The sequence below is a fragment of the Streptacidiphilus sp. EB103A genome (assembly GCF_041261405.1).
Classification (GTDB): domain Bacteria; phylum Actinomycetota; class Actinomycetes; order Streptomycetales; family Streptomycetaceae; genus Streptacidiphilus.
Map to the genome: position 1 here is coordinate 1 of NZ_JBGCAQ010000016.1, position 112,240 is coordinate 112,240.

At 70.9% G+C, this 112,240-nt stretch carries 105 protein-coding genes and 1 pseudogene (1 of these 106 cut by a window edge); 62 read left to right on the forward strand and 44 right to left on the reverse strand.

The annotated features are described in order from the left end of the window. Window positions 1-477 precede the first annotated feature (477 nt). Window positions 478-2,037 (reverse strand): cellulase family glycosylhydrolase, encoded by a 1,560-nt coding sequence (locus ABH941_RS25505; protein ID WP_370131809.1) that lies wholly within the window; start codon window positions 2,035-2,037, stop codon window positions 478-480. A 284-nt stretch (window positions 2,038-2,321) separates the two neighbouring features. Between ABH941_RS25505 and ABH941_RS25510 the strand changes: the two genes are divergently transcribed. Together ABH941_RS25510 and lgt are read left to right on the forward strand one after the other, a co-directional pair. Then, entirely contained in the window at window positions 2,322-4,361 is a 2,040-nt protein-coding gene (locus ABH941_RS25510) for a glycoside hydrolase family 6 protein (RefSeq protein WP_370131810.1), read from the forward strand. 223 nt (window positions 4,362-4,584) lie between these two features. Continuing rightward, window positions 4,585-5,538, forward strand: a complete 954-nt coding sequence (gene lgt, locus ABH941_RS25515) for a prolipoprotein diacylglyceryl transferase (RefSeq protein WP_370131811.1) — start codon at window positions 4,585-4,587, stop codon at window positions 5,536-5,538. A gap of 48 nt (window positions 5,539-5,586) precedes the next feature. Here the strand turns inward: lgt and ABH941_RS25520 are convergent, their stop codons facing one another. Together ABH941_RS25520 and ABH941_RS25525 are read right to left on the reverse strand one after the other, a co-directional pair. Beyond that, window positions 5,587-6,222 carry a DedA family protein gene (locus ABH941_RS25520; RefSeq protein ID WP_370131812.1) on the reverse strand — a complete coding sequence of 212 codons (636 nt, stop codon included), beginning with the start codon at window positions 6,220-6,222 and terminating at the stop codon, window positions 5,587-5,589. A gap of 7 nt (window positions 6,223-6,229) precedes the next feature. Next, entirely contained in the window at window positions 6,230-6,613 is a 384-nt protein-coding gene (locus ABH941_RS25525; protein WP_370131813.1) for an ArsR/SmtB family transcription factor, read from the reverse strand. A gap of 117 nt (window positions 6,614-6,730) precedes the next feature. On the opposite strand from ABH941_RS25525, the gene ABH941_RS25530 reads away from it, so the two are divergent. After that, window positions 6,731-7,657, forward strand: coding sequence for a DMT family transporter (locus ABH941_RS25530; RefSeq protein ID WP_370132058.1), 927 nt, complete (start codon window positions 6,731-6,733; stop codon window positions 7,655-7,657). A 16-nt stretch (window positions 7,658-7,673) separates the two neighbouring features. On the opposite strand, the gene ABH941_RS25535 is transcribed toward ABH941_RS25530, so the two are convergent. After that, complete coding sequence (locus ABH941_RS25535) at window positions 7,674-8,459, reverse strand: serine protease (protein ID WP_370131814.1); 786 nt, start codon at window positions 8,457-8,459, stop codon at window positions 7,674-7,676. Between the two features lie 95 nt (window positions 8,460-8,554). Between ABH941_RS25535 and ABH941_RS25540 the strand changes: the two genes are divergently transcribed. After that, entirely contained in the window at window positions 8,555-9,037 is a 483-nt protein-coding gene (locus ABH941_RS25540; RefSeq protein ID WP_370131815.1) for a universal stress protein, read from the forward strand. A gap of 57 nt (window positions 9,038-9,094) precedes the next feature. Here ABH941_RS25540 and ABH941_RS25545 read toward each other — a convergent pair whose 3' ends face one another. Beyond that, the gene (locus tag ABH941_RS25545) at window positions 9,095-10,006 is read right to left on the reverse strand and encodes a cation diffusion facilitator family transporter (protein WP_370131816.1); all 912 of its coding nucleotides are present in this window, start codon (window positions 10,004-10,006) and stop codon (window positions 9,095-9,097) included. A 77-nt stretch (window positions 10,007-10,083) separates the two neighbouring features. After that, entirely contained in the window at window positions 10,084-11,550 is a 1,467-nt protein-coding gene (locus ABH941_RS25550) for a glycoside hydrolase family 47 protein (RefSeq protein WP_370131817.1), read from the reverse strand. Window positions 11,551-11,756: 206 nt separating this feature from the next. Between ABH941_RS25550 and ABH941_RS25555 the strand changes: the two genes are divergently transcribed. After that, entirely contained in the window at window positions 11,757-12,548 is a 792-nt protein-coding gene (locus ABH941_RS25555) for an FAD:protein FMN transferase (RefSeq protein WP_370131818.1), read from the forward strand. Window positions 12,549-12,553: 5 nt separating this feature from the next. Here ABH941_RS25555 and ABH941_RS25560 read toward each other — a convergent pair whose 3' ends face one another. Further along, window positions 12,554-13,912, reverse strand: coding sequence for an FAD-dependent oxidoreductase (locus ABH941_RS25560; RefSeq protein WP_370131819.1), 1,359 nt, complete (start codon window positions 13,910-13,912; stop codon window positions 12,554-12,556). 168 nt (window positions 13,913-14,080) lie between these two features. Here ABH941_RS25560 and ABH941_RS25565 point away from each other — a divergent pair, with 168 nt between their 5' ends. From ABH941_RS25565 to purB, 3 genes are all read left to right on the forward strand, one after another. Continuing rightward, window positions 14,081-14,839, forward strand: a complete 759-nt coding sequence (locus ABH941_RS25565) for a HipA family kinase (RefSeq protein WP_370131820.1) — start codon at window positions 14,081-14,083, stop codon at window positions 14,837-14,839. Continuing rightward, window positions 14,836-15,240 carry a DUF3037 domain-containing protein gene (locus ABH941_RS25570; protein WP_370131821.1) on the forward strand — a complete coding sequence of 135 codons (405 nt, stop codon included), beginning with the start codon at window positions 14,836-14,838 and terminating at the stop codon, window positions 15,238-15,240. The genes ABH941_RS25565 and ABH941_RS25570 overlap by 4 nt, the downstream gene beginning before the upstream one ends. A gap of 75 nt (window positions 15,241-15,315) precedes the next feature. Next, window positions 15,316-16,746: an adenylosuccinate lyase gene (purB, locus tag ABH941_RS25575; protein WP_370131822.1), complete on the forward strand. Its 1,431-nt coding sequence runs from the start codon at window positions 15,316-15,318 to the stop codon at window positions 16,744-16,746. A gap of 298 nt (window positions 16,747-17,044) precedes the next feature. On the opposite strand, the gene ABH941_RS25580 is transcribed toward purB, so the two are convergent. Further along, window positions 17,045-18,145 carry an AI-2E family transporter gene (locus tag ABH941_RS25580; RefSeq protein ID WP_370131823.1) on the reverse strand — a complete coding sequence of 367 codons (1,101 nt, stop codon included), beginning with the start codon at window positions 18,143-18,145 and terminating at the stop codon, window positions 17,045-17,047. 150 nt (window positions 18,146-18,295) lie between these two features. On the opposite strand from ABH941_RS25580, the gene ABH941_RS25585 reads away from it, so the two are divergent. Continuing rightward, window positions 18,296-19,342: a hypothetical protein gene (locus ABH941_RS25585; RefSeq protein WP_370131824.1), complete on the forward strand. Its 1,047-nt coding sequence runs from the start codon at window positions 18,296-18,298 to the stop codon at window positions 19,340-19,342. On the opposite strand, the gene ABH941_RS25590 is transcribed toward ABH941_RS25585, so the two are convergent. Next, window positions 19,296-19,697 carry an RNA-binding S4 domain-containing protein gene (locus ABH941_RS25590; protein ID WP_370131825.1) on the reverse strand — a complete coding sequence of 134 codons (402 nt, stop codon included), beginning with the start codon at window positions 19,695-19,697 and terminating at the stop codon, window positions 19,296-19,298. The genes ABH941_RS25585 and ABH941_RS25590 overlap by 47 nt on opposite strands. A gap of 38 nt (window positions 19,698-19,735) precedes the next feature. Beyond that, a pseudogene (locus tag ABH941_RS25595) lies at window positions 19,736-20,734 on the reverse strand (RNA polymerase sigma factor); the annotation flags it as partial. A gap of 396 nt (window positions 20,735-21,130) precedes the next feature. Between ABH941_RS25595 and ABH941_RS25600 the strand changes: the two are divergent. From ABH941_RS25600 to ABH941_RS25610, 3 genes are read left to right on the forward strand one after another with little or no spacing between them, the layout of a single operon-like run. Next, the gene (locus ABH941_RS25600; protein WP_370131826.1) at window positions 21,131-22,288 is read left to right on the forward strand and encodes an anion permease; all 1,158 of its coding nucleotides are present in this window, start codon (window positions 21,131-21,133) and stop codon (window positions 22,286-22,288) included. Next, window positions 22,285-22,560 carry a hypothetical protein gene (locus tag ABH941_RS25605; protein ID WP_370131827.1) on the forward strand — a complete coding sequence of 92 codons (276 nt, stop codon included), beginning with the start codon at window positions 22,285-22,287 and terminating at the stop codon, window positions 22,558-22,560. Before ABH941_RS25600 ends, ABH941_RS25605 begins: the two co-directional genes overlap by 4 nt. A 39-nt stretch (window positions 22,561-22,599) precedes the next feature. After that, window positions 22,600-22,896 (forward strand): DUF3349 domain-containing protein, encoded by a 297-nt coding sequence (locus ABH941_RS25610; RefSeq protein ID WP_370131828.1) that lies wholly within the window; start codon window positions 22,600-22,602, stop codon window positions 22,894-22,896. A 52-nt stretch (window positions 22,897-22,948) separates the two neighbouring features. On the opposite strand, the gene ABH941_RS25615 is transcribed toward ABH941_RS25610, so the two are convergent. From ABH941_RS25615 to ABH941_RS25625, 3 genes are read right to left on the reverse strand one after another with little or no spacing between them, the layout of a single operon-like run. After that, entirely contained in the window at window positions 22,949-23,722 is a 774-nt protein-coding gene (locus tag ABH941_RS25615; RefSeq protein WP_370131829.1) for an ABC transporter permease, read from the reverse strand. Between the two features lie 10 nt (window positions 23,723-23,732). Next, window positions 23,733-24,557 carry an ABC transporter permease gene (locus ABH941_RS25620; RefSeq protein ID WP_370131830.1) on the reverse strand — a complete coding sequence of 275 codons (825 nt, stop codon included), beginning with the start codon at window positions 24,555-24,557 and terminating at the stop codon, window positions 23,733-23,735. Window positions 24,558-24,578: 21 nt separating this feature from the next. Continuing rightward, window positions 24,579-25,523 (reverse strand): ABC transporter ATP-binding protein, encoded by a 945-nt coding sequence (locus ABH941_RS25625; RefSeq protein WP_370131831.1) that lies wholly within the window; start codon window positions 25,521-25,523, stop codon window positions 24,579-24,581. A gap of 147 nt (window positions 25,524-25,670) precedes the next feature. Between ABH941_RS25625 and ABH941_RS25630 the strand changes: the two genes are divergently transcribed. The 3 genes from ABH941_RS25630 (at window position 25,671) to ABH941_RS25640 (ending at window position 28,994) form a co-directional block, all read left to right on the forward strand. Next, window positions 25,671-27,389, forward strand: coding sequence for a discoidin domain-containing protein (locus tag ABH941_RS25630; RefSeq protein ID WP_370131832.1), 1,719 nt, complete (start codon window positions 25,671-25,673; stop codon window positions 27,387-27,389). A gap of 143 nt (window positions 27,390-27,532) precedes the next feature. Continuing rightward, the gene (locus tag ABH941_RS25635) at window positions 27,533-27,745 is read left to right on the forward strand and encodes a hypothetical protein (RefSeq protein ID WP_370131833.1); all 213 of its coding nucleotides are present in this window, start codon (window positions 27,533-27,535) and stop codon (window positions 27,743-27,745) included. Window positions 27,746-27,938: 193 nt separating this feature from the next. Next, entirely contained in the window at window positions 27,939-28,994 is a 1,056-nt protein-coding gene (locus ABH941_RS25640) for a phosphatidylinositol-specific phospholipase C domain-containing protein (protein WP_370131834.1), read from the forward strand. A gap of 31 nt (window positions 28,995-29,025) precedes the next feature. Here the strand turns inward: ABH941_RS25640 and ABH941_RS25645 are convergent, their stop codons facing one another. Beyond that, the gene (locus tag ABH941_RS25645; RefSeq protein WP_370131835.1) at window positions 29,026-30,681 is read right to left on the reverse strand and encodes an AMP-binding protein; all 1,656 of its coding nucleotides are present in this window, start codon (window positions 30,679-30,681) and stop codon (window positions 29,026-29,028) included. Window positions 30,682-30,767: 86 nt separating this feature from the next. Between ABH941_RS25645 and ABH941_RS25650 the strand changes: the two genes are divergently transcribed. From ABH941_RS25650 to ABH941_RS25675, 6 genes are all read left to right on the forward strand, one after another. Continuing rightward, entirely contained in the window at window positions 30,768-31,643 is an 876-nt protein-coding gene (locus tag ABH941_RS25650; RefSeq protein WP_370131836.1) for a LuxR C-terminal-related transcriptional regulator, read from the forward strand. A 67-nt stretch (window positions 31,644-31,710) separates the two neighbouring features. Further along, a complete protein-coding gene (locus ABH941_RS25655; protein WP_370131837.1) occupies window positions 31,711-32,022 on the forward strand; it encodes a hypothetical protein in 312 nt (103 codons plus the stop codon). Next, window positions 31,994-32,518 (forward strand): DUF6879 family protein, encoded by a 525-nt coding sequence (locus ABH941_RS25660; protein ID WP_370131838.1) that lies wholly within the window; start codon window positions 31,994-31,996, stop codon window positions 32,516-32,518. Before ABH941_RS25655 ends, ABH941_RS25660 begins: the two co-directional genes overlap by 29 nt. Window positions 32,519-32,533: 15 nt before the next feature. Next, complete coding sequence (locus ABH941_RS25665; RefSeq protein ID WP_370131839.1) at window positions 32,534-33,382, forward strand: helix-turn-helix domain-containing protein; 849 nt, start codon at window positions 32,534-32,536, stop codon at window positions 33,380-33,382. Window positions 33,383-33,957: 575 nt separating this feature from the next. Then, a complete protein-coding gene (locus tag ABH941_RS25670; protein WP_370131841.1) occupies window positions 33,958-34,428 on the forward strand; it encodes a hypothetical protein in 471 nt (156 codons plus the stop codon). Window positions 34,429-34,559: 131 nt separating this feature from the next. Further along, on the forward strand, window positions 34,560-35,312 hold the full coding sequence (locus tag ABH941_RS25675; RefSeq protein ID WP_370131842.1) for a hypothetical protein: 753 nt from the start codon (window positions 34,560-34,562) through the stop codon (window positions 35,310-35,312). 128 nt (window positions 35,313-35,440) lie between these two features. On the opposite strand, the gene ABH941_RS25680 is transcribed toward ABH941_RS25675, so the two are convergent. Then, window positions 35,441-36,184, reverse strand: a complete 744-nt coding sequence (locus ABH941_RS25680; RefSeq protein WP_370131843.1) for a TetR/AcrR family transcriptional regulator — start codon at window positions 36,182-36,184, stop codon at window positions 35,441-35,443. 100 nt (window positions 36,185-36,284) lie between these two features. Here ABH941_RS25680 and ABH941_RS25685 point away from each other — a divergent pair, with 100 nt between their 5' ends. From ABH941_RS25685 to meaB, 6 genes are all read left to right on the forward strand, one after another. Next, window positions 36,285-37,289 carry an ATP-binding cassette domain-containing protein gene (locus tag ABH941_RS25685; RefSeq protein WP_370131844.1) on the forward strand — a complete coding sequence of 335 codons (1,005 nt, stop codon included), beginning with the start codon at window positions 36,285-36,287 and terminating at the stop codon, window positions 37,287-37,289. After that, window positions 37,289-38,134 carry an ABC transporter permease gene (locus ABH941_RS25690; protein ID WP_370131846.1) on the forward strand — a complete coding sequence of 282 codons (846 nt, stop codon included), beginning with the start codon at window positions 37,289-37,291 and terminating at the stop codon, window positions 38,132-38,134. Before ABH941_RS25685 ends, ABH941_RS25690 begins: the two co-directional genes overlap by 1 nt. Before the next feature lie 369 nt (window positions 38,135-38,503). Then, window positions 38,504-38,734 (forward strand): hypothetical protein, encoded by a 231-nt coding sequence (locus tag ABH941_RS25695; RefSeq protein ID WP_370131847.1) that lies wholly within the window; start codon window positions 38,504-38,506, stop codon window positions 38,732-38,734. Window positions 38,735-38,845: 111 nt separating this feature from the next. Continuing rightward, a complete protein-coding gene (locus ABH941_RS25700; protein ID WP_370131848.1) occupies window positions 38,846-40,693 on the forward strand; it encodes a methylmalonyl-CoA mutase family protein in 1,848 nt (615 codons plus the stop codon). Further along, window positions 40,690-42,900 (forward strand): methylmalonyl-CoA mutase, encoded by a 2,211-nt coding sequence (gene scpA, locus ABH941_RS25705; protein WP_370131849.1) that lies wholly within the window; start codon window positions 40,690-40,692, stop codon window positions 42,898-42,900. The genes ABH941_RS25700 and scpA overlap by 4 nt, the downstream gene beginning before the upstream one ends. Next, window positions 42,897-43,964, forward strand: coding sequence for a methylmalonyl Co-A mutase-associated GTPase MeaB (meaB, locus tag ABH941_RS25710; protein WP_370131850.1), 1,068 nt, complete (start codon window positions 42,897-42,899; stop codon window positions 43,962-43,964). The genes scpA and meaB overlap by 4 nt, the downstream gene beginning before the upstream one ends. On the opposite strand, the gene ABH941_RS25715 is transcribed toward meaB, so the two are convergent. The 5 genes from ABH941_RS25715 to ABH941_RS25735 form a co-directional block, all read right to left on the reverse strand. Next, a complete protein-coding gene (locus ABH941_RS25715) occupies window positions 43,936-44,565 on the reverse strand; it encodes a TetR/AcrR family transcriptional regulator (protein WP_370131851.1) in 630 nt (209 codons plus the stop codon). The two genes, meaB and ABH941_RS25715, sit on opposite strands and share 29 nt — an antisense overlap. Window positions 44,566-44,623: 58 nt before the next feature. Then, window positions 44,624-46,102, reverse strand: a complete 1,479-nt coding sequence (locus ABH941_RS25720) for an MFS transporter (RefSeq protein WP_370131852.1) — start codon at window positions 46,100-46,102, stop codon at window positions 44,624-44,626. A gap of 105 nt (window positions 46,103-46,207) precedes the next feature. Next, a complete protein-coding gene (locus ABH941_RS25725; RefSeq protein ID WP_370131853.1) occupies window positions 46,208-46,588 on the reverse strand; it encodes a hypothetical protein in 381 nt (126 codons plus the stop codon). 91 nt (window positions 46,589-46,679) lie between these two features. After that, a complete protein-coding gene (locus ABH941_RS25730; protein WP_370131854.1) occupies window positions 46,680-47,159 on the reverse strand; it encodes an ATP-binding protein in 480 nt (159 codons plus the stop codon). Next, window positions 47,156-47,563, reverse strand: a complete 408-nt coding sequence (locus ABH941_RS25735; protein WP_370131855.1) for an STAS domain-containing protein — start codon at window positions 47,561-47,563, stop codon at window positions 47,156-47,158. The genes ABH941_RS25730 and ABH941_RS25735 overlap by 4 nt, the downstream gene beginning before the upstream one ends. Before the next feature lie 208 nt (window positions 47,564-47,771). Between ABH941_RS25735 and ABH941_RS25740 the strand changes: the two genes are divergently transcribed. The 6 genes from ABH941_RS25740 (at window position 47,772) to ABH941_RS25765 (ending at window position 54,552) form a co-directional block, all read left to right on the forward strand. Continuing rightward, a complete protein-coding gene (locus tag ABH941_RS25740) occupies window positions 47,772-48,737 on the forward strand; it encodes an RNA polymerase sigma factor SigF (RefSeq protein ID WP_370131856.1) in 966 nt (321 codons plus the stop codon). A gap of 124 nt (window positions 48,738-48,861) precedes the next feature. Next, window positions 48,862-49,668, forward strand: a complete 807-nt coding sequence (locus tag ABH941_RS25745; RefSeq protein WP_370131857.1) for a hypothetical protein — start codon at window positions 48,862-48,864, stop codon at window positions 49,666-49,668. Window positions 49,669-49,743: 75 nt separating this feature from the next. Further along, the gene (locus ABH941_RS25750) at window positions 49,744-50,172 is read left to right on the forward strand and encodes a DUF5709 domain-containing protein (RefSeq protein WP_370132059.1); all 429 of its coding nucleotides are present in this window, start codon (window positions 49,744-49,746) and stop codon (window positions 50,170-50,172) included. A gap of 4 nt (window positions 50,173-50,176) precedes the next feature. Continuing rightward, window positions 50,177-51,565, forward strand: coding sequence for an NADP-dependent succinic semialdehyde dehydrogenase (locus ABH941_RS25755; RefSeq protein ID WP_370131858.1), 1,389 nt, complete (start codon window positions 50,177-50,179; stop codon window positions 51,563-51,565). A 231-nt stretch (window positions 51,566-51,796) separates the two neighbouring features. Next, window positions 51,797-53,317 carry a CHASE3 domain-containing protein gene (locus ABH941_RS25760; RefSeq protein ID WP_370131859.1) on the forward strand — a complete coding sequence of 507 codons (1,521 nt, stop codon included), beginning with the start codon at window positions 51,797-51,799 and terminating at the stop codon, window positions 53,315-53,317. Next, window positions 53,314-54,552: a PP2C family protein-serine/threonine phosphatase gene (locus ABH941_RS25765; RefSeq protein ID WP_370131861.1), complete on the forward strand. Its 1,239-nt coding sequence runs from the start codon at window positions 53,314-53,316 to the stop codon at window positions 54,550-54,552. The genes ABH941_RS25760 and ABH941_RS25765 overlap by 4 nt, the downstream gene beginning before the upstream one ends. A gap of 63 nt (window positions 54,553-54,615) precedes the next feature. On the opposite strand, the gene ABH941_RS25770 is transcribed toward ABH941_RS25765, so the two are convergent. After that, on the reverse strand, window positions 54,616-58,176 hold the full coding sequence (locus tag ABH941_RS25770) for a choice-of-anchor D domain-containing protein (protein WP_370131863.1): 3,561 nt from the start codon (window positions 58,174-58,176) through the stop codon (window positions 54,616-54,618). A 351-nt stretch (window positions 58,177-58,527) separates the two neighbouring features. On the opposite strand from ABH941_RS25770, the gene ABH941_RS25775 reads away from it, so the two are divergent. Then, the gene (locus ABH941_RS25775) at window positions 58,528-59,583 is read left to right on the forward strand and encodes a DUF2332 domain-containing protein (protein ID WP_370131865.1); all 1,056 of its coding nucleotides are present in this window, start codon (window positions 58,528-58,530) and stop codon (window positions 59,581-59,583) included. On the opposite strand, the gene ABH941_RS25780 is transcribed toward ABH941_RS25775, so the two are convergent. Continuing rightward, a complete protein-coding gene (locus ABH941_RS25780; protein ID WP_370131867.1) occupies window positions 59,542-60,567 on the reverse strand; it encodes an Ig-like domain-containing protein in 1,026 nt (341 codons plus the stop codon). The two genes, ABH941_RS25775 and ABH941_RS25780, sit on opposite strands and share 42 nt — an antisense overlap. Before the next feature lie 106 nt (window positions 60,568-60,673). After that, window positions 60,674-61,234, reverse strand: coding sequence for a TetR/AcrR family transcriptional regulator (locus ABH941_RS25785; RefSeq protein WP_370131869.1), 561 nt, complete (start codon window positions 61,232-61,234; stop codon window positions 60,674-60,676). Between the two features lie 83 nt (window positions 61,235-61,317). Here ABH941_RS25785 and ABH941_RS25790 point away from each other — a divergent pair, with 83 nt between their 5' ends. The 3 genes from ABH941_RS25790 to ABH941_RS25800 all read left to right on the forward strand — a co-directional run bounded on the left by ABH941_RS25790 (window position 61,318) and on the right by ABH941_RS25800 (window position 63,356). Then, window positions 61,318-62,595 carry an MFS transporter gene (locus ABH941_RS25790; protein WP_370131871.1) on the forward strand — a complete coding sequence of 426 codons (1,278 nt, stop codon included), beginning with the start codon at window positions 61,318-61,320 and terminating at the stop codon, window positions 62,593-62,595. A gap of 61 nt (window positions 62,596-62,656) precedes the next feature. Next, complete coding sequence (locus ABH941_RS25795; protein ID WP_370131873.1) at window positions 62,657-63,010, forward strand: hypothetical protein; 354 nt, start codon at window positions 62,657-62,659, stop codon at window positions 63,008-63,010. A gap of 100 nt (window positions 63,011-63,110) precedes the next feature. Next, complete coding sequence (locus tag ABH941_RS25800; RefSeq protein ID WP_134008831.1) at window positions 63,111-63,356, forward strand: DUF2630 family protein; 246 nt, start codon at window positions 63,111-63,113, stop codon at window positions 63,354-63,356. A gap of 66 nt (window positions 63,357-63,422) precedes the next feature. Here the strand turns inward: ABH941_RS25800 and ABH941_RS25805 are convergent, their stop codons facing one another. The 4 genes from ABH941_RS25805 to ABH941_RS25820 all read right to left on the reverse strand — a co-directional run bounded on the left by ABH941_RS25805 (window position 63,423) and on the right by ABH941_RS25820 (window position 66,674). Continuing rightward, window positions 63,423-63,893: a type B 50S ribosomal protein L31 gene (locus tag ABH941_RS25805; protein WP_370131876.1), complete on the reverse strand. Its 471-nt coding sequence runs from the start codon at window positions 63,891-63,893 to the stop codon at window positions 63,423-63,425. A 148-nt stretch (window positions 63,894-64,041) separates the two neighbouring features. Next, complete coding sequence (locus tag ABH941_RS25810; RefSeq protein ID WP_370131878.1) at window positions 64,042-64,857, reverse strand: VOC family protein; 816 nt, start codon at window positions 64,855-64,857, stop codon at window positions 64,042-64,044. A gap of 67 nt (window positions 64,858-64,924) precedes the next feature. Then, on the reverse strand, window positions 64,925-65,752 hold the full coding sequence (locus ABH941_RS25815; RefSeq protein ID WP_370131880.1) for a DNA-formamidopyrimidine glycosylase family protein: 828 nt from the start codon (window positions 65,750-65,752) through the stop codon (window positions 64,925-64,927). Window positions 65,753-65,792: 40 nt separating this feature from the next. Then, window positions 65,793-66,674, reverse strand: coding sequence for an oxygenase MpaB family protein (locus ABH941_RS25820; RefSeq protein WP_370131882.1), 882 nt, complete (start codon window positions 66,672-66,674; stop codon window positions 65,793-65,795). 125 nt (window positions 66,675-66,799) lie between these two features. Here ABH941_RS25820 and ABH941_RS25825 point away from each other — a divergent pair, with 125 nt between their 5' ends. Further along, a complete protein-coding gene (locus ABH941_RS25825; protein ID WP_370131884.1) occupies window positions 66,800-67,339 on the forward strand; it encodes an ATP-binding protein in 540 nt (179 codons plus the stop codon). 48 nt (window positions 67,340-67,387) lie between these two features. On the opposite strand, the gene ABH941_RS25830 is transcribed toward ABH941_RS25825, so the two are convergent. Both ABH941_RS25830 and ABH941_RS25835 read right to left on the reverse strand, forming a co-directional pair. Next, window positions 67,388-68,197, reverse strand: a complete 810-nt coding sequence (locus ABH941_RS25830) for an SAM-dependent methyltransferase (protein ID WP_370131886.1) — start codon at window positions 68,195-68,197, stop codon at window positions 67,388-67,390. An 8-nt stretch (window positions 68,198-68,205) separates the two neighbouring features. After that, window positions 68,206-69,717 carry an MFS transporter gene (locus ABH941_RS25835; protein WP_370131888.1) on the reverse strand — a complete coding sequence of 504 codons (1,512 nt, stop codon included), beginning with the start codon at window positions 69,715-69,717 and terminating at the stop codon, window positions 68,206-68,208. A gap of 89 nt (window positions 69,718-69,806) precedes the next feature. Here ABH941_RS25835 and ABH941_RS25840 point away from each other — a divergent pair, with 89 nt between their 5' ends. Continuing rightward, window positions 69,807-70,277, forward strand: coding sequence for a winged helix-turn-helix transcriptional regulator (locus ABH941_RS25840; RefSeq protein ID WP_370131889.1), 471 nt, complete (start codon window positions 69,807-69,809; stop codon window positions 70,275-70,277). A 28-nt stretch (window positions 70,278-70,305) separates the two neighbouring features. Here the strand turns inward: ABH941_RS25840 and ABH941_RS25845 are convergent, their stop codons facing one another. From ABH941_RS25845 to ABH941_RS25860, 4 genes are all read right to left on the reverse strand, one after another. Further along, window positions 70,306-70,701 carry a hypothetical protein gene (locus tag ABH941_RS25845; protein ID WP_370131890.1) on the reverse strand — a complete coding sequence of 132 codons (396 nt, stop codon included), beginning with the start codon at window positions 70,699-70,701 and terminating at the stop codon, window positions 70,306-70,308. Between the two features lie 109 nt (window positions 70,702-70,810). Further along, the gene (locus ABH941_RS25850; protein ID WP_370131891.1) at window positions 70,811-71,656 is read right to left on the reverse strand and encodes a DUF2382 domain-containing protein; all 846 of its coding nucleotides are present in this window, start codon (window positions 71,654-71,656) and stop codon (window positions 70,811-70,813) included. Window positions 71,657-71,789: 133 nt separating this feature from the next. Further along, on the reverse strand, window positions 71,790-71,987 hold the full coding sequence (locus ABH941_RS25855; RefSeq protein ID WP_370131892.1) for a hypothetical protein: 198 nt from the start codon (window positions 71,985-71,987) through the stop codon (window positions 71,790-71,792). Between the two features lie 195 nt (window positions 71,988-72,182). Then, the gene (locus ABH941_RS25860) at window positions 72,183-72,692 is read right to left on the reverse strand and encodes a DinB family protein (protein ID WP_370132060.1); all 510 of its coding nucleotides are present in this window, start codon (window positions 72,690-72,692) and stop codon (window positions 72,183-72,185) included. Window positions 72,693-72,843: 151 nt separating this feature from the next. Here ABH941_RS25860 and ABH941_RS25865 point away from each other — a divergent pair, with 151 nt between their 5' ends. The 12 genes from ABH941_RS25865 to ABH941_RS25920 all read left to right on the forward strand — a co-directional run bounded on the left by ABH941_RS25865 (window position 72,844) and on the right by ABH941_RS25920 (window position 86,067). Next, the gene (locus ABH941_RS25865) at window positions 72,844-73,200 is read left to right on the forward strand and encodes a PRC-barrel domain-containing protein (protein ID WP_134008791.1); all 357 of its coding nucleotides are present in this window, start codon (window positions 72,844-72,846) and stop codon (window positions 73,198-73,200) included. A gap of 14 nt (window positions 73,201-73,214) precedes the next feature. Next, on the forward strand, window positions 73,215-73,382 hold the full coding sequence (locus ABH941_RS25870; protein WP_370131893.1) for a hypothetical protein: 168 nt from the start codon (window positions 73,215-73,217) through the stop codon (window positions 73,380-73,382). Between the two features lie 554 nt (window positions 73,383-73,936). After that, window positions 73,937-74,698, forward strand: a complete 762-nt coding sequence (locus ABH941_RS25875; protein WP_370131894.1) for a glycosyltransferase family 2 protein — start codon at window positions 73,937-73,939, stop codon at window positions 74,696-74,698. Continuing rightward, complete coding sequence (locus tag ABH941_RS25880; protein ID WP_370131895.1) at window positions 74,695-75,234, forward strand: hypothetical protein; 540 nt, start codon at window positions 74,695-74,697, stop codon at window positions 75,232-75,234. Before ABH941_RS25875 ends, ABH941_RS25880 begins: the two co-directional genes overlap by 4 nt. Next, window positions 75,231-75,983 carry a polysaccharide deacetylase family protein gene (locus ABH941_RS25885; protein ID WP_370131896.1) on the forward strand — a complete coding sequence of 251 codons (753 nt, stop codon included), beginning with the start codon at window positions 75,231-75,233 and terminating at the stop codon, window positions 75,981-75,983. Before ABH941_RS25880 ends, ABH941_RS25885 begins: the two co-directional genes overlap by 4 nt. Next, complete coding sequence (locus ABH941_RS25890; protein WP_370131898.1) at window positions 75,980-77,071, forward strand: glycosyltransferase family 4 protein; 1,092 nt, start codon at window positions 75,980-75,982, stop codon at window positions 77,069-77,071. Before ABH941_RS25885 ends, ABH941_RS25890 begins: the two co-directional genes overlap by 4 nt. After that, window positions 77,068-79,446, forward strand: a complete 2,379-nt coding sequence (locus tag ABH941_RS25895; protein ID WP_370131899.1) for a DUF2206 domain-containing protein — start codon at window positions 77,068-77,070, stop codon at window positions 79,444-79,446. Before ABH941_RS25890 ends, ABH941_RS25895 begins: the two co-directional genes overlap by 4 nt. Continuing rightward, complete coding sequence (locus ABH941_RS25900; protein WP_370131900.1) at window positions 79,443-80,687, forward strand: glycosyltransferase family 4 protein; 1,245 nt, start codon at window positions 79,443-79,445, stop codon at window positions 80,685-80,687. The genes ABH941_RS25895 and ABH941_RS25900 overlap by 4 nt, the downstream gene beginning before the upstream one ends. Then, window positions 80,684-81,163, forward strand: a complete 480-nt coding sequence (locus ABH941_RS25905) for a hypothetical protein (protein ID WP_370131901.1) — start codon at window positions 80,684-80,686, stop codon at window positions 81,161-81,163. Before ABH941_RS25900 ends, ABH941_RS25905 begins: the two co-directional genes overlap by 4 nt. Further along, on the forward strand, window positions 81,156-82,520 hold the full coding sequence (locus tag ABH941_RS25910; protein ID WP_370131902.1) for a lipopolysaccharide biosynthesis protein: 1,365 nt from the start codon (window positions 81,156-81,158) through the stop codon (window positions 82,518-82,520). Before ABH941_RS25905 ends, ABH941_RS25910 begins: the two co-directional genes overlap by 8 nt. Continuing rightward, the gene (locus ABH941_RS25915) at window positions 82,517-83,797 is read left to right on the forward strand and encodes a polysaccharide pyruvyl transferase family protein (RefSeq protein ID WP_370131904.1); all 1,281 of its coding nucleotides are present in this window, start codon (window positions 82,517-82,519) and stop codon (window positions 83,795-83,797) included. The genes ABH941_RS25910 and ABH941_RS25915 overlap by 4 nt, the downstream gene beginning before the upstream one ends. Then, a complete protein-coding gene (locus tag ABH941_RS25920) occupies window positions 83,794-86,067 on the forward strand; it encodes a glycosyltransferase family 4 protein (RefSeq protein WP_370131905.1) in 2,274 nt (757 codons plus the stop codon). The genes ABH941_RS25915 and ABH941_RS25920 overlap by 4 nt, the downstream gene beginning before the upstream one ends. Window positions 86,068-86,074: 7 nt before the next feature. Here ABH941_RS25920 and ABH941_RS25925 read toward each other — a convergent pair whose 3' ends face one another. From ABH941_RS25925 to ABH941_RS25940, 4 genes are all read right to left on the reverse strand, one after another. Then, entirely contained in the window at window positions 86,075-87,190 is a 1,116-nt protein-coding gene (locus ABH941_RS25925; protein ID WP_370131906.1) for a cellulase family glycosylhydrolase, read from the reverse strand. 82 nt (window positions 87,191-87,272) lie between these two features. Then, entirely contained in the window at window positions 87,273-87,701 is a 429-nt protein-coding gene (locus tag ABH941_RS25930) for an ATP-binding protein (RefSeq protein WP_370131907.1), read from the reverse strand. Between the two features lie 91 nt (window positions 87,702-87,792). Beyond that, window positions 87,793-88,788 (reverse strand): Ku protein, encoded by a 996-nt coding sequence (locus ABH941_RS25935; RefSeq protein WP_370131908.1) that lies wholly within the window; start codon window positions 88,786-88,788, stop codon window positions 87,793-87,795. Window positions 88,789-88,799: 11 nt separating this feature from the next. Next, on the reverse strand, window positions 88,800-89,666 hold the full coding sequence (locus tag ABH941_RS25940) for a hypothetical protein (protein WP_370131909.1): 867 nt from the start codon (window positions 89,664-89,666) through the stop codon (window positions 88,800-88,802). 115 nt (window positions 89,667-89,781) lie between these two features. On the opposite strand from ABH941_RS25940, the gene ABH941_RS25945 reads away from it, so the two are divergent. Genes ABH941_RS25945 through ABH941_RS25960 form a run of 4 tightly spaced genes read left to right on the forward strand, consistent with a single transcriptional unit; the run spans window position 89,782 to window position 93,345 of the window. Beyond that, complete coding sequence (locus ABH941_RS25945; protein ID WP_370131910.1) at window positions 89,782-90,837, forward strand: PHP domain-containing protein; 1,056 nt, start codon at window positions 89,782-89,784, stop codon at window positions 90,835-90,837. Further along, entirely contained in the window at window positions 90,837-91,730 is an 894-nt protein-coding gene (gene ligD, locus ABH941_RS25950) for a non-homologous end-joining DNA ligase (protein ID WP_370131911.1), read from the forward strand. Before ABH941_RS25945 ends, ligD begins: the two co-directional genes overlap by 1 nt. Next, the gene (locus ABH941_RS25955) at window positions 91,727-92,710 is read left to right on the forward strand and encodes an ATP-dependent DNA ligase (protein ID WP_370131912.1); all 984 of its coding nucleotides are present in this window, start codon (window positions 91,727-91,729) and stop codon (window positions 92,708-92,710) included. The genes ligD and ABH941_RS25955 overlap by 4 nt, the downstream gene beginning before the upstream one ends. A gap of 53 nt (window positions 92,711-92,763) precedes the next feature. Next, complete coding sequence (locus ABH941_RS25960) at window positions 92,764-93,345, forward strand: HutD family protein (RefSeq protein ID WP_370131913.1); 582 nt, start codon at window positions 92,764-92,766, stop codon at window positions 93,343-93,345. Here ABH941_RS25960 and ABH941_RS25965 read toward each other — a convergent pair. Continuing rightward, the gene (locus ABH941_RS25965; protein WP_370131914.1) at window positions 93,323-93,892 is read right to left on the reverse strand and encodes a hypothetical protein; all 570 of its coding nucleotides are present in this window, start codon (window positions 93,890-93,892) and stop codon (window positions 93,323-93,325) included. The genes ABH941_RS25960 and ABH941_RS25965 overlap by 23 nt on opposite strands. A gap of 105 nt (window positions 93,893-93,997) precedes the next feature. Then, window positions 93,998-94,855: an SDR family oxidoreductase gene (locus ABH941_RS25970; protein WP_370132061.1), complete on the reverse strand. Its 858-nt coding sequence runs from the start codon at window positions 94,853-94,855 to the stop codon at window positions 93,998-94,000. Between the two features lie 108 nt (window positions 94,856-94,963). On the opposite strand from ABH941_RS25970, the gene ABH941_RS25975 reads away from it, so the two are divergent. Further along, entirely contained in the window at window positions 94,964-95,374 is a 411-nt protein-coding gene (locus tag ABH941_RS25975; RefSeq protein WP_370131915.1) for a winged helix-turn-helix transcriptional regulator, read from the forward strand. 3 nt (window positions 95,375-95,377) lie between these two features. On the opposite strand, the gene ABH941_RS25980 is transcribed toward ABH941_RS25975, so the two are convergent. Genes ABH941_RS25980 through ABH941_RS25995 form a run of 4 tightly spaced genes read right to left on the reverse strand, consistent with a single transcriptional unit; the run spans window position 95,378 to window position 98,901 of the window. Then, a complete protein-coding gene (locus ABH941_RS25980; protein ID WP_370131917.1) occupies window positions 95,378-95,950 on the reverse strand; it encodes a hypothetical protein in 573 nt (190 codons plus the stop codon). Window positions 95,951-96,002: 52 nt separating this feature from the next. Next, complete coding sequence (locus ABH941_RS25985; RefSeq protein WP_370131918.1) at window positions 96,003-97,415, reverse strand: NAD(P)(+) transhydrogenase (Re/Si-specific) subunit beta; 1,413 nt, start codon at window positions 97,413-97,415, stop codon at window positions 96,003-96,005. Beyond that, on the reverse strand, window positions 97,412-97,723 hold the full coding sequence (locus tag ABH941_RS25990; RefSeq protein WP_370131919.1) for an NAD(P) transhydrogenase subunit alpha: 312 nt from the start codon (window positions 97,721-97,723) through the stop codon (window positions 97,412-97,414). Before ABH941_RS25990 ends, ABH941_RS25985 begins: the two co-directional genes overlap by 4 nt. Further along, entirely contained in the window at window positions 97,720-98,901 is a 1,182-nt protein-coding gene (locus ABH941_RS25995) for an NAD(P) transhydrogenase subunit alpha (protein WP_370131920.1), read from the reverse strand. Before ABH941_RS25995 ends, ABH941_RS25990 begins: the two co-directional genes overlap by 4 nt. Window positions 98,902-100,036: 1,135 nt before the next feature. Here ABH941_RS25995 and ABH941_RS26000 point away from each other — a divergent pair. The 5 genes from ABH941_RS26000 to ABH941_RS26020 all read left to right on the forward strand — a co-directional run bounded on the left by ABH941_RS26000 (window position 100,037) and on the right by ABH941_RS26020 (window position 110,299). Continuing rightward, window positions 100,037-101,236, forward strand: coding sequence for a glycosyltransferase (locus ABH941_RS26000; RefSeq protein WP_370131921.1), 1,200 nt, complete (start codon window positions 100,037-100,039; stop codon window positions 101,234-101,236). 163 nt (window positions 101,237-101,399) lie between these two features. Continuing rightward, window positions 101,400-105,479, forward strand: a complete 4,080-nt coding sequence (locus ABH941_RS26005; protein ID WP_370131922.1) for a beta strand repeat-containing protein — start codon at window positions 101,400-101,402, stop codon at window positions 105,477-105,479. A gap of 227 nt (window positions 105,480-105,706) precedes the next feature. Then, a complete protein-coding gene (locus tag ABH941_RS26010; RefSeq protein WP_370131923.1) occupies window positions 105,707-106,960 on the forward strand; it encodes a glycosyltransferase in 1,254 nt (417 codons plus the stop codon). 88 nt (window positions 106,961-107,048) lie between these two features. Further along, window positions 107,049-108,737: an ArnT family glycosyltransferase gene (locus ABH941_RS26015; protein WP_370131924.1), complete on the forward strand. Its 1,689-nt coding sequence runs from the start codon at window positions 107,049-107,051 to the stop codon at window positions 108,735-108,737. Then, entirely contained in the window at window positions 108,734-110,299 is a 1,566-nt protein-coding gene (locus tag ABH941_RS26020) for a glycosyltransferase family 39 protein (protein WP_370131925.1), read from the forward strand. The genes ABH941_RS26015 and ABH941_RS26020 overlap by 4 nt, the downstream gene beginning before the upstream one ends. 37 nt (window positions 110,300-110,336) lie before the next feature. On the opposite strand, the gene ABH941_RS26025 is transcribed toward ABH941_RS26020, so the two are convergent. Continuing rightward, window positions 110,337-111,839: an MFS transporter gene (locus tag ABH941_RS26025; RefSeq protein ID WP_370132062.1), complete on the reverse strand. Its 1,503-nt coding sequence runs from the start codon at window positions 111,837-111,839 to the stop codon at window positions 110,337-110,339. 242 nt (window positions 111,840-112,081) lie between these two features. Between ABH941_RS26025 and ABH941_RS26030 the strand changes: the two genes are divergently transcribed. Continuing rightward, window positions 112,082-112,240, forward strand: the start of a protein-coding gene (locus ABH941_RS26030) for a TetR/AcrR family transcriptional regulator (RefSeq protein ID WP_370131926.1). 516 nt of this gene lie beyond the right edge of the window; 159 of the gene's 675 nt are visible here — the first part of the coding sequence; its start codon is at window positions 112,082-112,084; its stop codon lies beyond the right edge, outside the window.

The window sequence follows — 112,240 nt, forward strand, 5'->3', positions numbered from 1 at the left end:
CAGGCCGACACATCCCCAACAGGACAGCCGAAGCGTCAGTCACTTAGCGAGTCAGACCCACCAGAAGCATCACCGAGAACATCATCACTGTCACTCACCCTACTTTCGGGTCACTGATCTGACGCTATATCGGACATAACGGGCAGTATCCGTCGAATGAGTGACCCAAAAGTAGGGTGAGTGACCCGAAAACCGGGCAGCCCACCTGGCGAAAGGGTTCTTCACTCCTCGCCCGGGAGGGCACCGGCGCGCCGCCCGGCAACGCACGCCCCACCACCCTCCCCGCTCCTCGTGGTTGGCCAGCGAGCGGAGCGAGCCACCCCGGCCAGGCACGGAGCGGCGTGCCCCATGGAGGTGATGGTGGGTCAGCGGGAGCGAACGCGCACGTCGGGGGCGGGGTCGGGACGGGGGCTCGGTCGCCCGGCGGGTCCGGGGCGGATTGCGGCGTCCCGCCTCCCCCGAGCCCCGCCCCCGCCCCTACCTCAGCCCCGCCAGATGCGCCTTGAACCCCGCGCCGTAGGCGGTTGCGGTGCCGTCGTAGGCGCTGATGAGGGACGGGCCGGAGGAGCAGTCCCAGGTGTTCCAGGTCCAGGCCAGGTAGGAGGCGCCGGCGTTGTCCAGCCAGGGCAGCAGGGTGTCCAGGTAGCCGTGGGCGCAGTCGCTCTCGCCCAGCTCGCCCGTCACCAGCGGGACCTGGGCCAGCACCGGGGAGATCTGGCTGCTCCAGCAGGAGCTGCTGCTGCAGGTGTTGAAGTTGTACGAGTGCCATGAGGCGGCCAGGTTGTGGTCCGGGTCGGTCGGCTCGTAGGGCAGCCACTGGGTGAGGTCGTTGGAGTAGGCGAGCCCGCCGAGCATCAGCACATTGCTCGCGCCGGTGCTGCGCACCGCGTTCACCATCGACTGCATGCCCGCGACCTGGTAGTTGATGCCGGAGCAGGTCCCGCCGTCCCGCCAGCAGGTCCAGGCCTGGGCGGTGGTGCTGGTCGCGCGGTCCGGGTAGGGCTCGTTGAACAGGTCGAAGACCGTCGAGTTGTCGCCCTTGAAGGTGTTGGCGACCGAGGTCCAGAACGGTATTGCCCCGGCTGCGTCCGGCATCGGCTTCTGGCAGGTCGCCGTGGCGCTGGAGCAGCCGGAGGAGTTGCCGCTGTAGACGCCGTCGGTCCAGTGCAGGTCCAGGATGGCGACCAGGCCGTTCTGGTGCAGCAGTGAGACGTAGCTCTTGATCGCGTTGATGTAGTTCGCGCCCGAGTAGGCGGCCAGGACGTTGGACTCACCGAGCCAGCAGTCCTCGTTCAGCGGCACCCGTACGGCGTTGATGTGCCAACTGGCCATCGCCGCAACGGAGGTCTGGTCGACGGGCCCGTCGAAGAGGCCCGTCCCCTGTACGCAGGCGAACTCCGCGCCGGAGCGGTTCACTCCGTGCAGGGTGACCGTGCTGCCGCTCGCGTTCACCAGCTTGTTGCCGGAGACATGCAGGGCGGGTGCGGCTCCGCCGGGCGGCGTGGTCGTCGGCGGTGCGGTGGTGGGCGGTGCGGTGGTGGGCGGTGCCGTGGTCGGCGGCGCCGTCGTGGGTGGAGCGGTCGTCGGGGACGAAGTCGGGGACGGCGTCGGCGAGGTCGTCGGCCCGCAGGCCACGCCGTTCACCGCGAAGCCGGTCGGCGCCGAATTGGCGCCCGAGTAGCCGAAGTTGGCGTTGGTCGTGAAGGAGCCGCCCGCCGCGATGCCGGTGCTCCAGCTGGGTGCGGCGACGGTGACGGTGTGGCCGGACTGGGACCAGGTGCCGTTCCAGCCGCTCTGCAGGGTCTGGTTGCCGGTGGTGGTGTAGGTCAGTGTCCAGGGCTGGACGGCCGCGCCGCCGGTGTCGGTGATGGTCGCGGCGGCGGTGAATCCGCTGCCCCAGTCGTTGGTGACCGAGTAACTGACGCTGCACGACAGGGCGGTGGCCGCGGCGCTGGACGCGGCCAGCGGCAGCAGTGCCGCGGCGAATCCGGCTACGGCGGCGGCCGTGCCGAGGAGGAGTGTGGTGCGGGATCGCATGGGGAGCACCCGATTCTGTTGGGTGGGTGGGGTGCTCTCACTGGCTGCCGGGCGTCAAGGTAGCGGATGGACTGCGTTCACGGCAGTCCCACAGCAAGAAATTTCTGCTCATCGTCAAGGGGCTTGACGCGCCGTCAGAACCGCCGGACTATCGGGAGCGCTCCCACTGGTTGCCGCCGTCGGCAGGAGTCGTAAGCCTGCTTCGAATGGGAGCGCTCCCACTCCGTTCACCCGGTACCGGACCGGTAGTTGATCACGATCCACCCACCCGAAAGGACCGTGAAGTGTCACATCCCGCCCGTCCTCCCGCCCCTCCACCCGCCCGCCCGCTCGCCCGCTTCCGAGCAGCCGCCGCAGCGGCCGCCCTCGGCGCGGCCATGCTCGTCCCCGTCGCTGCCTCGCAGTCGGCTCACGCGGCGGTCACCCACGTCGCCAACCCCTACCTCGGCTCCACTCCGTACCTCAACCCGGACTACGTCTCCGAGGTCAACGCCCAGGCCACCGCGGACGGCGGGACCACCGGCACGGCCGAGGCGAAGGTCGCGAGCTACCAGACCGCCATCTGGATGGACCACATCGGCGCCATCGCCGGCGACAGCACCCACCTCGGCCTCAAGGCGCAGCTCGACAAGGCCGAGACGCAGGCCGCCGGGAGTTCCACGCCGGTGCTGTTCGAGGTGGTGATCTACGACCTCCCCGGCCGTGACTGCGCCGCGCTGGCCTCCAACGGCGAGATCCCGGCCACGGCGGCCGGCCTCACCGAGTACGAGTCCCAGTACGTCGACCCGATCGCCGCGCTGCTCGGCACCAGCACCTACAGCAACCTGCGGATCTCCACGATCATCGAGCCCGACTCACTGCCCAACGCGGTCACCAACCAGAGCAAGACGGCCTGCGCGACGGCCACCCCGTACTACGAGACCGGTGTCGAGTACACCCTGAACAAGCTGCACGCCATCCCCAACGTCTACACCTACCTGGACATCGGCCACTCCGGCTGGCTCGGCTGGTCCAGCAACATGGGCCCGGCCGCCCAGGAGTTCGCCAAGGTGGCCAAGGCCACGACCGCGGGCGTGGCCAGCGTGGACGGCTTCATCAGCGACACCGCGAACACCACCCCCACCGACGAGCCCTTCCTGCCCAACTCCACGCTCCAGGTGGGCGGGCAGCCGCTGGACTCGGCCAACTTCTACCAGTACAACCCGTATTTCGACGAGCACACCTATGACGAGGCGATGCACGCCTCGATGGTCTCGGCCGGCTTCCCCAGCACCGTCGGGATGCTCATCGACACCTCCCGCAACGGTTGGGGCGGCTCGTCCCGTCCCACCGCGCTGAACTCGTCGCCGACCGACGTCAATTCCTACGTGACCGCGAACAAGGTCGACAAGCGGCCGTTCCGCGGCGACTGGTGCAACGTCAACGGCGCCGGCATCGGCTCGCGCCCGACCGCGCAGCCGTACGGGTCGAGCGACCCGATCATCGCCTACGTCTGGATCAAGCCCCCGGGCGAGTCCGACGGTGACTACCCGAGCGGTACGCACACCCACGGCGATCCGCACTGCGACCCCAGCGGCACCCAGACCGACGGCAACGGCAACACCTACCCGACCGACGCCATCCCCGGCTACGACATCCCGGCCGGCAACTGGTTCGCGGCCCAGTTCCAGCAACTGGTCGCCAACTCCTACCCGGCGCTCGGCAGCTCCAGCGGCGGCGGCGACACCACTCCGCCGTCGGCCCCCACCAACCTGGCGGTGAGTGGGACGACCAGCAGCAGTGTGTCGCTGACCTGGACGGCCTCCACGGACAATGTGGGCGTCACCGGCTACGCGGTCTACCGGGGATCGACCAAGGTCGCCACGGTGACCACGACCTCGTACACGGACACCGGGCTGACGGCCTCGACCGCGTACAGCTACCACGTGACCGCCCAGGATGCGGCGGGCAATGTCTCGGCCTCCTCCGCGACGGTCACCGGCACCACCTCCGCCTCCAGCGGCGGCGGAGGCGGCGCCGGCAGCGGCTGCACCGCGAGCTACAGCGTCAGCAGTGACTGGGGCTCCGGCTTCAACGCCAATGTCACGGTCACCAACACCGGGACCAGCGCCACCAAGTCCTGGACCGTCACCTGGACCTGGGGCGGCAACCAGACCGTCTCCAGCATGTGGAACGCCGTCTACAGCCACTCCGGGTCGGCCGTGACCGCGGCCAACGAGCCCTACAACAATGTGATCGCCGCCGGAGGCAACACCAGCTTCGGCTTCGGGGCGACCTACTCCGGCACCAACACCGCTCCGACGCTCACCTGCACCGCGAGCTGACCGAGCCGATCGAGTAACCGGACTGCTCCGGCAGACTGCGGCGCGGCCCACTCCCCGGGCCGCGCCGCACCACCCCACGGGGGCGGGCGCGAAACCCGTGCGCGCCATGATCACGCGGATGGCCGAACCGTTTCCCGGCGGATGTAATGTGGGGCCGCACAAGCACAGACCGGCACAGCTGCGGGAGGCCCCCACCCGCCCGGCCTCAAGGGAATCGGCCCTGATGGAACTCGCGTACATCCCCAGCCCGTCGCAGGGCGTCTGGCACATCGGCCCGCTGCCGATCCGCGCGTACGCGCTGTGCATCATCGTCGGCATCGCCGCCGCCCTGTGGCTGACCCGGCGCCGCTGGGTCAAGCTCGGCGGCAACCCCGACGACGTCGTGGACATCACCCTGTGGGCGGTTCCGTTCGGCATCGTCGGCGGTCGGCTCTACCACGTGATCACCGACCCGGAGCTCTACTTCAAGTCCGGTGAGCAGCCGATCCGCGCCCTCTACATCTGGGACGGCGGCCTCGGCATCTGGGGAGCGGTGGCGCTGGGCGCGCTCGGCGCCTGGATCGGCTGCCGCCGCCGCGGCGTCCCGCTGGCGGCCTTCGCCGACGCGCTCGCGCCGGGGCTGATCCTGGCCCAGGCGATCGGCCGCTGGGGCAACTACTTCAACCAGGAACTCTACGGCGACCCCACCACGCTGCCCTGGGGTCTCAAGATCACCTACACCGACGCCAACGGCCAGCTCGCCCACGGCGTGTTCCAGCCGACCTTCCTCTACGAGTCGCTGTGGGACCTGGCCTGTGTCGCGCTGCTGCTCTACGCGGACCGCCGCTGGAACTTCCACTCCGCACGGCTGTTCGCGCTCTACGTGGCCTGCTACACGGCGGGCCGCGGCTGGATCGAGTCGCTGCGCACCGACCACGCCAACCACTTCCTCGGCCTGCGGCTCAACGACTGGACCTCGCTGATCTGCTTCGTGGCCGCCGTCGGCTATCTGATCGTCTCCCGCAACCGCCCCGAACCGGAGAACCGCCTGGGCCGGTCCCGGCTGGTACCCGAGGGACCGGCCCAGGACGACGCGACGGCGGACGAAGCGGAACCGGCCGAGTCGGAGGACGAGCCGGCGGACGATGCCGCAGCCGAGACGGCGGACAACCCCGAGAAGCACACCCCCCGGGTCTGATCCTCGAACGAGCACCGACGGAGGCGTGGCGCTTGCGAGCGCCACGCCTCAGCTCTCGGAGTCGGCTTCCCCGCCGGGGGGCGTGCGGTGGTGCCGGCGCCAGAGCCAGACGCACAGGGCGATCGCCACGATCCCGCCGACGACGCCCGCAGCCACCGTCCCCACGGTCTGCGCGGTCTTCGCGTAGGCCGCCCCGGCCAGGAAGCCGAGCAGGGTGTAGCCGACACCCCAGAGCAGCCCGCCCGCCGCGTTGAACAGCAGGAACCGCCGGTACGGCAGCTGGGAGAGTCCGGCCAGCGCCGGGACCATGGCCCGGAACAGGGCTACGAAGCGGCCGAGGAACACCGCGGCCGGGCCCTTGTCGCGCATGAAGGCGCGCGAGCGCTCGATCCGGTCGTGGTACCTCACGGCGAGCCGGGTGGACAGCAGCGCGGGGCCGAAGCGCCGGCCGACCTCGTACCCCACCGAGTCGCCGGTCACCGCGGCGAGCACCACCACTGCCATCATCGCGGGCAGGTTCACCCCGTTGTGCGCGCTCGCGATCACCCCGCCGATGACCACGGCGGTCTCGCCGGGCAGCACGAAGCCGAAGAAGAGGGCGTCCTCGGTGAACACCAGCGCGGCGACAATCAGGTAGACCAGAGGCCCTGACAGGTGCAGCAGCCAGTCGGTGATCGCCTGCATCACGCCATCATAGGAGGCCGGGGACGGAGGACAGGCCGAGGCTCGCGGGCCGCGCGTGCTCCTGGTGCAGATGCTCCACATGGTGCACGGCCTGGTCCAGCAGCGCGGCCACATGGGAGTCGTAGAGGGCGTAGACCACGCTGCGCCCGCGCCGCTCGCCCACCACCAGGCCCTGCTCGCGCAACACCCGCAGCTGGTGCGAGCAGGCCGACTGCTCCAGGCCCACCTCGGCGGCCAGCTCGGTGGCCGCGCAGGCGCCCTCGCGCAGCCGGGCCAGGATCAGCAGCCGCGAGGGCGTCGCCAGGGCCTGCAGGGTTCCGGCCACCCGGGCGGCGGCAGCCGCGTCGAGGCGCCCGGTGCGCTGATCGCCCTGGTCATTAGGCTGGCCCATGCTCACATCGTACTCAGTGGCATATCACCGGTGGTTCCAAGACTGCCGGTAGCATCGAGCCGTGTACCGATGGGTGTCGGCCGGGCGCTGTGAAGGAGGGGGAGGGCCGTGTCGTTGATGGCAACACTGTCGGTGGTCTTCGCCGTGCTCGCCGCCGTGAGCAATGCGCTGGGCACGGTACTCCAGCGGCGGGCCGCACTGATCGTCCCGCAGTCGGACGGGTTCCAGCTGCAGCTGATGTGGGACCTGCTGCGCACCCCGATCTGGTTCTTCGGCATCCTCGGCGTGGTCTTCGCCGCGGTCTTCCAGGGCCTGGCGCTGGTCACCGGCCCGCTGGCGGTGGTCCAGCCGATCTTCGTGCTGGAACTGCCCTTCGCCCTGCTGATCTCCGGTCTGGTCTTCCGCAAGCCGATGGTGCGGCGCGGCTGGCTGTCCGTAGCCTGCATCGTGGTGGGCCTGGGCACCGCGCTGGCCGCGGCCTCGCCCAGCGGCGGGGAGCTGCAGCCGCCGGCCGCGCTGTGGCTGCTGGCGCTGGTCTGCTGCGGCGGAATGATGGTGCTGCTCGCCGGCGCGGCGCTGAAGCGGCCGGTGGGTCGGGCCCGCGCCGCCTGCCTGGGCACGGCTGCGGCGATTGGCTACGCCCTCACCGCGGCCCTGATGAAGTCCGCCACCGACACCCTGGACCACGGCGGCGTCGGGGCGTTCTTCACCGCCTGGCAGACCTACGCCTTCGCGGCGGTCGGCGTCTGCGCGCTGTTCCTGCTGGAGAACGCCATGCAGGCGGGTCCGCTGGTGGCCTCCCAGCCCGCGCTGACCCTGGGCGACGCGCTGATCAGCCTCTCGCTCGGGGTGACGCTCTACTCCGAGTCGGTACGGGCCGGCTGGTGGCTGCTGCCGGAGATCTTCGGGGTCGGGCTGGTGCTGCTGGGCGTGGTCGGCCTGTCCCGGTTGCAGTCCGGGACCGGCGTGCCCGCCGAGGGCGCACAGCCGGAGTCCGAGTCGGGGTCGTCGGAAGCCTCGGTGGACGTCTCCGAGACGGCCTGACCTTTTCAAGCCGACCTCACGACAGGCCGGCGGAGCGTACCGCCTGCTGATAGAGCGTCAGCGTGTCCTGGTCGAAGTAGCTGCTGTAGGAGATGCCCGCGGTGTAGCCGCCCTGCTCGAAGCCGCCGATGACGCCCGCGATCCCGGCGGTGCCGCCGGGGCCGGCCACGACCCAGGGGCTGCCGCTGGTGCCGTCGGTGAAGTCGGCGCAGACGACCCGCAGTTGGGTGCTGGTGAACCGGCTTGCGATGTTGCTGCAGGTGATCGGCGCGTCCTCGTCCTCCCGATAGCCGGTGAGGGTCACCGCGACCGGGGTGCCGTCGCCCACGCCGGGGTCGGTTACCAGCCGGTTCGCCCCTACCACCTGCTGGAGTTGACGGCCTTTCAGCGGGGCGACCACGGCGAAGGCCACATCGAGGTCGGAGTCCGTGTCGGCGGTCCAGCGGGGGTCCTCGACGACGCCGACCAGCTTCCACTCCCCGTACGGCGCCGTGCCGTTGCGGTAGCCGGGGACGAAGACAGTGGTGCCGGGGTCGGTGGACAGGCAGTGCGCGGCGGTGACGATGATGTCGCCGCCCGGGCTGTCCACCACGCTCGCCGAGCAGTAGTGGTCGCTCATGCTGCTGTCGGTGAACAGCGCGCCCACCCGCGCCGACTGCGCGTTGACCGCGGCCGCACTGCTGCTGCCCGGCCCCTGCGTGGCCCCGACCGCGGCCGTGGCGCTGCCGCCGGCCATCACCAGCAGCCAGGCCAGTACGGCCACGCCCCAGCGGGCGGCGGATCGCGGTCGGAGAACCCTCACACCCATACGTTCCCAGAAGTACTCAGCTGCAGGTCGGCGGCTGGATGAGGAATTGTTGAGAATCGTACAAGTCTGCGCCCCGGCCGGACGGCATAATGCTGAGTACCCGCGTGAGCCGAGAACAGGGAGCCCGTATGTTCGAGCTGGGGACCGACGGTCCCTCCGTGATCGTCGCCGGACTGGACGGTTCGGACTCGTCCCTGCGCGCGGCCGCATACGCGGCCGGGCTGGCCCGCCGGCAGGGGTCGCTGCTGGCCCTGGTCTACATACAGCCGATCGGCACCATGGGCGGCGCGGACGTGGGCGTCGCCATCAACCAGGCCGGGCGCGAGGTCGCCGCGGACCTGGAGCGGCAGATCCGCGAGGGCGTCGACCAGGGCAGCCACGGCCGGAGCATCCGCTGGGAGTTCCACACCGCGCCCGGCGACGCCTACGCGGGAATCGTCGAGCACGCCGACCGGCTGAAGGCCGACGCGGTGGTCATCGGCGCCTCGGAGAAGGCCGGCCACCGCATCCTCGGGTCGGTGGCGGTACGGCTGGTGAAGGCGGGCCGCTGGCCGGTCACGGTGGTGCCGTAACCGGCCGCGCCGGCCGGAAACCCGCCGCGCCGGCCGCGCCGGCCTGGACCGAACCCGTCAGGCCCGCCGGATGTCCGGCTCCAGGTAGATCACCCGGGCGATCGGCACGGCGGCCCTGATCCGGGCCTCGGCCGCGTCGATGGCCCGGGCCACCTCGGCGGCGGTGTCGTCGTGCTGCACCGCGATCTTGGCCGCCACCAGCAGTTCCTCGGGACCCAGGTAGAGCGTGCGCATATGGATCACCCCGGTCACCACGTCCCCGTCCACCAGGGCCGCGCGGATCGAGGCGTTGTCGGCCGCGCCCGCACCCTCGCCGAGCAGCAGGCTCTTGGTCTCGATGCCGAGCACCACCGCGATGCAGACCAGCAGGGCGCCGATGCAGAGCGTGCCCACGCCGTCCCAGACGCCGTCGCCGGTGGCCAGACTCAGCCCCACCCCGAACAGCGCCAGGACCAGGCCGATCAGCGCGCCGAAGTCCTCCAGCAGCACGATCGGCAGCTCGGGCGCCTTGGCCCGGCGGATGAACTGCACCCAGCTCTGCGAGCCGCGCAGTTCCCCGGACTCCTTCACCGCGGTGCGGAAGGAGTACCCCTCCGCGACGATCGAGAACAGCAGCACGCCCACCGGCCAGTACCAGTGGTCCAGCGAGTGCGGGTGCCGGACCTTCTCGACCCCCTCGTACAGCGCGAACAGGCCGCCGACGCTGAACAGCACGATGGCGACCAGGAAGGCGTAGACAAAGCGCTCCCGGCCGTAGCCGAAGGGGTGCTCCTCGGTCGCGGCCCGTTTCGCCCTGCGTCCGCCGAGCAGCAGCAGCGCCTGGTTGCCGGAGTCGGCGACCGAGTGCACGCCCTCCGCGAGCATCGAGGAGGACCCGCTGAAGGCGAACGCCACGAACTTCGCCAGCGCGATCGCCAGATTCGCCCCCAGCGCCGCCACGATCGCCCTGCTACCGCCGCTTGCACTCATGCTTCCCCGCTGTCCCCTCGACTGTTCTTACCGCGCTCTAACCCAGCCCGAGCAGGAAGCCTATCCGTGCAGCAGGCCTATCCGTGCAGCAGGCCCGACAGGACCTTGCCCTCGGTGGAGAGGATGCCGTTCTGGTAGTCGAACCGGGGCGTGCCGGAGAAGAGCAGCCACTGGTACTTCATGTTCTCGGCGAACCAGTAGGCCGGCGTGAGGTCGCCCGGGAGCATCCCACGCACCGTCACATCACCGGAGACGGTGTACCCCTCGGCCACCCGCTGGTTGGCCCGGCTGCCGGCGAAGAGGCGGTAGGCGGCGTCCTTGTACCCGTCGTCCCCGGTCAGCCGCCACAGGTCGAGCGCGGCGTTGGCGTACTCGGGGCGCAGCTGGCTGCCCTTGTCGACGGCCGCCAGGGTGGCCGGGTCCACCGTCTCCGGCAGCACCGGGTACCGGGCGAGAACGTCCGACCAGGTCCGGAAGTACGCCTGACCATGCGTCAGATCGCCGCCCTTGGCCAGCAGTCCGGCGTAGAAGGAGCCCAGTTCGGACTGGGCGGCAGCGCCGACGGGCCGGCCGGTGGCCGAGTCGACGGATCTGAACCACAGCCGGCCGCCGACGGACACCGGCTGGTGTCTCATGATCGCGGCGGTCAGCTCCCGGTACCAGGACCCCAGTTGGGGGTCGCCGAGCAGGACCGAGCCGCTCCACAGGTACTCGTAGAAGGAGTCGACCGGCGGGTTGGGCGCGACGGAGGTGACGTCGATCCAGCGGCCGGTCTCGGTGTGGATGGTCGACCCCAGCAGCCCCAGCGAGCTGCGACGGGAGACGACGGCCTGGTAGGCGCGCGTCGCTACGTCGTAGTAGCGGCCGTCGCCGGTGAGGTCGGACAGCAGGCCGAACTCCATGACATTGGTGCAGGCCTGGGCCAGCGCCACCATGGTGCCGGAGACCGCGCCGGTGCGCAGATTGACATGGCTGTACGGGATGCCGGTCGGCGACTTGGTGAAGGCGGGCAGCAGCCGGTCGGCGAGCTCCCCGACACGGTCCAGCAGGCTGGGCCTGCCGGTCGCCAGGTAGCCCGCGAGCAGCCCGCCGACCAGCCGGATGATCGATTCGAAGACTTCGACCGACACGTTCTGGACGGGGTCCAGATTCGCGTCGATCCAGTCGCAGCCGCGGGCCAGTTCGTCGTCCTCGCCCATCAGGTAGAGGGTGTCCAGCGCCTCCACGATGGACAGTCCGAAGGTGTGCCCGGGGGCGAAGAAGTCGTGGTGGCGACGGCTCACCGGGCAGACCTCGTCGTAGCCCCAGGCGTGGTCGGTGTAGCCGCGCCAGCCGTGCAGGAACTCGGTGTGCACCTCGGCCGCGGCGGTGTCGTCCGAGGGACGGTCCGCAGGATGCACCGCAGGATGCTCCGAGGGGTGGTCCATGCCGGTGGCGGACGCGGTGCCCGGGAGGAGTGCGGCGGCCGCGGTGCCGGCCACGGCTGTGCCCAGCAGCGCGCGTCGGGAGAGTGCGGGTCGGGGTCGTGCGGAGTTCTGGCGCATGGATACAGGACGGTAAGCCTGCCAACGTACCCTGACTGCCATTGCCGCCAGGCGGCGTGGCGTCCGGCTCCACCCGGCTGGGCTGCGAGGATGTCCCCTGAGGCGGAGGCGTCTTATCACCTGATGGGGTGAACTGCCTGGGCTCCCTGGCGCAGCGTCAGGGCACGTGGACGCGGTGAAGTGGACGCGGTGAACAGGAGGGCGGAATGGAGCGGGACGTGCTGCGCCATGCCGAGCCGGTGATGGGCACCGTGGTGTCTTTCGACCTCAGGGGCGCGGACGGCGCCGACGGCGCGGTCGCCGACGGCCTGCGGCGGGCGGTCGCCTGGCTGCACCGGGTGGACGAGGTGTTCTCCACCTACCGTCCGGACAGCCAGATCAGCCGGCTGGGGCGGGGGGAGCTGACGGTCCATGACTGCGATCCGGACGTCGCCGAGGTGCTGGAGCTGGGCGCGGCGGCGGAGCGGGCGGGCGACGGGTTCTTCTCGGTGCGGCCCGGCGGTCCGGGGGGTGAGCTGGACCCCTCCGGCGTGGTCAAGGGCTGGGCGGTGGAGCGGGCCTCGCGCATCCTGCTGGAGGCCGGCTCGACGGACCACAGCGTGAACGGCGGCGGGGACGTGCAGACCGCGGGGGAGCCCGAGCCGGGGCGCGGCTGGAGCCTGGCCGTGGCCCATCCGCTGCATCCGGGGGCGTTCGCGACCGTGGTCCGCGGCAGCGGCATCGCTCTGGCCACCTCGGGGACGGCCGAGCGGGGCGCGCACATCCTGGACCCGCACACCGGACGGCCGGTGTCCGGCGTGCTGCTGTCGGTGTCGGTGGTGGGGGAGTCGCTGACCGCCGCGGACATCGCGGCGACCACGGCCTTCGCGATGGGCTCCGCCGGGCGGGACTGGCTGGAGGCGCAGCCGGGGCTGGAGGGCTTCGCCGTCACCGCGGAAGGCCGGGCGTGGTGGACACCCGGCTTCTCCGCGTACGTCCCGGAAGGCCTACGTCCCTGACAGGCCTACTGGCGCGCCCTGAGCGCGTCCGTGTGCGCCTTGATCTCGTCCTTGGTCAGGTAGGTGTCGGTGTACTCGAAGTCGCGCAGCGTCGCCGGGCGGCCGCGCTGGAAGCCGGTGCGGACGAAGTCGTCCCCGGCGGTCGCGTTGAGCAGCCAGTTGGTCATGACCCGCACCTTGGCGACATTGGTCCGCAGCGCCATCAGGTGGTAGCCGCGGGCCACGCCCTGCGCGGCGACGCCGGTGAGCTCCACGCCCATCGGCTTGGACACCGCGTCCGCGCCGCCGAGGTCGACCACCAGGCCCAGGTCCTTGTGGAAGTACGGCTTCGCCTCCTGCCCGCGCAGCGCGGCGACGACGTTGTCGGCGACGACCTTGCCCTGCCGCTGGGCGTGCTGCGCGGTGGGCGGGCAGACCGAGCCGTCGCCCTTGGCCAGGTCGGGGACGGCGGCGGCGTCGCCGAGTGCGTACATCCCCTCGAACTGCGGGACCTTCATCTCGGCGGTGGTCACCAGGCGGCCGCGGACGGTCTCCGAGTCCAGGGTGGCGATCAGCGGGCTGGCGGCGACGCCGGCGGTCCAGATCAGGGTGCGGGAGGGGATCACCCGGCCGTCGGTGAACTTCACCGAGTCTTCGCCGACCTCGGCCACCGAGACGCCCAGCGAGACCTCGATCCCGCGCTTGCGCAGGACGTTCAGTGCGGTGGCGCCGAGCTTGTCGCCCAGTTCGGGCATCAGCTTGGGGGCGATGTCGATCAGATGCCACTTGATCAGGTTGGGGTTGAGCCGCGGATAGCGCTTGACCGCCGAGGTGGTGACCCGCTGCAGGCAGGCGGCCGTCTCGGTGCCCGCGTAGCCGCCGCCGACGACCACGAACTGCAGCCGGGAGATCCGCTCGTCCCGGTGGGTCGCCGAGTCGGCCAGGTCGAGCTGGCTGATCACGTGGTCGCGTACGAACGCTGCCTCGGCGAGGGTCTTCATCCCGCGCGCGTGGTCGGTCAGGCCCGGGATGTCGAAGGTGCGGGTGACGCTGCCCGGGGCGAGCACGATGTAGTCGTACTCCTCGTTCACGATCTCGTCGGTGATCTTCTTGATCACGCAGATCTTCGCCCTGGGGTCCACGCCGATCGCGCCGCCGGGGATGATCCGGGTCCGGTGCAGCATCCGGCGCAGCGAGACCGCGACCGACTGCGGGGTCAGCACCCCGGCGGCCACCTGCGGCAGCAGGGGCAGGTACAGCTCGTAGCTGAAGGGCGCGACGATGGCGATGTCGGCCTCACCGGGGGCGAGCTTGCGCTCCAGCCTCCGCGCGCACTCGACGCCGGCGAACCCGCCGCCGACCACCAGGATCCGAGGTCGTTCCATGGAGTCATCCTTTGCTGAATGTCGTCACGGTGCGTCGTATGTTCAGTCGTATGTCCATATCGGCCTATTCCTGCCCGCCACCCTGGCACGCACACCCCGGCGCTGCCACCGGGTACGGCCAAGTCGGTGGCCACATCGACGGGCGGGCCGATGGGTAGGGTGGGGCCCATGTTGTCTGAGCTGCGGGCTGTCCGGTATGTGACGCCGCTTCGGGAGGGCGGCTCGCTGCCGGGGCTGGTGGAGGGCAGCGACGGCGGGCTCTGGGTGGCCAAGTTCACCGGTGCCGCGCAGGGGCGGAAGGCGCTGGTCGCCGAGGTCGTCTCCGGCGAGCTGGCCCGTCGGCTCGGCCTCCCGGTGCCCCGGCTGGTGACGGTCGAGGTCGATCCGGTGCTGGTGCTGGGCGAGCCGGACGAGCGGGTGCAGGAGCTGGTGAAGGCCTCCGGCGGGACCAATCTGGGGACGGCCTTCCTGTCCCGCGCCCTGGGCTATGACCCGCTGGCCTTCCCGGTGGACCCGGTGACGGCCGGGCGGGTGCTCTGGCTGGACGCGCTGATCGGCAATGTCGACCGCTCCTGGCGCAACCCCAATCTGCTGGTCCGCCAGGGCGAGCTGTGGCTGATCGACCACGGTGCGAGCCTGATCTTCCATCACAACTGGCCCCGCGCCGCGGCGGCCGTGGACCGGCCCTACGACGCCTCCGACCATGCGCTGCTGCGGTTCGCGCCGGACGTCGCGGCCGCCGACGCCGCACTGGCCGGGCTGGTGACCGAAGAGCTGCTGCGCGAGGTGCTGGCGCTGGTCCCCGAGGTCTGGCTGGAGGACGAGCCGGGCTTCGCATCGGTGGCCGAGGTCCGGGAGGCCTATGTCGCCCAGCTCGCCGGGCGGGTGTCGGGTACGCGGAACTGGCTGCCGGAGGTGGCGTCGTGACGGAGCAGGTGACCGAGCGGGTGACCGAGTACGTGTATGAGTACGCGCTGGTCCGGGTGGTGCCCCGGGTCGAGCGCGGCGAGCAGCTGAACGCCGGGGTGCTGGTCTACAGCCGCCAGGCCGGGCTGGTCCGCGCGGTGATCCACCTGGACGAGGAGCGGCTGCTGGCGCTGGACCCGGGCGCGGACGTCGCGGCGGTGCGCAGCGCGCTCGCTGCCGTCGCTGCCGTCTGCACCGGTGGCGCGGCCGCGGGGCAGGCGGCGGGGGACGACCCGGGACGCCGTTTCCGCTGGCTGACCGCGCCGCGCAGCACCGTCGTCCAGCCCGGTCCGGTGCACTGCGGGCTGAGCGCGGACCCGGCGGCCGAGGCCGACCGGCTGCTGGACCTGCTGGTGCGCTGACAGCGGCCCCGGCCGACCGAGCGCCGACCCAGCCCCGGCCGACCGCTCCGACCTGGACTGTTAGGCTTGCGAAACGTGACCGCCAAGCCGAAGATCCCCAATGTCCTCGCCTCCCGCTACGCCTCCGGCGAGTTGACCCGTCTGTGGTCCCCCGAGCACAAGGTCGTCCTGGAGCGGCAGCTGTGGCTGGCCGTGCTCAAGGCGCAGGCCGACCTGGGGGTCGAGGTTCCGGCAGGGGCCGTCGCCGACTACGAGCGGGTGCTGGACCAGGTCGACCTGGCGTCGATCGCCGAGCGCGAGCGGGTCACCCGGCACGATGTGAAGGCCAGGATCGAGGAGTTCAGCGCCCTGGCCGGCCATGAGCAGATCCACAAGGGTATGACCTCACGCGACCTCACCGAGAACGTCGAGCAGCTGCAGATCCGCCAGTCCCTGGAGCACGTCCGCGACCGCACCGTCGCGCTGCTGGTCCGGCTCGCCGCGCTGGCCGCCGAGCACGGCGAGCTGGTCATGACCGGCCGCTCGCACAACGTCGCCGCCCAGGCCACCACCCTTGGCAAGCGCTTCGCCTCGGCGGCGGACGAGATCCTGGTGGCCTTCCAGCGCCTTGAGGAGCTCATCGCCCGCTACCCGCTGCGCGGCATCAAGGGCCCGGTCGGCACCTCCCAGGACATGCTGGACCTGCTCGGCGGCGACCAGGACAAGCTAGCCGACCTGGAGCGCCGGGTCGCCGGGCACCTCGGCTTCCAGCAGGGCTTCACCAGCGTCGGCCAGGTCTACCCGCGCTCGCTGGACTACGACGTGCTCTCCGCGCTGGTGCAGCTGGCAGCGGGTCCGAGCAGCCTCGCCAAGACCATCAGGCTGATGGCCGGGATCGAGCTGGTCACCGAGGGCTTCAAGGAGGGCCAGGTCGGCTCCTCGGCGATGCCGCACAAGATGAACACCCGCAGCTGCGAGCGCGTCAACGGCCTCGCGGTGATCCTGCGCGGCTACGCCTCCATGGTCTCCGAGTTGGGCGGCGACCAGTGGAACGAGGGCGACGTCTCCTGCTCGGTGGTGCGCCGGGTGGCCCTGCCGGACGCCTTCTTCGCCTTTGACGGCCTGGTCGAGACCTTCCTGACGGTGCTGGACGAGTTCGGCGCCTTCCCCGCCGTCATCGCCGCCGAGCTGGACCGCTACCTGCCGTTCCTGGGCACCACCAAGGTGCTGATGGGCGCGGTCCGGGCCGGCGTCGGCCGGGAGGCCGCGCACGAGGCCATCAAGGAGCACGCGGTGGCCTCCGCCCTGGCGATGCGGGCAGGGGTACGGGAGAACCAGCTGGTGCAGCGGCTCGCCGAGGACGAGCGGATCCCGCTCGACCGGGCCCAACTGGACGCGCTGCTCGCCGACCGGCTGTCCTTCACCGGCGCGGCGGCCAGCCAGGTCGCGGCGGTGGTCCGGCAGGTGGAGGCCGTGGCGGCCCACTACCCGGAGGCGGCGAAGTACACCCCGGGCGCGATTCTCTGACCCGGGCTCGGATCCGGTTTCGGTTTCGGTTTCGGTTTCGGACAAGCGGATGGTCCCCTGCTGGGGGGAGAGCAGGGGACCATCCGGGGCGGCGATCGGGAGTCCAGGGGGGAGTGGTGCCTCCCGGTCCAGCCGCACCCTACGCCTACCCGTACTGGGGCAGTGAAACCTAGAAGGTGCCTCAGATTTTTCTGAGCGGTCCGACGCCAACTCCCAAGGGAGGTCAGCGCCTCAGCGCGCGGCGATCCCGGGACTCCATCTCCCGGGGGACAACCCCCGGACCCCCGGCAGGAAAGACTCAGCGCGCCGCGATCCCCGGGAAGACCGCTTCGTCCAGGAACAGACCCACAGCCACGGCCACCGGGATGGCTATCAGCGCGCCGATCACGCCCATCAGCGCGCCGCCGACGATCACCGCCAGGATGGTGACCAGCGGATGCACCTCGATGGCGAACTTCATCGCCCTGGGCACGATCAGATAGTCCTCGGCGACCCGGAAGACGATGTAGAACACCGCCGTGGCCACCGCCACCGGGAAGGACACCACCAGCGCCACCAGCGACACCACGATCCCGCCGATGGTCGAGCCGACCACCGGGATCAGGTCCATCAGGCCCACGAAGACCGCCAGCGCCGCCGGGTAGGGCACGCCCAGGGCCAGCAGCCAGATCAGCGTGGCCAGGCCCGCGATCACCGAAGTGGCGACATTGGCCAGCATGTAGCGCCCGGTGCGCTGCAGCACCTCGTCGGTCATCACCTCGGCGCGCTCCCATCGGCTGCCGCGGACGAAACGCAGACAGAACCGCTTCAGGACGGGCAGGCTCGCCAGGAAGTACATGGTCAGGGTGATCACCAGGAAGAAGCCGGTGAGCGTGCTGATGAGCAGCTGCCCTGCCCCCATCAGGCCGTTCACGACCGTGCCCGCCCCGCTGCCGCCGAGCTGTGTCTTCACCTTGGCGATGAGGTGGTAGCGGTCCTCCAGCCGGCCCAGGAACGAGTGGTGGTCGTGGAGCTGCTGCAGCCAGGTCGGGATGATCTTCACCAGCGCGTTGACCTCGCTGGTCACCGGGGGCACGAACAGCGAGACCATCGAGCCCAGCACCACGACCAGGCCGACGATCACCGTCACCACCGCCCAGCGCCGGGACATCCCCCTGGTGGTGAACCAGCCGACGATCGGTTCCAGGCTGACCGCGATCACCAGCGAGAGCAGCACCAGCATCAGGATGTTCTGGATCTTCATCACGGCCTGCATCAGCAGATAGGCCGTCAGCAGGCCCAGCCCCAAGCGCAGTCCGATGCTGTACCAGGGGCGGGACTGCCTGTCGGGGCTCAGCCGCTCGGTGGTCTCCCGGTCGGGGGTCTCCTGCGACGGCATGTCGGCCTGGTCCGTGCTCACCGGTACTCCTTGATGTCGGGGCCCAGGGCCTGTGGAAGCAGGCCCCTACCCCGAATGGCCGGGTGCACCCGTGCGAACGGTAGCAACGCGGGGAAAGGTGTGTCGTTGGGTTTGCACAGCAGGGCTGATCTCGGACCTTGGGAGCACCGGATGACGATCGAACTGGGCCTGGCACTGCCCGGAGGGCGGCTGCCCGAACCCGCCGACCACCCCGACCGGCCACGGCTGCGGCGCGAGCACGACGCCTGGTTCCGGGAGCGGATGGCCGCGGTCGGGCTGCCGCTGGAGCACCGGCTGTTCCAGGAGTGCGAGGGCGTCAGCCTGATGTGCCGGGTGCTGCCGGGCGCCGACGCCGACCGGCTGCTGGGCATCTGCCTGGCGGCCTCGGTGCTGTTCCTGCTGGACGATGTGACGGACGGCGACTCGGCCGAGACCTCGCAGGCCGAACGCTATCTGGCGGTGCTGGGCGGGGCCTCCGCCGAGGGCGGTTCGGCACATCTGCGGCTGCTGGCGCAGACCCTGGAGCGGGTCCGCCAGGGCGTATCGCCGCAGTTGTGGGCCCAGTTCGTCGCGGGCTTCTCCGAGGTGGTGCGGACCGCTGCGGTGAAGTCGGCCGCGCCGGTGGCCGACTACGCCGGATACCTCGCGGTGCGGCGCGCCGACGCCGCCTTCGACCTGGTCGGGGTCGCCATCGCGCACGGCCTCGGGCTGGAGGGCGAACGCGACCCCGGGCCCTCCGCCGACGAGCTGGCCGACTTCCTGGACGCGTGCTTCGAGCACACCATCCTGGTGAACGACCTGCTCTCCTACCGCAAGGAGTACGTCCTGGACGAGCCGATGAACGCGGTGGGCGTGCTCTGCCGCACCCGCGCCCTGGGCCTGCAGCAGGCGGTGGACGAGCTGTGCGCCCGGCTGGCCGGGGCCGAGGACGCCTTCTTCGCCGAGGCCGACCGGCTGCGGGCCGGCTACGGCGGCCGTCCGGGGCTGGAGCCGTACCTGGAGGCCTGGGGGCTGATGCTCAGCGGCAATCTGGCCTGGTCGCTGTCCTGCCCCCGCTACAACGGCCGGGACGGCGGCTGGCTGTGGGACGGGGCCGCCGGGACCCTGCCCGACCTGATGGTGCTGCACCCGGACCGCACCGAGTTCCGGGTCAGTACCGCTGCAGCCGTTCCAGCTCGCGGCGGTCGCGTTTGGTAGGACGGCCCGCGCCGCGGTCCCGCACGGCCACCAGCACGACCTCCTCGCGCGGCGGCCGCGGCGGGCTGGTGTCCACATAGCACTCGGCGGCGACCGGGGCGCCCACCCGCTTGCGCACGATCTTCGCGACGGTGACGATCCGCTCGTAGCCGCCGCTCTCGCGCACCCGGACCTCGTCGCCCGCGCGCACGGTCTGGGCCGGCTTGGCCCGCTCGCCGTTCACCCGGACATGGCCCGCCTTGCAGGCGGCCGCGGCCAGCGAGCGGGTCTTGGTCAGCCGTACCGACCAGATCCAGCTGTCCACCCTGACCGTGCCCTGGTCGGACGCGGCTGGGGGTCCCGGGGGAGTCGTCATCTCGTCGCAGTCCCAGTACTCAGTAGTCCCCGTACTCGTCAGTCCAGGTAGTCGCGCAGCACCTGGGAGCGGGAGGGGTGGCGCAGCTTGGACATGGTCTTGGACTCGATCTGGCGGATCCGCTCGCGGGTGACGCCGTAGACCTTGCCGATCTCGTCCAGGGTCTTCGGCTGGCCGTCGGTGAGCCCGAACCGCATCGAGACCACGCCGGCCTCGCGCTCGGCCAGGGTGTCCAGCACCTCGTGCAGCTGCTCCTGGAGCAGGGTGAAGCTGACCGCGTCGGCCGGGACCACGGCCTCGGAGTCCTCGATCAGGTCGCCGAACTCGCTGTCGCCCTCCTCACCGAGGGGGGTGTGCAGCGAGATGGGCTCGCGGCCGTACTTCTGGACCTCGACGACCTTCTCCGGGGTCATGTCGAGTTCCTTGGCCAGCTCCTCCGGAGTCGCCTCCCGGCCCAGGCTCTGCAGCAGCTGGCGCTGCACCCGGGCGAGCTTGTTGATGACCTCGACCATGTGCACCGGGATGCGGATGGTGCGGGCCTGGTCGGCCATGGCCCGGGTGATCGCCTGCCGGATCCACCAGGTGGCGTAGGTGGAGAACTTGAAGCCCTTGGTGTAGTCGAACTTCTCCACGGCGCGGATCAGGCCGACATTGCCCTCCTGGATCAGGTCCAGGAACAGCATGCCGCGGCCGGTGTAGCGCTTGGCGATGGAGACGACCAGCCGGAGGTTGGCCTCCAGCAGGTGGTTCTTGGCCCGGCTGCCGTCCTCGGCGATGATCTCCAGCTCGCGGCGGAGCTCCGGGGTCAGATCCTCGTCACCCTCGGTCATGGCCAGGGCCAGCAGGCCGGCCTCGATCCGCTTGGCGAGGACGACCTCCTGCTCGGCGTTGAGCAGCGGGACCTTGCCGATCTGCTTGAGATAGTCCTTGACCGGGTCCGAGGTGGCCCCGGCGACGGTCACCAGCTGCGCGGGAGCGTCGTCCTCGTCCTCGTCGGAGACGGTGAAGACCTCCTGGCCGGTCGGCTCGGCAGCCTCGGACAGATCAGCCTGCTCCGGCTGCTCGGTCTGCTCCACGGCTTCCGGCATTGCCTCGGAATTCTTCCCGGCAGCTTTCACGGGCTTTTTCCGTACGGGCGCGGAAGTCTTGGCAACGGCCACCATCAGCGCTGTGCCTCCCTCATAGGACCTGCTCGAGGCTGCGCAGGACACGCATCCGGCGCTGCATACCAAGCAGCACCGATGGGTTTATCGGCGTACCGCACATATTCGTTACATCGGCGAAAGAGTGATGTGTCGCACACCCCCACTGTACGGGAACGCGGGCGCGGATCTGTGCCCCGCATGGACGCAGGGTGACGCCGATACGGCCAGTCGGCCAAGTCTCGGCCCGGCGTCTCGACGGTCGTCCCCCCAGCTGGGGACACTGCGGGGGTGGGTAACGACACTCTGCTTGCTCTGGTGGTCGTCACGGCTCTGGCCTTCGACTTCACCAATGGATTCCACGACACGGGCAATGCCATGGCGACGTCCATCGCCACCGGCGCCCTCGGCCCCAGGACAGCGGTCGCGCTGTCCGGAGCACTCAATCTGGTCGGTGCCTTCCTCTCGCTGAGCGTCGCGGCGACCATCGCCAGCGGCCTGGTGGCCACCAACCTCGTCACTCTCACCGTGGTCTTCGCCGGACTGGCCGGGGGCATCATCTGGAACCTCCTCACCTGGTTCCTGGGGATCCCCTCCAGCTCCTCGCACGCGCTGATCGGCGGGGTGGTCGGTTCGACCATCGCCGCGGCGGGCGGCCACGCGGTCAAATGGCACGGACTCGTCCAGAAGGTGATCATCCCGGCCGGGCTGTCGCCGGTCATCGCCGGGCTGGTCGCCGCGACCGGGACCTGGCTGGTCTACCGGATCAGCCGCGGGGTGCACCCCAAGGCCCGCAGCCACGGCTTCCGGATCGGCCAGATCGGGTCGGCCTCGATGGTGTCGCTGGCCCACGGCACCAACGACGCCCAGAAGACCATGGGCATCATCACCCTGGCGCTGATCGCCAACGGCAGCCTGCACTCGGGCGCCAAGGCGCCGTTCTGGGTGATCCTCAGCTGTGCCATCGCCATCGCCCTGGGCACCTATATGGGCGGCTGGCGGGTGATCCGGACCCTCGGCAAGGGGCTGGTGGAGATCGAGTCCCCCCAGGGGATGGCCGCGGAGTCCTCCTCGGCCGCGATCATCCTGCTGTCCAGCCACTTCGGCTACTCGCTGTCGACCACCCATGTCGCCACCGGGTCGATCCTGGGCACCGGCGTCGGCAAGAAGGGCGCCGAGGTCCGCTGGAGCGTCGCCGGGCGGATGGCCGTCGCCTGGCTGTTCACCCTGCCGGCCGCCGGGCTGGTCGGCGCGGGCGGCTACGGGCTCGCGCACGTCATCGGCGGCAACGCCGGGATCGTGGTGGTGCTGGTGCTGCTGCTCGCGGTGGCCGGGCTCATCTACGTCAGGTCCCGCCGCACCGCGGTGAGCCACCAGAACGTCAACGCGGAGTGGACCGGAACGGTCGCGCCCCCGAGCGAGAAGCCGAAGGAGGTCGCGGCGGTATGAACGCCTGGATCAATCTGCACGCCCTGTGGCAGATCGTGGTGTTCGGCCTGCTGGCCGGCGCCGGACTGCCCGCGCTGTTCGCCGTCGGCCTGCGCGCGCTCAGCCTCCCCGGCGGCGGGGCCGGGACCGCGTCCGCCACGACGGCCGGCGCGGACGACGACGACCGGGTGGTCGGCGGCAGCACGCTGGGCCTGGCCGTCGCCGTGCTCTGCTTCGCCGTGGTCCTGGCCGCGGTGGGCTGGGGCATCTACCTGATCGTCGCCGCGACCTGACACCGGTCGCACCACTCGTTCGAAGGAGGGGCCAGGCAGATGCCCTTGCCACCCGTACTGTCATCCATTGTGGGCTGGCTCCGCGCCGGCTATCCCGAGGGAGTTCCGGAGCGCGACTACGTTCCGCTGTTCGCGCTGCTCGCCAGCCAGTTGACGGAGGATCAGGTCTCCTCGATCATCGAGGAGCTGGTCGGCGGCAGCGACCCGATCACCGCAAGGGCCATCCGCGAGGCTGCCGAGAGCACCGCCGCCGGCCCGCTCGCCGACGCCGATGTGGCCCGGGTCAAGGCCAGGCTGGCGGCCGGCGGCTGGCCGCTGGCCCGACCCGGGGCCTGACCGAGGTCGTTCCGATCGTTCCCTGCCCCGGCTGCCGTGGCCGCTGCCGCCGTCAGCGCAGCAGCAGCTTCTGCATCCGGGGCAGGGCGATCCGCAGCCCGAGTGCGCCCATCAGCAGCAGGTACACCACCGGGAGGAGCAGGGCCGTCCCGGGGTGGCCGAGAGCGGGCAGCCGGATCAGCTGGATGCTCTGGTACAGCGGGAGGCACTCCACCGCGATCTGGATCGGCCTGGGATACACCGACAGCGGGTAGAAGGTGGTCGCGAACAGGAACATCGGCAGCATCGCCAGCTGGATGAACTGGAAGTCCGCCCAGGTACGCAGACAGGTGACCACGGCCAGGCCCACCGAGGCGAAGGCGAAGCCGACCAGTGCGGCGCCGGGGACCACCAGCAGGATCCAGGCCGAGTGGACCAGGCCGAAGGCGCCGACCACGGCGAGGAAGCCGGCGGTGATGAGCACCCCGCGCAGCAGCGCCCAGCACACCTCGCCGACGGCGACGTCGTACACGGTCATCGGCGTGGCCAGGATGGAGTCGTAGACGCGCTGCAGCTTCAGCTTGGCGAACATGTTGAAGGTGGTCTCGTTCATCGCGCCGTTCATCGCCGCGGTGGCCAGCAGCGCCGGGGCGACGTACACCGAGTAGCCGATGCCGCCTCCTCCCGAGCCGGTGCCGCCCAGGCCGGGGACGTGCCCGACCAACTGGCCGATGCCGACGCCGATGGTCAGCAGGTAGAGCATCGGCTCCAGCACCTCGGCCAGCAGCAGGTACCAGGTGTGGCGGTAGATCAGCAGATTGCGTTCGATCAGGAGCAGGGCGGGCACGATCGGCTCCCTATCCGTTCAGCCGGCGGGTGAAGGTACGGCGGGCGGCCAGGTAGCCCATCAGGACCAGGGCGGCGAGGTAGCCGGTGTGCAGAGCGGTGCCCGGGGCGGTGGCGGTGCCGGCGACGATCGAGCGGCACAGCTCGATGCCCTGGTAGAGCGGGGTGCAGGCGATGACGGCGTGCAGCCGGCTGGGCAACTGGTCGGTCGAGAAGAAGGTCCCGGAGAACATGTAGAGCGGCATCAGCACGAAGCGGAAGACACCGTTGATCCGGGCCTGCCGGGTCACCGTGACCGACCAGGCGGCGACGGGTGCGCAGAAGGCCATGCCGGTGAGGGCGGCCGCGGGTACCAGCAGCAGGGCGCGCAGTGGACCGGTGATGCCGAAGGCGGCGACCACCGCGCTGAACGCGGTGGCGCTGAGGGCCAGCCGGAAGGCCATGAACAGCAGATGGCCGCCGAGGATGTCGGTGGGGCTCATCGAGGTCGCGGCGGCGGCACGGTAGTTGCCCTGCGGGCGGGCCGACTGGAACACCGGTCCGGCGGCCTCGATGAAACCGGTCTGCATGGCCATCGCGGCCAGCAGCCCGGGGGCGAAGAAGGCGACATAGGAACTGCCGTGCAGGTAGCCGCTGCCGCCGCGGTCCACCAGCTTGCCGAGTCCGGCGCCGATCGCGGCCAGGAACAGCAGCGGGTTGGCCACGCTGATCACGACGGTGCCGCGCCAGGTGCGGCGGTAGCGGTGCAGCCAGTAGCTGAACTCCCGCAGCAGCGGGGGCGGGGCGGGTCGCGCGTCGGGTCGCGCGGCGGGACGTCGGAGTGTGGCCGAGACCATGGGATCCTCCCTTCCGGGCTTCTAGTCGACGAGGGTGCGGCCGGTCAGGGTGAGGAAGACGTCCTCCAGCCCGGCTCGGCGGACCAGCGCCGTGATCGGGACGATGCCCCGGGCGTGCACCGCGGCGAGCGCGGTCTCGCCGTCCTCGGTGTAGAGCAGCAGCCGGTCCGGCAGCGGCTCCAGGCGGTCGGCGAGGCCCTGCAGCTTCTCCGCCGTCACGGCCTGGTCGCCGGGCGGGAGCCGGAGCTCCAGCACCTCACGGCTCGCGTGCGCCTCGATCAGCTCCCGTGGCGTCCCCTCGGCGACGATGCGTCCGCCGTCCATGACCACCAGGCGGTCGCAGAGCTGTTCGGCCTCGTCCATGTAGTGGGTGGTCAGGATGAGGCTGACGCCCTCGGACTTGAGCTGGTAGAGCCGCTCCCAGAGGAGGTGGCGGGCCTGCGGGTCCAGGCCGGTGGTGGGCTCGTCGAGAAGCAGGATCTCCGGCTCGTTGACCAGGCCGCGGGCGATGGTGAGCCGCCGCTTCATGCCCCCGGAGAGGGCTGAGACCTGCTCGTCCGCCTTGTCGGAGAGCCGGGCGAACTCCAGCAGCCGGTCGGCGCGTTCGCGGACCACGGCGCGGGGCAGGCCGAAGTAGCGGCCGTAGATCAGCAGGTTCTCACGGACCGTCAGTTCGTCGTCCAGGGTGTCCTCCTGGGGGACCACCCCGATCCTGGCCCGGATCTCGGAGCCGTGGGTGGCCGCGTCCAGGCCGAGCACCCGCAGCGAGCCGCCGCTGAGCGGGGAGACGCAGCTGATCATGCGCATGGTCGAGGACTTGCCGGCGCCGTTCGGTCCCAGGAAGCCGAAGGCCTCGCCGGGGACCAGGGTGAAGTCGATGCCGTCCACGGCGGTGAGGCCGGAGGGCTGGTAGACCTTGCGCAGCCCCCGGGCCTCCACCAGGGGTGCACTCCGATGCTCTGTCAACGCGCTGTCTCCCTCGGCGCCGTCCGGTCGTGCGGGTAGCTGTGAAGCTAGGGGGAGTCGACAGATGCTCGCAATCTATTTACAGCATAGAGAAAATACACGACGCTTTGACTGTTCACCGCCCACCCAGCCGTGAGGAACACCCCCATGCCACTGTCACGAAGGACGTTCATGGCGTCCGTGCTCGGAGGAACAGCCGTCATCGCGGTGACGGGCAGTCAGTTGCTGCGCGCCGCGGACGCCGCGGTCGCCCCGGCGGCCAGCCCCGCCGGCGACGTGGTCGGCAAGATCACCGTCGGCTACCAGGGCTGGTTCGCCTGCATCGGGGACGGGGCCCCGATCAACGGCTGGTGGCACTGGAGCCAGAACTGGTCCCAGGCGCCGTCGACCAGCAACAACGCCATCAAGGCCTGGCCGGACATGCGCGAGTACACCCACGGCTACCAGACCGGCTACGCCAACCTCAACAACGGCCAGCCGGCCACCCTGTTCTCCTCCTACGACCAGCAGACCGTGGACACCCACTTCCTGTGGATGCAGCAGAACGGCTGCGACACCGCCGCACTCCAGCGGTTCAACCCCAACAGCAGCGAGGGCCCGACCCGCGACGCCATGGCCGCCAAGGTGCGGAGCTCGGCGGAGACGTACGGCCGCAAGTTCTACATCATGTACGACGCCACCGGCTGGACGAACATGCAGTCGGAGATGAAGGCCGACTGGACGAACAAGATGTCGGCCCACACCGCGTCCAGCGCCTACGCGCGCCAGAACGGCAAGCCGGTGGTCTGCATCTGGGGCTTCGGCTTCAACGACGCCAACCACCCCTGGGACGCGGCCACCTGCCTGGACGTCATCAACTGGTTCAAGGGGCAGGGCTGTTACGTCATCGGCGGGGTGCCGAGGGAGTGGCGCACCGGCACCGGCGGCTCCCGGACCGGCTACCTGGGCACCTACCACGCGTTCAACATGATCTCGCCGTGGATGGTCGGCGCCATCGGCAATGCCGCCGACTCCGACTCGGTCTACCAGAACATCAACATCCCCGACCAGGCGGACTGCAACGCCAACGGCATCGACTACCAGCCCTGCGTACTGCCGGGCGACGTCTCGGGCAACCAGCGCGCCCACGGCGACTTCATGTGGCGGCAGTTCTACAACATGGTCAGAGTCGGCGCCCAGGGCATCTACATCTCCATGTTCGACGAGTACGGCGAGGGCAACCAGATCGCCAAGACGGCCGAGACCCAGGCGGGCGTCCCCGCGGGATCCGGGCTGCTCGCCCTGGACGCGGACGGCACGCCCTGCTCCTCGGACTACTACCTGCGGCTCACCGCCGACGGCGGCCGGATGCTCAAGGGCCAGATCGCGCTGACCGCGACCCGCCCCACCTCGCCCACCGCCTCCGGCGGACCGACCACCCCGCCGCCGACCACCCCGCCGCCCACCACCGACCTGGCGCTGCACCAGCCCACCTCGGAGAGCAGCCACACCCAGGTCTACAGCAGCGGCAACGCCGTCGACGGCGACCCCAACACCTACTGGGAGAGCGCCAACAACGCCTTCCCGCAGTGGATCCAGGTCGACCTCGGCAGCGCCAGGACGGTCGGTCGGATCGTGCTCACCCTGCCGCCGTCCACGGCCTGGGGGACCAGGACGCAGACCATCACGGTGTCCGGGAGCACCGACGGCTCCTCGTTCGGCACCCTGCTCGGCTCCGCCGGCTACACCTTCAACCCGGCGAGCGGCAACACCGCGACCGCCACCCTGCCCGCCGGCAGCAGCACCCGGTACCTCCGACTCACCTTCACCGCCAACACCGGCTGGCCCGCCGGGCAGGTCTCCGGGCTTCAGGCGTACGCCTCCTGACGGGAGTTCAACTGCGCCGAAATTTCTCGGATTTCATTGATCCTGGGCCAATCCGGGCGCGTAACAGCTACGAACGCCTCGCGGAACGCCCCGGCTGAGGGCCTTCCTCCGCGATCGGAACTGCTTCGAGCCCAGGGGGATCCATGGATCGGTGGTCGATCGGAACGCTGTACGGCCCCCAGTACCGGGACGGCTACCGCGCCTTCGTCGACGACGAGTGCGCGACCTGCCACGGCACCGGGCGCACCCGCAGCGGTGCGCCCTGCCTGCCTTGCGGGGTGCTGATGTCGCCCAAGCAGCGGGAGACCGCGGCCAGGCTGCGGCTGGCCCCGCCGCGGCTGTACCTGTGCCGCTGAGACGGTGCCGCTGAGGCTTGTGCCGCTGCGGCGGTGCACCGTGGCGGTTCCGGAACCGCCGCCGCTGCCGGGGGGCAGACAGACGGTCAGCTTTGCTTCATTGTCATGTCACGGCCTATACATGCGGCGCCGCCAGAATGGTCTAGTCCGGTCGCGCGGCGGTGCCGCGCTCCGCTCCAGTCCAGGAGGCAGCATGTCCCGCCCCACCCGCCGTACTCTGCCGTTCCTCGCGCTGCTCGCCGCGGCGCTGCTGGTGCCTGCGAGCACCAGCAGCGCCGTCGACACCGGATCCCTCGGCGAGGCCGGCGCCACCACCGTCGGCATCCACAACACCTACGACCCCAGCGCCTTCCCCTACCTGGCGCAGGCCCTGGACACCGGCACCTCCATGATCGAGCTGGACGTCTGGGACGACTTCTTCACCAAGGAGTGGAAGGTCAGCCACTCCAACCCGTTCGGGAACAGCAACAACTGCGTGGACGCGAGCAGCGCCGCCCAGCTGTACAGCGGTGGCGCCAACAAGGACCTGGGCAGCTGCCTGGACGACGTCAGGGTGTGGCTCGCGGCGCACCCCGGCCACGCCCCGCTGATGATCAAGATCGAGCTGAAGGCGGGCTTCCAGGCCACCTACGGGCTCGGCCCGACCCAGCTGGACCAGACGATCGCCGCCCACCTCGGCAGCGACGTCTTCCGCCCGGCCGACCTGCTGGCCAAGCCCGGCGGCGGGCAGTACGCCACGCTGGACGCGGCGGCCCAGGCGAACAACTGGCCCAGCCGCAACGCGCTGGCCGGGAAGGTGATCCTGGAGATCATCCCCGGCACGTTCGAGGAGTCCAATCCCACCGACACCCTGTGGACCGACAAGGAGTACGCCCAGCACCTCAACGCCCTGTCCGCGGCCGGGCAGTTGGGCCAGGCCCAGATCTTCCCCGCGGTCCACAACGCCCAGGCCGGCGACCCCCGTACGCGTTACTCCGACACCACGCTGCGGCCCTGGTTCGTGGTCTTCGACGGCGACGCCTCGACCTACCTCAACGGCAGCATCGACACCTCCTGGTACGACACCAACCACTATCTGCTGCTGATGACCGACGCCCAGAACGTCCCACCGGCCATCGACGACGCCAACCCCACCCAGGCCCAGGCCGAGGCCAAGGTGGCGCAGTTGGCTGCCGCGCACGCCAGCGTGGTCTCCAACGACTGGACCAAGCTGCCGGCCGTCCAGGCCGAGGCTCTGCCCCGCGGCTGACGCCCGGTCGGAGCGTGGGAGCCGCCCACCGCTAAGCGTCGCGGTGGGCGGCGGCGGCCTCGTCCCGGCCGAGCAGATCAATGGCGAGTTCGCGCATCTCCACCTTGCGCACCTTGCCGGTGACGGTCATCGGGAAGGCGTCGACGACATGGACGTAGCGGGGGATCTTGTAGTGCGCGAGGCGGCCTTCGCAGAAGGTCCTGATCCGCTCCGCGGTGAGCGGCTCGGTGTCCGGGCGCATCACGATCCAGGCCATCAGCTCCTCGCCGTACCTGCTGTCGGGAACGCCGATCACCTGGACGTCGGCGATGTCGGGGTGCGTGTAGAGGAATTCCTCGATCTCGCGCGGGTAGACGTTCTCGCCTCCGCGGATCACCATGTCCTTGATCCGGCCCACGATGTTGAGGTAGCCCTCGGCGTCCATGGTCGCCAGGTCGCCGGTGTGCATCCAGCGCGCCGCGTCGATCGCCTCGGCGGTCTTCCCGGGCTCCTGCCAGTAGCCGAGCATCACCGAGTATCCGCGGGTGCACAGCTCCCCGGGCTCGCCGTGGCGCACTACCAGGCCGGTGACCGGGTCGGTGAGCTTCACCTCAAGGTGCGGCAGCACCCGGCCCACGGTCCCGGTGCGGCGGGCGAGGCTGTCGTCGCGCAGCGTCATCGTCGAGACCGGGGAGGTCTCGGTCATGCCGTAGCAGATCGCGATCTCGGCCATGTGCATCTCGTCGGCCACCCGCTTCATCACCTCGACCGGGCAGGGCGAGCCCGCCATGATCCCGGTGCGCAGCGTGGTCAGGTCGAACTCGGCGAAGCGCGGGTGGCCGAGTTCGGCGATGAACATGGTGGGCACGCCGTACAGCGAGGTGCACCGCTCGGCCTGGACCGCGCTCAGGGTCGCCCCGGGGTCGAAGCCGGGCCCCGGCAGCACGATGCAGGCCCCGTGGGAGGTGGCCGCGAGACACCCCATCACCATGCCGAAGCAGTGGTACAGCGGCACCGGCAGGCAGACCCGGTCCTGTTCGGTGTAGCCGACGCCCTCGGCGACGAAGTACCCGTTGTTGAGGATGTTGTGGTGCGAGAGCGTCGCGCCCTTGGGGAAGCCGGTGGTTCCGGAGGTGTACTGGATGTTGATCGGGTCGTCGAAGGCCAGGCCGGCCGCCCGTTCGCGCAACTCGGCCGGGTCGAGGCCGCGCCCCGCCGCCAGCAGTTCGTCCCAGTCGGGCCCGCCGATGAACAGCGTGTGCCCGAAGCCGGTCTGCGCGATCATCGCGCGGTAGTCGCTGGTCCGAAACGCCACCGCGCTGATCAGCAGGCTGAGACCGGACTGGCGGATGACGTAGTCCAGTTCGTGGGTCCGGTACGCCGGGTTGATGTTGACCAGGATCGCGCCGATCCGCGCGGTGGCGTACTGGGTCAGCACCCACTCGGCGCAGTTCGGCGCCCAGATCCCGACCCGGTCGCCCTTCGCGATGCCGCGGGCCAGCAGGCCGCCGGCCACCTCGTCGACGGCCGCGTCGAACTCGCCGTAGGTCCAGCGCCGGCCCGCGGCCACGTCGACCAGCGCCTCGCGGTCGGCGTGGCGCTCGGCGGTGCGCCGGAGATTCTCGCCGATCGTCTCCCCGAGCAGGGGCACCGCGCTGGTTCCCGAGGTGTAGGAGAGGGCCGTGCCGCTCGAACCGGAAGCATCCATGCTGAAAGCATCGGCCGAAGCGGGCCGGACCACTACCCCCGTTCAGGGGTAGCCGCAGGCCACGGGTCCCGTGCCATGCTGAGGACGTGGCGGTCGACCGACGTCCGGCAGCAGTGGCGGTGCCGGAACACGAAGCGCTGCTGCGGGCTGCCCTGGGACGGCTGAGCCGGGCCACGGACCTGCCGGTCGCGTTCGGCGGCGCCGTCTCGCGCGGCGGCCGACAGGTGCGGCTGACCGGGTTCGTCGGAACCCGCACGGGGGCGCTGCGCGATCTGGTCATCGCCTCGGGCGCGGGTCTGGGCGGCCGGGTCCTGCTCAGCGCCCGACCGGGCAGCGTGCACGACTACGCCGCCGATGCGCGGATCAGCCACGAGTACGACAAACCGGTGACCGCCGAGGGCCTGCGCGCGCTCGCGGCAGTGCCGGTCGTCGCCGGGGACGCGGTGGCGGGGGTCCTGTACGTCGGGATCCGCGAGCCACTGACCCTGGGCGCCCGGGTGCTCGACGCGATGGTCGCGGTCGCCACCCGGACCGGGATCGAGCTGACCGTGCGCTCCCAGGTCGAGCAACGCCTGGCCGAACTGGAGACGGCCACGGCGACGCGGTCGGCCCGCGAGACGCACCCGGCGCCCGAGTGGGAGCAGGTCCGCGAGGCCCACGCGGAACTGCGCTCGATCGCCCGCGACATCACCGACCCGGACCTGCGCCAACGCCTCGAATCGGTCTGCGACCGGCTGACCGCCCCGCACCCCGACCGCCCCCGCGCCAGCCCGCTCTCACCGCGCGAGTTGGACGTGCTGACCCTGGTCGCCCTGGGCTGCGGCAACGCGGAGGCGGCCCGGCGACTCGGCCTGCTCCCGGAAACCGTCAAGAGCTACCTGCGCAGCGCGATGCGCAAGCTCGGCACCCACAGCCGCATGGAAACAGTGGTCGCCGCCCGCCGCGCCGGCTTCCTGCCCTGACGATCCACTTGCCCGGGATCCATATGCGCAGAGTGATCAGATGTGCACATTTGGGTAACCAAGGGTCTTGACGGTTGTGCGCCGCTTGGGCGATGGTCGTAGAAGCCTGCAGAACTGGCCGACAACGGAGGGCGTCATGCCGCTAACGTTCATCGCCAAGGATCCGAACACCAACGGGGAGAACTGCCCGACGGTATGGGTAGACCCGGAGACGCAGGACCTGGTTGTCCAGGGCTGGAAGGCCGACGAGGTGACGCAGTCGGAGTGCCTGACCTCCGGCCCGATCCCGGAGACGGAAGCGGTTGTGCGGTTGCCTGCCCGGATGGTGGCCGCCATCAGGGAGGCATGCAATGTCGCAGAAGGTTCCGCCGTTCGCTGAGATGCTGGCGAAGTGTCAGCACTCCGCCGTGCACCTGGAGATGCGCGACATCTACGGCGTGGCCGAAGAGGATCAGGACTTCGCCGCGTGGAAGGCTGGGCATCGCCACGACCCGGCCGACCGCGCGGCATGGTGGAACCCATTCCTGACGCTTGTCTCCGAAGCCGTGGCGCGCGGCGTGGAGTTCCGTCGCGCCCGTGTGGTGTCCGAGCCGGTCTCGGACTACATCCGCTACGAGCACTCGTGCACATTCCAGAACATCGCGGCCGGGGAGGTGGTCCGGTGGCTTCCACGTCGCCGAGCGTCCGACCTGCTGCTGCCGGGCAATGATCTGTGGATTTTCGACGACAGCGTGGTGCGCTTCGGCCTGTTCTCAGGTGACGGTGCTTTCCTGGCAAACGCGGTGAGCGATGATCCGGCGGTGGTGAAGCGGTGCGCTGACGCCTTCGAGGCGGTCTGGGAGAGGGCTACCCCGCACGAGAACTTCCGGATCTGACAGCGCCCTAGTCACATGACTCGTTCCCCGTCGCCCAGTGTCCAGGCCGCCCGAGACGCGCTTGCTGCGCGCCTTCGCGAGATCCGCCAGGACGCCGGACTGTCCGGGCGGGAGCTTGCCGAACAGGCGGGCTGGTACCCGTCCAAAGTGTCCCGCCTGACGAACGGCACGACTCCGCCGTCGGATGCGGATATCCGGGAATGGTGTCGCATCTGCGGCGCCGACGACCAGGTGTCCGACTTGGTCGCCGCTTCCCGCGCCGCTGATTCGATGTACCTGGAGTGGCGGCGGGTCCAGCGGACCGGGCTACGACGGCTGCAGGAGTCACGAGTCCCCCTGTACGAGCGCACACGGCTGTTTCGGGTGTACTGCTCCAACGTCGTTCCCGGGCTGTTCCAGACGGATGCGTACGCCACGGCGCTGCTCAGCTCGATCACACGGTTCCACGAGACGCCCGACGACGTGGCGGAGGCCGTTGCCGCGAGGCTCACCCGTTCCCATGTCGTTCGCGAGGGAAATCACCGATTCTCGGTGCTGGTGGAGGAATCCGTCCTTCGGTACCAGGTCGGAGACGCGGAGGCCATGGCCGGCCAACTCGGCTACCTGCTCGCTCTGATGTCGTTCCCGGCGGTCTCCCTGGGGGTGGTCCCATTCCGACGATCGCGCGACATGTGGCCGTTGGAGGCGTTCAACATCTTTGACGATCAGCGTGTCCATGTGGAACTACTCACGGCCGGAATCACGGTGACCGCACCGGGGGAGGTGGCGCAGTACGTGAGGGCACACACCGAGCTTGCGGAGATGGCCGTCTACGGCGCAGGGGCCCGGGCTCTTATCACGAGCGCCATCGACGCTATCGAGTGATTCGCGTGGAATTCCGTGGAACTTCCTCGCGCTGCCGTACCGCCAATCCCTAGCGTCTTGAACGGAGACGTAAGAGGCGGGGAGCGGGGCGTATGTGGTTCTACACGGCAAGGCCAAGCACATGCTCAGCATGTCGTCGGACAGATGAGTGCGTGAGCGTGCGTGACGGGCGGTGCTGGAGCTGCTGCGGCATCGTTCGGATTCAGCCTGTTTCCATGGTCAAGCACCCTTTGCAGCTGCCGCAGGCGGTGAACGGGTGAGCACACACGAGGATCTATCCGTCGGTTCGTACGTCGTGGACACCCGCGACAACCGAACAGCCCTCGTGAGGGCCATTGTTGACGGTCGCCTGCACTTGCGGACACCTGTCGGCGCCCTTGAATGGCAGGCCATGCCCGCCCATGTGCGCCCGGCTACCGATAGTGAGGCCCTGTCTGCCCGCGTCGCCGAACGGAACGCCGCGAGTATCCGGAGTCTGGGGCCGGCCTGGTGAGCACCCCTGACGCCGCTCAGCCCGCTCTTTTCCGGGGCGGGCCTGCACGGTCCGACCACTTCCACGCAAGGAGGTTCGCACCATGAGTGAGACCGCAACGCCCCTGTCGGCGGGCATCGACCCGCGCACCCTGATCCGGCCGGAGATCCGGAGCCTGATCATCACCACCATGCGGGCGCAGTTCCCACAGGTGACCGAGGAGCACGCAGAGTTGGGCGTGGGCCAGATGGCTGCGTTCCTCACGGTCTGCGCGACGGCGGAGCGCCCGCTGAGCCCGTCCCCGGAGGTGGACGACTACTGGCACGCGTTCGTCCTCAACACCGAGGCGTACATGACGTGGTGCACGGAGATGTTCGGCAAGATGGTGCACCACAAGCCGGGCTACCTCAACCCGGAGGAGCACGGCGGCGGCAAGGTGCTGCGCGCTCGTGCCATCGACGCCATCGCGGAGTTGGGATTCGTGCTCGAACCCGACTTCTGGCCGGAGATCGAACTGGCGCAGTGCTCGCAGTGCCACGCCAACTGCTCTGACAGTCCGTTCACCGGGAAGTAGAACGGGCTGACCGTCAGTCTGGCCGGTGCTTCCGTGAGGGAGTGCCGCCCGTCCCGTGCAGGCAAAGGAACGCATCTGTGTTGTCGCAGCGAACGGACTGGGCCCAGCTCCCCGACAAGGCACGGGAGGCAGTGCAGGAACACACCGGTCCGGTGCTCAGCGCCCGGAGCGCCGAAAACGGGGTCATGGCCGCTTTCGCGAGCATGTTGGATACTCGGACTGGTCTCGTTTTCGTCAAGGCGACCCCGTCCGACAGCCCGCTTGCCTGGACCTACCGCCATGAGGCACGGGTAACCGAGGCCGCACCTGTCGCGCCGCCGCTGCTCTGGCAGGCCGAAGGCGGGGGTTGGCTGCTCTACGGATACGGTGCGCTGGTCGGCAGGCATCCGAGCTTCGCCCCCGGCTCCCCGGACCTGCTGCCGGTCGTCAAGGCGCTGTCAACCGTGGCCGAGCTGCACTGGCCCGTGGAGATCAGCAAGAAGCCACTGAGTGACCGGCTGGCGGGCTTCATCCCAGCTGGCGGGGAAGGGGCGCTTGACGGTGCGTCGCTCTCCCACACGGATGCCGGGGAGTTCAACCTCCTCGTCACGGGCTCCGGGGTTCGGCTGCTGGACTGGGCACTGTCCTGCCCGGGGCCGGCTTGGGCGGACACGGCGCTGTGGGTGCCCCGAATGATCGCGGCGGGTCACACGCCGGAGCAGGCGGATTACGTTGCCCGGCAGGTCCCGGCATACCGGGACGCGGACGCGGAACGGCTGGGCATCTTCGCCCGGACGGTGCACGCATTCTGGACAGCGCGCACTCGTGAGGCCCCGCTACCGCAGCGAGTCAAGCTCACTGAGGCGGCAGAGCGCTGGGCACTCACAACGCGTCTTCGAGGTTGAGAATGCGCCTCCGAAGTTGCGCGCTGCAAAGGGCGTCGACCAGGACCGTGGGTCAGTAACGACAGTAGAGTTCGCAGCCCCGTCCGTCCGTTTCACGTCCAGTTCCGGCCGTGTCCTGGCCAGTTGGCTCACAGGGCTGTCGGTGGTGTGACGATCATCGAGAGCAGGCGGTCGAGGGAGCGGGCGAAGACGGTGTCGGCGTCGGGCGGTGGCCCGTCGCTGCCGGCGGCGAGCGCGGCAGCCAGGTGGGGGTAGTGACCGGTGGTGATGACGCCGGTCAGGTAGGTGACCATGTCGGTCTGCCACTGAGTGCTCGCGCCGCCGGCCGCGGTGTGCTCCCATTGCGCGTACTGGCAGACGAAGCCGTTGAGCTGGGCGAACATCTCCATCTTGGTGCCGCCGTCCCAAGCGGAGTCGGACAGGGCGGCGAGGAAGAACTCGGTGCAGCGCAGGGAGTTGGGCCCCATCGAGGGCCGGGTGATGCACAGCCCGGGCAACCAGGGGTGCCGTCGCATAGCGGCCAGCATCTCGCTGGCCAGCGCGGTGAGGTCGGTACGCGGGTCGCCTGACGGAGCGTCGGGGAGTGTGAACTCGCCGGCTGATGCATCGAGCATGAGGTCGAACAGGTGCTCCTTCTTGGGCACGTAGTTGTAGAGCGACATCGTCCCCGCGCCCAGTGCGGTGGCGACCTTGCGCATGGAGACCGCGTCCAGGCCTTCCGCGTCTGCGAGGGCGATCGCCGCTGAGGCGATCGCGGCGCGGCTGTGCGCCGGTTCCGGGCCCCGGCCGCTGCGTTCGGGGCGCAGCCAGATCATCCCCGGGGCACCCTTCGCGGGTACGGGGTTGGTGGGTGCGGGTCGGCTGGACGGCATTGCTGATCACCTCGAATCGCAAGTCTAGACACGTACGCCGTACGTAGTAGTAGTCTGACCACATCGCACCTCTACGTACACCGTACTTAGAAAGGTCTCCATGAGCCTGCCCGTGTACGACACCTCACGCGACGGCCCGGCCATCGCCGTCGAGGGCCTCTACAAGCGCTTCGGCAAGACCCACGCCCTGCGCGGGCTGGACCTGACTGTCCCCGCAGGAACGGTCTGCGGACTCCTCGGGCCCAACGGCGCGGGCAAGACCACCGCCGTGCGCATCCTGGCCACGCTCGCCGCGCCCGATGCGGGACGCGTCCGCGTCGCCGGGTTCGACGTCGTCCACCAAGCCGACCAGGTGCGCCGCAGCATCGGCCTGGCCGGGCAGCACGCCGCCGTCGAGGAGGGCATCACCGGCCGGGACAACCTCCACCTCGTCGGCCGACTGCACCACCTCGGTGCCCGCGGAGCCCGGCACCGGGCCGACGAACTGCTGGAGCGCTTCGGGCTCACCGAGGCCGCCGACCGGCTGGTGCGCACCTACTCCGGCGGCATGCGCCGACGCCTGGACCTGATCGCCAGCCTGGTCACCCAGCCCGCCGTGCTGTTCCTGGACGAACCCACCACCGGCCTGGACCCGCGCAGCCGCAACGCCATCTGGACCACCATCAGGGAACTCTCGGCCAGCGGCACCACCGTGCTGCTCACCACCCAGTACCTCGACGAGGCCGACCGGCTCGCCGACGACATCGCCGTCGTCGACCACGGCCGCCTCATCGCCTCCGGGCCGCCCGAGCAGCTCAAGTCCATGATCGGTACCAGGGTCGAGGTAACCCTGGAGGACGCCGCCCAGCTGGCCGCCGCGGCGACCGTCCTCGCCGCGCTCACCGGCGGCGAGCCGATCAGCGACCACGCCGACCGCCGAATCGCCGCAGTGACCGACCCGGGCCGCAAGATCACCCTGCCCCAGCTGATCCGTGAACTCGACACCGCTGGAGTGTCCGCCCTCGACGCAGCCCTCGGCCGCCCCTCCCTGGACGATGTCTTCCTCACCCTGACCGGTCAGAACACACACACGCAGGACGACAACGTCCTGGAGAGGACAGCCTGATGACCACCACCACCGCTGCCCCCGCGCGCGTCGGCCCGGCCGCGCGGCCGGGCCGCGTCCGCCATGCTCTTTCCGACACCGGAACACTCACCCTGCGCGTCCTGCTCTACTACCGCCACTCACCCGGCCTGATCGCCGCCTCGCTCGCGGCACCGCTGGCGATGCTGGTCGTGTTCGGCTACATCTTCGGCAGCGCCATGCAGGTGCCCGGCGGCGGCAGCTACCGCGAGTACCTGATGCCCGGACTGTTCGTCCTGGTCGCCGTGAACGGCGTCATGCCCAGCATGGTCGGCGCCGCCCGCGACATCGGACGCGGTGTCACCGACCGGCTGCGCTCCATGCCCATCTCCCGCCCCGCAGCCCTGTTCGGCCAGACCCTCGCTGACCTGATGGTCAGCGCGGTCGTCCTGGCAATGATGGTCGGCGTCGGCCTCACCACCGGCTGGCGCACCCATGACGGCCCCGCCCGCGCACTCGCCGCACTCGCACTGCTGCTGCTCTTTCGCTTCGTCATGAACTGGACTGGCATCTACCTGGGCCTCCTGGTCGGCAAGGAGGACATCGCCGGACAACTGTCCGTCCTCGTGTTCCCAATCGGCATGGTGACCAACGTCTTCGTCCCCACCGACGGCCTGCCGGACTGGCTGCGCGTCATTGCCGAATGGAACCCGATCAGCGCCGTGGCCGCCGCAACCCGCGACCTGTTCGGCAACCCGCAGCAGGTCACCGACGGCACACCGTGGCCACTGCACCACCCGGTCCTCGCAACACTGGGCTGGTCCACACTGCTCCTGGCCGTATTCGTCCCACTCGCAGTACGCAGGTTCACCACCCACCGCCGCTAAACGACCCTTGGCCCCCTGCTATCCCTGCGTTCGCCTGCGCGAACGTGACGAGGATGTCCAGCATCCGCGCTGCTGAGCAACGACGACGGAGGCCACGTGCACGCTGATCTGGACACCCTCGTGACTGCGCTTAACGTCACGACGACGAGATCAGGGGAACTCGAAGCGTGGGAAGACTCCCGTTGCTGAGCGATCCCGAGATTGTCTGCTGGCCGTGGCCCAGGCCCTGCTGGGCTTCCACTCCGAGTCCCCGCTACTCGCGGTGGTAGGGGCCGGCGAGCGGGGCGAGCCGGCACGGCGAAGAACATGACACGCCCGACCGGCCCACACCGGGTGCCTGAAGCGGCGCGGGAGGGGCACGCTGGGGGTATGAGCGACGACACCGCACCCCTCTCGTCACCGTCGGAGCACCACTTGATCGAGGTGGCCGGCTATCACGCCGACACCCGTTTTCGGCTTGTCAGGTTCAAGGGCATCGGTTGGGAACCACTCGCGGAGGACGAGTTCGAGCTGAGGGTACGGCAGGTCTTTCCCGACATCGATCTCGACGATCCCGAGCAGGTGTTCTGGACCGACCGTCCGAGGGAATGGCCCCGGTAGCCGGGGTCGGCGTTGGGGTTCGGTGGCACTCCGTAGTGCCGGGAGTGCAAGAGGTCAAGGTCACAGTTGGCTGATCTGCAATCAGCAGTTGGCCACCTCTAACCTACGAGCATGACGGTCTCGCCCCAAGGGCTCTCCCTGGCCGCCGAGTTCCCGGAAGCGAGCCGGGAGCATTGGCAGCGTCTCGTCGAAGGCGTCCTCCGCAAGTCGGGTGCGGAGGATGTCTCGGGCGTGCAGGCCGAGGACAGGCTCAGCACCCAGCTCCAGGACGGCATCACGGTCCGGCCGCTCTACACCTCCGCCGACGCCCCCGCCGCGAGCAGCAGTGGTTATCCCGGATTCGCGCCCTTTGTGCGCGGCGGACGGGCGCAGGGGTCGGTGGCCGGGGGGTGGGAGGTACGGCAGCGGCACGCGCAGCCGGACCCGCGTCTGGCCAACGAGGCGGTGCTCGCCGACCTGGAGAACGGCGTGGGCTCGCTGTGGCTCACGGTCGGCGCGGCCGGGCTGCCGGTGGCCGGGCTGGCGACCGCGCTGGAGGGGGTCTACCTCGACCTCGCGGGCGTGGTCCTGGACGCGGGCAGTGAGACGACCGCCGCCGCGGAACAACTCTTTCGGGTGTACCAGGAGCGCGGCATTCCCGCGGACGCCCCCTGGGGCAGTCTGGGCGCCGACCCGCTGGGGCTGCTGGCCCGCACCGGCGACCAGCGGGTCGCCGCGACCGAGGAGGCGGCCGCGCTGGCGGTGCGCTGTGTCCGGGACCACCCCGGTCTGCGCGCGCTGACCGTCGACGCCCTCGCCTACCACGACGCCGGCGCTTCGACCGCCGAGGAGCTGGGCTGCTCGCTGGCCACCGGGGTGGCCTATCTGCGGGCGCTGACGGCAGCCGGGCTGACCACTGGTCAGGCGGCCGCGCAGCTGGAGTTCCGCTACGCCGCCACCGCCGACCAGTTCACCACCATCGCCAAGCTCCGGGCCGCCCGTCGGCTCTGGTCCCGGGTCGCCGAGGTCAGCGGCGTCACCGGGGAGGGGGCGGCGCAGCGCCAGCACGCGGTCACCTCGTCGGTGATGGCCACCGAGCGCGATCCCTGGGTGAACATGCTGCGGGGCACCGTCGCCTGTCTGGCCGCCGGGGTCGGCGGAGCGGACGCGGTGACCGTGCAGCCCTTCGACAGCGCGCTGGGCCTGCCGGACGCCTTCGCCCGCCGGATCGCCCGCAACACCCAGGCGATCCTGGTGGAGGAGTCGCATCTGGCCCGGGTGATCGACCCGGCCGGTGGCTCCTGGTACGTGGAGAGCCTGACCGACGAGCTGGCGCGGGCGGCCTGGGCCTGGTTCCAGGAGATCGAGCGGGCCGGCGGCCAGGCCGCCGCACTGTCGTCCGGGCTGGTGGGGGAGCGGATCGCGCGGACCTGGGCGGCCCGCAGCGAGGAGCTGGCGCACCGGCGCGAGCCGGTGACCGGGGTCAGCGAGTTCCCCAACCTGGCCGAACCCGCGGTGCGGCGCGAGCCCGCGCCGGAGCAGCCGGGCGGCGGTCTGCCCAGGGTACGCAGCGCGCAGGCGTTCGAGGCGCTGCGGTCGCGCTCGGACGAGCAGCTGGCCGCGACCGGGGCCCGGCCCCGGGTATTCCTGGCCACGCTCGGCCCGGTGGCCGTGCACACAGGCCGGTCCTCCTTCGCCGCCAACCTGTTCCAGGCGGGCGGCATCGAGACGGTGTCAGGCGAGGGCGCGGAGGCCTTCCGGGCCGCCGGTGCGACCGTGGCGGTGCTGTGCTCCAGCGACCGGCTCTACGCCGAGCAGGGCGAGCAGGCGGTGGCGGAGCTGCGGCAGGCGGGCGCCGAGCGGGTGCTGCTCGCGGGCAGGCCCGGGACTGTCAGTGGGGTGGACGAGTATGTGTTCACCGGCTGCGACGCGGTTGCCGTCCTTACTTCGACCCTGGACCTGATCGGAGCGGTGCGATGATCCCCGACTTCACCGGTGTGCCGCTCGACGGCGAGCAGTCGCTCCCGGCCGCCACCGAGGCGGACTGGCGCGTGGCCTGGGAGCAGGCGGCCGGCAAGGATGTGGATGAGCTGGTCTGGGAGACCCCGGAGGGCATCGCCGTCAAGCCGCTCTACACCGGTGCGGACCTGGCCGGGGTGGATTTCCTGGGCACCTACCCGGGCATCGCGCCGTTCCTGCGCGGCCCGTACCCCACCATGTACGTCAACCAGCCCTGGACGATCCGTCAGTACGCCGGGTTCTCCACCGCCGAGGAATCCAACGCCTTCTACCGGCGCAATCTGGCGGCCGGTCAGAAGGGCCTGTCCGTCGCCTTCGACCTGCCCACCCACCGCGGCTACGACAGCGACCACCCCCGGGTGACCGGTGACGTCGGCATGGCCGGGGTGGCCATCGACTCCATCTACGACATGCGCCAGCTGTTCGACGGGATTCCGCTGGACAAGATGTCGGTCTCGATGACCATGAACGGCGCGGTGCTGCCGGTGCTGGCGCTGTACATCGTGGCGGCCGAGGAGCAGGGGGTGCCGCCCGAGAAGCTGGCGGGGACCATCCAGAACGACATCCTCAAGGAGTTCATGGTCCGCAACACCTACATCTACCCGCCGCAGCCCTCGATGCGGATCATCTCCGACATCTTCGCCTACACCTCGCAGAAGATGCCGCGCTACAACTCCATCTCCATCTCCGGCTACCACATCCAGGAGGCCGGGGCCACGGCCGACCTGGAGCTGGCCTACACCCTGGCCGACGGGGTCGAGTACCTGCGCGCCGGGCTCGCGGCCGGCATGGACGTGGACTCCTTCGCGCCGCGGCTGTCGTTCTTCTGGGCCATCGGCATGAACTTCTTCATGGAGATCGCCAAGCTGCGCGCCGCCCGGCTGCTCTGGGCCAAGCTGGTCCAGCAGTTCGACCCCAAGAACCCCAAGTCGCTCTCGCTGCGCACCCATTCGCAGACCTCGGGCTGGTCGCTGACCGCGCAGGACGTCTTCAACAACGTCACCAGGACCTGTGTGGAGGCGATGGCCGCCACCCAGGGCCACACCCAGTCGCTGCACACCAACGCCCTGGACGAGGCGCTGGCGCTGCCCACCGACTTCTCCGCGCGGATCGCCCGCAACACCCAGCTGATGCTCCAGCAGGAGTCCGGCACCTGCCGGGTGATCGACCCCTGGGGCGGCAGTGCCTACGTCGAGAAGCTGACCCAGGACCTGGCCGAGCGGGCCTGGCAGCACATCCAGGAGGTCGAGGCGGCCGGCGGCATGGCCAAGGCCATCGACGCGGGCATCCCCAAGCTGCGCATCGAGGAGGCCGCGGCCCGCACCCAGGCCCGCATCGACTCCGGCCGGCAGCCGGTGATCGGGGTCAACAAGTACCGGGTCGCCACCGACGAGAAGATCGACGTGCGAGCCGTCGACAACTCCTCGGTCCGGACCCAGCAGATCGAGAAGCTGCGCCGGCTGCGCGCCGAGCGCGACGAGCAGGCATGCCAGGCGGCGCTGGGGGCGCTGACCGAGTCGGCCCGGGCCGGGGCCCGCCACGACGGCACCCTGGACGGCAACCTGCTGGCGCTGGCCGTGGACGCGGCCCGGGCGATGGCCACGGTCGGGGAGATCTCCGACGCGCTGGAGGCGGTCTACGGACGCCACGCCGGCCAGATACGTACCATCACCGGTGTGTACCGCGAGGAGGCAGGAGCGACCGGGGCCGTGGAGCAGAGCCGTGCGCTGGTGCGCGCGTTCCAGGAGGCCGAGGGCCGCCGGCCGCGCATCCTGGTCGCCAAGATGGGCCAGGACGGCCACGACCGGGGCCAGAAGGTGATCGCCACGGCCTTCGCCGACCTGGGCTTCGACGTGGACGTCGGCGCGCTGTTCCAGACGCCCGAGGAGGTGGCCCGGCAGGCGGTGGAGGCGGATGTGCACGTGGTCGGCGTCTCCTCGCTGGCAGCGGGGCACCTCACCCTGGTGCCCGCGCTGCGCGCTGCGCTGGCCGAGGCCGGACGCGAGGACATCACCATCGTGGTCGGCGGGGTGATCCCCCCGCGGGACTTCGACGCCCTCTACGCGGCCGGCGCCGCGGCGGTGTTCCCGCCCGGCACGGTGATCCCGGAGGCGGCCATCGACCTGCTCAGGACGCTGGCCGAATCGCTCGGCCACGAGCTGACGTGACGGATCGGCACATCCCGGGGCGCCGCCCGGTCGACGTCGGGGCCTACACGGCCGGAGTGCTGGCCGGCTCGCGGGCCTGGATCGCCCGGGCGGTCACCCTGGTCGAGTCCACCCGAGCCGACCACCGGGAGGCGGCGCAGCGGCTGCTGGTGGAGCTGCTGCCGCACTCCGGCAAGGCGGTCCGGGTGGGCATCACCGGCGTCCCCGGCGTCGGCAAGTCGACCTTCATCGACGCGCTGGGCACCCTGCTCACCGGCCGGGGCCACCGGGTCGCGGTGCTCGCCGTCGACCCGTCCTCGACCCGCACCGGCGGCTCGATCCTGGGCGACAAGACCCGGATGGAGCGGCTGGCCGTCGACCCGAACGCCTTCGTACGCCCCTCGCCGACCTCAGGCACCCTGGGCGGGGTGGCCCGGGCGACCCGGGAGAGCATGGTGGTGATGGAGGCGGCCGGCTACGACGTGGTGCTGGTGGAGACCGTCGGGGTGGGGCAGTCGGAGACCACCGTCGCCAACATGGTCGACACCTTCGTCCTGCTCACCCTCGCCAGGACCGGCGACCAGCTGCAGGGCATCAAGAAGGGCGTGCTGGAGCTGGCGGACCTGGTCGCCGTCAACAAGGCCGACGGCGAGCACATCGTCGCCGCCCGCTCGGCCGCCCGCGAGCTGGCCGGCGCGCTGCGGCTGATGCGGTCCCCCGACGCGGCCTGGACCACGCCGGTGCTGACCTGCAGCGGCCGCGAGGGCCTGGAGCTGGACGAGCTCTGGGAGCGGGTCGAGCAGCACCGCCGGATCCTGGACAGTACCGGGTCGCTGGCCGCGCGGCGCAGCGAGCAGCAGGTGGAGTGGGTCTGGGCGATGGTCCGCGACCAGCTGCTGACCCAGCTGCGCGAGGACGCCGCGGTACGGGAACTGACGCCGGGTCTGGAACAGCGGGTGCGGGACGGCAGGCTGACGGCGACGCTGGCGGCGGAGCAGATCCTGGCCGCGTTCAGGGGCAGTGAGCCGAGAGGCAGTGAGCCGAGGGACGGCGGGTTCAGGGACGGAGGGGGACCCCACTGCTGATCCGGGCCAGGTCGGCCCGGCTGACGGAGGGCCGGGTGCTGGGCGGCTCGGGGGCGCGCAGCCCGGCGAGATGGATGTCGAGGTGGCGCTCCCAGGCGTCCGGGGCGACCGCCCCGGCGGACTCGACCACGCCGCGCACCCCCCAGATGGTGGCCTGGATGTCGCCGAGGGTGATCTCCGGGCGGATCCGGCCGTGCCGCTGCGCCTGTGCCAGCAACTCGCCGATCAGGTCCCGCAGATGTTCGGCGCACTCCGCCCTGGTGTGGCGGACCAGTTTGTCGATGTAGCCGCGGTGCCGGGTGAAGTGGTTGCCGAGGATCCGCAGGAAGGTCTCCAGACCGCTGCCCTCGTCCCGGGCCAGCTCCTGCTCGGCGGCGTGGATGAGCTGTTCCAGCAGGGTCACCACCAGGGCGTCGATCAGCGCCTCCTTGTTGGGGAAGCGGCGGTAGACCGTGCCTACGCCGACCCCCGCGCGGGAGGCGATCAGCTCCATGCTGGCCTCGGTGCCGTGCTCGGAGACGACGGCGAGGGCGGCGTCCAGGACCAGCCGGTGGTTGCGGGCGGCGTCGCGTCGCATGGGTCGCCCGTCCGGCTGGTCCATCGGATCCGTCCTCCTGGTCGTGGGGTGCTGCTGGAGTGCAGTTTAGGGACCCGGGCTGCTACTCCGGCTTGTCGCCGATCAGCGTGCCGCCGGCGACGACGCCGAGCTCCGGATGGGCGGGCTCGTCCGCGGGCAGTCCGGCGGCCGCGGTGCGCCCGGCGCGGGAGGCCGGGATCACCAGGGCCGCGAGCGCGGCGATGAGCATGGCGCCGGCCAGCATGGCGAAACCGTGGGTGTAGCCGGCCTCCCGGGGCAGCCCGCTCGGCTGCGCGTTGGCGGTGACGACGCTGGCCATCAGCGCGGCGCCGATCGATCCGCCGATGGTGCGGATGTTGGCGTTCATTCCGCTGGCCACGCCGGTCTGCTCCGGCGGGACGGCGGAGACGATCAGGCCGGACATGGCCGCGAAGGCCAGGCCGAAGCCGACACCCATGATCCCGGTCGCCAGGTAGAGCTCCCAGGTGTGGGTGTGTGCGAAGGCCAGCAGCAGCATCGGCACGACCCCGACCAGGCAGCCGAGCAGCACCACGACCTTGGCGCCGACACGGCCGGCCAGGCGGCCGGCCGCCATGCCGACCAGGAACATGGTGACCGTGGACGGCAGCAGGATCAGCCCTGACTGGGTGATGCTCGCGCCGAATCCGTACCCGGCGGCCCTGGGCGTCTGCACGAACTCGGGCAGGAACGCGAACACCGCGTACATGCCGACGCCGATCAGCAGCGCGACCAGGTTGTTGGTCCACACGGCCTTGCGGCGCATCATGTTCATGTCGATCAGCGGGGTGGCCGCGCGGAGTTCGACCATGACCCAGCCGACGGCCAGCAGCACGGCGGCGACCAGCAGGCCGATGACCTTTCCGGAGCCCCAGCCCCAGGTCGGCGCCTCGCTGAGGGCCACCAGCAGGGCGACCAGCCAGGCGGAGAGCAGCAGCGCGGGCGCCCAGCTGATCCGGCCCGGGGTGCGCACCGGCGACTCCGGCACCAGGAAGTGCGCGGCCACGGCGGCGGCGATGGTCAGGATCATCGGCAGCCAGAACAGCCAGTGGTAGTCCAGCGCGTCCACGATCGGTCCGGCCAGCACGATGCCCAGGCCCGCGCCGACGGCGCTCAGCGAGGCGATCGCGCCGATGGCGCCGTTGAGCTTCTCGCGCGGGAACTCGTCCCTGATGATGCCGAAGGCCAGCGGCAGCACGCCGCCGCCGATGCCCTGGATCACCCGGGCCACGATCATCACGGTGACGCTGCCCGCCAGCGCGGCCAGCAGCGATCCGAGGGACAGGGCTATCAGCGTCGCCACGAAGACGCGTTCCTTGCCGATCATGTCGCCGAGCCGGCCCATGATCGGGGTGAATATCGAGGCGGAGAGCAGATAGGCCGTCAGCACCCAGGTGACGGTGGACTGGGTGGTGTGCAGATTGGCCTGGATCGTCGGTAGGACGGGGGTGACCAGCGACTGCAGCAGGGCATAGGCGGCCACGCCCGCCGCGAGGACCGCGAAGGTCACCTGGTGATGCGCGCGCCGGGACTCGGACGCCATGGAACTCCTCATTCGCCAATCAAAACGGAATGGTCATTCCGCTGAGGCTGACCCTACGCCATCAGGAATGACAGTTCCGTTTCGTTGGGTCGTGTGCGACGAAGCTCACACGGCTCCGTCGCCCGAGGAAGGGACGTCGTCGCGCAGTCCGCAGAGCCAGGCCAGGGCGTCGTGGGCGCCCTGGAGGTAGTCGCGCGGGGCCATCCGGTGCAGCCGGTCGTCCAGTTGCGCCACCGAGGCGTCGATCTCGGCGGTGATGTGGGGCAGGTCAGGGAAGGCGTAGTCGGGCCGGGCGCCGGTGACGGGGGCGCGGCTGCCCCGGCCCAGGGCCCAGAGGTAGGCGGCGAGGGCGCCTCGGGAGTACTGCGTCTGCCGCTGCGGAGCGGACGCGACGGCCTCCAGGTCGCCGAAGGCGTGCTCGACGTCGATGCGGGGGCGGGTGCCGATGTACTCGGGGATTCCGACGGGTGCGCTGGGATCGGTCATGAGTGTCGTCTGACCGCAGGACCGCGATGAATGCGTGAGTCCTGAACGACCGGACAGTCCCCGGACCGTGACGGGCTGCTCTGACCCGCCGTCAGTCCTCGCTGGCGACCGATGCCCGCAGCGGGGAGGCGACCTCCAGCCAGACCGTCTTGCCGGAGCCCCGCGAGGACGAACCCCAGTCGCGGCTGAGCCGCTCCACCACGTGCAGACCATGGCCGCCGGGGAGCGCGGGGCGGGCCCGGCGCGGGGACGGCGCGGTCGGGCTGGGGTCGGCGACCTCGACCCGCAGCCGCTCGTCGGTGCAGTGCAGGGTCAGCTCCTCGGGGCCGCCGGCGTGCAGGCAGGCGTTGGTGACCAGCTCCGACACCAGTAGGAGGACGTCCTCGACCACGAGCAGCTGCTCCTGGCCCGCCTCCGTCGATGCGTCGGCGGGGTCGGCGGGGATCCACTGCCAGTCCGTCAGAGCGGCGCGGGTGAAGTCGCGGCAGCGCCCGATCAGGCCCTTGCCACCGGAGAGCGCCAGCCGCCGGGTCTGCCCGCCCGAGGGCAGCCCTGGCCGACCGTCCGTCATGTGTCCTCCACCCCGGCCGCGGTGCTCCGGCTGAGCGCGTCGGTGAGCGTGGGGTAGGTCCGGAACACCTCGGCGACGCCGGTGATCTCAAACAGCCGGGCGACAGCCGTGCGCAGGCCGGTCAGTTCCACGGCGGTGTCGGCGTCGACTGCCGCCAACCGGGCCCGCAGCAGCACGTTCAGGCCGGTGGAGTCGCAGAACTCCAGCCCCTCGCAGTCCACCAGCACCCGGGACGTGCTCGCGCCGAAGGCCGTCCCGAAGGCGGTGCTGAGCGCCTCGGCGGTGTCGTGGTCCAATTCGCCGACCAGCCGCAGGACCGTGGCGTCCGGAGCGCGGCCGACGGAGACGGTGAAGCGCGCGCCGTCGGCGTCCTCGTTGGTCGCTTCCGCGACTCCCTGGTCCATACAGCTCGCTCCTCGCCCGCAGGCCGGTCGGCCCGGATCCGTCGCTGCCCATCATGCCCCAGCGCCCGTCCCCAGGACCGGACTCCGCGCTGTTCGCCGATGCCGGGCGGCGAACAGGTATGGGAACCGGGACCCGGGGTAGGCGACATCGCAGACGCGCACTGACACGGTTCGACCCGTTTCGCACGACGAACCCCGGGAGGGACCCATGAACGCCAGCTCGCAGACCATGCTCCGGCAGGACGGTACGCGGCAGGCAGCGACCGGCATCGCAGCGACCGGCATCGCAGCGGCCGGCATCGCAGCGGCCGGTATCGCGGCGTCCGCACGTCAGACGGCAGCGGCCCCGGCCGGACCAGCGCTCTTTCCGGACTTCGACCTGTCCGACCCGGGCTCCGTCAGTCCCACCGACGCCCGGGCCATGTCCAAGGTGATGTTCGCCCGGCTGGCCGAGCTGGAGGAGGGCACCCACGAGTACCAGTACGTGCGCAACACCCTGGTCGAACTCAACCTGGCGCTGGTGAAGTTCGCCGCCGGGCGGTTCCGCACCCGCAGCGAGCCGATGGAGGACATCGTCCAGGTCGGCACGATCGGCCTGATCAAGGCCATCGACCGGTTCGACCTGGGGCACGGGGTGGAGTTCCCCACCTTCGCCATGCCCACCATCGTCGGTGAGATCAAGCGCTTCTTCCGGGACACCAGTTGGGCCGTGCATGTGCCGCGCCGGCTGCAGGAGCTGCGGCTGCGGCTGGCCCGGGCCGCCGACGAGCTGTCCCAGTCGCTGGACCGCGCGCCCAGCCCCGCCGAGCTGGCGGCGCACCTCGAACTGACCGAGGACGAGATACGCGAGGGCCTGGTCGCCGCCAACGGGTACTCCGTCAGCTCCATCGACGCCGGAGTGGCCTCCGCCGAGGACAGCAACGACGGCTCCTCGTTCGCGGAACGGCTGGGCGAACCGGATCCGGGGCTGGAGGGCATCGAGAACCTGGAGTCGCTCAAGCCGCTGATCGCCGAGCTCACCGACCGGGAGCGGCTGATCCTCTCGATGCGTTTCGTCTCCGACATGACGCAGTCCCAGATCGGCGACCAGCTCGGCATCTCGCAGATGCATGTCTCCCGGCTGCTCTCCCGGGCGCTGGGGCGGCTGCGGAGCAGACTGCTGATCGACGAATAGAAAGAACAAAAATCGGGAGAACAAAGGGAAGAAAGGGAGAAGACGCCCAGGAACCGCGCAGCTTTTGCGTGACCATTACAGCTGCGACGGATGCAGTGGCCGCAGGTCGACCTATCCTGTGGTCATGTCGGAGGAGATTGAAGTCAGCCTGACCCTGCGGGTGCGGCTGACCGACTGGGACGGCCTGCGGGCGGCCGGTCTCGGTGCGGTGTCCCGGGGAGCCGGGGCCGAGGAGGTACGGGCCAGGGCCGAACAGGTCGCGTCCGGACCCTATGGAGCGCTCGCCGTTCTCATCGACCCGGACCGGCTGCTGGCGGGGATCGACAGCGTCGAGGCGGTCACCTCGGTCGTCGCGGTCGGGGCGCCGGGCAGCTTCGGCGCCGGGCGGGCCCCGGACTTCGGCGCGCTGTTCCCGCTGACCCCGCCGTCCGGGGCGGAGACGTCCTGGCTGCTCACCCCGCGCACCGCGGCGGTGCTCCACGGCCAGCTGCGGATCCTCGCCGACTGCGCCCGCAACGAGCTGGACGAGCTCGGCGGCGCCCCGGTGCGCCCGGAGACCCGCAGCGGCGTGGTCTTCGCCGCGCTGCCCAAGCCCACCTGGGGCCAGGACGCCGACTGGCGGATCCGCTTCATCTCCTCCTTCTGCGCCCTGGCCGCGGACCTGGCCGCGGGGGAGTGGCCGCGCCCACGCTGCCCGGCGGAGGAGATGGCACTGCACCTGGCCCTGCTGGATGCGGAGGAAGCGCTTTCCGACGTGCCCGAGGGTGTGGAGACCGATGTGGCGGGCCTCCCGGTCAGCGTCTACGACTACGACTGGAGCGGCTGCCGCTCCACCTTCTTCCGCCACGCCGACGTGCTGCTGCGCTACGAGGCCATATCCCCGGCGCTGGAGGAGCCGGCCTCGTGGTTCACCGCCTTTGAGACCGGCTGACCGAGCGGGGTCGGCGGGGGCACGATTGGATGGAGCAGCCGTACCGAACGAGGAGGAGCGACCGTGAGTGACGACATGACCGGCGACGGGGTCTACCAGCCCGATCCCGGCGAGGACGAGCACGACGACAACGGGCTGCTGGACTCCGAGGACACCCTGATCGACCGCGGTCTGGCCGACGCCCTGGACGAGGGCTACTCGCCGCCCGACAGGCCGCTGGCGGCCAACCGCTACGAGGGCGACGGGAGCCTGGACGAGCGCCTCGCCGGGGAGGTGCCGGAGGTCGGGGTGGAGCCCGGAGACGGCGTCGGCGACGCCTGGGACACCGACGGCGAGGAGATCGACGACGAGGTCGGCGACGTGCGGGCCGGCCGGCTGGTCGCCCCGGGCGAGGGCTCGCACCTGGAGACCGACGGGCTGATCGCCTTCGACCAGGGCATCGACGGGGCCGGGGCCTCCGCCGAGGAGGCCGCGGTGCACGTGGTCCCCGACGGGGAGTGGTGACCCCATGGCGATAGCCACGATCAACCCCGCCACCGGCGAGACCCTGGAGACCTTCGAGGCGCTGGACGCGGACGCCGTCGAGACCCGGCTGGCCAGGGCCGCGAGCGCCTTCGAGGTGCACCGCCGCACCAGCTTCGGCGAGCGCGCGGTGCTGCTGCGGGCCGCCGCCGACCTGCTGTCGGCCGAGCGGGAGGCCGATGCCGCGCTGCTCACCCTGGAGATGGGCAAGCCGCTGGCCCAGGCCCTGGCCGAGGTCGACAAGTGCGCCAGGGCGATGCGCTGGTACGCCGAGCACGCCGAGGCGCTGCTCGCCGACGAGCATCCCGCCCCGGCCGACGTCGCCGACTCCGGCGCCTCGGCGGTGCATGTCCGCTACCGGCCGCTGGGCCCGGTCCTGGCCGTGATGCCGTGGAACTTCCCGCTCTGGCAGGTGGTCAGGTTCGCCGCCCCGGCGCTGATGGCCGGGAACACCGCGCTGCTCAAGCACGCGTCCAACGTCCCCCGGACGGCACTGCTGCTGGAGGACCTCTTCACCCGTGCGGGCTATCCCGTCGGCTGTTTCCAGACGCTGCTGGTGGGCTCCGGCGCGATCGAGGCGGTGCTGCGCGATCCCAGGGTCGCCGCGGTGACGCTGACCGGCAGCGAGGGGGCCGGCCGCTCGGTCGCCGCGATCGCCGGGGACGAGATCAAGAAGAGCGTGCTGGAGCTGGGCGGCAGCGACCCCTTCCTGGTGCTGCCCTCGGCGGACGTCCAGCGGGCGGCGAAGGTCGCGGTCACCGCGCGGGTGCAGAACAACGGGCAGTCCTGCATCGCCGCCAAGCGCTTCATCGTCCACGCCGACGTCTACGAGGAGTTCGCCGCCGCCTTCGTGGCCGGGATGTCCGCGCTGCGGGTGGGCGACCCGATGGCGGCCGGCACCGACGTCGGCCCGCTGGCCACCGAGAGCGGCCGGGCCGACCTGGAGGAGCTGGTCGACGACGCGCTCCGGCACGGCGCCAAGGCGCAGTGCGGCGGGCGCAGGCCGCAGGACCGCCCGGCGGGCTGGTTCTACGAGCCGACGGTGCTCACCGAGATCACCCCGGAGATGCGGATCCACCGCGAGGAGTGCTTCGGCCCGGTCGCCACCCTCTACCGGGTCGACAGCCTGGAGCAGGCCGTGGCGCTGGCCAACGACAGCTCCTTCGGCCTCAGCTCCAACGCCTGGACCACCGACCCGCAGGAGCAGGCGGTGCTGGAACGCGACCTCCAGGCCGGCGCCGTGTTCTTCAACGGCATGACGGCCTCGCACCCGGCGCTGCCCTTCGGCGGGGTCAAGCGCTCCGGCTACGGACGCGAGCTGTCGGCGCAGGGGATCAGGGAGTTCTGCAATGTGACGACGGTCTGGTACGGCTGACGGTCCGGTACGGCTGACCGCACGGCGTGGACCCAGGCCACCCAGGGTCCCGGCTCAGCCGTGGACAACAACTGTTGTCCTCGCTCGCTGTAGGGTGAGTGCCGCGAGCTGTGGCGCGGCTGCTTCAGGGAGGGAACCCACGTGGTGGCGCGAGGAACTGCGAAACAGTCAGCAGACGGGGCGGAATCGGTCTGGAGCCGGTGGACCACCCGGAGGTGGCTCTCCGTCGGCATGGCCGTGGCGCTGACGGTCCTGCTGGTGCTCGGGCTGCTCGGGGCCTGGGCGCTGAACCGGGCCTCCTCGGTGACGGACACCCTGGTGAACCACAGTTCGCCGGCGCTGACCAGCTCGGTGCGGCTGGAGGCGGCCGTGCTCGACCAGGAGACCGGGATCCGCGGCTACGCGCTCTCCGGCCGGACCGCGTTCCTGCAGCCCTACACCGAGGGACTGGCCGACCAGCAGACGGCGGTCACCAGGCTCCGCGGCCTGTTCGCCAAGGACGCCCCGGCGACGGCGGACCTGGACACGGTCCTGGGACGGATCAAGACCTGGCAGGACGACATCGCGAGCCCGGTCGCGGCCGCGCCGCCGGGCGCCCCGGTCGCCCTGGCCGCCCAGCGCTCGGACCTGGGCAAGACCGAGTTCGACGCGATCCGGGCAGCGGCGGCCGTGCAGCAGACCCATCTGCAGGCCGCGCGGGCCACGGCCTACGCGCAGCTCCTGTCGGCGCAGCGGCAGCGCAACTGGGTCTTCTCCGCCGCCGCCCTGGTGATCCTGCTGCTGGCCGCCCTGGTCGTGTCCGGTCTGCGCCGGGGAGTGACCGCACCACTGGAGCGGCTCTCGCGCGACGTCCGCGAGGTCGGCGCCGGCGACTTCGCCCGTGCCGTCACCGCCACCGGTCCCGCGGACCTGCGCAGGCTCGCCGAGGAGGTGGAGGGCATGCGCCGGCGGCTGGCCGACGAACTGGCCTTCTCCGACCAGGCCAGGGCCAGACTGGACGAGCAGGCCGGCGAACTGCGGCGCTCCAACGGCGAGTTGGAGCAGTTCGCCTATGTCGCTTCGCACGACCTGCAGGAGCCGCTGCGCAAGATCGCCAGCTTCTGCCAGCTGCTCCAGCGCCGCTACGCGGACAAGCTGGACGATCGCGCGGACCAGTACATCGGCTTCGCCGTGGACGGCGCCAACCGGATGCAGACCCTGATCAACGACCTGCTGGCGTTCTCCCGGGTCGGCCGGACGCACAAGGAGTACGCGCCGGTGGACCTGGAGGACGTGTTCACGGCCACGGTGGACGCACTGGGCATTGCGATCGAGGAGTCCGGGGCCGTCATCACCCATGATCCACTGCCGGTGCTGGTCGCCGACAGCACCCAGATCGGCATGCTGTTCCAGAACCTGATCGGTAACGCCATCAAGTTCCGGTCCCCGGACCGCGCCCCGGAGATCCATCTGTCGGCCGCGGAGGAGGGGGACCGGTGGCAGTTCGCGGTGCAGGACAACGGCATCGGCATCGGCGCCGAGTTCGCCGACCGGGTGTTCGTGATCTTCCAGCGGCTGCACACCAAGGAGGCCTATCCGGGCAACGGGATCGGCCTGGCCATGTGCAAGAAGGTGGTCGAGTTCCACGGCGGCACCATCTCCATCGACCCGGACAGCGCGATCGGCACCAGGATCAGCTTCACCCTGCCGCTCGCGCCCGCCGTCCCGGTCGCCGATCCCGGCGAGCCCGAGCGGGCCGGGGTGGTCGTATGAGCACCCCGGTATGGGCCGCACTGGCCGGCGCCGGAATCCCGGCCCAGGCCGCCGCTTTGGCCCCGGCTCCGACCGAGAGCTACCGCATCCTGCTGGTCGAGGACGACGCCGGCGACGCGCTCCTGGTCGAGGAGCTGCTCGCGGACACCGGACTGACGCACACCCTGAGCTGGACCCAGACCATGGCGGGCGCCCTGGCCGACCTCGCCGGGCAGACGCCGGACTGCGTGCTGCTGGACCTGCACCTGCCCGACGCCAGCGGTGTGGGCGCCATCCAGACCCTGGAGGCGGCCTGCCCGCATACCGCCGTGATCGTCCTGACCGGGCTGGCCGAATCCCGGACCGGGGTGCAGGCGGTGGCCAACGGCGCCCAGGACTACCTGGTCAAGGGGCAGGTGACCGCGGACCTGCTGGACCGGGTGGTGCGCTACGCGGTGCACCGCAAGCAGGCCGAGCGCGCCAACGCGGAGCTGCGCGAGAACCGGATCCACGCCCAGGAGAACACCCGGCTCGAACGCGGGCTGCTGCCCGCCCCGCTGCTGCGCGACGAACGGGTCGGCGCCACCATGCGCTATCTGCCGGGTCGTCAGCGGGCGCTGCTGGGCGGCGACTTCCTGGACGTGGTGCAGACCGGCGGCGGTGACGACGCCGGCGAGGGCGTCGTGCACGCCGTCATCGGCGATGTCAGCGGCCACGGCCCGGACGAGGCCGCGCTCGGCGTCTGCCTGCGGATCACCTGGCGCGCCCTGGTGCTGGCCGGACACCGCGGCAGCGAACTGCTGGGCCTGCTGGAACAGGTGCTGGTCGCCGAACGCCCGCGCGAGGACATGTTCGCGACCTGCAGTACGGTCACCCTGGACCCCGGGGAGCGTACCGCCACCGTCTACCTCGCCGGGCACCACGAGCCGCTGCTGTGCGCCGACGGGGGGGCCAGGGAGGTCGAGGCGGCCCACGGCCCCGCACTGGGGATCGTGCCCGGGGGCGGCCGCTGGCGGCCCACCGAGGTGTCGCTGCCGGACAAGGGCGCGCTGCTGCTCTACACCGACGGCCTGATCGAGGGCTACCGCGGCCCCGGCAAGGACCGGCTGGAGACCGCCGGCCTGGTCGAACTGATCACCAGCGCACCGGAACAGGCCGCCGACCGGCTGCTGGACCACCTGGTCGGCACCGCCCAGACACTCAACGCCGGCCGTCACGCGGACGACCTGGCGGTGCTCCACCTCAGCTGGGCGTGACGGTGCCGCCGAGACGGTGCCGCCGAAATACGTACGTACTCGGCGGCACCGTCGCGGTTCAGCTCAGCTGTTCCAGATCTGGAACTCCGAGATCTGTCCGGCCGGCCATCCGGTGTTCGCCGTGACGGTCACCCGGAAGTACCGCTGGGTGGTCGCGGGGAACGTGATGGTGACCGTGTTGTTGGCGGACGGGTCGAAGGTGTAGGTGGCCGACGACTTGACGGTGCTGAAGGTGCTGCCGTCGGTGCTGCCGGTCAGCGACAGCGTCTGGTCGCGGGCGCCCCAGCCCGCGGGGAGCTGGAGCACGACGCGGCTCGCGCTCTGCGCGGACCCGAGGTCCACCTGCACCCACTGCGGGAAGGCGTTGTTGGCGCTCTCCCAGTAGCTGCTCTGGTTGCCGTCGGTGACATTGGAGGAGGCGTAGACATCGGTGTGGCTGGACTCGCTGGTGGCCTTTCCTGCCGCCAGGTTGGTGCTCACCGTGCCGGCCCCGGTGCCCGTCAGCGCGACCGTGGTCGGGCTGTTGGAGGCGTTGCCGGTGACGGTGAGGCCGCCGGTGCGGGTTCCGGACGCGGTCGGCGTGAAGGTGACGCTGACCGTGCAGGAGGCGCCCGCCGCGATGGACGAACCGCAGGTGTTGGTCTGCGCGAAGTCACCGGTGGTGGCGACGCCGGAGACGGTCGCGGCCGCGGTGCCGGTGTTGCTCACCGTCACCGACTGCGCGCTGCTGCTGGTGTTCAGCGCCTGGCTGGCGAAGGTCAGCGAGCTCGGGTTGGTGGACAGCGTCGCCGACGGTGTGGAGCCGCCGCTGCCGCTGGGGAACACCTCGAAGTCCGACAGCTGGCCGGCGCTCCAGCCGGTGTTGGCGGTGATGTTCACCCGTACGTACCGCGCGGTGGCGGCGTTGAAGGTGATGGTCACCGTGTTGCTGTTGGCGTTGGGATCGAAGGTGTACCCGGCCGAGGCCACGATGGTGGAGAAGGTGGATCCGTCCGTCGACCCCTGCACCGACAGAGTCTCGGTGCGGGCGCTCCAGGCCGTCGCCGGCGGGAGCTTGAGGACGACCTTGCCGACGCTGTAGCTCTGGCCGAGGTCGACCTGGGCCCACTGCGGGAAGCTGCCGTTGGCGCTCTCCCAGTAGGTCGAGGCGTCGGCGTCGGTGAGGTTGGCGGGGACGTAGACGCCGTTGCTGGAGCTCGCGGTGGCCGGGCGGCCGGCCGCGATGTTGGTGCTGCTGTCGATGCCGGTCCCGGTCAGGGCGGCGGTGGTGGGGCTGTTGTTGGCGTCGCTGGTGACGGTCAGGGTGCCGGTGCGGGAACCGCCCGCGGTGGGCTTGAAGCCGACGTTGACCGTGCAGGAGGCGCCGACCGCGATGCTGGAGCAGTTGTTGGTCTGGCTGAAGTCACCGGTCACCGCGACGCCGGAGACGGTCGCCGAGGTGGTGCCGGAGTTGGTGACGGTGATGCTCTGCGCGGCGGCCGAGGAACCGACCACCGTCCCGGCGAAGCTGAGGCTCGCCGGTGAGGCGTTCAGCACCGGACCCGGCGCGGTGCCGGTGCCGGAGAGACTGACGGTGTTGGTGACCCCGCCCGCGTTGACGGTCAGGCTGCCGGTGCGGCTGCCCGTCGCGGTCGGCTTGAAGGTCACGCTGACCGTGCAGGAGCCGTTCGCCGCGATCGACGAACCGCAGGTGTTGGTCTGGGCGAAGTCACCGCTGGTCGCGATGGACGAGACCGCCGCCGCCGAGCCGGTCGGGTTGGCGACCGTCACCGTCTGCGCGGCGCTGGTCGCGCCGGTGGCCACCGAACCGAAGTTGAGCGCGCTCGGGGTGGCGGTCACCCCGGTGGCCGGGTAGGGCGGGAAGACCGGGGTCGGCCAGCCGCTGCAGTACGGGGTGCCGCTGATACCGGAGTTGCCCCCGCCGTCGGTCACCACGAAGTTGCCGCCCTCGCAGTTGTACACGGGGGAGGGGCCGTTGACGCCGGTCGCGTTGACGTTGGTGAAGGTCGCCGCGCCGCCGGTCTGCTCCTGCAGGGCGAAGGTCCCGGTGCCGGCGATGGTCACATTGTTCAGCGAGACCCCGCTGATGGTGCCCTCGACCCACTGGACCGCCTCGTACGGACTCTGCTGGATCAGCGCGTTGGTGACGTTGATCGGTCCGGTGATGGCGCCCTGGCTGCCGTCGAACCACAGCGCGCCGACGCCGAACTGCCAGTTGGGGTCGAGGCTGCCGTCGCGGACCATGGTGTTGTTGGAGATGGTGGTGGTGCCCACCGGGGTGGAGGTGAAGCGCTGCCCCACGTGGATGCCGCCGCCCTGGGCTAGACCGGTGTCCTGCACCAGGTTCCCGGTGACGGTGTTGTCGTGGCCGCCGTAGATCGCGATGCCGTTGGCGAGGATCTGCAACTCGACGGTGTTGTTGGAGATGGTGTCGTTGGCGTCCGCCCCGAGGGAGGAGTCCGCCCAGGTGGCCACACCGTCGTCACCGGTGTTGCGGATGTCGCTGTTGGTGACGGTGGAGTTGGTGACGCCGCCGTGGAAGTTGATGCCGTCGGCGGTGGTGTCCCGGATCCGCATCCCGCTGAAGGTCAGCTTGTCCATCGGCCCGTCCATCCAGGCGCCGACCTTCATGTGGTCGATCCACAGGTTGGACACCGAGGAGTTGCTCAGCGCGCCGCCGATGCCGTTGACCTGCGCGCTGTCGTTGCGTTCCTGGACGTTGCCGAAGATCGCGAAGTTCTGCAGGTGCACGTTGGTGCTCGGCGACGGCGCGGAGTTGCCGTAGAAGCCGGGCGCCGTCCCGGCGACGGTGGAGTACCACATGCCGGCGCCGGCGACCGTGACGTTGTTGACGCTGATGTGGCCCGGGACGTTGTACGTCCCCGGCGGGATCCACACCGTTCCGCCCGAACCGGCCGCGCTGATCGCGGCGTTGAAGGCGCTGGTGGCGTCGGCCGCGCCGGTCGCGTCGGCGCCCTCACTGGTCACCGACACCGATCCGGCCGGCTGCGTCAGCGCCGCGCCGACCTGCTCGAAGTCGGCGAAGTCGACGGTGTAGGAGGAGGCGGTGTCCTCGGAGTCGACCTGCAGCTTGAAGGTCGTCCCCTGCGGATAGGTGGTGCTGAACAGGCGGTGCACCTCGTCGAAGAAGTGGTGCGGGTTGCTGCCGGGGGAGTTGGTGAAGGGGTAGCTGCCGTAGTACCAGCTGTAGGCGTTGGTCAGGGTGAAGTCCGACTGCTTGACCCCGTTGATGTAGAGCGACAGCGGTGCGGTGTAGACCGAACCGCTCGAGGTGTCGGGGATGCTGTAGCGGAAGTCGATGGAGTTGGTGGCCACCGGCGTGGTGAAACTGACGTACTGTCCGCTGCCCTGCAGGGTCACGGCCTTGCGGTACGCGGCCTCGTCGGCCAGCTGGCCCTGGGCGTAACTCGGGCCGATGACCGTCCCGTTGGTGGCGGAGTTCTCCGCCTGGACCTCTACGTAGGGCAGGCTCGCGCCGCTGCCGCCGGTGGCGGCGGCCCAGGCGGGCTGAACCGCCAACGCGACCAGGCTGAGCGCAGCCAGCATCGCGGTGCCGACCGCCAGGGCGAGCGCTCGCCTCAGCTGGTGGATGGAATGGGACACCTTCTGCTCCCTTCGACGCGGAGGGCCGGACCCGAAGCGGCTCCGCAGTCAGGTGGGGTGGAGAGCTGGGAACACAGGAGAGGGTTGACGGGTGCACGCTGGACCGTAACGGTGTCGACAACTCAGCGCAATATCTAGACACATCTTCGTTGGAATCTAACTTTTGACGGCAAGAGACCTCCTGGTTGGGTCTCCGTGCGTCAGGACTGCTGAGACGGCCTCTGGGAGCGGTCCCAACTGGACCGGGGCACGTGGACTCCGGGCCGCTGGGTGATGTCGGTGACTCTCCAGCGGCAGCTCCTCTCCCGAACACCCTCAGCCGTCAAGATCGTCACGACGGAGGAGTGGTCGATGGACACAGCAGAGCGGTACCGGCGCTTCGCGACCATGGAGGTACGCGGACATTCCGCGAGCTACGAGACGTTGGCGGCTCAGATCGCCGTGGACGCCGAGCTACTGGCCTTGATCGACCGGCTTCCCGCATCCAGGCGGCAGCCGAATCTGCTGCTGGGAGCAGTGCGATTCCTCGGCGGTCCCGTCACCGAGTACCGGGCCTTCCGAGCTTGGACGGTGGCCGCATGGGACCGGGTCGAGCAGACCATGCGTGGACGGTTCACCCAGACGAACGAGCCGGGCCGGTGTGCCACCCTGCTGCCGCTCCTCGCCTCCTTGCCCCAGCCGCTCGCGCTGATCGAGGTGGGTGCCTCGGCCGGGTTGTGCCTGTATCCGGACCGCTACCGCTACCGCTACGACGGTGGCCCAGTGCTCGGCCCCACCGACGGTCAAGTCCTCCTGGACTGCCGCACGGACGGCACAGCCCCGCTGCCGGAGCAACTGCCCACCGTGGCCTGGCGTGCCGGCATCGACCTCAACCCCCTCGACGTGAACAACACCAACGACGTCCACTGGCTGGAGAGCCTGGTCTGGCCCGAACAGCACGAGCGGTTGCGCCGCCTGCGGGATGCAGTCCGCGTCGCCCAGACAGAGCCCGCGTACCTGGTGCGCGGCGACCTCAACGAAGCCGTCGGGGACCTGATCGCCCAGGTCCCCGACGGTGCCACTGCGGTGGTCTTCCACAGCGCCGTGCTGGCCTATCTGCCGACCGAGGCCCGGGAGTCCTTCGCCGAGACCGTGCGATCCCTCCCCTGCCACTGGATCTCCAACGAGGCCCCCACGTCCTGCCATCCGTGCAAGACCGCTTGCCCCGGCCCGCACCGCAGGACCATGACGTGTTCGTCCTGGCCCTGGACAGGCAGCCGGTGGCCTTCACCGGTCCCCACGGCCAATCCCTGGACTGGTTCGCCTGATCCACCAGCACGCAGTTCCGTCGCCGTGGCCCGAGGAGGGGCGCGCGGCTTTTTTTGCTTACAGCGTGGCGGTCTGCTGGGCGCCCGCGGCGCTGCCTGACAGCCACTGGGACCAGGTCAGGTTGAAGGCGGCGAAGCCGTTGTCGCCGGCGGCCTTGCCGCGGGGGGAGCCGGTGACGGTGACCGGGTCGCCCTGCTTGACGTAGTTGTAGAACCACTCGGCGTTGCTCAGCGAGAGGTGTATGCAGCCGTGCGAGCCGACGCTGTGGCCCGGGTCGGGGTCGCCGGTGGAGTAGTGGACGTAGGTGCCGGAGTCGGTGAGGTGCACGTCCCAGGGCAGGGTCAGGTCGTAGTAGTTGGGGCTGGTCTTGTCACAGCTGATGCCGACGCTGCAGGAGGTCATCCGCACCTCCTTCTGCTTGTCGATCACGGCCATGGTGCCGTCCCAGGACGGCCAGGTCGAGCTGCCGGCGTCGATGGGCATGGTGCGGACGACCTTGCCGCCGTTGCTGACCGTCATCGAGTGGCCGGTCACCGACACCGTGGTCTCGACGTCGCTGCCGATGGTGAAGGTGTGCTTGTAGGAGTGGGTGCCGTAGTCGCCGTTGCCGTCGCCCACGTCGGTGAGGTCGGCGCTGACCGAGACCTTGGTGCCGGACTTCCAGTAGCTCTGCGGCCGCCAGTCGACCCGCCTGCTGCTGTACCAGTGCCAGGCGCCGGTGGTCGGGACCGAGGCGGAGACGGTGAGGTGCTGCTCGATCGCCTTGCGCGCGGACTCGGCGACCGCCTTGGTGAAGACGATCGAGATCGGCATCGCGACGCCGACGTTGCCGCCCTCCGCCGGGGTGAGCGAGTCCAGCAGCATGGCCGGCCCGGCCGGGTGCGTGGGTGAGGGGCTGGCGCTGGGGGAGGCGCTGCTGCTGGTGCCGGACCCGGCACTGGCCCCGGCGCTGGTCCCGGGGGCGACGCTCACCTGTGACGACCCCGCGCTCTTCGCCGACGCGTTCCCGCCGCAGGCGCTCGCGCTGCCCAGCACCGCCCCGGCCACCAGGGTTATCCCGATGGTGTTCATGATCCGCCGCACGTACTCGCTCCACTCACGTCATGACATTGGATATCCGAGTGCAAAGACTCGGAACTCTACGCAGGCGGTTGCGGAGGGCACGTAAAGGCCGGGTAAAAGTTCGGGCTCAGCGGGGTGCGGCCGCGTCCAGCAGCTCGGCGGCGGTGCTCCTGGCGAGGTCCGCGGCGGTCAGGTCGTGGTCCATCCGGGCCGAGATGGAGGCGCCGTCGTAGAGCAGGACGAGCCGGCGTGCCAGCTGTTCGGGGTCGGCCGCGCCGGCGGCCCGGGCCAGGTCGGTGAACAGGCCCCGGATCCAGGCCCGGTACTCGGCGGCGACCACCTGGATCGCGCTGTCCGGGCTCGCCTCGGCGCTGGCGTTGACGAAGGCGCAGCCGTGGTAGTTGGGCGCGGCGATGGAGTCGCTCTGTGCGTCGAAGACCGCGAGCAGCCGCTCCCTGGGGTCCTGCTGCTGCTCGACCTTGGCGGTGATCCGCAGCCGGCGCGACTCGTGGCGGTCGGCCAGGTAGGCGCGGATCAGCTCGTCCTTGCTGCCGAAGGTGTTGTAGAGGGTCGCCTTGGCCACACCGGCCCGCTCGATCACCCGGTCGATGCCGACCGTGTGCACGCCCTCTTCGTAGAACAGTTCAGTGGCGGCCTTCAGGAGCCGCTCCCGTGCCGAGGTAGCCATGGGTTGACTTTAACAGACAGGTCTGTCTAATGTAAGCCTCTACTTAGACAGACCTGTCTGACCAATCTCTCTGGGGAGCAGTCATGACCAGCCAGCCCCGACGGCGCTACCTACCGCGCGGCGTCGCCTTCTACCTCCAGGCGTCGATCGTTGTCTCCTTCCTCGCCGCCTCCAGCGCGCCGACCCCGCTCTACGCCGTCTACCAGCGCGAATGGGGCTTCTCCCCGATCACGACCACCGTGGTCTTCGGCGTCTACGCCCTCGCGGTGCTCGCCGCGCTGCTGGTCGTCGGCTCGCTGTCGGACCATGTCGGACGCCGTCCGGTGCTGCTGGCCGGCATCACCCTGCAGGCCGTCACCATGGTGGTGCTGACCACCGCCGGAGGCGTGCCCGAACTGCTGCTGGCCCGCGTGGTCCAGGGCCTCGCCACCGGAGCGGCCGTCGGCGCCGTCGGGGCGGGGATGCTCGACATCGACAAGGCCAAGGGCACCATCACCAACGCCGTGGCGCCGATGACCGGCACCGCGACCGGCTCCATCGCCTCCGGGCTGCTGGTCCAGTTCCTGCCCTGGCCGGTCCACTTGGTCTACCTGGCGCTGCTCGGCGTCTTCGTGCTGCAGGGCGTGGGCGTGTGGCTGATGGCGGAGACCTCCGCGCCCAAGCCCGGCGCGCTGGCCTCGCTGCGGCCCCGGCTGGGCATCCCCAGGACCGCCCTGGGCCCGGTGCTGACCGCCGTGCCGGTGCTGGTGGCGGTGTGGGCCCTGGCCGGCTTCTACGGCTCGGTGGCGCCCGCCGTGGTCCGGGTGGTCGTCGGCTCCGACTCCTCCCTGCTCGGCGGACTGGCCCTGTTCGTGCTGGCCGGCAGCGGGGCGCTGACCGTGCTGCTGCTGCGCGACGTCCGGCCGCGCGTGGTGATGCTGCTCGGCATCGCCGCCCTGGTCGTCGGCGTGGGCGTCACCCTGCTCTCGGTCGACCACCGCTCCACTGCCGGCTTCTTCCTCGGCACCGCGCTGGCCGGGGCCGGTTTCGGCGGCGGCTTCCAGGGCGCGATCAGGACCACCGTCCCGCTGGCCGCCCCGCACGAGCGGTCCGGCCTGCTGTCCACCCTCTACGTGGTCTCCTACCTGGCCATGGGCCTGCCCGCGGTGATCGGCGGCGTGCTGGTGGTGCACGGCGGCGGCCTGCTCCCCACCACCCGCGAGTACGGCCTGGCGGTGATGGCCCTGGCCGCCCTCGCCCTGGTCGGCCTGGTCCGCCCACGGCGGGCCGTCGGCCGGTCGGTGCTGGTGGCCTCCTCCTCGCCCTCGGTGTCGGCCTCCGCGGACCGGTCCCAGGAGAACCGGGTCGCGTCCGGAGGTTAGAAACCCGCTCAGGTCGGGAAGCCGCACTCCATGGTCGACGGTGGGGGTTGCGGGGATGGCGATGACTGACGGACCGGCACTGACCTTGCGGGAACAGCGGATCCTGGACGGGATCGAGGAGCGGCTGAAGGCCGACGCCGAGCTCGACCGGAGACTGAGCACCATGCGGCTGCACCGGATCTGGCACCTGTGGCTGTTCCTGCGCGGTTCGCGCGGCGCGGTCGGCCTGCTGCTGGTGGTCGCGGCCGGGGTGCTGCTGGCCGCCGAGGTCCCCGGACGCCCCGGGCCGGTCGTGGTGATCACGGTCGTGGTGCTGCTGCTCCTTGCCGCCACCGTGCTGGTCCCCCTGCTGGGCGTCGAACGCCACCGGGCCCGTCGGCCCGGACCCGAGCGCGGCTGGGGGCACGCGGCCTGATCGCCGTGCACGGCGCGGGCCGTGCGGGCAGGATGGGAGCGGGGGCAGCCCCCGATCCGGCCGTTTCCGGAGGACAAGTCCGCAGTACCAGGAGGAGCGCATGGCTGATCCCGACATTCTGGAGGCCATCAACAGCATGGTCACCGCCGAGCACGAGTTGAGGGCCAAGGTCGCCTCGGGGGAGGCGGATCCGGAGCTGGCGCACAAGCAGCTCGCCGAGATCGAGGTGCAGCTCGACCAGTGCTGGGACCTGCTGCGGCAGCGCCGGGCCCTGCGCGAGTTCGGACAGGCCGAGGACGCCGCGGCGATCCGGCCGGCGTCCGAGGTCGAGGGCTACAAGTCCTGAAGCCGGAAAGGGCTCGGTGACCAACCGTCACCGGGCCCTTTCCGTTCGCGTCCTGGGTCAGGTCCGTCAGGGCAGCTGCTTGTCCACGGCCGCCCGGCCCTCCTCGGCCAGCCGCCGGCGGGCCCACTCCAGCGTCTGCGGGGTGACGTCCCGTCCGCTGGCCTGGACCAGGTCCTCGGGGGACACCTCGCCGTCGCTGCCGGTGTGCAGCAGCGCGTCCGGGGTGACCTCGCCCGGGGTGGGGGTGCGCACCGCGTCGTCACCGCCATCACCAACGCCGCCGCCACCGACACCACCGCCGCCGTAGCGGCGCTGGAACTTGGCGATCTCGCCCTGCGGGTCGACGGTCCTGGCCCGGCCGGTGTGGAACGGGTGGCTCTCGGCGGAGATCTCGACGTCCACCACCGGATACGTAGCGCCGTCGTCCCACTCGATGGTCTGTTCGCTGGTCGCCGTGGACCGGGTGAGGAAGGCGTAGCCGGCCGACCGGTCCCGGAACACGACGGGGTGGTAGTCGGGGTGGGTGTCCTGTCGCATGCTCACTCCAGGTAATCAGGAGACGGATGGGTCGCACAGGGAGCGCGGTAGTGCTCGCCACGGTCTCGACAGTGCCACAAGCGGCCCGGATCGGCGCGGCTTCCGGCCTTCTTCCGGACGGCTTCCGACCGTTTTCCGGGCGGCCGGTTCAGTCGTTGCTGATCAGCGCGAACCGGGCGCCCTCGGGGTCGCGCAGTTCGGCGATGCGCCCGTAGGGCGAGTCGGCGACCGGCAGCACCGCGGTGCCGCCCAGCCGGATCGCCCGTTCGGCCGCGGTGTCGGCGTCGTCCACCGCGAAGGAGACATGCCAGTACGGGCGTTCCGCCCGGGCGGTACCGCCGGCCAGCAGCGGGTCCGCCTCGCGCAGGGCGGCGATCCGGTGGCCGCCGGCCCGCAGCACCACCCGCTCGTTCTCCCACTGCACGTCCAGGTGCTTGCGGTCCTGACCGGCCCAGTCCAGCACCTCGCCGTAGAACAGGGCGGCGGCGAACGGGTCGGTGCGCAGTTCCATCCAGGACGGCGCGCCGGACATCTCCAGGATCCGGGTGGGCCCGGGCCGGCCCTGCCACAGCCCGAACACCGCGCCGGACGGGTCCACCGCGATGGCGACGCGCCCCGCGCTGACGTCGACCGGGCCGATCCCGACCGTGCCGACGCGCTCGCGCACCCGCGCGGCGGCCCCGTCGATGTCCTCGACGCCGAAGAAGACCGTCCAGGTCGTCGGCGCGGTGGCCCAGCCCTGGGGCTGCGAGCCGATGCCGGCCACTCGCTGGCCCTGGGCCACGGCGAAGGCGTAGGCGCCCCACCACTCCTCCTCGACCTGCTCGTAGTGCCAGCCGAGCAGCGCGCCGTAGTACGCCTGCTGGGCGGCCGGGTCGCGGGCGAGCAGACTGACCCAGCTGGGGGCGCCCGGGATGCAGGGGACCCGGGGGGTGGTCCGATTCTCGGCCGGTGGTGCCGTCATCGCTTCCTCCTGGACTGTGCTGCTGTGCACATCGGCGAATCTGTGCACATGGCCCATCGCGACGACTTTAGACCGTTTCGGGCGAATGCTCCGTTCGGCGCGACAGCGCATCCCCGGGCTGGCAGCGCGGGCACCAGAAGACGATCCGGTCCTGCGGCGGGGCGCCGATGGTGGAGCGGGCGATCCGGGTGCCGCAGCGGCGGCAGGGCTGTCCGGCGCGCCGGTAGACCCAGTGCCGGCGGTCGGCACGGGCGTCACCGGTGGTGATGTGGCCGGAGCGCAGCCGGTTCAGCCCCAGCAGCCGGTGGGCCAGGGCCACCACCCGGTCCGGGCGCGCCACCTCGCCGAACGGGGTCCACGGGCCGGCCCCGGCCAGGAAGCACAGCTCATTGGCGTAGACATTGCCGATTCCGGCCAGGTTGCGCTGGTCCAGCAGGGCGAGGGCGAGCGGCCGCCCCGGATCCGCGGACAGCCGCTGCAGGGCCCGGTCGGCGTCCCAGTCCGGGCCCAGCAGGTCCGGGCCCAGATGGCCGACCGCGCGCTGCTCCTCCCCGGTCCGCAGCAGTTCGACCACGGGCAGCCGGTAGCCGACGGCCGTGTGCTGGGCGTTGCCCAGCACCGCCCGGATCTGCCAGGCGGGGCCGCCGCCCCAGCGCTCGGAGCTGCCGTAGGTCTGCCAGCGGCCGTCCATCCGCAGATGGGTGTGCAGGGTCAGCCCGCCCTCGATCCTGGTCAGCAGGTGCTTGCCGCGCGGCAGCACCTCCAGCACCTGCCGCCCGGTCAGCTCCGCGGTCGCGTGGGCGGGCACGCGCAGCTCGGCGGTGGTCAACTCCCGTCCGGCCAGCGCGGAGTGCAGCATGCGGGCGGTGCGGAAGACCGAGTCGCCCTCGGGCATGGCTGCCTTCCTCTCCCGGTCTCTCCTGCTCCGGCTTCGACTACGCGTGGGCGGCGAGCCTGGCCCGGGCCTCCCTGAGGTGCGGGCCCTCGCGCAGCCCTGCGGGCAGGACCAGCAGCGAGGTGCGCAGCGAGCGGGTCGCCACCCGCGCGCCCAGATCCGCCACCGGCCAGCCCGGGAGCCCGTACAGGCGCCTGGCCCAGCGCGGCAGCGAGGCCACGCCCAGGGCCATTATCCCGGTCCAGGCCGGCCGCGCGGGCGTGGCCAGCTCGACCCAGAGCGGCATCGGCGGCAGCAGGGCGAAGCGGGCGGCCTCCCGGGCCGCCGGGCCGGCCCGCAGTTCCGGACGGATCCGGTCGAAGTAGTCGGCCAGCCCGCGCACCGTCGCCGGCAGCGGAGCCGTCCGGGGGACCCCGAGCCGCCAGGCCGTCTCCCGCTGCTCGGCGACATAGCGGTCGGCCTCGGCGGCGGTCAGCCGCAGCCCGCCGGCCCGGGTGACCCGCAGGAAGCTGTCCGTCTCGCAGCAGTGCACCCAGGTCAGCAGCTCCGGGTCGTCGGCGCGGTAGCTCGCGCCGGTCTCCGGATCGGTCCCGCGCACCCGCAGGTGCACGGCCCGGACCCGGGCCAGCGCCTGCTCCGCCTGCTCGGTGCTGCCGTAGGTGACCGCGCCGACGTACTGCGCGGTCCGGATCAGCCGCCCCCAGGGGTCCTCCCGGTACCGGGAGTGCTCGGCCACGCCGGCCATCGCCAGCGGGTGCAGCGCCTGGAGCAGCAGCGCGCGCAGCCCGGCGGGCAGCATCATCGGGTCGGCGTGCACGCGCCAGGTCACCGACTGCGGGCCGAACAGCCCGAAGTCCGGCGCCTGCCGGGGGATTGCGCCCATGGTCGTCCCGTCCGTGTCCCCGCTCGTCTCCGACCGCATGCCGGGCTCCTACCCCGGGAAAGGGCCGGCGGACCGGATTGGACGGGGATGACGCGGGTAGACGTGCGGCTGTCGCCCGCCGCTCACGGGCGGACCGGCGGGTGGTACGGAGAGGCAGGCGGCCGATGGAAGCCCAGCAGGCGTGGGAACGGCAGCGGGCGCGCGAGGTGCGGCAGGCCCGGGGCGGGGCGTGGCCGCGCCGGGCCGGGCTCACCGCGGGCGCGACCTACGACGGCAGGCCCGGCACCGTCGGCGCGGCCCGCGGTTTCGTCACGGACTTCCTGGCCCGCGCGCAGTCGGAGCACGGGGTCGCCGTCACCGCCGTGCTGCTGGAGGACGCCCGGCTGGTGGTCAGCGAGCTGGTGACCAACGCCGCCAAGTACGCGCCGGGGCCCTGCCTGCTGGACCTGGAACTCGACGACGGCGTCCTGGATCAGGGGAGCCTGCGGGTCACCCTGTGGGACACCCAGCCGGCCCTGCCCGTCCCCAGCGAGACCGACCCGGTCCGGATCGGGCGGCACGGACTGGAGATCGTACTGGCGCTGTGCCGCCGCTTCGAGGTCGAGCGCCAGGCCGGCGGCAAGCGGATCCAGGTGGAACTGGAGCTGTACTCCGATTCTCCGGGGGGCGACTCCCCGTACCCCCGCGTGAACCCGTGTCGGTGAGCCTTTGCACCTGGACATCCCGAGGAGAAGCCGCGTGAGCAGGGCCGGTCAGGGCTTGCGGGCCACCGCGCAGGCCTGGGGCAGCGGGTAGACCGGCGCGGGGTCGTCGTCGGGGCCGGGTCGCCACTGCTCGCAGTAGACCACGCCGGGCGCCAAGATCTCGAAGCCTTTCAGCAGGTCGGCGACCTGTTCCCGGGACCGCACCTTCATCGGCGCGACCTGGCGGGAGTACTTCTCCGCCGCCCGTCCGATCCGGGCGGCGGACTCCTCGTGGAGGCTCGCGTGCGACACCGTCAGGTAGCTGCCGGACGGGATCGCGTCGCGGTAGGCCGCGACCAGGTCGGCCGCCTCGGCGTCGTCGGGGACGAAGTGCAGCACGGCGCTCATCAGCACCGCGACAGGCTCGCCGGGGCCCAGCATCAGCCGGTCGACCTCGGGGTCGGTCAGGATCGACACCGCGTCGCGGAGGTCCCCGTCGACGGCCACGGCGAGGTCGTTGCCCAGCAGTATCCGACGGCTGTGCTCCACCGCGACCGGGTCGTTGTCCACGTAGACCACCTGGGCCTGCGGGTTGACCGCCTGGGCGATCTCATGGACGTTCCCCTCGGTCGGGATGCCGGAGCCCAGGTCCAGGAAGCTCCTGACGCCCCGTCCGGCCAGGTACTCCACGCACCGGATCAGAAAGGCCCGGTTCGCCCGCAGGATGGCGGGCAGTTCCGGCATCATCGCGACCACCTCGCGGGCGGCCGCGCGGTCGACCGGAAGGTTGTGGCTCCCGCCGAGATGGAAGTCGTAGATGCGCGCGATGCTGGGCCGCCCGGTGTCCACGTCCACCGGGATCCAGGTCTGGTCGGTCATCGCATCCTTCAGGCGCTCCGCGGGGGTGTGGCCTCCAGTGTAGGGGCGGAGGACGGCACTTCAGGCAGGGTCACCGGCGTTCGCGCGGGCAGGAGTTGGACCAGTCCGGCGGCCAGTCCGAGGCCGGCGAAGACCCACCAGACGTGGTCGAACGCGCTGACGGCGGCGGCCGGCGCCGGGGTGCCGAGGACGGCGACGAAGATGCTGATCCCGAGCACGGCGCCGAGCTGCCGGAAGCTGGAGTTGACGGCCGATCCGATGGCGAAGCGCTCCGGCGGCAGATGCTTGACCGCGGCGCCCGACTGGACCGGCAGGGTCAGCCCGATCGCCAGCCCCATCAGCAGCGTCCACGGCAGCCAGTGGGTGAGCCAGTGCGGCGAACCCCCGGCGGCCGTGGCGAATCCGGCGGCGGCGAGCACCCAGGCGACCGACCCGGCCAGCAGCACCGGGCGGTGTCCGCTGCGCGCCGCGATCCGGCTGGAGGTCCGCGCGATCAGGGTGACCAGCATCGGTCCGAGGGCGCTGGCGAGCGCGGAGCGCAGCACGGAGTAGTGCCAGACGGTCTGCAGGAAGATCACATTGGCCAGCAGCATCCCGTAGAAGGCGGTCGCGAAGAGCAGGGTGGCGGCATTGACCACCCGGAACTGGTGCTCCCGGAACAGCGACAGGTCCAGGACCGGCTGGGCGGCGGTGGCCGAGCGCCGCAGGAACGCCGCGAGCAGCACGGCGGACAGCGCGAAGGCGCCCAGCACCCGGGGGTCGGACCAGCCCCAGTCCGGGCCCTCGACGATGGCCAGGCTCAGCATCGCCGGTGCGCCGGCGACGAGGAGCACGCCGAGCGGGTCGGGGATGCCGCTGGCGGCGGGATCGCGGCTCTCCGGCAGCAGCCGACGGCCGAGGACCGCGACGAGCACGCAGATCGGCACGTTGACCAGGAAGATCCAGCGCCAGGAGGCGTACTCGGTGAGCAGCGCGCCGAGGGTGGGTCCGAGCGCCGCGGCTGCGGCTCCCATGGCGCCCCAGGTGCCGACGGCGACATGGCGCCGGGCGGCGCTGAACTCGGGCAGGATCAGCGCCAGCGAGGTCGGTACCACCAGGGCGGCGAACACGGCCTGCAGGGCCCGGGCCGCGATCAGCAGGCCGATGCCGGGCGCCAGCCCGCAGACCCCGCTCATCAGGGCGAATCCGAGCATCCCGGTCAGGAACACCCGCTTGCGCCCGTAGCGGTCGGCCAGACGTCCTGCCGGTATCAGCACCGCGGCGAAGACCAGGCTGTAGGCGTTCAGCACCCAGGACAGCTGCGCGGAGCCGGTGTGGAAGCTGCGGCTGATGGTCGGGAAGGCGATGTTGACGATCGTGGTGTCGAGGAAGACCACGAACACCCCCAGACTGCCGAGCGCCAGCACCCGCAGGGCGTGTCTACGGGCCGCAGGGTCCTCGGGGGCATCGGGTTCGGCCCCGTGTTCGGCCCCGGGCGGTGGTTCCGCCAGTCCGCGCGCGGTCGGATCGGTGGCGGACATGGCGGCTCCATGGAGTCAGTTTGGATTTCCTACGGACTCCTGACCCTAGCCCCGTGCGTTGGAAACCACAACTGACTAGAGTGGGTCGTATGGACATCGACACGATGGTCGGGATGGACACCATGGCCGACCGGACGCCCAGGCCGCGCCCCTGCCCCGTCGCTGCGTCGCTGGAGCTGCTGGGGGAGCGCTGGACGCTGCTGGCGATCCGCGAGATGCGCTACGGGCTGCACCGTTTCGAGCAGATCACCAGGTTCACCGGGGCCTCGCGCGACATCCTGGCCGACCGGCTGCGCAAGCTGGAGGCGGCCGGCGTGGTCGAACGCCGCCAGTACTCCGAGCATCCGCCGCGTCACGAGTACCACCTCACCGCGGCGGGCGCGGAGGTCGGGCCGATCCTGCTGGCACTGGCCCAGTGGGGGCAGAAGTGGGGTCCGGGCGGCACAGCCGAGTTCGCCCATGACTGCGGCCACCCGCTGGAGGTGGACAGCGTCTGCCACCACTGCGGAGAGCACGTCGACCGGGAGACCCTGCGGATCAGCCCCGAACCGACCGGCTGAGCCCCGCTGAGCCCCGCCGCGCCCGCCGTCAGGCGTCCGGGGCCGAGCCGTCGGCGTCGCGCAGTGCCCGCTGCTGGGCGGCCCAGGTGCGGAGCTCATGCATCCGCGCCGGGTCGGTGGCGACGTCCTGGGTCACCACCGTGACGATGCCGCCGCCGATGTCCACGACCTGCTGGTCCATCCGCCCGGTGGTGAGCATGCCCACGATGACCAGGAACTCCTCCATCACGTCCTCGGTGAGGAACTCCTCGTCCGCGTCGTCGACGGCGGTGTCGACCTGCTCGAGGCCGAACTTGTACAGCTGCCCGGCGCCCTCCAGCAGGGCGCCGAGAACCCGGAACTGGTCGGGGTCCATCTGCAGTTCGAGGGCCTCCAGGTAGAGCGAGACCTGGTCCTGCGGGGTCGGTACGGCGAAGTCGTCCATGTCTCTCCTTGGCCCCAGCCTGAGCCCGGCATCGGCCCGGCCTCGCGCAGACGCCGCTCCCGCGCCGGTGCGACGGGTCGCACGCGGGCGGGAGCGGTGGTCGTCCCGGTCACATGCGGTTCTTCGGGTCCTCCCGGGAGTCGCCGACGAGGTCGATCCGCTCGGTGCGGACCTCCTCGTGCACGGTCACCTGCTCGGTGACCTCCTCGACCGTCAGCCGCACCCGTTCGACGGCGACGATCTCCTTGGTGACCACGGCGCGCTCCTCGTAGAGCGTCACGTCCAGGTCGGCCTCGGTGAAGTCGGCGGTGCTCGTCGTGGTGCCGTGCTCGCCCTCGGGGATCGGCTCCCGCTCGACCCGGATCTCCTGGTGGGCGAGCGGCACGATCCGCTGGACCTGTTCGGTGGTCACGGTCTTGCGGAGCCGGGCCTGGCCGGCCTCGACCCGCTCGGTGCCCACGTGCAGGCGCTCCTCGTACCGGGTCATCACCCTGCCGTCGCGCTCGCCGGTGCCCATCGGGGCGGCGGCGGCGTCCATGGCGCCAGTCATGCCGGTCGTCCGGTCCATGCCGGTCGGCCCGTCCATGACGGTCACGCGGTTCATGCCGGTCATGTTGTTCATGCCCGTCATGCTGTGCTCCGGCTGTCCCAGCCCGTAGTGCTGGTAGAGGGTGAGCTCCTCCTCCACCGAGAGATGCCGTCCGGTCTCCAGCTCCGGTGCGCTGTCGACCTGTGCCTTGGCGTAGGCGAGCCGCACATCGTCGTTCACCAGGACGGCGCCGCCCAGCGGGGCGAAGTGGCCCTTGCCGCCGAAGCGTCCGCCCTTGACGGTGACCCACTGCGGGGTGCCGGTGCTGTCGTCCAGGTACACCTCGTCCGCCTGCCCGATCTTGTGGCCGTCGGCGTCGAGGACCTTGTGCCCGATCACACGGGCCGGGTCGAGCGTCGTACTCACAACTACCTCCACGGAGGGGTGAGGGGGGTGGTGCGGCGGCCACGCCGGAAAGCGGACAGCGACAGACGGACGCCACGCCTCGACGGTGCCCCCGACCCTCCGGACCCGCAACTCGGGGTGAGGGAGTCGTCACTCAGGGCGTGGGCGCCGGCGGTCTGGTGAGCCGGAGCCGTTGGTCCAGGTGTGTGTCTATCCACCCCAGCAGTCGCTGCACCTCGGCCCAGTCCCGGGCCGAGCGGGCCCGGGACAGCAGCGCGGTCGCCTGCGCCAGGGCATGGTCCAGGCCCGCCACCGGGTGCGCCGGCGTCACCTGGGGGATCCCGTAGCGCACGGCCGGCTCCGGTTCCCTCCGCGCCGTTCGTGACCGGAATCGCCAGAGCTTCCCTGCGTGCATGTTCCACTACCCCCTGCCGGACGGTGTCGGCCCCTGCCGGACGGATTCGGCTTCGGCTTCGCCGAGGCCCCCAAGGCCCCTGCCCGCCGCGAACGGCGTGACACATCCGACGGTACGTCACCCGGAGCGGCGTCAGCGCCGCCGCAGCAGTCCCCGGACGAAGGCTGCCTGGCCCACGTGCTGCAGATCGTCGGAGACGATGCTGACCAGCCGGACCGCCAGGGTGACCGGCGGACGGTACGAGGGGTCCACCACCCGGTCCAGGTCGCCCTCGGACAGGCCCTTGAGGAAGCCCAGGGTCTGCTCGTGGACCGCGCGGTGGTACTGCTGCAGCAGGCTCGCCGACACGCCCTGGAACGTGCCCACCTCCGCGCTGGACTGGCCGTAGCCGATGGCCTTCGGCGGGTAGGGGAGGCCGAAGCGCTGCTGCCAGCCGTCGGCGATCCAGACCTGCTCCAGACCGGCCGCCGCGGCGATGTGGTCGTCCTGGACCCGGGTCAGGTGCCAGACCAGCCAGCCGATCGAGTTGGCGTCCGGGCCGACCCGCGCGACCAGGTCGTCTCCGCTGAGGTCCTGGAGCACGTCGCCCACCAGCCCGCTGATCCGGTCGAAGGCGTCGGTGAGCACATCGGTGCTTGTCACAGCCATGATCGAGTGGTCCTCTCGAAGCGACGGCCGGTCGCGCCCTCGGGGCGTGCGCGGGGCGGACCGGGGGCAGATACAGAGCAGACACAGACTACGTCGGACCAGTACATCGGACGCGGCGGCACCGAGAGTTCGGAGAGGAAGTCCAGTGATCGAGGTCGGGGACATCCGAGAGTGGCGCACCCATGACGTGGTCGACGCGACAGGGCACCGCATCGGCTCGCTGGAGGCGGTCTATGTCGACACCCGTACGGACCAGCCGGCCATGGCGACGGTGCTGATCGGGCTGCCGTCCCGGCGCCGGCTGGTCTTCGTCCCGCTGGCCGAGGCCGTGGTGGGCCCCGAGTACGTCAGGGTCCCCTACACCAAGAGCCTGGTGAAGAGCGCGCCCTCGATGGGGACCGACGACGTCCTGGCCGCCGAGGACGAGAAGGCGATCTTCGACCACTACGAACTCACCTACCAGCCCGGCACGGACGGCGAGCGGCAGCTCGCCCGCGGCTGAGGAGGCACGCGGACATGGCATTCTTCCTGTTGGTCGTGATCATCGCGATCGTGCTGGGCATCATCGGCTTCGCCGTGAAGGGGCTGCTCTACCTGCTGGTCATCGGCTGCCTGCTGCTGGCCGCCGACCTGGTCTGGGGCGCGATGCGCTGGGCACGGCACCACCGTCGGCCGGCGCGGTAACGGCTGGTCCGTCACATTCGAAAGCCGACCCACCGGCTTGCCAGGGCGACCTCATTCGCCCTGGCATTCGTCTGTTTTGCGGTCGGCAGTGCGAAATTTGCATCTCTGCGCCGAACCCCCCTGTGTGGACGCCGGGGGATGGGACGGCGATGGGAGCCGACCGCCCCTTTCCGGATGGTAAAGGGTGTCCATGACAATGGTCAATCCGATGCGAGTCTGGCCCTCTGTGCAATAACGGATGAGTAACGCTAACCAAAAAGACGTTATCTCCATCCGCATGAGCCGCCAGCATCGGTCCTGCGCCCGATCTGCATCGTTGTGCGGACCGGAATACAGCTCGAACGCCTGGGGGGCGGGGGTACGGCCGAATTGTTTCCTGGGTATTTCGCCTATGTGCATCGCTGTTACGCCCCTAGGTGGCGAGTGAAGGTCATGTAATTACTGCGAAATGAAGCCTTTACGTAGGGCTGCATCTCAGGCACGGCCAGAACGGCTCCGTGTTACGGAGCTGTTTCTCAGGACGTCGTTTTTACAAGCCATAGAGGGGGTTCAAGATGAACACGCTGTCGATCGTCATTCCCGCACTCAACGAAGCACCCAACCTGCCGCCGGTCATGGCGGCCATCCCCGTGGCCGAACTCGCGGCCGAGGGCTGGGAGGCCGAGGTCATCATCGTCGACAACGGGTCGACCGACGGCACCGGAGACGTCGCCCGCTCGCTCGGCGCCCGGGTGGTCCAGCAGCCCGAGCGCGGCTACGGCAACGCCTACCACGCGGGGTTCGCGGCGGCGACCGGCGACGTGATCGCCACCGGTGACGCCGACTGCACGTACCCCTTCGACGCGCTGCCGCAGCTGTTGAGAACCCTGGTTGCCAGCAACGTCGAGTTCATGACGACGAACCGCCTCTCCCGCAGCAACAAGGCGATGAAGCCCTCGCATTCGCTCGCCAACCACATCCTCAGCGCGGTCAGCCGTACGCTGTTCCGCAACGGGCTGCGTGACTCGCAGTCAGGCATGTGGATCTTCCAGCGCCATGTCTGGGAGCGCCTCGACGTCCGCTCGACCGGCATGGCCTTCTCGCAGGAGATCAAGAACGCGGCGACGACGGCGGGCTACCGATACCTGGAGGCACCGATCGAGTACCGCAAGCGCGGCGGGGAGGTGAAGTTGAACGCGGTGTCCGACGGGATACGGAACCTTCGCCAGCTCTTCGAGCACCGCCTCCGGCCGACGAGACCTGTGGTGCCGTCCATCGTCGTCGGCTTCGCCGAGGGGGTCGGTCCGTTGCAGGCCGAGGAGATCGGCGCCGTATGAGCCCGATGCTCGACGACGACCTCGGGACGAACACGGAGCAGCCGTCGGGGCCGACCGACAACGTGCCACCGCGCCTCCGGCGCGGCGGGCACAGCCGTGCGTCGGTCGGTGTCCGGATGATCGCGGTGCTGCTGACCGCGGTGGTCGTCGCGATTGCCGCGTGGTCGACACCGGCCGTGCGGCAGCAGTTGCGCGCGTCGTTCACGCGGCTGCCGAGCCCTTACACCGAGCTGTACTTCACCCGTGCGCCGAGCATCGAGCACGCCCTCGCGGTGGTTCCGGTCTCGCTCGTCGACCACGGCACCGGCACCGGGACGTACTCGGTCAAGGTGTGGCTGGAGGGTTCCGACGGTCGCGTCACAGCGTCGACCACCACCACGCTGGTCCCGCAGCCCGACGTGCCGGTGTCGACCGTCGTGCGCCTCGCGCCGCCCCGGGGGGCCTTCGTCGTCCACGTCGAACTGCTCGGCCACACCCAGAAGCTGCACTTCCGCCTCGGGAGTTCGTCGCTCCCCACGAGCAAGGGCACACCATGACCGCCACACCGACTCCGGCAGCTCCCGACGGGCGTCCGCGCACCGTCGTCACGACGAGTTGGGACGACGGGCACCGGCTCGACCCCCGCCTTGCCGCGCTGCTCGACAAGTACGGCATCGCCGGAACGTTCTACATCGCGCCACGCAACCTTGAGCTGGACCCCGCGGACCGCCTCCCCTCCAGCGGGATCCGCGAGCTGGCCGAGCGCTTCGAGATCGGCGGCCACACACTGACCCACCAGCGGCTGCCGTTGCTGTCCGACGCGGAGGCCCGTGAGGAGATGCGCGCCGGCAAGGCGGAGCTCGAAGAGATCGTCGGAACGGAGGTGACCAGCTTCTGCTACCCCCGCGGCGAGTACACGCCGACCCATGTCGGACTCGCCGGTGAGGTCGGCTTCACGCTCGCGCGCACGGTCCGACGCAGCACGCTCGTCCCCGGGGCGCCGCTGGAGACGGACACGACGGTCAATGCCTACGCCCACCGGGTGGACGGACCGCTCGCCCTGCGCCTGGCGCGGCTGCGGCCGTGGGCCGCCGCCAAGCTGTTTCTGCGCTGGGACGAACTCGCGTTCAGGTGGTTCGAGTTGTGCCTCAAGAACGGCGGGGTGTTCCATCTCTGGGGTCACAGCTGGGAGGTTGACGCGAGGCGCGACTGGTACCGGCTGGAGCGGGTCCTCGACCATGTCTCAGGCCGGCCCGACGTCGCCTACGTCCCCAACCGCGACCTCCTCGACCTGGCGGTCCGATGAGCACGATCCTGCAGATCACGCCGTACTACCCGCCGCATCTCGGGGGACTGGAGCGCGTCGTGGAGAGTCTGGCGGCCGGGCTCGGCGACCGCCACGACGTCCGGGTCGTCACGACGACCATCGGCTCGGGCACGGAACCGCGGTGCTCGCGAGCCGATGGGGTGACCGTCCGGCGGCACCGCGCGGTGGAGCTCGCGCACACACCGCTCGCCCCCGGGCTGCTGATGTCGCTGCTGCGGTCACCGCGGACCTCGGTGCTGCACCTGCACTGTGCGCACGCCCTGCTGCCCGAGCTCGTCGCCCTCGCGGCACGGGCCCGGGGGCAGCGCTTCGTGCTGCACTTCCATCTCGACGTCGACGCCTCCGGCCGGCTCGGCTGGCTGCTGCCGTCCTACAAGAAGCACGTCTTCGGGCGCGTGCTGCGGGATGCCGCCGCAGTCGTCGTGCTGACCGAGGCTCAGGCCGTCTTCGTGCAGGAGACGTACGGCGTCCGCGCCGACCGCACCTTCATCGTGCCCAACGGGGTCGGTCCCGCCTACTTCATGCCGGTACGGGAGGTGACGGACCGTCCGCTGCGCCTGCTCTACGTCGGACGGCTCAGCCCGCAGAAGAACGTCGGACGGCTCCTGGAGGCGATGGGACTGGTGCGCCAACCCGTCCACCTGACCATCGTCGGCGACGGCGAGCAACGAGCGCTGTTGCAGGCGCGGGCGGCCCAGCTCGGCCTCACCGGGGTCACCTTCGCCGGACAGCGTCTCGGTCCGGATCTCGTCCGTGCGTATGCCGAGGCCGACGCGTTCGTGCTGCCGTCGGAGAAGGAGGGCATGCCGCTGGTCGCTCTGGAGGCGATGGCGGCCGCCCTCCCGATCGTGGCGACGGACGTACCGGGCAACACCGAACTGCTCGGCGATGTCGGGCTGCTCGCCGCGCCCGATCCCGCCGCGCTCGCGGCCGCGATCGACGCGGTCGCCGGCGATCCCGAACTGCGCCTGCGCCTGGGGCGGCGTAGCGCTGAGGCCGCACGTGCCTACTCCTGGGACGCGGTCGTCCGTCGGGTCGAGGACGTCTACGCCGAGGCTCTCGCATGACCGCCCGCAGCCGGCTGGAGAGCCGTCGCGCGGTCCTCGGCGCCGTTGTGCTCGCCGGTGTGATCGAGTTGCTGCCCGGGGTCCCCGCCGCACTGGTTGCGCTCGCCGGCCTCTGGCTCCTCGTCGGTGCGCCGACGGTGTTGTGGTTCGGAGCCGCTTCCCGCGCGGTGTCCACGCGGGACGGGTGCGTGCTGCTCGCCGTCGGTCTGGGCATCATCACCGACATCGTCGTCGCGCTGGTCGTGAACACCGTCCTGCCGCTCGCCGGGGTGGCCCACCCGCTCGCCCGGGGGCCGCTCCTGGGCGCCTCGGTACTGGCCCTTCTGGTTCTCGCCCTTGTGGCTCCCCTGCCGTCTCGCTCGTCCGAAAGCCTGCCCGGTCCCGCGCGGTGGCGCGCTGATGCCTTCTTCTCCGCTGCCTTCCTCTCCGCGCCCCCGGGCCTGGTCGCGGTGTCGGCCTCCGGTGCTGTCACGCTCGCTCTGTCGGTCGCGGGCGCGATCCGGCTGAACAACCAACTGGGCTCGGCCGTCGGCGTCGTGGCTCTCGTCAGCAACGCGGCACTGCTCGCGCTCCTGGTGGCGCGTCGCCGCCACTACCCGACGGCCGTGCTGGAACTCGGCCTGTTCTGCGCGGCAGCGGCGCTGCTGCTGCTCACCTCGCTGCGTGGTTGGTACATCACCGGGCACGACATCCAACGGGAGTACGAGGTCTTCCAGTTGACGGCCACGGCCGACCACTGGTCCATCGCGGCCTTCCAGGACCCGTACAACGCCTGCCTGAGCATCACCCTGCTGCCGACGTCGCTGGCCCGGCTCACCGGCATCCCCGGCACGTACGTCTTCAAGGTGCTGCTCCCGCTGTTCTTCGCACTCGCCCCGGTGCTCGTCTACCGCTCGGTGCGCAATGTGGCGCCCCAGTTGGTGGCGCTGCTGTCGGCGGTCTACTTCATGGCGTTCCCGACCTTCTTCACCGACATGACCTTCCTGGGACGCCAGGAGATCGCCTTCGTCCTGCTCGGTTGCACGATGGTCGTCATCACCGACACCGCCCGCCCGCTGAGAAGCCGTCAGGTCATGGTCACGGTCCTGCTCGCCGGCATCGTGCTCTCGCACTACTCGACCACCTACGTCGTCATGGCGGTCCTCGGGCTGGCGTTCTGCACAGATCTCGGCTGGCGGCTGCTCCGACGGCAGGCTTCGCTGATGCCCCGGCGCAGGGCCCGGTCCCGCGCGGCGGGGAGCGGAGAACGCCCGGCGGTGCGGGGTTTCGTGACCTGGTGGATGCTGGCGGCGACGGCGGCTGCGGCCGTCCTCTGGACCGGCCCCGTCACCCATACGACCGGTCAGTTGCACAGCACCCTCTCCAAGACGGTGCAGGGACTTCTGGGCGGACAGTCGGTGAGCGGGTCGTCCGACACGTCGTACAGCCTGTTCGGCGGGACGGCGGTCAGTCCGGCGCAGCGGTTGAGCGAGTACCGCGCCGATACCGTGAGCCAGACCACGACAGCACGGGCGGCCGGTGGCTATGCGTCGCTGAACGTCATCGACGCCTATGCCACGCCGGTCGTGCAGCAGCAGGACCTTCCGCTCACGCTGATCGGCCGTACGCTGCAGCGGCACGGCATCGATGTGACGGCGGCCAACGGCTTCGTCCGCCAGACCGCCGCGCGACTGCTGCAGCTGCTGCTGCTGCTCGGCGTCGCCACGACGGTCCTGGGCCGGCGCCGGGCGTTCCGGCCGTCACGTGACCAGGTGACACTGACCGTCGGGATGCTGGTCGTCATCGGACTGCTCACGGTCCTGCCGCAGCTCTCGGTCGACTACGGCGTGCTGCGGGCGTTCCAGCAGGGACTGTTCGTCTTCGCCCCGTTCGTCGTGGCCGGGTCGATGTGGGTGTGCCGGTGGGCCGGGCGACTCGCGGCGCCGGTCGCGTGCTCGCTGGCGCTGGCGTTCTTCCTCGACCTCACCGGTGCGGTCCCGCAGGTGCTCGGGGGTTACCCGGCGCAGCTGAATCTCGACAACTCCGGGCAGTACTACGACATCTACTACGTCCACCCCGAGGAGCGCACGGCGATCGCGTGGCTGGACAGCCGTACGTCGGCCGACGAGCTCGCGAACGTCCACTCGGAGGTCCAGACCGACCGCTACACCTTCGGCCGGCTGCAGACACTGATCCGCGGACGCGCGCAGGACGACATCTACCCGACGCTGGTCGGGGCGCGCTCGTACGTCTTCCTCGGCACGACGACGGTGCAGAAGGGCGAGGCGACCACCTTCTACCAGGGCGACCTGGTGACCTATCGCTATCCTGTCGCATTCCTGGATGCGACCAAGAACGAGCTCTACAGCAGTGAGGGAGCGGAGATCTACCGATGAGGACACCGCCAGAGCGTCCCCTGCGCGTGCTGCTCGTCTGTCACTACTACCCACCGCACGTGGGTGGGATCGAGAACGTCGTGCGGCACGAGGCCCTCCACCTCGCGCGCCGGGGCGCCGAGGTCACGGTGCTGACCAGCGGGTCGCGTAGCGGGACGGACGACGGGTCGGACGCGCCCGGTGTGCGCGTCGTCCGCGTCGCGGCGTGGAACGGCGCGGAGGAGCGTGCGAGCGTTCCCTTTCCCGTCCTGTCGCCGCGGCTGCTGTTCGCCGCACTGCGCTGGGCGCGCTGGGCGGACGTCGTGCATGTGCACGACTGCCTGTACATGACGTCATGGGCCGCCGGACTCGCCGGCGCGGCCACCCGCACGCCGCACGTCCTCACGCAGCACATCGCCCTGGTGGAGCATCCGTCCGCGCTGGTTCGCGGGGTGCAGCGGGCCGTCTACGCCGTGGCGGGGCGCGGGCTCCTGCGTCGCGCCGGCCGGGTCCTGGTGCTCAACAGCGCGGTGGCGGCCTTCGCGGTCGAGCAGGGCGCGCGCCCGGAGACCGTGTGCCACTTCGCGAACGGGGTGGACACCGAGCTGTTCCACCCCGCGGGTTCCGGCGCGGACCGCGATCGCGCGCGGGAGCGCTTCGCGCTGCCGAAGGACCGCGTCCTCGTCCTCTTCGTCGGCAGACTGGTGCCGAAGAAGGGCTACGACCTGCTCCTCGCGGCGGCTGAGTCCGCAGCCGGAACCGCGGCCGGCCCCGGGTTCGACGTCGTGTTCGTCGGGGACGGCCACGAGGGCCGCGCCGAGGAGGACCGCCCCGGCGTGCACCACCTGGGCGCGCTGCCGCCCGACGCGCTGGCCGAGGTGTACCGCGCCTGCGATGTGTTCGCGCTGCCGTCCACGGCCGAGGGCTTTCCGCTGACCGTCCAGGAAGCCATGGCGTCGGGGCTTCCCGTCGTCACCACCGACGACCCCGGCTACGCCCCGTACGAGCTGGACCGGGACCACGTCACGCTGCTGCCGCGGGACGTCGAGGCAGTGCGCGGGGCACTGACGGCACTCGCCGGAGACCTGCGGGCACGTGGACGCGCGGGCGACTACTCGCGGCGGTACGCCGTCGCGGGCTTCGCCTGGGAGGAGCACGCGAACGCTCTGCTCCGGCTCTACGGCGATGTCCTGGGTGGGGTCCCGCAGACAACCCCGGCAGGACCGGGCGACCGGGAGCGTACCCCGGCGGAGGCGAGGTGAGGGGGCTTCGCCGGTCGGCGCTCGAAGTGGCGCTGGTCCATGGCCTGCTCGGCTGGCTGTACGTCGCGGCCGTGGCGGTCTTCCGGTTGCAGGACCTCGCCCTGTCGATCGCCTCGCCGCTGCCGCTGCGCCGTGACACCTTCGGAGCCTGCTGCTTCCTGGTGTCCGCGCTGGCGTCGTTCGCACTGCAGCTCGGCACCGGCACGATGTGGGTGCGCCGGGAACGCCGTCGCGGTCCGGTCGACGCGGCGCTGCGGACGATCGTCGTCTACACCCTGCTGGTGTGGGCGTATCTCTGCGCCAACTCGATCACGCACCCGGTGACCACCGCGCGGCAGCTGACCCACTTCACCGACTTTCCGACCGAGGGCACGACAGCGGTCTGGTGCTTCGCGGCGTCCGCCGCCGCCCTGCTCGCGCTGCGAACCCGTGCGGCGACGGCCGGCCGGGCGACCGGAGCGCTGCCTCATGGGTAGCGGTATCAGGGGGGTGCGGCGTGCCCGGGGCGTCGAGCGCGTCCCCCGCAGCTCGGCGGGCGTCCACCACGCCCGGCCCCAGGACCAGGTGGTACGCAACTCGTTCTTCCTGATGTCGTCGACGGCGACGATGGCTGCCCTGGGTTTCCTCTTCTGGGTCGTGGTCGCCCGGTTCTACACGCCTGCGCAGGTGGGCGTGGCGACATCGCTGATCTCCGCCACGTCCCTGATCGCGTACCTCAGCCTCTTCGGGCTCAACAGCACACTCATCCGCTTCCCTGCGGCTCCGGGTGCCCGCAACGCGCAGATCACGCAGGCGATCGGCCTGGTCGCCGTGGCCGCTTGCGCCGTCGGGTCGCTCTACCTCCTCGGCCTGCCGTGGTACGGGCAGAAGCTGCTGTTCGTCCGGGACGACCCGCTGACATCGGTGGCGTTCGTCGGGATCTGCGTGTTCGCGGCTCTCAACCTGCTGACCGACGCCGTCTTCGTCGGCGAACGCGTGCCGCAGTACAACGTGCTCGTCGACGGATTCATCCAGGGACTGACCAAGCTGGCGCTGCCGCTCGCCCTGCTGGATCTGGGGGCGTTCGGCATCCTCGGAGCGACCGGGGGCGGCTACGTCGTGGCGGTGCTCGCGTCGTTGTTCTTCATGTGGCGCAAGCTCGGCTTCCGCTTCGACTTCCGTCCTCGTCGCACTCCGCTGGTCGAGCAGATGGGCTACTCCGCCGCGAGCCATGTCTCCAGCATCCTCAACCTCGCACCGATCATGGCGATCCCGATGGTCGTGCTGCAGCGGCTCGGAGCGGACGCGGCCGGCTACTACTTCATCGCGTTCCAGATGGCGAACCTGCTCAACTCGGTCTCGTATGCCATCGGGGAGGCGGTGTTCGCCGAGGTGTCGTACGACGAGTCACGTTTCGGGGAGCTGCTGCGACGGTCGGCAGCGGTCGTCGCAGCGGTCCAGGCACCCGCCGCGGCAGTGATGGCGGCCGGCAGCGGTCTCCTGCTGCAACTGTTCGGGGGCAGTTACGGGGTCCGAGCGCAACCGCTGCTCGTGGTGCTGTCCCTCGGTGCGCTCGCCGTCGCGCTGAACACCTGGGCGAGCTTCGCGCTCAAGCTGGCCCGACGGATGACGCATCTCATCGTCAGCAACGTCGTCTACGCCGTGGTCACCATCGGCCTCGCCGTCCTGTGGGCGTCCCGCGGACTCGTCTGGATGGGCTGGGCCTGGGACATCGGCAACCTCGCGTCCGGTGCCTACGCCGCCCTGGCGCTGTTCGGCGGGCGCGCCGCAACCCCGTCCACGGGCCGACTGCCCGAGCCCGAGCCCGTTCTGATGGAGGAGGACCACCGATGAAAGTTGTCGTCATCAACGCCTATGTACGGGAGAACGCCGGTGACGCAGCGCTGCTCTCGGTCTGCCTGCGCCAGATCCGCGATGCGTTCCCGGACGCCCAGGTGCAGATCGCGGGGATGGAGGACGCCGCCACCCACCCCTCGTTCGAGACCGCCGAGAACATCGGGTCGATCCGCCGCTATGTCTCCGCGTCCGCGATCTCCAGGCTGCAGCGAATATCGCGCAGACTCGTGGCGCTCGCTTTCGCCACGGCGCACCTGTTGCTGCCGCAGTTCCTGTCCCGTGCGTTGCGGCCGGTCCTGCCCGCCGAGGTACGGCGCGAGACCGACGCCGTGTCCGCAGCGGACCTGGTCGTGTCGATGGGCGGTGGCTACCTCAACGCGCGGCCCGGTCTCGACGGTTACCAGAACGTCTTCTTCGTTCTGCTCCCGGCCCTGATGGCGCTGCGGCGCGACGTCCCCGTCGTGTTCGCGCCGCAGTCGTACGGACCGTTCCCGGCCGCCCCGCAGCGGCGCCTGGTCGCCCATGTGCTGCGTCGCGCTGCGCTCGTCCTGGTCCGGGAGGACGTCAGCGCCGACATCCTTGAGGAGTGCGGTGTGCCTGCCGCACAGATCCGTCGTGGGGTCGACTCCGGTTTCGCCTTCGCCCCCGCGAAGACCCCGGAATGGCGCGCCCGTCTCGGCGTCGACGCCACAACGCGCCTGGTGGGCGTCACCGCGCGGCGCTGGCTCGCTCCTGCCGCCCAGGAGCGCTACGAGCGCGCTGTCGCCGCGACGATCGACTCGATCCAGGCGAACGGGGCCCGCGTCGTGCTCATTCCGCAGGTGAGCACGGACTATCTCGGCGACGACGACCGCGTCGTCGGGGGCCGCATCGCCGGCTACTGCACCACCCCGCCGCTGTGGATCGACGAACGCGTCGACTACCGCGATCTGAAGAGCCTCTACGGTGAGTGCGCCCTGCTGATCGGCACCCGCTTCCACTCGGTGATCTTCTCGCTCACCAGTGGTGTCCCCTGCGTCGCGATCGAGTACGAGCACAAGACCCGCGGCATCATGCGCGACCTCGGCCTGGAGGAGTGGGTCCTGCCCATCGCCGACGTGACGTACCAGCGCCTCTGGTCGCTGGTGGAGCAACTCGAAGCAGACCGTGAGGACTACGCCGCCGCGCTCCGTCAGCGGCTGCCGGAGTACATCACGCAGGCGGAGCAACTGTCGGAGCTGCTCGGTGAGTTGCTGCCGAAGCAGGTACCGGACCGGGCCGGGGTGGCGTCATGACCGCCACGGTTCTGCTGGCCACGCCGTACTTCCCCCCCGACCTCGGTGGCGTGCAGCAGTACGTCTGGCACCTCGCGCGACTGCTGCAGTCGCGGCACGGCTACCGGGTCGTGATTGCGACGACCGCCGCGAGGGGGGCCGAAACCGGGCGGTTCGACGGCCCCGACGGCATGCCGGTGTACCGAATCGCGGCGCCCGTGAAGACCTCCAACACACCGCTCGGCCTGCACTGGCGCCGCCGCCTCCGCAGGATCATCGGCGACGAGCGGGTCGACCTCGTCAACGCGCACGCGCCGGTGCCGCTCTTCGCCGACGCGGCCGCGCGCGCCTGCGGGGAACTGCCGTTCGTGCTCACCTACCACACCGGCCGGATGCGCAAGGGACGGATGCTGCCGGACCTGGTGTGCGCGGCGTACGAGCGAACCCTGCTGGCCGGGACCGCGCGTCGGGCGCGCGCGATCGTGTGCTCGTCGGACTACGTCGCCGCCGACCTGCCCGACCTCTTCGCGGGACGCTCGACGACGATCTCACCCGGCGTCGACCTCGACCGCTTCACGGTGAGTCCGGTTCCGGTCGAGCCGCGCATCGTCTTCGCCGGGTCACTGGAGCGCAGCGCTTCCTACAAGGGGCTGTCCGACCTGCTTCGATCGGTCGCGGTGCTCAGGCGGACGGTTCCGGACGTGCACCTTGAGGTGGTGGGCTCGGGGTCGGCCGCCGCCGACCACGAGGCGCTCGCAGCCAGACTCGGGCTCACCCGCCAGGTGACCTTCACCGGTCGGCTGGAGGGTGACGAGCTGGCCGCGGCGTATCGGCGCGCACGCGTCCTGGCCCTGCCGACGTACTACGACAGCTTCCCCAGCGTGCTGGTCGAGGCGATGGCCTGCGGGCGCCCGGTCGTCACGACCCGGGTCGGCGGAATCCCGTCGCTGGTCGAGGACGGCGGCAACGGCCTGCTGGTCGCACCGGGGGACAGCACGGCCTTCACCGAGGCACTCGGCTCGGTGCTCGGTGACGACGCGCTCGCGCGGCGCCTCGGCGAGGCCGGCCGCAGACGCGTGGCCGCCGATCTGTCCTGGGAGCGCCAGTCCGACCGCACCGCAGAGATCTTCGACCGTGCCATGGACGGCGGTGACCGCCGGATACGCACGGTCGCCCTCGTCGCGCCCTACTATCCGCCGAAGGTCGGTGGAGTCGAGAACTACGTCGCCCGCGTCGCCCACGCCGTCGCCGACGATCCCACGCTGCGCGCCGTCGTCCTCACGACGAACACGGCGGGGCGGCGGACCTCGGTCGGAGACGACTGCGGCGTGCCGGTCGTCCGGCTCGGAACCTGGGCGCGTCTGTCGAATACGCCGGTCAGCCCGCTGTGGCCGTTTCAGCTGCGGCGGTGGCTGCGTCGTTTCGACGTCGACCTCGTCAACGCCCACGCACCGGTGCCCGGCCTGGGGGATCTGGCGATCGCCGTGGCCGGGCGGCGTCCGACCGTGCTCACCTACCACGCCGGTTCGATGGTCAAGGGGAGCAAGGGGAGCAGGAACGCCGACCGGCTGATCGCCGCCTACGAGCGGCATGCCCTGCCGAGGGTGTTCTCGCGTGCCCGCGCGCTGGTCGCCGTCTCGCCGGTCTCGCTCGCCTTCGGCCGCGCCGGCGCGGTGCAGATCACGCCGGGCGTCGACATCAACCGGTTCACTCCCGGTGCGCCGGCCTCGACGCGTCCGAGGACTCTCGTCTATGTCGGGCGCATGGACCGCTCGTCGGCGTGGAAGGGCGTCGACGTCCTGCTCCGGGCGTTCGCGTCCCTGGCCGATCTGCCCGACGCACGGCTGCGACTCGTGGGGGGCGGGGACGCGGTCACTGATCATGCCGCACTCGCCGAGCAGCTCGGCATCGCCGCCCGCGTGGTGTTCACCGGCGAACTCACCGGGGACGCGCTCGTCGCCGAGTTGCAGACCGCGGCCGTGCTGGTGCTGCCCTCGCGTACGGAGGCGGAGTCCTTCGGCATGGCACTCGCCGAGGCGATGGCCTGCGGAACGCCCGTGGTCGGCTCCGACGTGGGCGGCATCCCGCATGTCATCACGCATGACGTCACCGGTCTGCTCGTCCCGCCCGATGACGCCGACGCGTTGTCCGGGGCCTGCCGCCGACTGCTCCAGGACGCCGATCTGGCCGACCGCCTGGGAGCGGCCGGCCACAAGGAGGCGGTCGAGTGCTACGCCTGGCCGGCGCTGACCGACCGTTACCTCCGGCTGTTCCGGTCGCTGCTCCGCTGAGCGTCCGTCAGCCGCCGAGCGCGGCAACGGCGCCGCGCAGGGCGCCGAAGGCGGGCTTGGCGCTTCCGTCGGCGCGGCGCAGGCCGTAGAAGTTCTCGTTCGACGACGGGTCCGTTCCCAGATCGCGGTCGGAGTACCAGAAGAGTGCGCCCACGCCCGGGTCGGCAGCCGCCGTCCGCACCGCGTCCGCCGCGATCGCGGCCTGCCGGGCCTCGGTCACATGCGTCGTCGTCGGCCCGATCGTCGAGGGCCGCCCGTCGGACGGTTCGCCGGGGCCGCCGGTCGGCGCCCCGGTCTCGGTGACCCACACCGGCAGATCGGGGGTGCCGTTCGCCGACAGCACGCTGCGCAAGCTGGTCCGGGTACGGTCGATCCTCTCCCATGCGGTTCCCCACGACGTCGCGGCGCCGGCGAGGTACGGGTAGGTGTACGGGTGGTAACCGACGGCGTCGACGAGCCGGTTCCCACCGAGCGCCGACACGGCAGCCAGGAATTCCGTCTGCGAGATCGCCCCGCCGCCGGTACGCGTCGCAGCGAGGCCGCCGAGGATCACGTACGCCGACGGATCCGCACTCCGAAGCGCCCGGCTCGTCGCCCGCAGCAGCGTCGTGTACGCAGCCGGGTCGGGCGCGGGCTGCCAGAAGCCGCTGAGGTTGGGCTCGTTCCAGACCTCCCAGGTGTGAACACCGCGCGGCGCGTACCGCTGTGCCGCAGCGGCGGCGAACGCGGCGAACGCTGCCGGGTCGGCGGGCCGGCACTTGTCGCTCGTGCAGCCCGGGGACCGTGCCCATGTCGGCGTGTAGGCGAGCACCGGCAGGACGGAGAGGTCACGTGCGGCGGCGGCGTCGACGACCCGGTCGAACAGCTGCCAGTCGTACCTGTTCGGTGCGTCACTCTGGATGTCGTCCCACGACAGGTCCGCCCGCACCCACCGAGCGCCCACCGCGACCGCGTCATCGAGCGATGCGGCCAGATCCGCATGGGACATCCGAACGAGGGTGTCGCCGTAGGCGATGCCCAGGCGCAGGGACGGCGAGGGCGGTCGTGTGGAGGCCGGTGTCGTCGAGGGCGGGGACAGCAGCACCAAGGCAGCACACGCCACCAGTGCCAGCAGGAGGGTCAACCGACGTAGCCGGCTGGGGCTGGTGGCCAGGTGAGTTCCTTGAGTGGATGTTCTGTTGCGCGCCCTACCCTACTCGTCGGATTCACCGGTCCCAGGGCACGAAGGCGTGGATCTCCTTGCCGCCCTGGCGGGGGACCACCCGGACCTCCCGGGCGAGGCGCTGGACGGTGGGCCAGCCGAAGCCGCCGGTGCCGGCTCTCAGGTCGGGCGGGCGGGCCCGGGGCGCGGCGGGGCTGCTGTCACGCACCGTTATCCGTACCTCGCCGGGCAGATGGGCCAGGCTGACGGTCAGCGCGCCGGGGGCGTGGCGCACCGCGTTGGTGACGAGTTCCGAGACCACGATCAGGATGTCCCCGGGAGCGCCCCGGCGGCTCGGACGGCAGGTCCGGGCCAGGGCGGTGAGGAAGCCGGCGACGGCCTCCCTGGCCCTCGCCGCCGTCCCGCTGCCGCCGTCCAGGTCGAGGCGCAGCTGTGGCGCGTCCACGCCCCCGGTCAGCAGATGGAACTCCACCGTGTGTCCTTCCGCGTGCCGTGCGTGCGCGGTCCGGGAAGTCTCCTCCCCGCAGCGGGCGGTCCCAATCCGGTCCCATCGCGCGACCGGGTCAGGCCACCGCGTGCGGCCGCTTCGACGGCGCTGCGGCCTTGGCGATGGCCCGCTCCAGTTGGGCGCGGGTCATCTTCGAGCGCCCCGGCACCGCGAGCCCGGTGGCCCGCTGGTAGAGCTCGGCCTTGCTCAGCGCGCCCAGGTCGTCCTCCGTGCCGGCCCTGGAGCCTGCCTTGGGCTTGGTCGTGGTGGACTTCGACCGTCGGGGCGGCGTGGCGCCGGACCGGTCCAGGCTGCGCCGCAGCGCCTCCATCAGGTCGATGACATTGGTGGCCTCGGGGGCGGCCTCGGCGGTGACGATCTCCTGGCCGGCGCGTTTGGCGTCGATCAGCTCGCGCACCCGGTCCTCGTAGTCGTCGCGGTAGTCCGTCGGGCTCCACTCCACACTCATGGCCTCGATCAACTGCTTTGCGGCGCTCAGCTGTTCGGCCGAGACCCGGGTGCGCACCGGCGGGCTGGGCAGTTCCTCGGCCGGGTCGCGGACCTCGTCGGCCCAGTGCAGGGTGTGCAGTTCGAGCACGTCGCCGGTGGCGCGGATGGCGGTGAGGTACTGCCTGCCGCGCATCACCATGGTCGCGACGGCCGCCCGGCCGGACTCCTCCAGGGCCTCCACCAGCAGCGAGTAGACCTGGGTGAACTCCTCCCCGCGCGGCGCCAGGAAGTAGCCGGAGACGAAGTAGACCGGGTCGACGGCCGCCAGGTCGACAAAGCCGGAGACCTCGATCAGCCGCGAGCGTCCCGGGGCGATCTCGTCCAGCTCGCTGGGCTCGATGACCACGTACTGGTCGTCGCCGAGGTCGTAGCCCTTGACGATCTCGGTGAAGGCGACCTCGTCGCCGGTGCGCTCGTTGGTGCGCCGGATCCTGACCCGGTCGGCGGTGCCGCGCTGGATCTGGCGGAACCGCGTGGTGTGGTCCTCCGTCGCCGAGAACATCGACACCGGGACGGTGACCAGGCCGAATGTCAGCGCCCCGGTCCAGGTCGCTCGCGCCATCGCTCTGCTCCTCAGGTCCTCGTGGGTCGGTCTTCGCGGGTCTGTTCCTTTGCATCCCTCATACGCCGGTTGTCGAGATGCCGCACGCGGACGCCGGCGTCCCTGGCGCGGCCCGCGGCTCTGCGGGCGTCGCGGTCGGTGGTCTCCACCCGGGCCAGCAGTGTGCGTTCCTCCTCCGCTGCCGTGCGCTCGTCCGCGCGGGCCTGGTCCAGGCGGGCCGAGAGCTGCTCCGCGGTGCCGCGGGCGCGCTGGTGACGGGTGGAGGCGCGGTCCAGCGCGCGGCGGGCCGAGGCGGCAGCCGTGGCCGCTGCGGCGGCCTGCCGTTCGGCCTCCTTGAGGTTCTGGCGGGCCCGGGCCAGCACATCCGGATCGGTGCCGGTGTTGGTGCCGGCCTTGAGGCCGCCGTGCGGCGGTGCGAGGTCCGCAGTGGTGTGCACGGTCAGCGGCTTGGTCAGCCGGCCGGCCGCGAAGGCCTCGGCGGCCTGTCGGTCGGCCAGCACGGTGGTGAGGGTCTGCTCCAGATCCGCCAGCGGGCCCTCGCCGACCGGGAGTCCGGCCCGTACGGCCGCCGCTTTGGCCTGCTGGACCAGCGCGCCGACCACGGCGCGGCGACCGGCGGTGAGTTCGCGCAGCCGCTCGCCCGCGAGCCCGTCCTGGGCGGCCCGCAGATCGGCGCCGAGTTCCAGCAGCGCCTGTGACTCGGTGCGGTGCTCGCGTACCAGCAGATTCGCCAGCCAGGCACCGAGGGTGGGACGGCGCAGGCTGCGGATCCGCTCGGCCGCAGCGGCGTCGGCCTGCGCCGCGGCGGTGTCGCGGGCCGCGGTGAACTGCGGCGGGGGCAGGGCGTAGAGCTGGTCGGCGACCTCGTCGAAGTCCACGCCGGTACCTCCTTCAGCCCATCGCCGCCGCATTGCCGCCTCATGGTCGTCTGACCATTTTGTCCCTTTATGACGGAATCGGTTGAACGAGCCGGGAGCCGGGGATACGCCCGGCATGGAACCGAGGGAAGCCCTGGAACGGATCGCGTTCCTGCTGGAGCGCGAGCAGGCGCCCACCTACCCGGTGCAGGCGTTCCGTCACGCGGCCCAGCTGGTGTCCGGGATGTCGCAGCTGGAGGTACTGCAGCGGGCGGTGAGCGGGCGGCTCACCGAGCTGGAGGGCATCGGCCCGACGACCGCCAGGGTCATCGCCGAGGCCGCCGCAGGACGCACCCCGGACTATCTCGCCGACCTGGAGCAGCGCGCCTCGGCGGCGCTCACCGAAGGCGGCCTGGAACTGCGGGCCGCGCTGCGCGGGGACTGCCATCTGCACTCCGACTGGTCGGACGGCGGCAGCCCGATCGAGGCGATGGTCCGGGCGGCGCGCGGACTCGGACACAGCTGGGCGGTGCTCACCGACCACTCGCCCCGCCTGCGGATCGCCCGAGGGCTCAGCGCGGAACGGCTGCGGGAGCAGCTGGACATCGTTGCCCAGCTCAACGAGAGGACGCAGCTCAACAGCAGGGCGGCCCCGTTCCGGCTGCTGACCGGTATCGAGTGCGACATCCTCACCGGCGGGGCGCTGGACCAGGAGGACGACCTGCTGGAGCGGCTGGACGTGGTGGTCGCCTCGGTCCACTCCGAGCTGCGGATGGGCCGCGAGGCGATGACCCGACGGCTGATCAGGGCCGTGTCGGACCCCCGGGTGGACATCCTGGGCCACTGCACCGGCCGGCTGGTGGGCGCCAGAAGCCGGCCCGAATCGGACTTCGACGCCGAGGCGGTCTTCGCGGCCTGCGCCGAACGGGGGACGGCGGTTGAGATCAACTGCCGCCCCGACCGGCTGGACCCGCCCCGACGACTGCTGCGGCAGGCCCTCGACGCCGGAGTGCTCTTCGCGATCGACAGCGACGCGCACGCCCCGGGCCAGCTGGACTGGCAGATCTACGGCTGCGCCCGCGCCGAGGAGGCCGGCGTCCCGGCCGAACGGGTCGTCACCAGCTGGACCGCCCACGAGCTGCTCACCTGGACCCGCACCCGGCGCGTGCCGGCCCGGACCAGGGGGGCGTGATGCCGACGGAACGCACGGTGGTGCAGGTGGACGGCCGCAGGCTGTCTCTGTCCCACCTGGAGAAGCCGCTCTACCCCGCGAGCGGCTTCACCAAGGCGGCCGTGCTGAGCTACTACGAGCAGGTGGCGCCGGTGATGCTGCCGCACCTCCAGGGGCGTCCGGCCAGTTTTGTGCGCTGTCCCGGCGGCGTGGAGGGGGAGCGGTTCTGGGCCAAACGGGTGCCGCCGGGGGCTCCGGGCTGGATCTCCGAGCTGGAGGTCGAACTCCGCACCGGCCCGGCCCGCCAGGTGGTGGTCGCCGACCTGGCCACGCTGATCTGGGCGGCCAACCTGGACACCATCGAGTTCCATGTGCCGCAGTGGCGGGACGCCCCGGAGCTGCACGACCGGCTGATCGTCGACCTCGACCCCGGCGAGGGCGCCGACATGCTGCACTGCTGCGCCGCCGCCCTGGCGGTGCGGACCGTCCTCGCCGAGGACGGACTGGGCACCTGGGCCAAGACCTCCGGGTCCAAGGGGCTGCACCTGACGGTCCCGCTGATCCCCGCGCCCGCCGTTGCGGTGAACGCCTACGCCAAGCGGCTGGCCCAGCGGCTGAAGGCCGCGTACCCGCAGCTGATCGTCAGTCGGATGGGCAAGGATTTGCGGCGGGACCGGGTGCTGCTGGACTGGTCCCAGAACGCCTCCGCGAAGACCACCGTCGCCGCCTACTCGCTGCGGGCCTTCGCCGAGCCGACCGTGTCGACGCCGGTGAGCTGGGAGGAGATCGCGGACTGCGGCGACCCCGAGGAGCTGTCGTTCACGGCGGACGAGGTCCCGGACCGGCTCGGGCGGCTCGGCGACCTCCAGGCGCCGCTGCTGGACCCCTCGGCGGCCCGGCGGCTGCCCGGATGAGCGCGGCGGCGGCACGGGCGGGGGCAGCGGCGGCGGCCTGGGTCGCGCCGATGCTGGCCGGTGAGGGGCCGGTCCCCGCGGACACCGGCGGCTGGGCCGCCGAGGTGAAGTGGGACGGCATGCGCGTCATCGTCAGTGTCGACGCACGGGGTACGGTCCGGGCCTACGCCCGGTCCGGCGCCGACGCCACCGCGCGCTACCCCGAACTCCAGTCGCTCGGCTGCCTCGCGGCCGTGGGTCCGCTGGTTCTCGACGGCGAGGTGGTGGCCCTGGACCGGGCCACCGGAACCCCGTCCTTCGGACGGCTGCAGCAGCGGATGACGCTGAGTCAGCAGGACCGGATCGACGCCGCCCGGCTGCGGACCCCGGTGACGCTGATGGCCTTCGACGTACTGCGGCATCGCGGTGCGGCGGTGACCGGCCGCAGCTACCTGGAGCGGCGCCGTCTGCTGGACCGGCTGGACCTGCCGGCGGACGGGTCGGTCACCGCGCCGCCCGCGTGGATCGGCGACGTACGGTCCGGCATCGAGTGGACCCGGGAGCGGGGGATGGAGGGCGTCATCCTGAAGCGCCTGGCATCGGTCTACCAGCCCGGCCGGCGGTCCCAGGACTGGATCAAGGTGAAGTTCCGGCCCACGGCGGACGTGGTGATCGGCGGCTGGCTGGCCGACGAGCGCGGCGAACCGCGCTCCCTGCTGGTCGGCGCACCGGAGCGGGACGGCCTGCGCTACCTCGGCTCCGTCGGCTCCGGACTCTCCGCCGCCCAGCGCCGGCTGCTGCTGCCGCTGCTCACCGAGGCGGCGGCCGAGCAGTCGCCCTTCACAGCGGGTTTGGACCTGCCCCGGATGGCCCTCCCTCCGGCAGACGTCCACTGGGTCCGGCCGCTGCTCCGGGGCGAGGTGCAGTACACCGAGGTCACCGATGGCGGCAGCCTGCGGCAGCCGGCCTGGAAGGGACTGCGCGGACTCGCGGGCGAATAGGGTGATGATCGCGGACAGGCAGGGCAGCGGGGCGAGGTCGAGGAGAGCGGTCGATGGCTGGTGTGACGGTGCTGCGGGCGGCGGAGCGGGAGGCTTCGCCGTGGAAGAACGGCGGCGGGGTCACTCGGGAGGTGGCGGCGCATCCGGAGGGCTCGGGGGTGGGCGGCTTCCACTGGCGGGTCAGCCTGGCCGATGTCGCGCAGGGCGGGCCGTTCTCGGTGTTCCCCGGGGTGGACCGGGTGATCACCGTGGTCCGCGGCGCCGGCATGGTGCTGACCGTCGACGGCGTCGAGCACCGGATCGACGAGCGCTACCGTCCGTTCGCCTTCCCCGGTGACGCCGGAACGGACTGCCGTCTGCTCGAAGGCCCGCTGCTGGACTTCAATGTGATGACCCGTCGGGACCGGACCTCGGCGCGGGTGGAGATCGTGGCCGGGCCTGGGCGGACCGCGTTGAGCGGGCCGGACACCCTCGCCGTCGTCCTCGACGGCACGGCGCGGCTGGAGGGGGAGGGCGCCGAGCTCGGAGCGCTGGACGCGGTCCGCCTCACGGGCGCGGCCGCGCACGTCCTGGACGTGCGCGGCACGGCGGCGGTGCTGGTCTTCGCGCCGGTCAGCGACCCAGCAGCCCGATGACGATCGCGGTCCACCAGGCGGCCTGGGAGACCGCTCCGGAGACCAGGCCGCGCAGGGCGAGGCGGCGCGGGACGTCCCCGGCGGTGGCCGTCGCGGGCAGGGCCGTCAGCAGTCGGCGCAGATCCCGCGCGTAGACGCCGTTGAGGCCGACCAACAGCACCGCGAACAGACTCAGCACGGTCCACGGGGAGCCGAAGTGGGGGCGCAGGAACACGCCCGACACCGCCAGCGCGGCGAAACCGGACCAGATCCACGCCTCGGCGGCCCCGGCGAAACGGATCGCACCGGCCAGTCCGGAACTCCGGCGGAGCAGGACGCGCAGCGCGACCGCGTCGACGGCCAGCACGGCGCCGAATCCGACGGCCAGGCCGGCCAGATGGATGCCGAGCGCCAGCTGACGGACGGCCGCGGTCGGCTCCACCCGGTGGGCCAGGACGACCGCGGCGCACCATCCGACGCTCACCAGGCCGGCCTGGACGAGGGAGTCGGCGAGCCGCTCCGCGCTGCTGCGGAGCGGCTGCTGGATCGGGGTCGCGGTGGTCGCCATAGGGCCCATCATAAGGGCAGCCTTGCCTTAGTTATCGGCGGCCCCTGGTGTCTGGTGTCGCCCCCCGGCCTCGACCCCGGTGTCGACCCCGGTGTCGAACCGGCGTCACTTCGGCAGCGCGGCCCCGACCGAGTCGGCCAGCGGGGTGGTGGGGCGGCCGATCAGGCGGGACAGGTCGCCGGTGGAGACCGCCAGCTCGCCGCGGGAGATGCCGGCGTCCACGTCGACCAGGGTCTCCGCGAGCGGCGCGGGCAGGCCCGCGTCGAGCAGCAGCTGCAGGTGCTGCTCCGGGGTCAGCTCCCGGTAGACGACCGGGCGGCCGGACTGCGCCGCCACCTCGGCGGCGTACTCGGCGAAGCTCCAGGCGGTGTCGCCGCTCAGCTCATAGGCCCGGTTCTCGTGGCCCTCGGTGGTGAGGACGGCCACGGCGGCCGCCGCGAAGTCCGCGCGGGTGGCGGAGGCGACCCGGCCCTCGCCGGCGCTGGCGAGCACGGCGCCGTGCTCCAGCGCCTGGGCGAGGTTGCCGGTGTAGTTCTCGGTGTACCAGCCGTTGCGCAGCAGGACGAAGGGCAGGCCCGAGGCGCGGATGGCGGCCTCGGTGGCCTGGTGCTCCCCGGCCAGCCGGAAGGTGGCCAGGTCGCCGCCGAGCACGCTGGTGTAGGCGAGCAGGGCGACCCCGGCCTTCACGGCGGCGTCGACCACGGCCTGGTGCTGCTCGATCCGCTGCCCGATCTCGCTGCCGGAGATCAGCAGCACCTTGTCGCCCGCGGCGAAGGCCCCGTCGAGCGTCTCTGGCCGGGAGTAGTCGGCCGTCCGCACCTCGACCCCGCGGGCGGCGAGGTCGGCTGCCTTCTCGGGGGAGCGGACCAGGACCGCGACCTGGTCGGCCGGGACCTGCTCCAGCAGCCCTTCGACGACGAGGCGGCCGAGCAGCCCGGTGGCTCCGGTGACGACGATCATGATTGCTCCCAAGGATGAGGTGGTGGGGTGGTGTGTGGTGATCCGTTCGAAAACGACCCTAGGCTGCAAGCTAACCTTTTGAAAGTACCCACTTTGAAGTAAGGTACTGCTATGTCGGTAAGCAGCAAGGAAGACACGCTCTCGAAACTCTTCGACGAGCGGGGCGCGGACGTCTACAGCCGGATGTGTCCGTCGCGCGAAGTGCTGGAGCATGTCACCAGCCGCTGGGGCGTGCTGGTGCTGGCGGCCCTCAGCGAGCGCACCTACCGCTTCAGCGAGCTGCGCCGCCGGGTCGACGGGGTCAGCGAGAAGATGCTGGCGCAGACCCTGCAGACGCTGGAGCGGGACGGCTTCGTGCTGCGCCGGGCGTTCCCGGTGATCCCGCCGCATGTGGAGTACAGCCTGACCGCGCTCGGAGCCGAGGCCGCCGAGCTGGTGGTCCAGCTGGCCGCGTGGGCCCAGCACCGGGTGCCGGACGTCCTGGCCGCCCGGGAGGCTGCGGCCGGCGGGCAGGTCTCGTAGCGGTCAGTCGACCGGCGCGGCTTCCTGGAGCAGCCCGTGGACGAAGCGGGCCCGGCGACGGATCGTCCCGCCCTTTCCATCGGGGACGGCGAACTGGCTGGTCCAGCGGCTGGGCGCGTCCTCGGGCAGATGCCGGACCTCGGGGAACAGCCGCTCCAGATCGGCGACCACATACTCCCAGGGCGCGAGCTCGCCGCTCGCCGGCGCCGGCGGCGGTGCCTCGCCGGGGGAGCGGACCAGCCACTCCTGCCAGACGCCGCCGTCGGGACCGGCGACCGCCTCGAAGCGCAGCCCGGGCCACAGCGGCAGGGGCCAGTGGTGCAGCCGGCAGATGAGGTCGCCGGTCTGCTGCTCGTGGACCGACAGCTGCGGCCCGAGCACCGCGACCAGCCGGGCCACCCCGCGCGGTGCGCCCTTCGCCCGGACGAAGCGCTGCCAGGCGGCGTTGACCTGGCGCATCTCGCCGACCGACACGCCCAGCCCGCTGCGGGCCCGCTCCACCAGCACCGGCTGGAAGTCGGCCATCCGCCGCAGCAGCACCAACTGGAACTCCAGCACTCCGAACGCCTGCGTCACCGCACCAGGATCGCATGCGCTGCGCAGTCGGCCGATCGCTCGGCCCCCGGCCTCAGCCGACGAACGCTCGGACGGCGGCCTTCAACTCGATCAGCCCCTGTTTGGCGTCGGCGAAGAACATCCCGGTCCGCGAGTCGGTGTAGAGCTCGTTGTCGATCCCCGCGTAGCCGTGCCCCATGGACCGCTTGATGACCACGACGCTCCTGGCCCGGTCCACATCCAGGATCGGCATGCCCGAGACCGCGTTGCCGGGGCGCCGGGCGGCCGGATTGGTCACGTCGTTGGCCCCCACCACCAGGGCGACGTCCGCCTGCGGGAACTCGGGGTTGACCTCGTCCATCTCCCTCAGCTGGGGATAGGGCACGTCCGCCTCCGCCAGCAGCACGTTCATATGGCCGGGCATCCGTCCGGCCACCGGATGGACGGCGTAGCTGACCTCCACCCCGTGCGCCTCCAACAGCTGGACCAGGTCGCCGAGTTCGTGCTGCGCCCGGGCCGCGGCCAGGCCGTAGCCGGGGACCACGATCACCTTGCGGGCGTAGGCGAGCTGGATCGCCACATCGTCCGCGGACAGCGGCCGCACCGGTGCCGCGCCGCCGGCACCGATCGCGAACTCGCCTCCGTCCGTGCCGAATCCGCCGATCAGGACGGCGGCGACGGACCGGTTCATGGCGTCCGCCATCAGCTTGGTGAGGATCGCCCCGGACGCGCCGACCAGCGCGCCGGCCACGATGAGGGCCGGCTCGCCGAGGACGAAACCCGCCATGGCGACCGCCGTCCCGGTGAAGGCATTGAGCAGCGAGATCACCACCGGCATGTCCGCGCCGCCGATCGGCAGCACCATGGCGACGCCGAAGAGCAGGGCGAGCGCCAGCAGTACCAGGGGTGCGGCTGTCTGAGCCGGCGTCAGGACCAGCCACACCGTTCCCGCCACGAAGGAGAGCGGCAGGATCACGGCGGCCGCCCGGGCCCCCGGGAAGACCAACGGCCGTCCCGGCACGGTGCCCTGCAGTTTGCCCGCGGCGACCAGCGAGCCGGCGAAGGTGACGCTGCCGATCACCACATCCAGGGCGCCCGGGACGGTGACCCGCGCCCCCAGCGCGGCCGGGTGGGCGCTGCCCAGCAGGTCCTGCAGCGTGATCAGCACCGCGGCCCCGCCGCCGACCGCGTTGAACAGGCTCACCAGCTGCGGCATGGCGGTCATCTCGACCGACCGCGCCGCGTACAGCCCGCAACCGGAACCGAATGCCCCGCCCAGGATCAGCACCAGCCAGCCGGTGCCGGTGACGGAGCCCCGGTCGAGCAGCAGCACGGCGGTGGCGACGACGGCCACGGCCATGGCGCCGGCCGAGAGCGCGTTCCCGCGCCGGGCCGAGCGGGGCGAGTTCATCAGGTGCAGACCGAGGACGAAGCAGGCCGCGGCAGCGAGCAGGACGTACCGGACGGCCGTCTCCACCGCGCTCACCGGGGGCCGTCCTTGCCCGTGCCGTCCGGTCGGGTGCGGAACATCCGCAGCATGCGGTCGGTGACGACGTACCCGCCGACCACGTTCATCGCGCCGAAGGCAGCCGCGACGAAGACCAGGACGTAGCCGAGGGGACCGTGTGCCTGCGCGGCGATCAGCATCGCGCCGATCACGACGATGCCGTGGATCGAGTTGGCCCCCGACATCAGCGGCGTGTGCAGGGTCGCCGGGACCTTGCTGATGACCTCGAAGCCGACGAGCACGGCGAGGACGAACACGGTGACGGCGGTGGACAGGTCGAGAGTCATCGGTTGCCTCCCAAGCGGGCTCGGCCGTCGTCGAGCAGCGCGACGACGGCCGGATGGACGACGGAGCCGGAGTGGGTCACCGTGACCGCGGCCTGGATCTCGTCCGCGAGGTCGACGGTCGGGATGCCGTCCCGGAGCAGGTGCGTCAACAGCGCACCGGTGTTGCGGGCGTAGGCCGTTGACGCGGCGGTGGCCATGGCGGAGGGCAGCCGTCCGGCTCCTATCACGGTGACGCCCTGCGCCGTGACGACGGTCGCGTCCGGCTCGGACCGTTCGACGTTCCCGCCGGACTCGCTCGCCGCCAGATCGACCACCACCGAACCGGGCCGCATCCGCTCCAGGGCGCGGGCGGTGACCAGCACCGGGGAACGCCCTCCGGGTACCCGAGCGGTGGTGATCACCACATCGGCGCGGGCCACGGCCTCCTCCAAAGCCCTCTGCTGGGCCAGTTGTTCAGCTTCGGCCAACGGCCTCGCATAGCCGTCGGCGCCGGTGCGCCCGGGGGTTGTCGCGAACGCGCGGGTCTCCAGAAACCGCGCCCCGAGCGACAGCACCTCCTCCCTGGACTCCGGACGCACGTCGTACCCGGTGACCACGGCGCCCATGCGCCGGGCGGTCGCGATGGCCTGCAGACCGGCCACGCCCGCGCCCAGGACCAGAACCGTCGCCGGCTTCGAGGTCCCGGCCGCGGTGGTCAGCATGGGGAAGAAGCGACGGAACGCATCGGCGGCCACCAGCACGGACTTGTACCCGGCGATATTGGCCTGAGAGGTCAGCGCGTCCATCGGCTGAGCCCGGCTGAGCGTGCGCGGCAACAGGTCCAGGCTCAGCGCGGTGACGCCCGTCTCGGCCCAGACCCCCGCCGCGACGGGGGTGCGGAGCACATCGAGCAGACCGATCAGCAGCGATCCGGGCCGCAGCGCGGTCGTGGTCCTGGCATCCGGCGGTCCCACGCACAGCAGGACCTGCGCCCGCTGCACCAGTTCACCGGCCGGCACCAACTCCGCCCCCGCAGCCACGTATTCGGCGTCCGCGAACCAGGCCCCCGCTCCCGCACCCGGCTCGACCAGCACCCGCACGCCGCCAGGAGCAAGCCGCCCGACCGCCTCCGGCACCAGGGCCACCCTGCGCTCCCCAACCGCCCGCTCCCGCAGCACCCCGACGGTGACGCTTCCCATCCTCGGTGTCCCTTCGCCGGAGCGTGCGCGCGCTGTCTCCTGCCTCCAATCTCCAACCCAACGGGCCGTCAGAGAAGGGCCCGGCGTGGTCCGTTGTTGGCGGCAGCTGTGGGTGGCTTACATGGCGCCACCGTTGCCGCCCTCCGCCGTCCGTGGCTTGTTGCTGTTGCTCGCTCCGCTCGCGGGCCAACAGCAGCGGGGGAGCCAGGTCGGGGCCGGGCGCCGTTCCCGGGCCCGCGTGGTGGGTGGGGGCGCAGAAACGGTTCTGCGGGCGGGGTTCGGGCGAACCGGGGTCACTTTTGGTACGCCGGGGCATTTTTGGTACGCCAGGATCGGTGCAAATAGGGCATTACGGCATGATCAAGTGACACCTTGTCCCGAAAGTGACCCGGGTTTGCCCTCGGGCCGGGCTTTTCGGGTCACTGCCCATACGTTTGGGTCACTCCCTCGACGCCAAAACCGGACATAGCGGGCGGGATCCGTCGGACGAGTGACCCGAATGTATAGGCAGTGACCCGAAAACCACTCCAGCCATGGAGGGAACGTTTCTGCAGCTCGGCCCCGCCACCAACCGCCCCGCCGCCCGGCAACGGCGGGCCGCCCGCACCTCTCCCTGTCCTTGTCGCCGCGAGCGAAGCGAGCAACAGCAACAAGCCACGGATGGGGGCGGGCGGCAACGGTGGCGCCATGTAAGCCACCTGCAGCTGCCGCCAACCGGCGGTGTCGCCCCGCCTCCCCGCCGCCCCGGCCCCCCTCCCTTACCTGGAAATGTCGCCGCAATTGCTGGCTTGTAAAACTCTGAATACCAGTCCTCCACACGGCCTCCTGATGCTATCTACTGTTTCCTGCGGTCGTTGAAGGGCTGCCGACCCGGGGGGTGGGGAATGATCAGTTCTATTGTCATGTTCCTGCATTCTTGCGGCCTGTTCGCGTCCGGCGACCCGGGGAAGGGTCCGAACATCCAGCCGTGTGCGATCTGGCGCGAGGGCTGGGGGCGGCGCGGCGTCGAAGTGGCAAAGACTTTATAAATTCGTATGCGATTTGGTTATCATGAGCATGTCAACTGCCACGGAAGCAAGCCCTTCCCCGCCTCCTGGATCTCCCTCAGTTCCGAACGGATGAGAAAGGTCCCATCATGTCGTTCTCCGACCTGCCGATTTCCATCGATCCACCGTTCACCGTGCTCATCCCGACCTTCAACGAGCAGGAGAACATCCCCGAGCTGCTCCGCCGGCTCGTCGAGGCGCTCCCCGTCGACGGCCGATCGCCCGCGCCGCAGTTGCTCTTCGTCGACGACAGCACCGACCGCACACCGGACCTCCTCCGCGAGGCCGCGGCCGCGGCCGGTTGCCCGCTGTCGATCACGGTGCTGCACCGGGATGTTCCCGAGGGCGGCCTCGGGGGCGCGGTCGTCGCCGGAATGCGGCAGGCCGTCGGCGAATGGGTGGTGGTCATGGACGCCGACCTCCAGCATCCGCCCGCGCTGCTCCCCGAACTCGTCGAGGCCGGCCGCAGGCAGCAGGCCGACCTGGTGGTCGCCAGCCGCTATGCGGTCGGAGGCAGCAGGGACGGCCTGGCGGGCGGTTACCGGACGGCGGTCTCCGGCGCGTCCACGCTGCTCACCAAGGGCCTCTTCGCACGGGAACTGCGCGGTGTCAGCGACCCGATGAGCGGGTTCTTCGCGATCCGGCGGTCCGCGGTGAACCCCTCCGAGCTGCGCCCGCTCGGCTACAAGATCCTGCTGGAGCTCGCGGTGCGCTCCCGTATCCGCAAGGTTGCCGAGGTGCCTTACACCTTCGGGGAGCGCTACGCCGGCACGTCCAAGTCCACAGTCAGGGAGGGGATGCGGTTCCTCCGCCATCTGCTGACCCTGCGTCTGTCCACGCCGGCCGGACGCGCCCTGGCCTTCGGCCTGATCGGGCTGTCCGGCGTCCTGCCCAACCTCGGGTTACTGCATCTGCTGGTCCGCGCCGGAATGCACTATCTCCCGGCCGAGGTGGTCGCCAACCAGGGCGCCCTGCTCTGGAATCTGACGCTGCTGGAGTCCACCCTCTTCCGCGACCGGAGGCACCGTCACTGGGCCAGTCGCATCGGTCGGTTCTGGCTGCTCGGCAACGCCGACCTGCTGCTGCGCATCCCTCTGCTGGCCCTGCTGGTCAGCGGTCTCGGCATGCAGGTGATCGCGGCGACGGCGCTCACCCTGATCGCCTCCTTCGCGGTGCGATTCCTGGTCGCCGAGCGAATGATCTACGTCCCGCGCCGCGCCGCGCCCAGCTCCGTGGTGGCCGGGATCGGCGCCCAGCCCGTCCCCGTGCCCGCCGCCTCCGTCGAGTGAGAGGTCGAGTGAGCGGGATCGCCACCTTCTGATGATCCCGCGATCCTGCGGAAAGTCCGAGAACGTGCACATCTGTCCCTCCGGCTCGCTATCTTGCTGCCAGCGATGATGCGAACGGCCAGGGCCGTGTCCCATCGCCAGCGACCCAGGGGGGTTCCACAGCATGCCCAGTCCCAGTTCGATGACCCGCGCCAAGAGACGTCTGACGTCCGCCGCGCTCAGCTTTGCACTTACGGCGCTCAGTCTTCTCGCCGCGAGCGCGCCTGTCGCGCACGCCGATGTGACCACCATCTCCCAGGACACCTACCGCACCGGCTGGGACAAGAACGAGCCGGGACTCGCGCCCGCACAGGTCACCTCGTCGGATTTCGGCCAGCAGTTCTCGACGGCCGTCGACGGCCAGGTCTATGCGACGCCCGTCGTCGTGGGCAGCACCGTGGTCGTGGCGACGGAGACCAACCACGTCTACGGGGTCGACCCGGCGACCGGTGCCGTCAAGTGGACCGATGCCTACGGCGCCCCCTGGCCCGCGTCCGGGGTGACCACCCCCGGTGCGACCTGGTCCTGCGGTGACCTCGCCCCGTACATCGGGATCACCTCCACTCCGGTCTACGACCAGGCCTCCGGCTATGTGTACCTGACCTCCAAGGAGGACGGCGGCACCTACCACCAGGCCCCGGTCTGGAAGATGCACGCGATCGACCCGGCGACCGGGGCCGAGAAGGCCGGCTTCCCGGTCGTCATCGGCGGTTCGCCGTCCAATGACTCCTCGTCGGTCTTCAACCCGGTGGACCAGGGCCAGCGGCCGGGCCTGCTCCTGCTGAACGGCGTGGTGTACGCCGGCTTCGGCTCGGTCTGCGACCACGGCAACTGGCGCGGCTACGTCGCCGGCGTCTCCACCGCGGGCGTGCAGACCGCGCTGTGGGTCGACGAGACCGGTACGGCGAACAAGGGCGGCGGCATCTGGGCGTCCGGCGGCGGCCTGGTCGCCGACAGTTCCGGCCACATCGAGTTCTCCACCGGCAACGGCGTCTCCCCGCCCGTCGGCGCCGGCACCTCGCCGCCCGCCAGCATGTCGGAGTCGGTGATCAGCCTCGCGGTCGGATCGAACGGCTCGCTGTCCGCCACGGACTTCTTCAGCCCCTCCGACGCGGCGACCCTCGACCAGAACGACCGCGACCTGGGCTCCGGCGGTGTGATGGCGATACCCGACGCGTACGGCACCACGTCGGTGCCGCACCTCGCCGTCACCGAGGGCAAGGACGGCCGGATCTTCCTGCTCAACCGCGACAACCTCGGCGGCCACTCCCAGGGCACCGGCGGCACCGACGCCATCGTCCAGACGCTCGGCCCGTACCAGGGCTGCTACTGCCACCCGGCCTTCTGGGGCGGCGGTACCGGCTATGTCTACTACTCCGGCAACGGCGGTCCGCTGCAGGCGTTCAAGCTCGGCGCCGACGGCTCCGGGAACCCCGCGCTGGCACTCGTCGGGCAGGGCACCGTCAACTTCGGCTACCTCGCCGAGGGCTCTCCTGTGGTCACCTCCACCGGTACCACCGCAGGGAGCGCCGTCGTCTGGGTGGAGCGCTCGGCCGACATGTACGGGAACAGCGGAACGCTGTACGCCTACAACGGCACGCCCAACGCCGACGGCTCGCTGACGCTGCTGTGGTCCGGGCCGATCGGCGTCTCCTCCAAGTTCGTCACTCCGGCGACCGACAACGGCCGCGTCTACATCGGAACCCGGGACGGCCATCTGCTCGCCTTCGGGCGACCGGCCGCCTCCGTGCTCACCGGTTCCCCCGTCGACCTCGGCAAGGTGAACGTCGGCGCCCAGGCCACCGGGACGCTCACGGTGACCGCGACCAAGGCGCTGAACGTCACCGGCATCAGCACGGCCGCGCCGTTCGCCGTCACCGCACCGGCGCTGCCGCACGCGATGGCGGCGGGCGACACCCTGGCGATCCCCGTCAGCTACTCGCCCACCGCCGCAGGTGCGTCCAGCGGCATCGTCACCATCACCACCGACGTCGGCACCATCGGGTTCTCCCTCTCGGGTACCGGTCTGAAGGCCGGGTTCTCCACCGCGCCGAGCACCGTGACCATCACCAACCAGCCCACCAGCGTGCCGGTCTCGACCAGCGTCCAGTTCACCAACACCGGCACCGGCAGCGAGACCATCAGCGCGAACAGCACGCTCACCGCGCCCTGGAGCGTCACCGGCGCGCCCGCCGTGGGCACCGTGGTCGCCGCCGGCGGCTCCTTCATCGAGAACGTCACCTACAGCCCGACCGTGGCGGGTTCGAGTGCGGAGACGCTCTCGGTCACCTCCACCTCGGGCACCTTCTCCGTCCCGCTCAGTGGTACGGCGGTCACCGGTCAGGGCCATCTGACGATCAGTCCGACCAGCCTCGCCTTCGGCTCGGTCCCGGTCGGGACCACCTCGGCGCCGCTGAGCTTCACCGTGACCAATGACGGCAACATCCCGGTGACGCTCAACAAGGCCAAGGCTCCGGTCGGCGTCTTCAGCTCCACCAACGCCATCCCCGAGGGCCAGGTCCTCGGCCCGGGCCAGTCGGTGGCCGTCCCGGTGGTGTTCACGCCGGCGACCGCAGGCGCGGCCTCGGACAGCTACGAGATCACCGGCAACACCGGACAGGGCGACATGTACGTCCAGCTGACCGGCTCCGGAGTCACCAGCCTTCCCGCGCCCCCGACCGGCTGGACGGCCAACGGCTCCGCCACTCTGGCCAGCGGCTCCATCCAGCTCACTCCCGCGACCGCGTCGCAGACCGGGTCCGCCTTCTACGGCACCGCAGTGGCCACCGACGGCCTGACTGCCAGCTTCACCGCCCAGCAGAACGGCGGCACCGGCGGTGACGGCATGACCTTCGCCCTGGTCGATTCGACCAAGGGCACCGCAGCCGGCACCGGGGTCAACGGCGGCGGCATGGGCTTCTCCGGGCTGCCGGGACTCGCGGTCGTGCTCTCCAGCAGTTGGAACGGGCAGACCGGGATGGGCAACTTCGTCGGCATCGCCGCAGGCCCCAATACCGGGAAGGACAACCTGACCTACCTCGCCTACGCGGCCGTGCCGACCTCCTTGCGAACCGGTACCCACCCGGTGACGGTCACCGTCGCCGGCGGGCACGTCAAGGTGACCGTCGACGGGACCCAACTGCTCGACTACGTCCCGGCCGCCGGGGTGATCCCGTCCAACGCGTACGTCGGCTTCACCGGCTCGACCGGCGCGAGCACCGACGTCCACGCGGTCAGCGGGATCACCATCACCCCGCCGGCTGCCAAGACCGGTCCGCAGCCGCTCACGCCGACGCCGAGCGTCGTCGCCTTCGGTTCGCAGACCCTCGGCACCACCGGCTCCCAGTCGGTGACGCTGGTCAATGACGGCACCGCCGTCGAGACCGTCTCGGCCGTCACGGCACCGACCGCGCCGTTCGGCGCGACCCTTCCCGCCGTCGGGACCACGGTCGCCGTCGGAGCGAGCGTCACCGTTCCGGTGACCTTCGCACCGACGCTGGCGGGCGCCCAGAACAGCAGCTTCGCCGTCACCACCACCAGCGGCACGGTCACGGTCTCGCTGACCGGTACCGGCCAGCCGGTGACGACCGGCGGCACGCTGCCCGGCTTCACCGACTCCACCTGGCACCTCAACGGTGTCGCGGCCGACAACGCCGGGGTGGTCGCGCTGACCACCGACGGTATGAAGTCCGCGAAGGGCTCGATCGTCAACAGCAAGGCCGTGTCACCGATCGGGCTGCATGCCAGCTTCACCGAGCAGATCAGCGGCACGAGCACCGCGCAGGGCGACGGTCTGACGCTCTCGCTGCTGGACGCGTCCAGCAGCACCACGAGCGCGCTGGGCCACAACGGCAGCGGGCTGGGCGCCACCGGCCTGAACGCCGTCGTCACCGGGCTGTGCGTGTTCTCCAACTTCGGGTCCGGCAGCGCACCCGTGGTCGGAGTCGCCACTGCCAGTGCGAGCACCACCACGTTCAGCACCCTGGGCTACACCACGTCGGTTCCGGCCCTGCAGGGGGCCACGCACCTGGTCGACATCACCGTCACCGCGGCGAGCCACCTCGTGGTGAAGATCGACGGGAGCCAGGTACTGGACGTCGCGGTGACCCTGCCGAGTAAGGTCCTGGTCGCCTTCACGGCCGGGACCGGGGCGTCGACCGACACCTTCGCGGTCTCCGCGCCAACGATCAGCTACACCTCCTGACCGTCCGGTCCCGAGAATGCCTTGACGTATCACCGACAATTCACGAGTAACATACGGAGATCCTTTGTCCGGAATGCATCTACCGGGCAAAGGATTCGTATGGACCGTGGGTCGGCGACGTTAAGTGCTGGTCAACAGCCCATGTCTTTCCCCCGGATCCCGGTGCGGACAGAAAGAATGATTTTCTGACCGCGGCCCAATTCCGGGCGCTTCAGGGGGGAAGTTCCATGGTTTCCATAGTCATCGTGCTGTGCTCGACGGCGCTGTTCGGAGTGGCTGTCTCCACCTTGTGGTGGATGCTCCACGCATGGCGCACGCCCGAGACGCTCGCGTCCACCCGCTTCACCGACCCGGACGGCGCCGGAGCGCTGTCCTTCTCCTTACTGGTCCCTGCCCGCCACGAGCAGGAAGTCCTCGAACGCACCGTGCTCCGCCTGCTGGAGTCCAGCCACCGCGACTACGAGGTGATCGTCATCGTCGGCCACGACGACCCCGACACCGCCGAGGTCGCGCACCGACTGGCCGCCGCCCATCCCGGGCTCGTCTCCGTCGTCACCGACACCCACGAGAAGAAGAACAAGCCCAAGGCCCTCAACTCCGCACTGCCGTACTGCCGGGGCGAGGTGGTGGGCGTCTTCGACGCCGAGGACCAGGTCCACCCCGAGCTGCTCGCCCACGTCGACCACGCCTTCAGGGACACCGAGGCGGACGTCGTCCAGGGCGGCGTCCAGCTGATCAACTTCCACTCCAGTTGGTACAGCCTGCGCAACTGCCTGGAGTACTTCTTCTGGTTCCGCAGCCGGCTGCACCTGCACGCGGAGAAGGGCTTCATCCCGCTCGGCGGCAACACCGTGTTCGTCCGCACCCCGCTGCTGCGCGCGAACGACGGCTGGGACCCCAACTGCCTGGCCGAGGACTGCGACCTGGGCGTCCGGCTGTCAAGCCAGGGCGCCAGGGTCGTCGTCGCCTACGACTCGCAGATGGTGACCCGGGAGGAGACCCCCGGCTCCATCACCGCGCTGCTGAAGCAGCGCACCCGGTGGAACCAGGGTTTCCTGCAGGTCTACCGCAAGAAGGACTGGAAGCGGCTGCCCAACCTGCGGCAGCGGATGCTGGCCCGCTACACCCTGGTCACCCCGTTCATGCAGGCACTCTCGGGCGTCATGATCGTCATCGGGATCGGGGCCGCCCTCTTCGCCCATGTGTCGATCGTGGTGGCGCTGATCTCCTTCAGCCCGGTGATCCCGATGACCGCCACTGCCGCCTTCGAGGCAGTCGGTCTGCACGACTTCGGACAGCAGTACGGCCTGCCGGTGAAGTTCCCCGACTACGTGAAGCTGATCGTCGGCAGTCCTTTCTACCAGCTCATCCTCACCGCCGCAGCGCTGCGCGCGGTGTGGCGGGAGTTCCGCGGCGAGAGCGACTGGGAGCTCACCCAGCACGTCGGCGCCCACCTGATCGAGGCCGAGACCGTGTCCTGAGGGTGAGTCACACACAGGTTTTCGCCGACAGTCGGGTTCCGTAGATGCGCATGTCTTCGCCAGTGCTCCGGCGCCGGCCAGGAGGGGGATGGACACGGTGACGGTTGTCATCCAGGAACGAGCAGAACAAGAACCGGAGGAGCTGGGCGAGCTCCCCGAACCGCCACAGCCGGGGAGGACGGCCCGATTCGTCGCCGGGCACAAGGACGCGGTACTGGTCGCCCTGCTGGTCGTGCTCGTCGTGACGGTCCAGGCCGTCAACATCGGCAACTTCCCGACCGTCAGCGACGACGAGGGCACCTACCTCGCCCAGGCGTGGGCGGTCCAGCACGGCCTCGGGCTGGCGCACTACAGCTACTGGTACGACCATCCGCCGCTGGGCTGGATCCAGATCGCGATGCTCTCCTGGATCCCGGCCCTGTTCGACCACGGCACCCGGGTCGTGGAACAGGCGCGGGTCATCATGCTGCCGGTCACGGCCGTCGCCGTCGCACTGGTGTACCTGGTGGCCCGCCGGATCGACCTGCCTCGCTGGGCAGCGGTGCTGGCGACGATCGTCTTCGGGCTCTCACCCCTGTCGGTCACCGAGCAGCGCGAGATCTACCTGGACAACTTCGCGGTGGTCTGGATGCTCGCGGCCTTCGCGCTGGCGCTGTCCCCGCGCAGGCACCTGTGGCACCACATAGCGGCGGGCTTCTGCGCGGCGATCGCGGTGCTGTCCAAGGAGACGATGATCATCGTTGCTCCGGCCCTGATCCTCGCCGTCTGGCGGGGGAGCGACCGGGTCACCCGCAAGTTCTCGCTGGTCGGCTTTCTCGCCGCGTTCTCGCTGATCGGCGTGCAGTACGTGCTGTACGCACTGCTCAAGGGCGAGTTCTTCCCGGGTCCGCACCACAACTCGCTGATCGGCGCGCTGCAGTTCCAGCTCTCCCGAAGCGGTTCCGGCCAGATCCTGCAGTCCGGTTCGGTGACCAACATGACCCTGCACTGGTGGCTGGTCAACGACGCGATCATCGTCTGCGCCGGCGCCGCCGCGTGCCTGCTGGCGCTGGCCCTGCGCCGGATGCGGGAGATCGCGGTCGCCGGGACACTGCTGGTCCTGGTCGCCGCCCGCCCCGGTGGCTACCTGCCCGCCATGTACATCATCCAGGCGCTGCCCTTCTTCGCGCTCGCCATCGCCGGCGTCGTCGACGCCGCCGTCCGACGGATACTCAGGGCTCCGAAGGCCGACGGAGGCCGGAGCGGACGGCCCCGGCTGCCCGCCGTTCCCTTCGCCCGTCCGGTCACCAGCCGGCTGGCCCCTTGGTTCGGCGGACGCAACCTGGTGGCCCTGCTCGCGGTACTCCTCGTCGGCCTGGTCGCGCCGCACTGGGAGACCGGTGACGAGACCGCCGACACGGCGTACTCCAACAACGAGTACGGCGCGGCGTCCGCCTGGATCCGCACCCACATCAAGGACCCGGCGCACACCCGCATCGTCGTCGACGACGCGCTCTGGCCCGACATGGTCGACGACGGCTTCCAGCCCGGCCTCGGCGCGATCTGGTTCTACAAGGTCGACCTCGACCCGGCGGTCACCAGCACCCTGCCGCACGGCTGGCGCGACCTCGACTACGTCGTCTCCACCTCGATCATTCGCCAGGACCCCAACGGCCTGCCCACCGTCCGTGACGCGATCAAGAACTCCACCGTCGTCGCGAGCTTCGGCTACGGCACCCAGCAGATCCAGATCCTGAAGGTCAATCACACCCTCAACGCCACCGGGGGCGCACAGTGACCACCGCAGTCGAGACCCCGCACGTCCCGGCGGAGGCCCCGGCCCGCGCCGCCCGGCTGCAGCTGATCCTCGTCGACCGCCTGCCGCTGATGCTGATCCTGCTGCTGCAGGCGTTCCTCGCCTACCGGCTCAGCAACACCGCCTTCGAGGACGAGGCGCTGTACGTCTACGCGGGCCACCGCGAACTGGCCTTCCTGCAGCACGGAACGCCGACGTACGACACCTACGCCAGCTACTTCTCCGGCGCTCCCTTCCTGTACCCCGTGGCGGCCGCCGTCATCGACACCGGCCTCGGACTTGAGGGCGTCCGCGCGTTCAGTCTGCTCGCGATGCTCGGCGCGACCACATGCGTCTGGATGACCGCGCGTCGCCTCTACGACAAGCAGGCGGCCGCCGTCGGCGCCGCACTGTTCGCCGTCGCCGCGCCGACCCTCTTCCTGAGCAGGCTGGCCACCTTCGACGCCCCCGCGCTGTTCCTGCTGGCCCTGGCGCTCTGGATCGTCGTCAGGACGGCCGGGGGTCCGGTGTTCCTGGTGCTGCTGGCCGCCCCGCCACTGGTCCTCGCCGCCGGAGTCAAGTACGCGTCCACGCTGTACATACCGACCGTCATCGTCGTGGCGGTGCTGGCCGTCCCCGCCGCAGCCGCGGTCAGGGGCCGACCGTGGCTGCGCGGCGCGATCCGCGGGCCGCTCCTCGCCGTCGCGGTGGCAGGCCTCATCGCGGCCTGGCTCTACGCCGCCGGTCCTGGCCTGCGTGCCGGACTCTCGCAGACCACGGTCAACCGGACCGCCGGCACCGAGCCGCTGACCAACATCCTGCGGCTGTCCGCCGTCTGGGGCGGCTGGGTGTTCGTGCTCGCGGTCGTCGGGGTCGTCTACACCGCCCTGCGCCGCAGCCCGCAGGCCCGGCGCCCGGCGCCGGCGCTGCTCGCCGCGGCGCTGACCGGCACGGCACTGCTGGCCACGGTCTACCAGGCGCACCTGGGCACGTCCGTGTCGCTGCACAAGCATGTCGGCTTCGGGCTGGTGTTCGCCGCCCCGGTCGCCGGTGCCGGTCTCGCGGGCCTCGCCCGCCTCGACCGGCCGCGTACGGCGGCGGCCGGGGCCATCCCCGGACTTGCGATCGGCGTCTGTGCGCTGCTCGCCTTCTACGCCGACCACGCGGTCGGGCCGATGTACGGGGGCTGGCCGAACTCGTCCCGCATGGTCGCGGCCATCCGTCCGCTGGTGCAGGAGGGTCACCAGCACTACCTCGTCGAGGAGAACGAGGTCCCGCGCTACTACCTGCGCCATCAGACCCAGCCGTACGAGTGGCTGACCACGTACTTCTTCCAGTACACGGACGGGACGGGGCAGTCGCTGACCGGGCTGCCCGCCTACCGGGCCGCGATCAACGACCGCTACTTCGACCTCGTCGTGCTGGACTTCGGCCCCACCGCCCCGCTGGACGCACAGCTCACCACGGCACTGAAGGGTTCGGGCGGCCGCTACCACCTGGTCGAGAAGGTACCCGGGGCCACCAGCTCGGGTACCCACTACTACTACATCTGGCAGCGTTCCTGATCGCATCCGACAGGCGGCGGGATGCGGTGACAGCGGCTCAGATGTGCACGGCCGGGCCGGAGTCGCCGGTGCCGCGCCGCGTCAGCAGGCCGAAGCCGGCGGCCAGCAGGGCGACCACGGCGGCGACCGTGAAGGCCAGGGACATGCCGCTGAGGAAGGAGTCGTGGGCGACCCGGGTGATGGCCTGGGCCGTCTGCGCGGGGGCGCCCTTGGCGATCGGGGCCGCGCCGACCTGCACGGCCTGCTTGAGCCCGGCGTAGTCCTGGGCCGAGACGGCGGGCAGCTTGGCGGCCGCCCACTTTCCGGGCAGCACGCTGTCCACCCTGGCGGCCATCACGGCCCCCAGAACGGCGGTCCCCAGGGTGCCGCCCACCTGCATGGCCGACTGCTGGAGGCCGCCGGCCACTCCGGCCAGCTCCACCGGGGCGTTGCCGACGATGATTTCGGTGGCACCCACGATCACCGGGCTGAGGCCGAGGCCCAGCATCACGAACCACAGCGACAGCAGTCCGGTGTTGGTTCCGGTGTGCAGGGCGGACATCCCGAACATGGCTGCGGCGGTGCACAGCATGCCGAAGACGATGGGGATGCGCGGGCCGATCCTGCCGATGACCACGCCGGCGATCGGCGAGCCGACGATCAGCATCGCGGTCATCGGCAGCAGGTGCACCCCGGCCGCGACCGGCGACATGCCGCGCACGTTCTGCAGGTAGAACGTGACGAAGAACAGCGCACCGAAGAAGCCGAACATCATCAGGATCATCAGCACGGTGCCCGCCGACAGCGACACCGAGCGGAACAGGCTGAGCGGCAGCAGCGGGTGCGACGACCTGGTCTGCCAGTAGGTGAAGGCCGCGGCGAGGAGCACCGCGCCGCCCAGGAAGCCGAGGGTCCGGGCGTCCCCCCAGCCCCAGGCGGGGGCCTTGATGATGCCGAAGACCAGCAGGAACATCGCCACCGAGAGCAGCGCGATGCCGGGGAGGTCGAAGGCCTGGCCGGTCTTCTGCGGCCGTGCGTCGCGCAGGATCCACAGGCCCAGACCCAGGGTGAGCAGGCCGACCGGGACGTTGACGAAGAAGACCGACTGCCAGCTGATGTGCTGGACCAGCAGCCCGCCCACGATCGGGCCGGCCGCGGTGGAGACGCCGATGGCGCCACCCCAGATGCCGATGGCCATGTTCAGCTTGTTCGGCGGGAAGGTCGCCCGCAGCAGGCCCAGCGCGGCGGGTTGCAGCAGCGCCCCGAACAGTCCCTGGAGCACCCGGAAGACGATCACCAGCCCGATGCTGCTGGAGAAGCCGATCGCCGCCGAGGCCGCCGCGAAGCCGACGGCGCCGACCAGGAAGGTGGTGCGGTGCCCGAACCGGTCGCCGATCTTCCCTGCGGTGATCAGGAAGACGGCGAGGGCCAGCAGGTAGCCGTTGGTCACCCACTGGATGCTGGCCAGGGAGGCGTGCAGATGGGTCTGGATGGCGGGGTTGGCGATGGCCACGATCGTGCCGTCCAGCGCGACCATCATCACGCCGACGGCGACGGTCATCAGCGTCAGCCAGGGGTGGCCACGCAGTCCCCTGCGGCCGTCGGGTATTGCGTCCGACCGGTCTTCGGTTGCTTCAACCACGCGCTCAGTCATGCTGCCTGACTTCCTTGGTCGGTGCCGTCTGCCGCCACAATATGTCAGCTACTGACACTTGGCAAAGTCTGACTTATGCGTGTTAATGACATGTGTCAGCGAGGTATAGTCCCAGCAGAAACCCGGTGGCAGTCAGGAGGTGGCATCCCTTGGTCCAGCAGGTTGCGGCCCCCGCCGACCGCGACGGCAGGCGCGCCCCCGGACTGCGCCAACGCAAGAAGCAGCGCACCCGCGACCAACTCCTGGACGCCGCCCAGCAGCTCTTTCTCCGCCAGGGCTACGCCCGCACCACGGTGGACGAGATCACC

Bases quoted from the DNA above. Each gene is read 5' to 3' on its own strand.
- ABH941_RS25955 (WP_370131912.1), top strand. From the start codon at position 91,727: ATGAGCGCGGCGGCGGCACGGGCGGGGGCAGCGGCGGCGGCCTGGGTC.
- ABH941_RS25800 (WP_134008831.1), top strand. From the start codon at position 63,111: ATGGCTGATCCCGACATTCTGGAGGCCATCAACAGCATGGTCACCGCC.
- ABH941_RS25920 (WP_370131905.1), top strand. From the start codon at position 83,794: ATGACCGCCACGGTTCTGCTGGCCACGCCGTACTTCCCCCCCGACCTC.
- ABH941_RS25560 (WP_370131819.1), bottom strand. From the start codon at position 13,912: ATGGAACGACCTCGGATCCTGGTGGTCGGCGGCGGGTTCGCCGGCGTC.
- scpA (WP_370131849.1), top strand. From the start codon at position 40,690: ATGATCCCCGACTTCACCGGTGTGCCGCTCGACGGCGAGCAGTCGCTC.
- ABH941_RS25755 (WP_370131858.1), top strand. From the start codon at position 50,177: ATGGCGATAGCCACGATCAACCCCGCCACCGGCGAGACCCTGGAGACC.
- ABH941_RS25525 (WP_370131813.1), bottom strand. From the start codon at position 6,613: ATGGGCCAGCCTAATGACCAGGGCGATCAGCGCACCGGGCGCCTCGAC.
- ABH941_RS25700 (WP_370131848.1), top strand. From the start codon at position 38,846: ATGACGGTCTCGCCCCAAGGGCTCTCCCTGGCCGCCGAGTTCCCGGAA.
- ABH941_RS25735 (WP_370131855.1), bottom strand. From the start codon at position 47,563: ATGGACCAGGGAGTCGCGGAAGCGACCAACGAGGACGCCGACGGCGCG.
- ABH941_RS25890 (WP_370131898.1), top strand. From the start codon at position 75,980: ATGAGCACGATCCTGCAGATCACGCCGTACTACCCGCCGCATCTCGGG.
- ABH941_RS25645 (WP_370131835.1), bottom strand. From the start codon at position 30,681: ATGGATGCTTCCGGTTCGAGCGGCACGGCCCTCTCCTACACCTCGGGA.
- ABH941_RS25870 (WP_370131893.1), top strand. From the start codon at position 73,215: ATGGCATTCTTCCTGTTGGTCGTGATCATCGCGATCGTGCTGGGCATC.
- ABH941_RS25775 (WP_370131865.1), top strand. From the start codon at position 58,528: ATGGACACAGCAGAGCGGTACCGGCGCTTCGCGACCATGGAGGTACGC.
- ABH941_RS25715 (WP_370131851.1), bottom strand. From the start codon at position 44,565: ATGGACCAGCCGGACGGGCGACCCATGCGACGCGACGCCGCCCGCAAC.
- ligD (WP_370131911.1), top strand. From the start codon at position 90,837: ATGCCGACGGAACGCACGGTGGTGCAGGTGGACGGCCGCAGGCTGTCT.
- ABH941_RS25900 (WP_370131900.1), top strand. From the start codon at position 79,443: ATGAGGACACCGCCAGAGCGTCCCCTGCGCGTGCTGCTCGTCTGTCAC.
- ABH941_RS25665 (WP_370131839.1), top strand. From the start codon at position 32,534: ATGACTCGTTCCCCGTCGCCCAGTGTCCAGGCCGCCCGAGACGCGCTT.
- ABH941_RS25620 (WP_370131830.1), bottom strand. From the start codon at position 24,557: ATGGTCTCGGCCACACTCCGACGTCCCGCCGCGCGACCCGACGCGCGA.
- ABH941_RS25750 (WP_370132059.1), top strand. From the start codon at position 49,744: ATGACCGGCGACGGGGTCTACCAGCCCGATCCCGGCGAGGACGAGCAC.
- ABH941_RS25640 (WP_370131834.1), top strand. From the start codon at position 27,939: ATGTCCCGCCCCACCCGCCGTACTCTGCCGTTCCTCGCGCTGCTCGCC.
- ABH941_RS25830 (WP_370131886.1), bottom strand. From the start codon at position 68,197: ATGACCGACCAGACCTGGATCCCGGTGGACGTGGACACCGGGCGGCCC.
- ABH941_RS25610 (WP_370131828.1), top strand. From the start codon at position 22,600: ATGCCCTTGCCACCCGTACTGTCATCCATTGTGGGCTGGCTCCGCGCC.
- ABH941_RS25740 (WP_370131856.1), top strand. From the start codon at position 47,772: ATGAACGCCAGCTCGCAGACCATGCTCCGGCAGGACGGTACGCGGCAG.
- ABH941_RS25815 (WP_370131880.1), bottom strand. From the start codon at position 65,752: ATGCCCGAGGGCGACTCGGTCTTCCGCACCGCCCGCATGCTGCACTCC.
- ABH941_RS25520 (WP_370131812.1), bottom strand. From the start codon at position 6,222: ATGCAGGCGATCACCGACTGGCTGCTGCACCTGTCAGGGCCTCTGGTC.
- ABH941_RS25605 (WP_370131827.1), top strand. From the start codon at position 22,285: ATGAACGCCTGGATCAATCTGCACGCCCTGTGGCAGATCGTGGTGTTC.
- ABH941_RS25965 (WP_370131914.1), bottom strand. From the start codon at position 93,892: ATGGCGACCACCGCGACCCCGATCCAGCAGCCGCTCCGCAGCAGCGCG.
- ABH941_RS25555 (WP_370131818.1), top strand. From the start codon at position 11,757: ATGGAGCGGGACGTGCTGCGCCATGCCGAGCCGGTGATGGGCACCGTG.
- ABH941_RS25845 (WP_370131890.1), bottom strand. From the start codon at position 70,701: ATGGACGACTTCGCCGTACCGACCCCGCAGGACCAGGTCTCGCTCTAC.
- ABH941_RS25635 (WP_370131833.1), top strand. From the start codon at position 27,533: ATGGATCGGTGGTCGATCGGAACGCTGTACGGCCCCCAGTACCGGGAC.
- ABH941_RS25885 (WP_370131896.1), top strand. From the start codon at position 75,231: ATGACCGCCACACCGACTCCGGCAGCTCCCGACGGGCGTCCGCGCACC.
- ABH941_RS25530 (WP_370132058.1), top strand. From the start codon at position 6,731: ATGGCAACACTGTCGGTGGTCTTCGCCGTGCTCGCCGCCGTGAGCAAT.
- ABH941_RS26015 (WP_370131924.1), top strand. From the start codon at position 107,049: ATGGACACGGTGACGGTTGTCATCCAGGAACGAGCAGAACAAGAACCG.
- lgt (WP_370131811.1), top strand. From the start codon at position 4,585: ATGGAACTCGCGTACATCCCCAGCCCGTCGCAGGGCGTCTGGCACATC.
- ABH941_RS25810 (WP_370131878.1), bottom strand. From the start codon at position 64,857: ATGACGGCACCACCGGCCGAGAATCGGACCACCCCCCGGGTCCCCTGC.
- ABH941_RS25790 (WP_370131871.1), top strand. From the start codon at position 61,318: ATGACCAGCCAGCCCCGACGGCGCTACCTACCGCGCGGCGTCGCCTTC.
- ABH941_RS25585 (WP_370131824.1), top strand. From the start codon at position 18,296: ATGACGATCGAACTGGGCCTGGCACTGCCCGGAGGGCGGCTGCCCGAA.
- ABH941_RS25795 (WP_370131873.1), top strand. From the start codon at position 62,657: ATGACTGACGGACCGGCACTGACCTTGCGGGAACAGCGGATCCTGGAC.
- ABH941_RS25680 (WP_370131843.1), bottom strand. From the start codon at position 36,184: ATGCCGTCCAGCCGACCCGCACCCACCAACCCCGTACCCGCGAAGGGT.
- ABH941_RS25630 (WP_370131832.1), top strand. From the start codon at position 25,671: ATGCCACTGTCACGAAGGACGTTCATGGCGTCCGTGCTCGGAGGAACA.
- ABH941_RS25725 (WP_370131853.1), bottom strand. From the start codon at position 46,588: ATGACCGATCCCAGCGCACCCGTCGGAATCCCCGAGTACATCGGCACC.
- ABH941_RS25935 (WP_370131908.1), bottom strand. From the start codon at position 88,788: ATGGCGCGAGCGACCTGGACCGGGGCGCTGACATTCGGCCTGGTCACC.
- ABH941_RS26005 (WP_370131922.1), top strand. From the start codon at position 101,400: ATGCCCAGTCCCAGTTCGATGACCCGCGCCAAGAGACGTCTGACGTCC.
- ABH941_RS25825 (WP_370131884.1), top strand. From the start codon at position 66,800: ATGGAAGCCCAGCAGGCGTGGGAACGGCAGCGGGCGCGCGAGGTGCGG.
- ABH941_RS25505 (WP_370131809.1), bottom strand. From the start codon at position 2,037: ATGCGATCCCGCACCACACTCCTCCTCGGCACGGCCGCCGCCGTAGCC.
- ABH941_RS25835 (WP_370131888.1), bottom strand. From the start codon at position 69,717: ATGTCCGCCACCGATCCGACCGCGCGCGGACTGGCGGAACCACCGCCC.
- ABH941_RS25685 (WP_370131844.1), top strand. From the start codon at position 36,285: ATGAGCCTGCCCGTGTACGACACCTCACGCGACGGCCCGGCCATCGCC.
- ABH941_RS25695 (WP_370131847.1), top strand. From the start codon at position 38,504: ATGAGCGACGACACCGCACCCCTCTCGTCACCGTCGGAGCACCACTTG.
- ABH941_RS26025 (WP_370132062.1), bottom strand. From the start codon at position 111,839: ATGACCGTCGCCGTCGGCGTGATGATGGTCGCGCTGGACGGCACGATC.
- ABH941_RS25730 (WP_370131854.1), bottom strand. From the start codon at position 47,159: ATGACGGACGGTCGGCCAGGGCTGCCCTCGGGCGGGCAGACCCGGCGG.
- ABH941_RS25915 (WP_370131904.1), top strand. From the start codon at position 82,517: ATGAAAGTTGTCGTCATCAACGCCTATGTACGGGAGAACGCCGGTGAC.
- ABH941_RS25550 (WP_370131817.1), bottom strand. From the start codon at position 11,550: ATGCGCCAGAACTCCGCACGACCCCGACCCGCACTCTCCCGACGCGCG.
- ABH941_RS25945 (WP_370131910.1), top strand. From the start codon at position 89,782: ATGGAACCGAGGGAAGCCCTGGAACGGATCGCGTTCCTGCTGGAGCGC.
- ABH941_RS25995 (WP_370131920.1), bottom strand. From the start codon at position 98,901: ATGGGAAGCGTCACCGTCGGGGTGCTGCGGGAGCGGGCGGTTGGGGAG.
- ABH941_RS25805 (WP_370131876.1), bottom strand. From the start codon at position 63,893: ATGCGACAGGACACCCACCCCGACTACCACCCCGTCGTGTTCCGGGAC.
- ABH941_RS25545 (WP_370131816.1), bottom strand. From the start codon at position 10,006: ATGAGTGCAAGCGGCGGTAGCAGGGCGATCGTGGCGGCGCTGGGGGCG.
- ABH941_RS25690 (WP_370131846.1), top strand. From the start codon at position 37,289: ATGACCACCACCACCGCTGCCCCCGCGCGCGTCGGCCCGGCCGCGCGG.
- ABH941_RS25765 (WP_370131861.1), top strand. From the start codon at position 53,314: ATGAGCACCCCGGTATGGGCCGCACTGGCCGGCGCCGGAATCCCGGCC.
- ABH941_RS25720 (WP_370131852.1), bottom strand. From the start codon at position 46,102: ATGGCGTCCGAGTCCCGGCGCGCGCATCACCAGGTGACCTTCGCGGTC.
- ABH941_RS25760 (WP_370131859.1), top strand. From the start codon at position 51,797: ATGGCCGTGGCGCTGACGGTCCTGCTGGTGCTCGGGCTGCTCGGGGCC.
- ABH941_RS25875 (WP_370131894.1), top strand. From the start codon at position 73,937: ATGAACACGCTGTCGATCGTCATTCCCGCACTCAACGAAGCACCCAAC.
- ABH941_RS25670 (WP_370131841.1), top strand. From the start codon at position 33,958: ATGAGTGAGACCGCAACGCCCCTGTCGGCGGGCATCGACCCGCGCACC.
- ABH941_RS25960 (WP_370131913.1), top strand. From the start codon at position 92,764: ATGGCTGGTGTGACGGTGCTGCGGGCGGCGGAGCGGGAGGCTTCGCCG.
- ABH941_RS25840 (WP_370131889.1), top strand. From the start codon at position 69,807: ATGGACATCGACACGATGGTCGGGATGGACACCATGGCCGACCGGACG.
- ABH941_RS25895 (WP_370131899.1), top strand. From the start codon at position 77,068: ATGACCGCCCGCAGCCGGCTGGAGAGCCGTCGCGCGGTCCTCGGCGCC.
- ABH941_RS25910 (WP_370131902.1), top strand. From the start codon at position 81,156: ATGGGTAGCGGTATCAGGGGGGTGCGGCGTGCCCGGGGCGTCGAGCGC.
- ABH941_RS25660 (WP_370131838.1), top strand. From the start codon at position 31,994: ATGTCGCAGAAGGTTCCGCCGTTCGCTGAGATGCTGGCGAAGTGTCAG.
- ABH941_RS25820 (WP_370131882.1), bottom strand. From the start codon at position 66,674: ATGCGGTCGGAGACGAGCGGGGACACGGACGGGACGACCATGGGCGCA.
- ABH941_RS26000 (WP_370131921.1), top strand. From the start codon at position 100,037: ATGTCGTTCTCCGACCTGCCGATTTCCATCGATCCACCGTTCACCGTG.
- ABH941_RS25975 (WP_370131915.1), top strand. From the start codon at position 94,964: ATGTCGGTAAGCAGCAAGGAAGACACGCTCTCGAAACTCTTCGACGAG.
- ABH941_RS25785 (WP_370131869.1), bottom strand. From the start codon at position 61,234: ATGGCTACCTCGGCACGGGAGCGGCTCCTGAAGGCCGCCACTGAACTG.
- ABH941_RS25880 (WP_370131895.1), top strand. From the start codon at position 74,695: ATGAGCCCGATGCTCGACGACGACCTCGGGACGAACACGGAGCAGCCG.
- ABH941_RS25745 (WP_370131857.1), top strand. From the start codon at position 48,862: ATGTCGGAGGAGATTGAAGTCAGCCTGACCCTGCGGGTGCGGCTGACC.
- ABH941_RS26010 (WP_370131923.1), top strand. From the start codon at position 105,707: ATGGTTTCCATAGTCATCGTGCTGTGCTCGACGGCGCTGTTCGGAGTG.
- ABH941_RS25565 (WP_370131820.1), top strand. From the start codon at position 14,081: ATGTTGTCTGAGCTGCGGGCTGTCCGGTATGTGACGCCGCTTCGGGAG.
- ABH941_RS25990 (WP_370131919.1), bottom strand. From the start codon at position 97,723: ATGACTCTCGACCTGTCCACCGCCGTCACCGTGTTCGTCCTCGCCGTG.
- ABH941_RS25590 (WP_370131825.1), bottom strand. From the start codon at position 19,697: ATGACGACTCCCCCGGGACCCCCAGCCGCGTCCGACCAGGGCACGGTC.
- ABH941_RS25540 (WP_370131815.1), top strand. From the start codon at position 8,555: ATGCTGAGTACCCGCGTGAGCCGAGAACAGGGAGCCCGTATGTTCGAG.